Raw genomic sequence first — 100014 nt, 5'->3', positions numbered from 1 at the left:
AGGCTGCGATCTTTTGATTTTGGCGTCAGTTGTATCGCCGAAGATCAAAAGATCGCAGCCTGCGGCAGCTCCTACAAGGATTTGCGTTATTCGAAGAGCGCGTCGAGCGCTTGCTCCAGACGGGTGACAGCGATGATCTGCAAACCCGCAGGCGCCTCTTTCGGTGCATTGCCCTTGGGCACGATGGCACGTTTGAACCCATGCTTGGCCGCTTCCTTCAGGCGCTCCTGACCGCTTGGCACCGGACGCACTTCGCCGGACAGGCCGACCTCACCGAACACCAGCAGGTCATGGGGCAGCGGCCGGTTACGCAAACTGGACATGACGGCTGCCATCAACGCCAGGTCAGAGGCCGTTTCCAGTACCTTCACCCCACCCACCACGTTGAGAAACACATCCTGATCGTGGGTGGGTATGCCGCCGTGCCGGTGCAAGACCGCCAGCAACATTGCCAACCGGTTCTGATCCAGGCCCAGGGTTACCCGGCGCGGATTGGCCAGGTGACTGTCATCTACCAGCGCCTGGACCTCCACCAGCATCGGCCGCGTGCCTTCCCATGTCGCCATGACCACACTGCCCGGGACTTCTTCCTGGGCACGGGTCAGAAAAATCGCCGATGGATTGGAAACTTCTTTCAGGCCCTTGTCGGTCATCCCGAACACGCCCAGCTCGTTAACCGCGCCAAAACGATTTTTTACCGCGCGCAACAAGCGCAGGCGCCCGTCTGATTCGCCTTCAAAATACAGCACGGTGTCGACCATGTGCTCCAGCACTCGAGGCCCCGCCAGGGCGCCCTCCTTGGTCACGTGCCCCACCAGGAAAATCGCGGTACCACTCTGCTTGGCATAACGCACCAACAGCGCCGCACTTTCGCGAACCTGAGACACACCGCCCGGTGCCGATTGCAGTTGCTCGGTGAAAATCGTCTGGATCGAGTCGATCACCATGACCCGGGGTTTTTCCTGCCGGGCGGTAGCAATGATGGTTTCAATGCAGGTTTCGGTCATGACCCGCAGCTGGTCCTGTGGCAGCCCCAGGCGTCGGGCGCGCATGGCCACCTGCTGCTGCGACTCTTCGCCCGTGACATACAGCGCCGGCATGCTCTTGGCGAGATTGCACAAGGTTTGCAACAGAATGGTGGATTTGCCGATACCGGGATCACCGCCGATCAGCACCACCGAGCCGTCCACCAGGCCACCACCGAGCACCCGGTCAAGTTCACTGGATGCCGTGGAGAAACGCGGGACTTCCTCGACACTCACTTCAGCCAGGGTCTTGATTTGCGCCTGCTGGCCGGTCCAGCCGGTGCGACCGCTGGGCGCTGCTGCCCCGCCACTTTCCACCATGGTTTCGGTGAGTGTGTTCCAGGCGCCGCATTCACCACATTGTCCGGCCCACTTGGGAAAGGTTGAGCCGCACTCGGTGCAGCCGTACATGCGCTTGGCCTTGGCCATCTGAACTCCCGGCAAAAACCGCGATGATAGCTCAGGTCAGCTGCCCTGGTACGTCGCGATTGATACCAGGTAATCTCAAGTGAATACTTCAAAATTTATTCGACGAAACTCGAATAGACACCTACAAACCACACACAACATTAAAATCAAACACAAGTTACTTATACACAAACACCCAAGCACCTCTAAACAACTGCAGAAAAAACCTGTACAGACATTAACCATGAACTTCTACGATGTACAACAATAGCTTCCTGAAAGTCGCCACACGAATATAGTCATCTGACTTCGGCACCCGCTGAATTGGTTATCAAATTGATAGTATCAAAATACTCAAATCACACATTGCAACCCATTGCGACTTTCTCGTCGACCAATCGCCAGATTGCCAGAAGCCGAGTGGCCGCTGCGAAGCAATACCCATGGAGATGAGGCATTTTGTGCACTTTTTGCCACCGGTTCGGTCCTTTGCAGGCGGACCCCGCACGCAGTCGTGACGAGCAGGATGCGATTTGCTGAATTACACTGCGCTCACCAACCTCATCTGTAACAAGGAAATGACCTATGGGCGTGATAAACGAGTTCAAGGCCTTCGCGGTCAAAGGCAATGTGATTGACATGGCCGTCGGTATCATCATCGGCGCTGCTTTCGGCAAGATCGTGTCGTCGTTTGTCGGCGATGTGATCATGCCCCCCATCGGCTTACTGATCGGCGGAGTGGACTTCAGTGACCTGGCCATTACGCTCAAGGCCGCCCAGGGCGATGTCCCGGCAGTGGTCCTGGCGTACGGTAAATTCATCCAGACTCTGATTGACTTTGTCATCGTTGCCTTCGCGATCTTCATGGGCGTCAAGGCCATCAACCGCCTCAAACGCGAAGAAGCCGTCGCGCCAACCCTGCCGCCGGTTCCGACCAAGGAAGAAGAGTTGCTCGTTGAGATTCGCGACTTGCTCAAGGCCCAGAACAATCGACCCTGAATCAAACGGCGCCTTCAAGGCGCCGTTTTTTTTTACCAGAAGTTCTCCACCGCCACCTGACCGGGCCGCCGGCTGAGGCTCAAGTGCATGTCGCGCTGCTTGAGCAATTTGCGCGTGTCATCGATCATTTGCGGGTTGCCGCACAACATCACGCGCGAGTGTTCCGGCGTCAGCGCCACACCAGCCGCCCGCTCCAGTTCGCCGTTTTCAATCAAGGTGGTGATCCGCCCGTTCAGGGCACCCGGGTGCCGCTCGCGGGTCACGGTGTTGATCAGCTGCAATTTGTGGGCAAATTCCTTCAAGTAGTCGCGCTGCGCCAGGCCTGCGATCAGCGCCTGGTAAGCCAGCTCCCTGGTCTCCCGGACGCTATACACCAGGATGATTCGCTCGAATTTTTCCCAGACTTCGAAGTCCTGCAGGATCGATAGAAACGGCGCCAGACCTGTACCGGTGGATAACAGCCACAAATCGCGCCCGTCGACGAAGCGGTCGAGTGTCAGGTAGCCGAACGCCTGGCGATCGACCAGCAGCGTGTCGCCAACGCCCAGTCGGCTCAGCTCGCTGGTGAATTCGCCGCCAGGTACGACTATAGAAAAGAACTCGAGAAACTCGTCGTAGGGTGAAGACACCATGGAATAGGCGCGCCACACCGTACTGCCGTCTGCCTTGACTACGCCCAGCCGGGCGAATTGCCCTGCGCGAAAGCGAAAACCTGCGTCCCTCGTGGCGCGCAGGGTGAACAGGTTCGGCGTCAACGGCTGGACGTCGAGCAAGGTTTGACGGGTAAATTTCTCTTCACTGGCGGTCATCGCAGGCTCCTTCAACGCATGACCGCAGTGTCTCGCAAAGCGGTTCCCATAAACACCGGCGATTTGTAATGTCTTTAGCGAAACATTATCGATTGCATAACACCCTCACAAACATTTAACCACCCAGTTAATAAAATATAAAGACAGGTAATTGCATTAACATCGACATTTAATACATGCTTTTAACTCAATTACATTTAGAACCATAAACCTTTTTTAGAAATTGCAACGAAACAAAAAGTTCTCACTCGCGCGTACGAAACATCCTACAATCCGAGCGTATTGGACTTTGGATCCATACACCGAGACGTGGGAGCTTAAAAATGGAAAGATGGAAGGAGTCACAGCTCAGACAGTTATCCAGCGCAACGGAGCTCGACACCGCTTATCAGGTAGCGCTGCGTTTCGCGAAAAATATCGGCTATAAATTTTTTGAATTTTCAGTAACTTACAAAGTCACATCAGATCAAGAAAACAGGTTGAAACTCAACAATTATCCCAAAAGCTGGAACACGGAGTATGAACAAAAAAAATTCAGCGACATCGATCCGGTAGTGGCTCATTGCAATCAAACTATGCTGCCCGTTCTTTGGAGCGAAGAGCTCTTTTCCCAGGTCCCCTCAATGTGGGAGGCCCTTGGGTTGCAAGGAATTCAGCACGGCTGGTCGCAATCGGTACAGGACGATAACAGCGGTCTGTGCAGCATCCTGAGTCTGGCCAGGAGCCATTGTCCAATCAGTGCGTTTGAGCTGTACGAAAACCTCGGCTTTTCCGTCTTCATGGGACAGCACCTGCATACGCTGGCTGCGCAATCACTTCCAAGGCCGCCCCCAAAATTGGTTGTCGCGCATTTGTCTTTGCGGGAAATCGACGTGCTGAAGCTCGCGGCCGATGGCAAGACGGCTTACGAGAGCGCCAGGATCCTCAACCTCAGTGCACGCACCATCAATTTCCATGTACAGAGCGCGATTGAAAAACTGGGCGTCAATAACAAGATTTCGGCAGTCATTGCCGCGGCCAAGGCCGGTTATCTCAGCAGCGGCGCGCTACGCTGATCACAAAACCTGCGGGTAATCCAATAGAAAAAAACGTACCATTTGCATCCCGCTTGAGTGATGACGTGTAAAACATCATGCCGCAGTTCACTCGAACCGTCCCGCCCGCAACAACGCCTCAGGGCCGCGGAACATCCTCGACCATCTATCAGAGCCTCCTGCCCGATGCCCTTGCTTGAAACCCCGTTCGCCCAGCTCGACCTGATCCGCCAGCCCGAACAGCAGAACGAACCACTGCAAGCCTTTGATGCTGCAGATGAGTACCTGCTCAATCACCTGGCTGAACAGCTGCCCGCGGCAAATACGCGGGTGTTGGTGCTGAACGACAGTTTCGGCGCATTGGCCGTCAGCCTGGCAGGCAAGGTCAATGTGACCAGCAGCGGCGATTCGTTCCTGGCCTTGCAGGGGCTGGAAAAGAATCTGGCCCGTAATGGCCAGGCATTTGATGCCGTGCCCCACGTACCGGCCAGCGAACCTTTCACGGGGCCGTTCGACCGCGTGCTGATCCGGGTGCCGAAGACACTGGCATTACTGGAAGAACAATTGATCCGCCTGCAAGGCCAATTGGCGCCCGGCGCCCAAGTGATGGCCGGGGCAATGATCAAACATCTGCCGCGCGCGGCCGGCGATCTGCTTGAGCGCTATATCGGCCCGGTGCAGGCCTCGCTGGCAGTAAAAAAAGCTCGGCTGTTGATTGCCACGGCTCAAGCCAAAGCGGCCGTCGTCTCGCCCTACCCAACCCGCTATCGACTCGATGAACCGGCGATCGAACTGCTCAATCACGCCAACGTGTTCTGCCGTGAAGGCCTGGACATCGGCACGCGAGCCTTCTTGCCGCACCTGCCGAAGAACCTCGGCAGCGCAAGGGTCGCTGATCTCGGTTGCGGCAACGGCGTACTGGCCATCGCCAGTGCCCTGCAAAACCCCGACGCCCGCTACACGCTGGTAGATGAATCTTTCATGGCGGTGCAATCGGCTGCCGAAAACTGGCGCGCCGCGCTGGGTGACCGGGAGGTGATCGTGCGGGCCGGCGATGGTTTGGCCGGGCAGGAACCCCAGTCGCTGGATGTGGTGCTCTGCAATCCACCGTTTCACCAACAACAGGTCGTCGGCGACTTCCTTGCCTGGCGGATGTTCCAGCAAGCCCGGGAGGCGCTGGTGTTGGGTGGTGCGCTGTACATCGTCGGCAACCGTCATTTGGGCTATCACAGCAAGTTGGCGCGGTTGTTCCGCGGGGTCGAGCAAGTGGCGGCCACCCCAAAATTCGTGATCCTCAAGGCTCGCAAGTAACGCGCAAAAAAAAAACCTCCAGCTGGAGGTTTTTTTTTCACGCCCGGGAGGCTGCGGGGCGGGATGTCGATTGTTTCAGTGAGTGCTCAGGCCTGCGGCGTTCATGAACATCCGCATCAGGCTGGCCACAATGAACAGCGCACCGACGCTGCCAGCCCAGATCATGGCCAACCAGCCGAGCCGCTGCCACAGCGGCTTTTTTTCGGCTTCTTCAATGTCGTGCAGGGAATGTTTACCGGACATTGCTTCGATCTCCTTGCGATCGATGGCGCCGTGGACGGCGCCAATGCGGATGCGTGCTCTAGTGATAACCGTCTTCATGGGTAACCTTGCCGCGGAACACGTAATAGCTCCAGAAGGTGTAACCCAGGATGAACGGGATGATGAACAGCGTGCCCACCAGCATGAAGCCCTGGCTTTGCGGTGGTGCCGCGGCGTCCCAGATCGAGATCGACGGCGGCACGATGTTCGGCCACAGGCTGATCCCCAGGCCGCTGTAACCGAGGAAAATCAGCACCAGTGTCAGCAAAAATGGCGTGTAGTGCGCGTTGCGGGCCACGGCACGGATCAGGCCATAAAGCGTCACCAACACCAGGATCGGCACGGGCAGGAACCAGAACAGATTCGGCAGGGTGAACCAGCGGGCGGCGATCTCGGCGTGGGCCAGCGGGGTCCAGATGCTGACGATACCGATCACCGCCAACAACACGAACGCCAGGGGTCGCGCCAGGTCGTGCATCTGTTCCTGCAACTTGCCTTCGGTCTTCATGATCAGCCAGGTGCAACCCAGTAGCGCATACGCCACCACCAGCGCCGCGCCACAGAACAGGGTGAAGGGCGTCAGCCAATCCAGCGAGCCGCCGGCAAATTGCCGATCGACCACCGGCAAGCCATCGATGAACGCCCCCAGCGCGACGCCCTGGAAGAACGTTGCGGCAATCGAGCCACCGATGAACGCCTTGTCCCACAGGTGACGCTTGTCATCCTTGGCCTTGAAGCGGAACTCGAACGCCACGCCGCGGAAAATCAGCCCGATCAGCATGAAAATCAGCGGTAGATACAACGCCGAGAGCACTACCGAATAGGCCAGCGGGAAAGCCCCGAACAATGCCGCACCACCCAGTACCAGCCAGGTTTCGTTGCCGTCCCAGACCGGGGCGACAGTGTTCATCATCACGTCGCGGTCGGTCTTGCCGGGAATGAACGGGAAAAGAATGCCGATCCCCAGGTCAAACCCATCCATGACCACGTACATCATGATGCCGAAGATGATGATCACGGCCCAGATCAGCGGAAGATCAATACCCATGATTCAAATCTCCTTGGTCACGATGTGGTCGGCATCGGCATGATCGTCGTCGGCTGCGGAGAGCGGACGTGCCGGTGTGCGTTTCTGCCCGGGACCACCGTCGTTGGTTTCCTTGCCTTCGTCGATCTTCGGCCCCTTGCGCACCAGGCGCATCATGTAGCCGAGGCCGGCACCGAACAGGGCGAAATACACCACGACAAACAGGATCAGGGTGATGCTCATCTGCATCACGCTATGGTTGGAGGACGCGTCCGCCGTGCGCATCAGCCCGTAGACCACCCAGGGCTGACGGCCGATCTCAGTGGTGAACCAGCCGGCGAGAATCGCGATCAGGCCGGACGGCCCCATCCACAACGCCAGGTACAGGAACGGCCGCGAGGTGTAGAGCGTGTCGCGTTTACGCAGCCACAGGCTCCACAGACCGGTGAAGATCATCAGGAAACCCAGGCCGACCATGATGCGGAACGACCAGAACACAATGGTCGAATTCGGCCGGTCTTCGGGCGGGAATTCCTTGAGCGCCGGCACCTGCTTGTCCAGCGAGTGAGTCAGGATCAGGCTGCCCAGGTACGGAATCTCGACGGCGAACTTGGTTCTCTCTTCCTTCATGTCCGGCCAGCCGAACAGGATCAGCGGGGTCGCCTCGTTGCCGTGGTTCTCCCAGTGGCCCTCGATCGCGGCGATTTTTGCTGGTTGGTGTTCAAGCGTGTTGAGGCCGTGAAAGTCACCGATGACCGCCTGGATCGGCGCGACGATCAGCGCCATCCACATCGCCATGGAAAGCATCTTGCGGATCGCCGGGTTGTCCTTGCCACGCAGCAAGTGCCAGGCCGCCGAGGAACCGACGAAGAATGCTGTCGCGACGAACGCCGCCGTGGCCATGTGCATCAGGCGATAAGGGAACGAGGGGTTGAAGATCACCGCCAGCCAGTCGGTCGGTATGACCTGGCCATTGACGATTTCGAAGCCCTGCGGGGTCTGCATCCAGCTGTTGGAGGCGAGAATCCAGAAGGTCGAGATCAGCGTGCCGATGGCGACCATGACCGTGGCAAAGAAGTGCAAGCCGCGCCCGACCTTGTTCCAGCCAAACAGCATCACGCCGAGGAAACCAGCTTCAAGGAAGAATGCAGTCAGTACTTCATACGTGAGCAGCGGCCCGGTCACGGAACCTGCGAAGTCCGAGAAGCGGCTCCAGTTGGTCCCGAACTGATAGGCCATGACCAGTCCGGAAACCACGCCCATGCCGAAGTTGACGGCAAAGATCTTCGACCAGAAATGGTAGAGATCCCGGTAGGTGTCGTTATGGGTTTTCAGCCACAAACCTTCGAGTACCGCCAGGTAACTCGCCAGGCCGATGGTGATGGCTGGGAACAGGATGTGGAACGAGATAGTGAACGCGAACTGAATTCGGGCGAGATCAAGTGCCTCTAAACCGAACATAAGTCTTCCTCTGTCAGGTAGTACGGCTGCGGGCTGGAAGCCTGCACCCACGGCCCCCACGGATATGGAGTGTGGCGAATCTCTGTTTGTTCTTTTTTTTACACGCATCACAACGCAGGGAGTCTGGCCAACCGGCCACCGGATCAATTCCTTTTGAGGGTTTTGATCTGGATCAAGCAACGATGAAAGAGTAGTCCCATTTGCAGGGATGACCCGCGTGGTCGTTTGCCGCGTGACAAGTTGCCTCACGGCTGCAGTCACAGATTGAAATGAATTCCCAGGAGGCAGTGGGCGAACAGCCAGTGAAATCGATGCTTGGCTAACGAAATTTTCTGCCGCGGCAACTTCCTGTTACAGGTTGGTGATAGTCTCGCTCTTTCTCTCCCCAGACTTTCAAATGCCCAGCCAAGAGCCCTTGCTGTTACGTCGCCATCGTCCTTTCATCGCCTTCTGGCTGGCCCGGGTGTTCACCGCCAGCGGTTTCCAGATGCTCACCGTGGCCATTGGCTGGAACCTCTACCAACTGACCGGCAACGTGCTTGACCTGGGCCTGGTCGGGCTCGTGGAGTTCGCTCCGCGCGTGCTGTTCATGCTGCACACAGGGCATGTCGCCGATCGCTACGACCGCCGCAAGGTCGCGGCCATCTGCCAGTCGCTGCAAGCGCTGATCGCCCTGTCGCTGGCGATCGGCAGCGCGACCGACCATGTCACCCGGGAAATGATCTTCATCCTCGCGTTCCTGCTTGGCGCCGCACGCTCCTTCGAAATGCCGACCACCCAAGCCTTGCTCCCGAGCATCGTGCCCAGCGCCCTGTTTCCCCGGGCCGTGGCCGCCGCGCAGTCGGCCCAGCAATCGGCGACCATCGTCGCGCCAGCCCTCGGTGGCTTGCTCTACGCCTTCGGCAGCGTCTGGGTGTATGGCCCGACGGTGATTCTGTACATCATCGCCTGCACGCTGATGCTTAACCTGCCCGCCCGGCAAACGCCCCTGAACAAGGGCAAGGCCACACTGGACTCACTGTTGGCGGGCATCCGTTTCATTCGCAGTCGCCCGGATATTCTCGGGGCCATTTCCCTCGACCTGTTCGCTGTCCTGCTGGGGGGTGCGACGGCGTTGCTGCCGGTGTTTGCCAAGGACATTCTGCTGACCGGGCCCTGGGGGCTGGGCCTGTTGCGATCGGCGCCGGCGGTGGGTGCGTTGCTGATGTCGCTGTTCCTGGCGCGGTTTGCCGTGGAGCGCAATGTTGGACGGGTGATGTTCACCGCCGTGGGTGTATTCGGCGTGGCGACGATCGCCTTCGGCCTGTCGACCTCGTTCTGGTTTTCGTTGGCCGTGCTGGTCGTCCTGGGGGCGGCCGACATGATCAGCATGGTGATCCGCGCATCCTTCGTGCAACTGGAAACCCCGGACGAAATGCGCGGCCGGGTGAGCGCCGTGAACGGCCTGTTCATCGGGGCTTCGAACCAATTGGGCGAATTCGAATCCGGCCTGACCGCCCACTGGTTCGGCACCGTGCCGGCGGTGGTCATGGGCGGTATCGGCACGCTGGTGGTCACCGGGACCTGGATCAAACTGTTCCCGACCCTGGCCAACCGCGACCGGATGCATGTGCCGGTGGAAGAGGTGAAGGCCTGAGGCTCTCTACACCAACAACTCCCCCGCCACCATCGCCCGCGTGGCTTTGCCGCACAGCTGTTCCACCAGCGTCAGCGCAAATGCCAAGGCGCCACCCGAGCCTTGGGCGGTGATGCAATTGCCGTCGACCACCACCGGTTGATCGACGAAGTTGCAGCCCGACAGTTGATGGCTGGCCGAAGGCAGGCACGTCATGCGTCGCTGGCGCAGCACGCCGAAGGTTTGCAGTGCTACCGCGGGCGCTTCGGCAATGCCGGCGAACAGGCGCCCCGCCGCGGCCTGGTCCTTGACCAGTTGTTGCAGGGGTTGGTGGGCGGTCAGATGTTGCGTCCCGACGGCACCGCCAGGCAGGACGATCAGATCGAACGGCTGGGCCAGCAGATCCACCAGCATCGCATCGCACGTCAAGCGCGTGCCTCGGGCACAGGTGAGCATGCGCCGCCCCTCGATGCTGGCGACCACCACCTCGACCTTGGCGCGGCGCAATACATCGATCAAGGTCACTGTCTGCAGGTCATCGGCGCCCTCGGCGAGGGTAATCAAGGCTCGAAAGGTCATGGGAACGATCCACGGAATGGTTCCTAAAGCGTAGTCAGCTTTCCTGACGCTTGTTCGGGCCCCTGTCGTTACTTGATGTAAAGCTGGGTCGACATCGTGTTGCCGGGCGCGTTGATCGAGGTATTACTGAAGGTGAACGTACCTTCCTGCTTACCTGCCAGATTGAAAACGTACAGGTTGCCGACGACCTTGGTCCTTTGCGAGCAGTCGGTCAGGTTGCCGTTGTCATAGGCGCAGACCGGCGTGCGGGTGCCATCCACTTCGAAGCCATCCAGCGCGACATGGGGCTGGCTGCGACCATAGCCCACTTCCAGCACGTAGATCCTGATGTTCGGGCCCGCGTGGTTGCAGCGGGTCTGTGCCTGCCCTTCTTCAATCGTCTCGAAACCACAGCCCGGCGACTCGACCTTGAGCACCTTTAACTGGGTCAACGGCGGTGCCGATGCCGCCGAGGCGGGTTGTACCGCCAGCAACAACGCCATCAAGACACCAGACATGACCGTCAGCCGCTTTTTCATCCCGTTACCACCGAAAAAAAACCAGCGCGCAGTATGGCCGGTTTGGATTAAACGCAAAACATCGACGACGATCACCGCCATAAGCAGCCATAACCCCACGCTGCTGGTATGATGCGCGGCTTTTTCCGGCCCACTGTAATTTCACAGGCGCGTTCAGCGGTCTGTGCTTTGCTGTTGAGGTCGATACATTCACGGCGCCGGGCGCGCCACGGGGAGCAGACATGCTGGAAAGGCTGTTTCAACTCAAGGCACACAACACCAACGTGCGGACCGAGATTCTGGCGGGCGTCACCACCTTCCTGGCCATGGCCTACATTCTGTTCGTCAACCCGAGCATCCTCGGCGAGACGGGCATGGACAAGGGCGCGGTGTTCGTCGCCACCTGTCTGGCAGCCGCCATCGGTTCCGCGGTCATGGGCCTGATTGCCAACTACCCGATCGCGCTCGCGCCGGGCATGGGCCTGAACGCCTTCTTCACCTACACCGTGGTCCTGCACATGGGCCATACCTGGCAAGTAGCGCTGGGTGCGGTGTTCATCTCGGCCGTGTGCTTCTTCCTGCTGTCGATCTTCCGCATCCGTGAATGGATCATCAACAGTATCCCGCTGCCGTTGCGCTCGGCCATTGCCGCCGGTATCGGCCTGTTCCTGGCGCTGATCGCCCTGCACAACGCCGGCATCGTGGTCAGCAACCCGGCGACCATGGTCGGCCTCGGTGACCTGAAACAACCGGCACCGATCCTCGCGACCCTCGGCTTTGCCCTGATTGTTGCCCTTGAAGCCCTCGCCGTGCGCGGTGCGGTGCTGATCGGTATCCTGGTGGTGACCATTGTTTCTATCCTGATGGGCTTCACTCCGTTCGGCGGCGTGATGTCGATGCCGCCATCGCTGGCCCCGACCTTCCTGCAGCTGGACATCAAAGGCGCACTGGACATCGGTCTGGTCAGCGTGATCTTCGCTTTCCTGTTCGTCGACCTGTTCGACAACTCCGGCACCCTGATCGGCGTTGCCAAGCGCGCCGGGCTGATGGGCAAGGACGGCCACATGCCGAAAATGGGCCGCGCGCTGATCGCCGACAGTACTGCCGCGATGGCCGGGTCCCTGCTGGGCACCTCGACCACGACCAGCTACATCGAATCCGCTGCTGGCGTGAGTGCGGGCGGCCGCACCGGCCTGACCGCCATCGTCGTGGCGATCCTGTTCCTGCTGGCGCTGTTCTTCTCGCCGCTGGCGGCCAGCGTGCCTGCGTTCGCCACGGCACCGGCACTGCTGTTCGTCGCCGTACTGATGACATCCGGCCTGGCCGAAATAGACTGGGACGACATTACCGTCGCCGCGCCGGTCGTTATCACCGCGCTGGCCATGCCGTTTACTTATTCCATTGCCAATGGCATCGCCTTCGGTTTCATCGCCTGGACCGCCATCAAGCTGATGTCCGGTCGTGGCCGTGAGCTGAATCCGGCGCTGGTGATCCTGTCGATTCTGTTCGTGATCAAGCTCGGTTGGTTCAACGCATGACTTTTGATTCCCAGGCCTACGCTGTCCAGCTCGAAGACAAGGTCACGCGTTTGCGTGACCTGCTGGCGCCATTCGATGCACCGGAGCCGGTCGTCTTCGACTCGCCACTGCAGAATTTCCGCCTGCGCGCCGAATTCCGCCTGTGGCGCGAAGCCGGCGAGCGCCATTACGCAATGTTTTCCCAGGAAGACAAGCGCACGCCGATCCTGATCGAAGAATTCCCGATCGCCAGCCAACGCATCAATCAATTGATGCCGCAGCTCAAGGCCGCATGGCAAGCCAGTGCAGCCCTGAGCCACAAGCTGTTCCAGGTGGAGTTCCTGACCACCCTGGCCGGCGATGCGATGATCACCCTGTGCTACCACCGCCCGCTGGACGAGCACTGGCACACAGCGGCCTCGAAACTGGCTGCCGACCTCAACGTCAGCGTGATCGGTCGGTCGAAGGGCAAGCGCGAGGTCATTGGTCACGATTACGTCGTCGAGAAACTTGAAGTCGGCGGCCGCACCTTCAGCTATCGCCAGCCAGAAGGCGCCTTCACCCAGCCAAACGGCACCGTGAACCAGAAGATGCTCAACTGGGCGTACGACGCGCTGGGTGATCGCGCGGACGATTTGCTGGAGCTGTATTGCGGCAATGGCAACTTCACCCTGCCGCTCGCCACCCGCGTGCGCAAGGTGCTGGCGACTGAAATCAGCAAGACCTCGGTTAATGCGGCGCTGAGTAACCTCAGTGAAAACGCTGTGGATAACGTCACACTGGTGCGCCTGTCCGCCGAAGAACTGACCGAAGCGCTGAACGAAGTGCGCCCGTTCCGCCGCCTGCACGGCATCGACCTCAAGAGCTACGAGTTCGGCAGCGTCTTCGTAGATCCGCCGCGCGCCGGCATGGACCCGGATACCTGCGAGCTGACCCGACGCTTCGACAACATCCTCTACATTTCCTGCAATCCGGAAACCCTGGCGGCCAACATCGCCCAACTGCACGACACCCACCGCATCACCCGATGCGCGATGTTCGACCAGTTCCCGTGGACGCATCACATGGAATCCGGGGTGTTGTTGACCCGCCGGTGATTGCAGAAGCCACAAACAAATCAGCCGTCATCACGACGGCTTTTTTGTGCCTGTTCAAACGACAACGTCGACCTTGCGTGGACGGCCACCTTTCCTGCCATTTGCCCTCGCAGCCTCAGCCTTGGCAGCGCTGCTCTGGCGGCCATTGCGCGAGGCAATCACCGATGCGGCCATGGCCATCAATGGCTTGCTCGCCGAGATCATGCCGGCGAGAGATACATGCAGATCCTTTCCTTCATGGCACAGTGCGGTACCCGCGTAGCCAACGGTCAGGCCTGCGAAATCCTCGACTTCGAAACCATCGAATTCAGGATAATTCACCACGGGCAGCAATACGCCGCTGCCATCTTCGAAGCTTACCGCCAGACAAGGTGCCAGGAAGGTAACTGCCGTCGCGTGCAGGCCGTTGTTCTTGCGTAAATTCCCACGCTCAATCGCTTCGTCCAGGCCATGTTCCGTTATCGGGGTGTCTGCCTGGACCTTGGCATTTACCGTTTTCATAACTCGATCTCCACAGCTTCCCGTGTACTTATCAGGAATAACCGCGTCGTGTTCATTTCAGGCTCGTAGCAAGCCGAGCCAATCATGTTGGTGGTGCTGGCAATCCTGTTCACCACAACGACTTCGTTGCTTTGCCAGTCCCACAATTGATTATCAAGGCAGACCGTTTTCAGCTTTCGCCACCAGATGCCACGGGCACGCAGCAAATGGACAGGTTGCTTGAGCGACTGACGTAACCCTTCCAGCACCGCCAACGGTGGCCGACGCGAGAGCGGAACAACGTCCCAGAGCTCTACGCCGTTGTGCCAGAAGCTGAACTTGAACCGAGCGCTCCAGCCTCCTCCATCGACATGCGCATGGGGCGGACAATGCTCGTCACGCAACATGATCACCACCGAGAACCCTCTGTAGCTGCATATTTTCATGATAACCCATCCGTTAGGTTATTGAATCGAGAGATTCGACATTCCCTGGAAAACCTGACGACTGGTGCCACGCCCTCAATCGTCAACACGCCTCTGAGACTAGCGCCCCGCAGCGCCCTGTACCGACAGCGACCCCGGTAAAATCGTAAGCATTGCTTTCACCACGCCCACAAAAAAGCCGTCGTTCAGACGGCTTTTTGTTTTTCGCTGTAATCATCCCGGCAGGTTTTTTCGATACTCAGTCGTGGTAATCCCCTTATACCCCCAGTTATCGGTATCGACTTCCTCGATCACGATGTGGGTCAGCTCCGGCGGCTTGCCGAGGACGCGTTGCAAGGTCTCGGTGATTTCGGCGATGACCTGGGCTTTCTGCTCACGGGTTACGCCGTCTCGGGTGATGCGTACGCTGACGAAAGGCATGCTGCTTCTCCTGCTCGCTCATTAAGTGAGGCTGACTGTATCTGCGTACCGGCATTTGATAAATACTGATTCACAGACTTCATTTGATCCCCGGTGTAATCAATCATGCAGCGACAATTCGACGATCTTCAACTGGGCAGCATCGAGCTGTTTTGCCTGGCTGCCGAAGCCGGCAGCTTCACGGCCGCAGCGCTGGTGGCGGGGGTCACGCCGGCCGCGGTGAGCCGCTCGGTGTCGCGCATGGAAGAACGCCTTGGCGTGCGGCTGTTTGCGCGCACAACGCGCAGCGTAAAGCTGACCGACAGTGGTCGGCGTTACTACGAAGAATGCCGCCAGGCTTTGGCGCAACTGGTGGAAGCCCAGCGCGAAGTCATGGGCCAGCAACAGGTACCTTCAGGCACCCTGCGCATCAGTATCCCGACCACCTATGCCCACCACCGCATCCTGCCGTTGCTGCCGGCCTTCCGCGCGCGTTTTCCGGCGGTGAAGGTCGAGTCGCACATCAGTAACCGCAACATCGATTTCGTCGGCGAAGGCTATGACATGGCGATTCGCGTGCGCGCGATTCCGGATTCCGGCCTGATCGCCCGGCAGCTGGAAGACGCCGCGCTGGTGATGATTGCCAGCCCCGAATACCTCAAGCGTGCCGGTACGCCGCAAACCCTCGACGACCTGCAACAGCACGAATGCATTCAATACGAACTGCCCAGCAGTGGCCGGCGCATTGCCTGGTTGTTCAGCGACAACGGCGTGCAACGGGAGATTCTGGCCGAGGGCAACTTCGTTTGTTCCGACGATGTATTGGGTGGCGTCACCCTGGCGAAACATGGCGCGGGATTGTTTCAGACTTATCGATTTATCGTCGAGAAGGAATTGGCCGATGGCTCGCTGGTGGAGGTGCTCAAACCTTTTGGGGGGCGTTCGCGGCCGTTTACCCTTCTCTACCCACAAAGTCGCCACATGCCCCTACGGTTGCGGGCATTCATTGATTTCCTGGTCGAGAATTTGCCTCGTTAAAAGATCGCAGCCTGCGGCAGCGCCTACAGGGAACAGGTTTCAAATGTAGGAGCGGCCATAGGCTGCGATCTTTTCTGTCCGATCACCGCACACAATACGCCCACCAGCGGGCTGCCCAATTGACCATATTAACCATCTAGTACATTTTATCTCCACAGGCTGAAACCTCGGCCAATGCCAAAAATAATACGTGGAGAAAACCAATGCCCCCCATCATTCTGGTGCTCAACGGCCCGAATCTGAACCTGCTTGGCACCCGTGAACCGGCGACCTACGGCCATGAAACCCTGGCAGATGTTTCCGCGCTGTGCGGCCGAGCCGCCGAAGAGTTCGGCCTGGCGGTGGAGTTTCGCCAGACCAACCATGAAGGCGAACTGCTCGACTGGATTCATGCCGCCCGCGGCCGTTGTGCCGGGATCGTGATCAACCCGGCGGCCTGGACGCACACCTCGGTGGCGATCCGCGACGCGCTGGTCGCCAGCGAACTGCCGGTGATCGAAGTGCACCTGTCCAACGTTCACGCCCGCGAGCCTTTCCGCCACCACTCCTTCGTCTCGGCCATTGCCACGGCGGTAATGGCTGGCTTCGGTAGCCATGGCTATCGCCTGGCCCTGGAACATTTCAGTCAACGTCTGAAGGGGCAAGCAGCATGAACCAGAACCAAACGGTATTGGCCGGACTGATCGGCGCCGGCATCCAGGCGTCCCGCACCCCGGCGCTGCACGAGCACGAGGGCGATGCCCAAGGCATGCGTTACCTCTATCGGCTGATCGATCTCGATCAGTTGCAACTCGACAGCAACGCCCTGCCCGACCTGTTGACGGCCGCCGAGCGCATGAACTTCACCGGTCTGAACATCACCTTTCCGTGCAAGCAGGCGATCATCCCGCTGCTCGACGAGTTGTCGCCGGAAGCCCAGGGCATTGGCGCGGTGAACACAGTGGTGCTGAAGGACGGCAAACGCATCGGTCATAACACCGATTGCCTGGGGTTTGCCGAGGGTTTTCGCCGTGGCTTGCAGGGCGTTGCCGTTGAGCGCGTCGTACAAATGGGCGCCGGTGGTGCTGGCGCGGCCGTGGCCCATGCGTTGTTGAGCGAAGGCGTACGCCAACTGAGCATTTTTGATGTGGAAATCAGCCGCGCGCAGAGCCTGGCAGACAATCTTAACCAGCATTTCGGCAGTAACCGCGCGGTGGCCGGCCATGATCTGGCACTGACCCTGGCCGAGGCTGATGGCCTGGTCAACACCACGCCCATGGGCATGAAAAAACTGCCCGGTATGCCGGTGCCGGTCGAGTTGCTTCGGGCCCAATTGTGGGTGGCGGAGATTGTTTACTTCCCGCTGGAAACCGAACTGCTGCGCAATGCCCGTGCGCTGGGTTGCCGCACGCTCGATGGCGGGAACATGGTGGTGTTCCAGGCAGTGAAGGCGTTCGAATTGTTCAGCGGCGTGGCGCCGGATGCGCAGCGGATGCTGGAGCATTTTCAGAGCATGAATGGCTGAAAGTCAAAAGATCGCAGCCTTCGGCAGCTCCTACAAGGCTGCGATCTTTTCAGGCTTGCAGGTAGCGCAAAACCGACTCGCAAATCATCTCCCGATGACGCTGCTTGATGCTTTCGTCCGGCAAGTCGATCTGAAAGATCTCGCCGAAGGTGTGGCGGTTCGACACGCGATAGAAGCAGAACGAACTGATCAGCAAGTGCACGTCCAACGGGTCCAGGCCGGTGCGGAACAGCCCCTGTTCGGCACCGCGACGCAGGATCTCGCCCAGTGAATCGAGGATGGTGTTGTTCATCGCCTTGATCGCATCGGAGCGCTTCACAAATTCGGCGTTGTGAATGTTCTCGATGCTGACGATGCGCACGAAATCTACGTTGCGGTCATGGTGATCGAAGGTGAACTCCACCAGCCGCCGAATCGCCTCCACCGGCGCCAGCTCCGCCAGGTGCAGGCGGTTTTCGGTGCTGCGGATATCGCCGTAGAGTTTTTCCAGCACCTCCACGTAGAGCTGTTCCTTACTGCCGAAGTAGTAATAGATCATGCGCTTGGATGTGTGGATGCGCTCGGCGATGGCATCGACGCGAGCCCCGGAAAGCCCTTGCTGAACGAACTCGACTATCGCTTCCTGCAGGATGTTTTCCCGGGTTTTTTCCGGGTTGTTCTTGCGACTCTTGCGCGGCTCGGCAATCGGTTGCTCAGGTGCTGCGGAGAGTTCTGATGTCATTGTCATTGCGGGCTCACGGCCATCACTGCACAGGCTGGCGATTATGAGCCGCGCCGCACAGGGAAGGAAGCCGCGCGGCAGCGGTTTGTCGGCGTGGGTACTATTTTCCTACAACTTTGCCTGACGCAAGGCACCGCTACGGGATTTGGCCATGGCCGCCAGGCGCACCGCCACGTTGGCCGCACCGTAACCGGCATAACCGTTCTTGCGCTGAATGATCTCGAAGAAAAAACGCCCTTCGAACGGCTCGGTGTACACGTGGAACAGTTCACCGCCCTGTGCATCACGGTCGTACAGCACGTTGTAATAAGCCAGTTCGCTGAGGAATTCGTCATCGAAATCGAAGCGTGCCGCCAGGTCATCGTAGTAGTTGAGCGGAATATCCAGCAGCGGCACGCCCGCCGCTTTGGCGCGACTGACTTCGGCAAAGATGTCGTCGCAATCGAACGCGATGTGGTGCACGCCGGAGCCGCGATAACTCGACAACGCGTGTGAGATGGCGGTGTTGCGGTTTTCGGAAATATTGAGCGGCAGGCGGATCGAACTGTCACGGCTGCGCAGCGCGCGGCTCTTCACCAGACCATAGGGATCGGGCAGCACCACTTCGTCATCGGCCTCGAAATCCAGCAGGCTCTTGTAGAACAGCACCCAACTGTCGAGGCTGTCGGCGGGCAATGCCATGGCCATGTGGTCGATGCGCTTGAGGCCGCCGCTGCTCACCGCGGCCGGCTCCAGGTTGAAGTCGGTACCATAGACATCGGCGTCTTGATCGACGAGGTAAATCAGGCTGCCATCCGGCGCGCGCACGGCGGCCAGTTCCAGTTCATTGGGACCGACCAATCCGCGATACGGCTGGCCTTTGTAGGCCACCGCCCGGGCCAGCGCACTGGCACTGTCCTTGACGCGCACGGCAGTGGCGCACAGCGATGGACCATGCGCCTCGAAGAAACTGTGGCCGAAGGAGTAAGGTTCGGAGTTGAGGATCAGGTTGATATCGCCCTGGCGCAGCAGGCTGACGCTTTTGGAGCGATGCTGCCCGGCCTTGACGAAACCGAGCCGCTCCAGCCAATGGGAGAGCTTTGCGCCGAGGCTTTCGTCGACGGCGAATTCGAGAAACTCGATGCCGTTGTATTCGCTGGCCTTCGGGGTCTCGAACAGAATCTCGGGGTTGCCGGCAGGCTTGGCCTCCTGGGCCAGGCGCTCGCGGGTTTTCTCTTCCAGGTACAGCAACGAGCGCAAGCCGTCAGCAGCGTTGGCCCGTGGCGGCGCGGCGCGGAAACCGTCGTTGAAGATCTCCAGCGACAGCGGCCCGGTGTAGCCACTCTTGATGATCGGCGCGAGGAAGCCAGGCAAATCGAATTCGCCCTGGCCCGGGAAGCAACGGAAATGCCGGCTCCACTCGAGCACATCCATGGCCAGGATCGGTGCATCAGCCATTTGCACGAAGAAAATCTTGTCGCCGGGAATCTCGGCGATAGCGCTCGGGTCGCCCTTGAGCGACAGCGTATGGAAACTGTCGAGCAACACGCCGAGGCTCGGATGATCGGCCTGACGAACGATGTTCCACACCTGTTGCCAAGTGTTCACATGCCGGCCCCAGGCCAGCGCTTCGTAACCGATGCGTAGACCGCGCGCGCCAGCGTGTTCAGCCAGCAGGCGTAAATCATCGACTAAAATCTGTTCATCACCGATGGAATCGGCCGAGGCGTTACTGCACACCAGCACCAGGTCGGTGCCCAGTTCCTGCATCAGGTCGAACTTGCGCTCGGCCCGTTCCAGATTGCGCGACAAGCGGTCACGGCGGCAGCCTTCGAAATCCCGGAACGGTTGAAACAGGGTGATGGCGATTCCGAGATCGGCGCACATCTGTTTAATTTCCCGCGGGCTGCCGTCGTAGTAGAGAAGGTCGTTCTCGAAAATTTCGACGCCGTCAAAACCGGCGGCGGCAATGGCTTCGAGTTTTTCCGGCAGGGTACCGCTCAAGGACACGGTGGCAATGGAACGCTGCATTTTTTTCGACTCCCGGTGGAGGCTGCGGCTACAGGGAATATGCGCCGATTTTAAAAGAGTGAGCGAATTATTGAGCTGGCGGGTGCAATGAGCAATTTAAAGTGTACTACCCAGTTAGTTTTGCGTGCGATTATCGAACACAATGGGCTTTGGCGAATTGACGATTTTTTGCTCAATGCGCAACATCAACTCCACATTGAGTCCGGTCTCAACCGACGGCCTCAGTTAACAAAGACCCTGAACACCACATAAAAATTTCAAAAACCGGGTATATGCTCATGCGCTCATTCAACGCCTTGCTCACTCGAACCACCGTCATTACGCCCTGCCTGGCGTCCATCCGAACCTTGCGCACCGCCGGCACTCCCGTGCCGCTCGCTGAATAAACCGTCAGACGACGAAACCAGCCGATCAGTCCTGCGCCCATCGCCATCGATTGATCACGCGCCCTTGAAGTCCCGACGAGCCTTGCTTGTCAGTCATTGAACGGATGGCACACATGAATCCTACACCTAGCTCACGCATGGCTCCGGCCATGAGCGCTGCCTCTGGCGGCATCGGCGACAAAATCCGCGGCGCCATGGCTGTCGGCAAAACCCGTTGGGGCATGCTGGCGCTGGTGTTTTTCGCCACCACCCTGAACTACATCGACCGCGCCGCCCTCGGCGTCATGCAGCCCATCCTGGCCAAGGAAATGAGCTGGACGGCGATGGACTACGCCAACATCAACTTCTGGTTCCAGGTCGGCTACGCCATCGGTTTCGTGATACAAGGCCGCTTGATCGACCGGGTCGGCGTCAAGCGCGTGTTCTTCTGCGCCGTGTTGCTCTGGAGCCTGGCGACCGGCGCCCACGGTCTGGCCACTTCGGCGGTCGGCTTCATGGTCTGCCGTTTCATTCTCGGCCTGACCGAAGCCGCCAACTACCCGGCCTGCGTGAAAACCACGCGCCTGTGGTTCCCGGCCGGCGAGCGCGCCGTGGCCACCGGCATTTTCAACGCCGGTACCAACGTCGGTGCAATGTTCACCCCGATGCTGTTGCCGCTGATCCTCCACGTCTGGGGCTGGCAGGCTGCGTTCCTGTGCATGTCGGCACTGGGCGGGATCTGGCTGCTGTTCTGGGGCCTGAAGTACTTCAACCCGGAAGATCACCCAAGCGTCAAACAGTCGGAACTGGACTACATCCAGAACGAAGTGGAACCGGAACAAACCCGCGTACCGTTCTCGAAGATCCTGCGCATGCGCGGCACCTGGGCCTTCGCCCTCGCCTACTCGATCACGGCGCCGGTGTTCTGGTTCTACCTGTACTGGCTGCCACCGTTCCTCAATCAGCAATACAACCTGGGCATCAACGTGACCCAGATGGGCATTCCGCTGATCATCATCTACCTCACCGCCGACTTCGGCAGTGTCGGCGGCGGGATCCTGTCCTCGTTCCTGATCGGTCGCGGCGTCAACCCGATCAAGGCGCGCCTGATGTCCATGTTCCTGTTCGCCTGCTGCATCATCGGCGTGATCATGGCCGCCGGCTCCAGCAACCTGTGGGTGGCGGTAGCCGCGATCTCCCTGGCCATCGGCGCACACCAGGCCTGGACCGCGAACATCTGGAGCCTGGTGATGGACTACACCCCCAAGTACATGATGAGTACGGTGTTCGGCTTCGGCGGCATGTGTGCGGCGATTGGCGGGATGTTCATGACCCAGTTGGTCGGCCACATCCTGACCGTCACCAACAACAACTACACCGTGCTGTTCACCCTGATCCCGGCGATGTACTTCATCGCGCTGATCTGGCTGTACTTCATGGCACCGCGCAAGATTCCGAAAGTAGAAGACTGATGTTCCCTCGGCGCAGGCCCGGTTTCGGGCCTGCGCTTTTTTTGTGCCTGCTTTTTATGAATTCCTGAATATCCACTCATCGCCAAGGAGGTGAAACCATGTCGCCAGGTCACCTGAGCATCGCCAAGCGCGCCATGATCAGCTTCGGCCTCATCGCCTTGCTGGTCCTGTTGCAAGGTTTGTTCGCCCTCAAGCAAGTAGCGCAAGTGCGCGCCACCGGCCAGCACACCGAGAACGTCTCCCTGCCCAGCACCCGTTATCTGGGCGAAATTCGCGATTACGTCCTGAGCATTCGTGTGCTCAGCCTGCGCATGGCGCTCAATCGCGAGCCCAAGGTGCTCGACGCGACCGTCACGCGCCTGCATCAGGTGCAGGGCTGGCTTGTACAGGCACTGGACAAATTCGCCCCGCTCGTAGGCGACTACAACCGGGGGCCGTACGAAAACTTCGTCGCGACGGTCACCCGCTACCGTGAGGCGCTGACGCGATACGAAAGCCTGTCGCAGGCAAACCGCCTCGAAGAAATGACCGCGCTGCTCAATGGCGAAATCCAGGATTACTCGACCCGCAGCGGAGACCAGTTCGCCGAACTCGTGGCGCTCACCGCCAATGAAGTCAGTCAGTCCGCAGCGCAAGCCGACACACTCTATGGCCAGGTGAAGGTCACGGTGATCGGGGCCTTGCTTGGCGTGTCGCTGCTGACCGCTCTCCTCGCCTGGTTGTTGATTCGCAGCATCGTGGTGCCCATCCGCCAGGCCGTGGAAGTGGCCGAGCAAGTCGCCGCCGGCGATCTCGGCACACCGATACAGAGCCAGGGCAGCGATGAAACGGCGCGCTTGCTCACCGCCCTGTCGATCATGCAGAACAGCCTGCGCGACACCCTGCAACGGATCAGCGCCGCATCGACCCAACTGAACGCGGCTGCCGAGCAAATGAACCAGAGCACCCATCAGGATTCCGGGCGACTGCAACAGCAACACAACGAAATCGAACAAGCCGCCACCGCGGTCAACGAGATGACCGTCGCCGTGGAAGAAGTCGCACGCAATGCGGTCTCGACGTCCGACAGCACGCGCCAGTCGACACAACAGGCCAGCCAGGGCCAGGCGCGGGTCATCGAGACACTGGATTCGATTCAGGCCATGAGCGCCGATGCCGGCATCGCCCTGCAACAGGTGCAAACCCTGGCCGAGCAATCCCGGGAAATCGGCAAGGTGCTGGACGTGATTCGCGCCATCGCCGAGCAGACCAACCTGCTGGCGCTCAACGCGGCGATCGAAGCGGCCCGGGCCGGGGAAGCCGGGCGTGGTTTTGCGGTGGTCGCCGATGAAGTGCGCGCACTGGCCCATCGTACCCAGCAATCGACCCGGGAAATCGAACTGATGATCGGCCGGGTCCAGGGCGATACCGAGAGCGTTGTGTTGTCGATGCACGGCAACAGTCAGCGCGTCGCCCAGACCCTGTCGATCGCCGAACAGGCCGGTCTCGCCTTGGCGCAAATCACCCGGGCCATGGAGCAGATCCATGAGCGCAACCTGGTGATCGCCAGCGCATCGGAAGAGCAAGCCGCCGTGGCCCGCGAGGTGGACAGGAATCTGCTGAACATCCGCGACCTGTCGCTGCAAAGTGCCGATGCCTCAACCCGCACCAGCGCCACCAGCCAGCAACTGTCGCAATTGGCCGCAGGCCTGCAAAACCTGGTGCTGCGCTTCAGGTTCTGAGTGAGCTCAGCGGCGGCTTTGTTGCCATGCCGCCGCCAGGCCACTGCAGCAAATGATGGCGATCCCGACGATGGTGGTCAGGGTCGGCGTGTGGGAAAACAGCAGCCAGCCCAGCAGGCCGGCAAACACGATCTGGCAGTAGCTGAAGGGCGCCAGCAAGGCCGGCGCCGCATGGCGGAAGGCCTGGGTCAGGAACAGGTGCGCCGTCATGCCGCAGGCGCCCAGCGCCAGCATCATTGCGCCGTGCAGCAAGGTCGGCACCTGCCAGAAGAACGGCACCAGCGCACTCATGACCAGGGTGTTGCACAACCCGGCAAAGAAGTTGCTGGTGGTCGGGCTGTCGATCTCGCTGAGCTTGCGAGTCAGCAACTGGTAGAAGCAGAAAAACAACGCCGAGCACAACGGCAGCAGCACCGCCGGGGTGAACAGATCACCACCGGGGTGGACGATGATCAGCACCCCGATAAAACCGCAAATCACCGCCAGCCATTGGCCACGTGTGACCTTCTCCCCCAGCAACGGCACCGACAACGCAGTCACCAGCACCGGAGCGAGGAAGTTGACCGACGTTGCCTCGGCCAGCGGGATGTACATCAACCCCGTGGTGAAAAACAGGCTGGTGCCCAGCAGGCACAACGCGCGAACCAGTTGCAGCAGCGGCCGCTTGGTACGCAGCACGCGCAGCCCGGATTGCGGCAGGAATATCCCGGCCATCAGCAAGGTGTGCACCACATAACGCGCCCAGACCACCATGACAATCGGATAGAACCCGGAAAGGTACTTCGACAAAGCGTCATGACTGGAAAACAGGAAGGTTGCGACAACGATCAGCAGGATCCCTTTGAAGGGCTGATTGACGCCGGAAAGCGGTGTGCTGACGGTCATTGGGATTCCTTGTTCAAAAACAACACTTCGCGGGGCCTAGGTCAGCCGCGCAAGCAATTCACGGGTTTTACTCAATGCCATCCGCGCCCGGTCCAGCCCACTCACGCCCTGCTCCAGCAGTTGCACAGTGGGGATCTCCAGGCTCAATGGAATGTTAGCCGGCAAACACCGCAACAGCCCCGGCAGATCACAATCGCCATCACCGGGAAAACGCCGTTCATTACGCGCCTGCCGCAAGATCTCTGCCATGTCTTGCGGCCTGGGCCCCGCCACGTCACACAACTGCGCATACCGTAACCGTGAGGGGGCAACCCTGGCCAGATCTTCCAGCCGCGACCCAGAGCGATCGAAGTGAAAGGCATCGACCAGCACCGCCGCGTTTTCACGCTCGGCCTTTTCAATGATGCGCGCGGCTTGCTGCAGATCCCGCGCGTCGGTCCAGGGCATGAACTCCAGGTGCGGATGCAACCCGTAAGGCGCCGCCAGATCACACAGCCGGGCAAAATTTTCCGTCAGCCGTTGCTCGTCAGGATCGTTCCCCGCCACCAGCAACTCACTGGCACCGAATTCGGCACCCACTGCAAGCACCCGCTCGAAATCGGCAACAACGGTGTCCGGTTTAAGCCGCAGGATTTCGACATCCAATACACGAATGCCGGTATCGCGCAGACGTGCCAGGGTCTGGCGCCGCAGATCGTCATCCGCCACCAGCGCAAAATGGTGTTCCTCTGGCGTCGCCGGTACCAGGCGCAAGCCGACATGACTGTAACCGGCCCGCGCCGCGACCTCGACCATGTCCGGCGGTGACAACTCCAGCACGGTCAGACTGGCCAGGGAAAAGATTCGTTCACTCATGGTCAATCCTCGATCAAGGCGGGTGCGCAGGCGCGCCCGGTTTCAGCGGCTTGGCGAATCGCTTCGACCAACGCCAGGGTGCGGGCTGCATCGGCGGCGCTGACCAGCGGTTCGACCTCCCCACGCGCAACACGCACGAAGTGCTGCAACTGCAAGCGCAGCGCTTGATCGACGCTGAAAGGCTCGTCAGTCGACACCAGGGGTTGATGCCATCCACCGTCCGCTTGCGTGTAGTGCCAGCGCTTGAGCTGCGGGATGCTCAGCGCCCCCGCGGTGCCCGCCAGCAAATAGCACGGTTGGTCGGCCTGGCGTGGATACACCGGGTTCTCCCCGGAGCCCAGCTCCCAACTCCAGGGCGCCGCCACCGCATCGGACCCGGTCAGGCTGCCCAGCGCACCATTGTCGAATTGCAGCAGCACGGCCGCACAATCTTCGTTGGCAAACCCGCGCACGGCGTTACTGGTGATGGCCTGCACCTGGCGAACTTCGCCGCACAGATGACGGAGCAGGTCGAGGTCGTGGATCAGGTTGGTCAACAACATGCCCGCACCGGGCTCGCGGCGCCAGGCCGTTTCGAAATAACTGTCGGGTTTGCGCAATTGCCAGAGCGCGGTGACGGTGCTCAACTGGCCCAACGCGCCGCTGTGGACAAGTTCATGGGCGCGCACGATCAAGGGATTGTGGCGTCGATGATGGCCGACCAACACCGCAACGCCGCTCGACTTCGAGGCAGCCACCAGCTCACGAGCCTCATCCAGGTGCACACCCACCGGCTTTTCCAGCAACACCGGTACACCGGCAGCCAGGCAATCGAGCGCGGTGCTGACGTGCAGCGCATTCGGGTTGGCGATAATGACGGCCGCAGGCTTAGCCTGCTCCAGCATCTGACGATGATCGGCGAAATACTCCACACCCCATTCCTTCGCCAAACCCGGCGCTTGCGGGCCGGGGTCGGCCACTGCGCACAAGGTCGCTTCAGTCAGGGTTTTCAGATGCTGGTAATGCTGCTGGCCCATGGTGCCGGCACCAATAAGGGCTATTCGAAGGGGGGGCGAACTCATGCAGCGGTCCTCTTGTGGTTATTGTTGGAAGATGAATTTCAACAATTTAGAACCTGGTTCCAGATTCTTACACAGGCGTGCATTGAAAGTGTTCGAACAGCGCACAGCTTTAGCGAGTTCAGCCTTGGTCAAATGTGGGAGCGAGCCGGCTCCGGGCGGCGTTCCGACGAAGACGGAGTGCCAGTCGAAATCAATACCGGCTGTTACAGCGCTTTCGCGAGCAGGCTCGCTCCCACAGGGGGTTGGTGCAGGACTCAGCTGAATAGCTCCGACGCCAGACTCGCGGCCGACAACTCATCGGTAAACGCCAACAACAACGGCGCCAACTCATGCAGCCGCGCGCCCGGCATCCGCGCACTCGGCCCGGCGATGCTGAGCACGCCGATCACCCGGCCATCACCGGGATGGCGCACCACAGCAGCAATCGCCGAGGTGCCTACCGCCGAACTTTCCTCGACACAGGCGTAGCCCTGCTCCCGTGCCAGGCGCAAGCGTTCAAGCAATTCAATATTGGAACTTGGGGCATTCGGTCCCAGCTCCAGCGGCCGGTCCGCCGCCTGGCGTTCCACCAGCGACAAGGCTTCGGCATCACTCATGCACGCCAGCCAGGCATGGCCGGAAGCGGTGTAGAACAGCGGCGCATCGCGGCCCATGTCCGGGTCATAGCGCAGGCCGGAACGAGCCCCCTGGGACTTGGCGATCCAGGTCTGGCGCTCGCCTTCGATGACCCCCAGGCGCACCAGTTCGCCGGTTTCCTGAGCCAGTCGGTCAAGCACCGGTTGCACGATATCGGCACCGCTGCTCGACAGATAACGGAAACCCATCGCCACCAGCCGGGTCGACAAGTGATAACGCAGGTTCTCTGGATTCTGCCGCACGTAGCCAAGCCGGATCAGCTCGGCCAGTAGCCGGTGGGTGGCACTCTTGGGGATGCCCAGTTGCTCCGCCAGCACCTGCATCGGCAGGCCACGAGGGTCGCTGGTGAGGCTTTCAAGCACACTGAAAACACGTTCGATCTGACTGCCGGCCATGGGGGTATCCACACAAAATTTGCTCGATTCTAGAAGACAACCCACGGAATGCGAAATCTGGAACTGCCTGTCCGATAACCGCCCGCTTTACGCCGCATCGACTTGCCCGCTTTCTTCCAGCCTCATATATTTTCTGGAATTAGATTCCAAAATAATAAACGCCGGAGTTCAAGCCATGCCTGCCGAAACGTACTGCCTTCCCGACATCGACTGCGATGTGCTGATCGTCGGCTCCGGTGCGGCCGGCCTCGCAACGGCCGTGACGGCCGCATGGCATGGACTGAAAGTGATCGTGGTGGAAAAAGACCCGGTTTTTGGCGGCGCCACCGCCTGGTCCGGTGGTTGGGCGTGGGTACCCTGCAATCCCCTGGCCCGGCGAGCCGGCATCGTCGAAGACGTTGAACAACCGCGCACTTACTTGAAACACGAACTGGGTGATCACTATGACCCTTTGATGATCGATGCCTTCCTTGAAGCCGCTCCGCGCATGGTGGCGTTCTTCGAACAGCACACCTCGCTGCAATTCGCCGATGGCAACGCGATTGCCGACATTCATGGAGACACGCCGGGCGCCGGTACCGGTGGGCGTTCGGTCATCGCCGCGCCGTATGACGCGCGCAACGTCGGCAAGCTGCTCAAGCGCCTGCGCAAAACCATGCGCGAAACCTCCTTCATGGGCATGCCGATCATGGCGGGCGCAGACCTTACCGCGTTCCTTAACCTGACCCGCTCGTTGTCGGCGGCCTGGCACGTTACACGGCGTTTCACCCGCCATTTGCTCGACCTCGTCGTGCATGGCCGAGCGATGCAACTGGTCAACGGCGTGGCGCTGGTAGCACGCCTGGCGAAATCCGCCGACGATCTTGGCGTATTGCTGTGGGAGTCGGCACCCGTCACCGAATTGTTGCGCGAGAACAATAAGGTGCAGGGCGCGGTGGTGAGCACTGCCAAAGGTTCGATCCGCATCAAGGCCCGCAAGGCGGTGGTGCTCGCAGCCGGCGGTTTTGCCAATGACATCGAACGGCGCAAGGCCCTGTTCCCCCGTACGCCGACTGGTCACGAACACCTGGCCCTGCCACCCCTCGGCGTGTCTGGCGACGGCCTGCGGCTGGGCGAGAGCGCCGGCGCCCAAGTCGACACCGATCAGGTATCGCCTGTGGCCTGGGCACCGGTTTCGCGAGTGCCATACCGTGATGGCAGCAGCGGCCACTTCCCGCACATCATCGAGCGTGGCAAGCCGGGGATCATCGGGGTGCTGAGCAATGGTCAGCGCTTCGTCAACGAAGCCAACGGCTACTACGACTATGTGACGGCCATGGTCGCCAGCGCCCCGCCCGGCGAAGCAGTAGCCTCCTGGCTGATCTGCAGCCACGGCTTCCAGCGACGTTATGGCCTGGGTATTTCCCGGCCGTTTCCGGTGCCGCTGTCATCCTTTATCCGCAGCGGTTATCTGAAAAGTGGCAAGAACCTGGAGGAATTGGCACAGGCCTGCGGTATCGACCCGGCCCGCTTGCGCACCACCGTGTCGGACTACAACCGCCACGCGCGCAATGGCCAGGACCCGCAGTTCGGCCGCGGCTCAACGCCCTACAACCGCAAACAGGGAGATGCACTGCAGCAACCCAACCCCTGCGTCGCACCGATCGAGCAAGGACCGTTCTATGCCGTGAAAGTCGAACCGGGTTGTTTCGGCACCTTTGCCGGGCTCAAGGTCAATCAACACGCCCAGGTCCTCGACGACTCGGGCCAGGCCATCACTGGCTTGTATGCGGCGGGAGGCGACATGGCCAGCATCATGGGCGGCCACTACCCCGCTGGCGGCATCAACCTGGGGCCGGCGCTGACGTTCGGCTACATCGCCGCGCGCCATATCGCCGGCATCACTGCTTATGAAAAGGAGATCGACCATGACGCACATCGTTAACGCACAGGGTTTGAACATGCCCAAGCTCGGCCTCGGCACCTGGCCGATGCTCGGTGAAGAGTGCACGCGAGCAGTGGAACAGGCCCTGGCGCTGGGTTATCGACACATCGATACCGCGGCGGCCTACAACAATGAGGACGCTGTCGGTCAGGCGCTGCTGAACAGTAAGGCACCCCGCGAACACATCCACGTCACCAGCAAGGTCTGGTGGGACCAGCTGCAACCCGACGCCATGCGCCATTCCATGGATCGCAGCCTCAAGGCCTTGCACAGCGATTACATCGACCTCTTCATGATCCACTGGCCCAGCACCGATTGGGACTTGCCGCGTACGATCGAGACCCTGGTGTCCTTCAAGGAGCAGGGGCTGGCGCGCAACATCGGCGTGGCGAATTTCCCTCTGCCCCTGCTGCGCACCGTGGTCGAGGAACTGGGCGCGCCGCTGTCAGCCATCCAGGTCGAGTACCACGTGCTGCTCGGACAAAACGCACTGCTCGACTATGCCCGTCAACACGATATGGCCCTGACGGCTTATTCACCGCTGGCACGCAACAAGGTGTCGGATGTTCCGGTTATCCGGCAGATCGCCGCCAAACACGGGGTATTGCCGACCCAGGTCGCACTCAAATGGCTGCTGGATCAACCGAACGTGGCAGCTATCCCCAAGGCCAGCAGCGAGGCTAACCAATTGGCCAACCTGGCAGCGCTCACCGTCAATCTGGATGATCAGGACCGTGCGCTGATCGCCGGCCTGTCCAAGCGCGAGCGCCTGGTCAGCCCGGACTTTGCGCCGGTGTGGGACGCGTTCGATCGATAAGTGCGAAAGGGCTACTTTCGATGTGCGACACCCGTCGCACTGACTGTGGCCTTACCAAACCTTACACATTTCCCCCACACGCCTTTGCCAGTGCGGTTATTCATAGACCCGGCGCCATGCGCCCCATCAATCTATGAGAGACCGCCAACATGCTATGGAACAAGGCAAGACGCAGCAAAAACGTGAACGACATACGCGAGGGCAAGGATGCCCGCACACTTACAGGGACAACACTGGCCGCTGGGCTGGCCGCCGTCGCCCTGGCCGGCGCCGGGCTCTATTCGACACTGGAAACGCCAGCAGACGTTACTCCACTCGAACCCTCCTACACCCTGGACCGCCCTCTCCCTCAACCCTCGATCGAGCCTGAAGAAGATCTGCAGTTGATGTTTGTCCAGTCGGTGCTGGGCGACACCGAAGACACCTGGAACCAACTGTTCGCGCAAATGGGCCGGCAATATCCACACCCCACCCTGACGCTGTTCAACAACGGCGTGGTCTCGGGCTGTGGTTTCGCCAGCTCCGGCAGTGGCCCGTTCTATTGCCCAGGCAATCGGCAGGTGTATCTCGACCTCGAGTTTTTCCGCACGCTTGAACAACGGTTTTCAGTGGTCGGTGACTTCGCGCGGGCTTATATCATCGCCCACGAAATCGGCCATCACGTGCAGCTTGAACTGGGCCTTTCCGAACCCTTCGAAAAAGCCTTGCTCGAGCAACAACCGGTCAGCGGCGATGGCGGGCTGGAAGTGCGCGCGGAGTTGCAGGCCGATTGCCTGGCCGGTGTCTGGGCGCACCACGCGCAACAGCGTCTGGACTGGCTGGAGCCGGGGGATGTCGAAGCCGCCCTGAATGCCGCGGCAATGTTCGGAGACGACCAACTGCAAGCATCGCGCAATGTCCAGGTTCGGCCAGAGACCTTCAGCCACGGCACGTCCCTCCAGCGCGTGAACTGGTTCAAGACAGGATTTGCCACAGGCAAACCTGAGGCCTGTGACACCTTCGCCGCCGATGCGCTGTGATACCCGCCCATCAATGAATCCCCTGATGTCGCCGCCTGGATAGAACCGCTGCCGCTTCTGGCTGTCTGACGACCGGACTGGCGCCGGTCCTACTCAGCAGCAACACTCATCGCACGGTTCTTTACCCGCAACATCAGAGGATTCCCACATGCTATGGAAAAAAGGCCGACGCAGCGACAACGTGGTCGATGCCCGTGGCGATGAGGTCGGCGGCGGTGGCGGCGGGATGCGGTTTGGTGGCGGCAAGGGCCTGAGCCTGACGGCGATCCTGCTGATCGTAGGTATCGGCTGGATCACCGGCCAGGACCCGATGCAGATCCTCGGGCAACTGACCGGGCAGATGAGTGAACAATCGGCGCCGACCACCTCCCAGACGCGCCAGGCGCCACCGGCCAACGATGAAGGGGCCGAGTTCGTCCGCTCAATCCTGGGAGATACCGAGGATACCTGGCGCCAGATTTTCCAGCAGGCGGACCGGCAATATAAGGATCCGACCCTGGTGTTGTTCAGCAACCGGGTCAATTCAGCCTGCGGACTGGCGACATCGGCGACCGGGCCCTTCTACTGCCCTGCAGACCAGAAGGTTTATTTGGACATGGCCTTCTTCCAGGAGATGTCCCAGCGCTTTGCGGCCGCGGGCGATTTCGCCCAGGCCTATGTGATCGCTCACGAAGTCGGTCACCACGTACAAACCTTGCTCGGTGTTTCGGCGAAGATCCAGGCCGCTCGCCAGCAAGGCCGGCAGATGGAAGGCGATGGCGGTTTGCTGGTGCGCCAGGAACTGCAAGCCGACTGCCTGGCCGGGGTCTGGGCCAACAATGCGCAGAAGCGTCTGAACTGGCTGGAGCCGGGCGACATTGAAGAAGCGTTGAACGCGGCGAACGCCATTGGCGACGATCGCTTGCAACAACAAGGTCAGGGCCGTGTGGTGCCTGACTCATTTACCCATGGTACGTCAGCGCAACGGGTGCGCTGGTTCAAAACCGGATTCGCCCAGGGCCAGGTTGGCCAGTGCGATACCTTTGCGGCGAAAAATCTGTAAATGAAGAAGTGGTGGTTAGTCGTACTGTTTACCTGTGCAACCTCCCAAGCGGCCGAGCACGGAGTCAAGGAACTCAGCCCCGGGCGCCTGCTGTTGAAATCCGGTGAAATAGCGGTGGGCATCAGCCCGGCCCCGGCAAAAATCGAGCGGGTATTGATCATCGTCCATGGTCGCTTGCGCAACGCGCAAACCTATCTCCAGAGCGGCAAAAGCGCGGTCGAACTGGCCGGACAAAGCGCTACGACCCTGGTGATCGCCCCGCAATTTCTCAATGAAACCGACGTTGCGCAGTACCCGGTGGCGGACACTGTCTTGCGCTGGCAGGGCAATGAGTGGATGGCGGGCGGTGAATCCATCGCACCCTTTCGTCTGAGTTCCTTTGATGCGCTGGACGAAATCATCGCCCGCCTGGGTGATCGCCAGCAGTTTCCGGACTTGAAGCAGATCGTCATTGCCGGTCACTCGGGGGGCGCTCAAGTAGTTCAGCGCTACGCCTTGCTGGGCCACGACAAGCCGGCCCTGGAAGCCGCCGGCGTGCAGTTGCGCTATGTGATCGCCAACCCCTCTTCCTACACCTACTTCGATGAGCGTCGGCCCGTGGCCTTCAGTCATGCGGGTTGTCCGCAATTCAACCGCTGGAAGTACGGGCTGGCGGATTTACCAGCCTACGCAGAAGGACAAACCGCCGCGCTGCTGCAGGAAAAGTACCTCAAGCGCGACATCGTTTATCTGCTGGGGCAGCAGGACGTCGACCCGAACCATCCGGCGCTGGATAAAACCTGCGAGGCAAAGGCCCAGGGGCCGAATCGACTGGCCCGGGGGCGCTACTACTTCGCTTACCTGAAGCGGCTGCAACCACAAGGGTTGCAGCAGCAACTGATCGAAGTGCCCGGGGTCGGGCATAACGGGGAAGGGATGTTTACGTCGCCCCAGGGGCAGCAGGCGTTGTTTCCGTAGGAGCTGCCGCAGGCTGCGATCTTTTGCCCTTGCAGATCACGCTGACAGCATCCGCCGCAATTCGCCACAATCCACTGCATGCCAATCGGTCAACTCCGGCCACGGATTATCCGGCAGGTTGACCAGCACCGTCCGCGCTCCCGCCGCACGACCGCAATCCAGGTCAAACCGGTAATCACCGACCATCACCATCTCGCTGGCCGACACCTTCCAGGCTTCGGCCAGTTTCAGCAATCCACCAGGATGCGGCTTCGGTGGCGCCTCGTCGCGCCCCAGCACATCGTCTACCGCAAAGCAGTCGGCCAGGCCGATCGCCTCCAGCGTGACATGCGCCAGTTCCCGGGCATTGCGCGTAAGAATGCCCAGGCGATAACCGCGGCCAGCCAATTCACGCACCAGCTCCACAGCCCCCGGTGCCGGTTTCGATCCCAGCGCCAGATCGCGTTCGTGCTCGAGCAACCAGGCATGCTTGGCACTGGCTTCATCGACCGGCAATGCCGCCAGATGCGTGAGGATGTCGGCTTCAGCCGGGATCGCCAACGCCACGCGAATCGCCGCGAAATCATGCACAGCCACCGTCAGGGTGCCATCCATATCGAACACCCAATGGCGAATGTCGGCCAGGCTCATGCCCAATCCTTGCGATGCCGAATCAGGCCTTCCTGCGTGACCGAGGCCACCAGCTGCCCGGCGCGGTTGAACACGCTGCCACGGGAGAACCCGCGGGAGTTGCCGGCCCATGGGCTGTCCATCGCATACAGCAGCCAGTCATCGGCGCGCAGGTCGGCGTGGAACCACAATGCGTGGTCGAGGCTGGCGACCTGCATGTCCTTGTGCCAGACCGATTTGCCGTGGGGCAACATCGAGGTGGTCAGCAAACCGAAGTCCGATGCGTAGGCCAGCAAATACTTGTGCAATGCCGGGGAGTCGGCCAAGGCGCCGTCGGCGCGAAACCAGACGTATTTGACCGGATCGCTGGCTTTCGGGTTGTAGGGATCTTCCTCGGTGACCGGGCGAAATTCGATCGGCTTCGGGCACAGCAGTTTTTCACGCATGTGCTCGGGAATCAGGTGAGCGCGTTGCTGGGTCAGTTCCAGTTCCGATGGCAGGTTTTCCGGGCCGACCACTTGCGCCATTTGTGTCTGGTGCTGGAAACCTGCTTCGTCGTACTGGAACGAGGCGCTGCAGGTGAAGATCGGCTGGCCCTTCTGGATCGCCGTGACCCGGCGTGTGCTGAAACTGCCGCCGTCGCGCACGCGGTCCACGGAGTAAACCACGGGCAACTTGGCGTCGCCCGGGCGCAGGAAATAGCCATGCAGCGAATGCACGTGGCGCGTTTCCTCAACGGTCTGACTGGCCGCCGACAGCGACTGACCGAGCACCTGGCCACCGAACAGCTGACGAAACCCCAGGTCCTGGCTGCGGCCACGGAACAGGTTTTCTTCGATCGATTCCAGGCTCAGCAAGTCGACCAGATCATCCAACACTTGGCTCATTCAGCTCTCCTCACACAACGCAATGCCGCGCAGTCCTGGCTGCGTCGGTCGATTCAGTATCTGGCCCGTGCCAATATAGGGGCCATTGTAAACGTCCGTGCCAGGTTATCCATGCAAGGTTTGCAGCCATTGTTCACGGCTGATGCGATACAGCACGTGGTGGCGCAGGGGATGATCGAGAGCAAGCCTGGGGTGTTCGAAGTCATCGGCCGGATCGTGATGCATGCCGATCGCCTGCATGACTTTCTGCGACGGCAGGTTGCTGACCGCGGTAAAGGACACGATTTCATTCAGTACCAAACGATCAAACCCGCAACGCAGAGCGGTCCATGCCGCTTCGCTGGCATAACCCAGGCCCCAGTGCTCGCGCGCCAGGCGCCAGCCGATTTCAACGGCCGGGGTGAAAGGCGCGTCGAAACCGACCACGCCCAGACCGGTAAAACCGATGAACTGGCCGGTGTCTTTGCGCTCCAGCGCCCAGAGGCCAAAACCATGCTCGGCAAAGTGCTCGCGAACCCTGCCAATCAACGACGCACTTTCCAATCGACTCAAGGGTGCGGGAAAATAGCGCATGACCAGTGGATCGGCGCACATCGCGGCAAATTCCGGCAAATCCTCATCACGCCACTGCCGCAACAGCAATCGCGCGCTCGCCAGTTCGAGTATCGGCTCCATCGTGCCCCTCCCCCAATTCCATGCCGCCAGTCTACAACGCTGGTAGGATCCTTCACTCATTGCGCTACGAAATCATCATGCCGCTGCCGCTGATCTACCACGAAGACTACAGTCCCGAGTTCCCGGCGGATCACCGCTTCCCCATGGACAAGTTTCGCCTGCTGCGCGATCACCTGGTGGACAGCGGCCTGACGCGCGACGCCGACCTGCTGCGCCCACAGTTGTGCCCGGCGGACATTCTCGCCCTCGCCCATGACCCTTCGTATATCGAGCGCTACATGAGTGGCGATCTGTCCCGCGAAGACCAGCGACGCCTCGGCCTGCCCTGGAGCGAAGCCTTGACCCGGCGCACGGTGCGCGCGGTCGGCGGTTCGCTGCTGGCGGCGGAACAGGCGCTGGAGCATGGCCTGGCCTGCCACCTGGCCGGCGGCACCCACCATGCGCATTACGATTACCCCGCCGGGTTCTGCATCTTCAATGACCTGGCGGTGATCAGCCATTTCCTGCTGGAGAGTGGCCGGGTCAATCGGGTGCTGATCTTCGACTGCGATGTGCATCAGGGCGATGGCACTGCACGCATTCTGCACAACACACCGGAAGCGGTGACCGTTTCCCTGCACTGCGAGAAGAACTTTCCTGCACGCAAAGCCGAAAGTGACTGGGACATCCCGCTGCCCAATGGCATGGGCGATGCCGATTACCTGCAAGTGGTGGACGATGCGCTCAACTACCTCTTGCCTCTCTATCAGCCGGACCTGGTGCTGTACGACGCGGGTGTCGACGTGCATAAAGACGACGCACTGGGTTACCTGAAACTGACCGACAACGGTGTCGCCGCCCGCGATGAAAGCGTGATGCGCCATTGCCTGGGCCGCGATATCCCGGTGGTCGGCGTGATCGGCGGCGGCTACAGCAAGGACCGTCAGGCCCTCGCCCGCCGTCATGGCATCCTCCATCACAGTGCCCAGCGGGTCTGGCAGTCATCAGGCTGTCACTGAGTTGTGGATGCTTTACCCACAATGCCTGTGGAGCCGCCTGTGGATAACCTGCGGGAAAGGGACTGCAGGCCATGTCGGGTGTGGGCTGCAGAGTGGTGGTTGTTTTTTAACCAGCCACTAAATTCACCTGTAAACCCTGTAGGAGTGAGCCTGCTCGCGATAGCGGTCTGTCAGGGCCACAGATATTGAATGTAGCGCCGCTATCGCGAGCAGGCTCGCTCCTACAGAGGACGGGGCTGCTAGAATGCCCGGCTTATCCCGTCAGACCGCAGCGCATTCCATGACTCAATCCTCGTCAGCCCTTTCCCATAATGTCGCCATCATCGGTGGCGGCCCCGCCGGGTTGATGGCGGCTGAAGTGTTGAGCCAGGCCGGGATCAAGGTCGACCTGTACGATGGCATGCCCTCAGTGGGGCGAAAATTCCTCCTGGCCGGCGTCGGTGGCATGAACATCACCCACTCCGAAGCCTACCCGGTCTTCCTCTCGCGCTATGCCGAACGCGCGCCACAGATTGCACCGCTGCTGCGCGCCTTCGGTGCCGATGCGCTGTGCCAGTGGATTCAGGGGCTGGGCATCGACACCTTCGTCGGCAGTTCCGGCCGGGTCTTTCCCACCGACATGAAAGCCGCGCCCCTGCTGCGTGCCTGGCTCAAACGCCTGCGCGACAGCGGCGTAGTTATCCACACACGCCACCGCTGGCTCGGCTGGGATGATCGCGGCGGTTTGCGCATCGACAGCCCCGATGGCGAAAAAACCGTTGAAGCCAGTGCCACCCTCCTCGCCCTGGGTGGCGGCAGTTGGTCGCGCCTGGGTTCGGACGGCGCGTGGATGCTGCCATTGGAGCAAAAGGCGGTAGGACTCGCGCCGCTGCAGCCAAGTAATTGCGGCTTCGAGGTGCAGGCCTGGAGCGATTTGATAGTCAGCAAATTCGCCGGCGCACCGCTGAAAAACATCGCCATCGGCCTCGATGATGACGTGCCGAGGCTGGGTGAATGTGTGATCACCGCGACCGGGATTGAAGGGAGCCTGATCTACGCCTTGTCCGCACCGATCCGTGAAGCAATCAACCGGCACGGCTCGGCGACCATTCATCTGGACCTGCTGCCCGGCCGACCTGTGGATAAAATCCAGGCGGCATTGAGCAAACCGCGCGGCTCACGCTCGATGGCTAAACATTTACACAGTCAGTTGGGTATCGATGGGGTGAAAGCGGCGTTGTTGCGAGAGCTGACATCTGCCGAAACCTTTACCGACATGGCGCTACTGGCCAAAGCGATCAAGGCATTGCCCCTAACCCTGGTGAAGACCCGACCATTGGACGAAGCCATCAGCAGCGCGGGCGGTGTGAAGTTCGAGTCGATGGATGAGCGATTGATGCTCAAGCAAATGCCCGGGGTTTTCTGCGCGGGGGAAATGCTCGATTGGGAAGCGCCGACGGGTGGCTATCTGCTGACGGCGTGTTTCGCCAGTGGGCGTGCGGCGGGACTTGGGATGGTTGAGTGGTTGCAGCGCAAGGGCTGAAGACCGCGCCGCCCTCATCGCCAGCAGGCTGGCTCCCACAGGTTTTTGTGAACGACACAAATCCCCTGTGGGAGCCAGCCTGCTGGCGATGAGGCCTTAACAGGTGCAGCGTGTAATCAAGGCTTACGCTTACGCGGCCCAGTGTTGAACACCGGCACCTTGCGCACAGGCTTGATCGAAGGCTCCGCTGGCGCAGCTTCCCCGCTGTCGACCCACTTGCCGAGATTGCGTTTACCGCCACCACCACCCGACGCTTTGGGCTTCTTCGGTTTCTTCGGTTTCTTGACCACCTGGCCACTGGCATCGGTGTCCGGCACGCGATGCTCTGGCTCGAAGTCCGGCTCGTTCTGACGCTTGAGCGTCTGACGGGTCAACATTTCGATGGCCGACAGCAGATTCACTTCATCGGCGCACACCAGGGAAATCGCCTCGCCGGTGGAGCCGGCACGCCCGGTACGACCGATACGGTGGATGTAATCCTCGGCCACGATCGGCAAATCGAAATTGACCACCAATGGCAGGTCTTCGATATCCAGGCCCCGGGCCGCGACGTCGGTGGCGACCAGGATCTGCACTTCACTGAGCTTGAAGCGGTCCAGCGCGCGCTGACGGGTCGCCTGGGGCTTGTCGCCGTGGATGCCATCGGCGTTGATGCCCAGGCCCTGGAGTTTTTCCACCAGCGCGTCCACGCCGTTGCGGGTCTTGGCGAACACCAGCACCTGTTTCCACTTGCCCTTGCGCATCAAGTGCACGAACAGCTCCGGCTTGCGCTTCTTGTCGACCGTCACGATCCATTGCTTGACCGTATTGGCGGCGACGTTGCGCGGGCTGACTTCGATGCTCAGCGGATCGTTGAGCATTTGCCCGGCCAGCAGGCGGATGTCGTCGGAGAAGGTGGCGGAGAACAGCAGCGTCTGACGTTTCTTCGGCAGCGCCTTATAGATGTTCGCCAGCTCCTCGGAGAAACCCAGGTCGAGCATGCGATCGGCCTCGTCCAGCACCAGGGTTTGCAGCTGATTGAACTTCAGTGCGTTCTGGCGGAACAGGTCGAGCAAACGGCCCGGGGTCGCCACCAACAGGTCGACACCGCTGCGCAGCTTCATCATCTGCGGGTTGATGCTGACACCGCCGTACACCGCGTAGGTACGCAGCGGCAGGTTCTCGGCATATTGGCGCACCGCTTCGTGAACCTGCTCGGCCAGCTCTCGGGTCGGCACCAGAATCAGCGCACGCACCGAGTTGGCGGCGACTTTCGGCCCTTCCATGGCCAGCAGTTGCAACAGCGGCAAGGCGAAACCGGCGGTCTTGCCGGTGCCGGTCTGGGCCGCGGCCATCAGGTCGCGACCGGCCAGCACCGCTGGAATGGCTTGTGCCTGAACCGGCGTCGGAGTCTGGTAGCCGAGCGTCTCGAGGGAGCGCAGCAAGGGTTCGATCAGGCCAAGGGTGGCGAAAGTCATGGGAGTACCGTAGGAAAAATCAGCGCGATTGTGCGAAACAAGTATGCAATGGCGCGCAGTTTACCCTAATTCACACGGGATTCTGTCGGCACCGCTGTCGGCTCGACCTTCACCACAGGCCGCTGCGGTGTGCGTCGCCATTGCGGCAGGCCAATCAGCACCACGGCACTGATGATCACCAGCATCGCCAATGCTTCCTCGATGCCAATGGTTTCTCCGACAAACACGATCCCCAGCAACACGGCCACCGCCGGGTTGACGTAGGCATAACTGGTGGCCGCCGCCGGACGCACATGCTTGAGCAGATACATGTAGGCGTTGAAGGCAATGATCGAACCGAACACGGTCAAGTAGGCCAGCGCCGCCCAGCCCTCGATGGGGGGGACCTTCTCCAGATGTTCGCCGCTCAGCGCACTGGCGATCAGCAACACCACGCCGCCGACCAGCATTTCCACGGCACTGGCCATTGCGCCTTGGGGCAACGGCAAGTGCTTGCTCCACACCGAGCCGAATGCCCAGGTGGCCGCAGCAAAGATCAGCAACGCCGCCCCCAGCGGGCTCGATTGCAGGTTGGAGCCGAGGTTGAGCATGACGATGCCGATCATTCCCAGCGCAACGCCCGCCCATTCAAGACGGGTATTACGCACGCCCCAGAAATAGCCACAGAGCAAGGTAAGCAGCGGCACCGTCGCCACTGCCAGCGCGGCGACACCGGAGGCCACGCCCGTGTGCTCGGCCACGCTGACCGCGCCGTTGCCGCACGCCAGCAGCAACACACCGATGATCCCGGCGGCTTTCCATTGCGCCCAGGTCGGGGCCGGCGCCCCGCGCCAGCGCAGGAAGGCGTACATCAGGCTTCCGGCGATGACGAAGCGAATGCCCGCGAGCAGCAAGGGCGGCCAATACTCCACGCCGATGCGGATCACCAGGTAGGTCGAGCCCCAAATCACGTAGAGCGCGAAGAAGGCAGCGATTAACGGTAGGGGAAAGCGACGTAGGCCGGACATGATGGGCAGCTCACAGGCAGAACAGGTGAACGGCTATTCTAGAAAGGCTGACGCGGGAAAATAAGTTACAAAACCTGTTTAAACCGCCGGTACACTTTTCAAAACACGGAGTTCAGCGCTATAAACCGTGTTTTCGAAAGTCCGTCACTTTCAGGAGTTGCCTCGATGGATAAGTACGACCGCATGCTGCTCAGCGCCCTGCTGGAAAATGGTCGCGCGTCCTACGCGGACCTCGCGCGCAAGGTCAACCTCTCCGCCCCTGCCGTGGCCGAACGCGTGGCCAAGCTCGAGTCCAGCGGCGTGATTACCGGTTACCAGGCGAAGGTCAACATGGCCAAGCTCGGCTTGCCGATCCAGTGTGTGATCGAACTGCGCCTGAACCAGCACGGCAACCAGAAAGCCTACGACGACCTGATCAAGATCCCGCAATTGACCGAATGCCACCGCGTGACCGGTGACCCCTGCGTGATCATGCAAGCCGCGGTGGGCTCGATGCCGGAGCTGGAAGACTTGATCAACCGGATTGCCACGTTTGGCTTCAGCAAGACATCGATTGTGTTGTCGAGTGCGATAGAGAAGCGGGTGCCGTTGGGACATATCGAAGGCAATGGCAAACAAACCTGAGATCAACACATACCAATGTGGGAGCCAGCCTGCTGGCGATTGCAGTGGTTCAGCCTACCAAGAGGTTGAATGACACACCGTAATCGCCAGCAGGCTGGCTCCCACAAGGGTTACTTGCAGGACTCGGGATCAGCGATAGCGCTTGAGGTGTTCGCCCACCTTCGCCGCCGGCACTTTCTGCAATTTGCACAACAAATCATGGGACAGTTCGCTCAAGCCATGCTTGTGCCGCAGTTCTTCGGCCAGGTGCACCGTCAGGTTGGCCGCCATTTCGGCGTCGGCCATGGCCCGGTGAGCCTTGCCGGTGTGGGGCAGGTTGGCGAAGGTGGTGAGGGTGCCAAGCTTGTGGTTCGGTGCCGCGGGCATCAGGCGCCGGGCCAGCAGCAGCGAGCAGGCAAAGTTCTGCAGGCGCGTGCGTTTGATCCGCCCCAGTTCGAAATCCCAGAACTTCTGGTCGAACGCGGCGTTGTGGGCCAGCAATGGCGTGGTGCCGACGAACTCGTTGACCTCGTTCATGACCTGCTCGGCCGAAGGCGCGGTGCGCAGCATGGCATTGCTGATGCCGGTCAGTTGTTCGATGAAGCCCGGGACGCGCACGCCGGCGTTCATCAGGCTCTGGTAACGCTCGACGATGCGCCCTTGTTCAAGGATCACCACGGCAATTTCCGTGGCCCGGCAACTGCTGCTCGGAGAGATCCCGGTGGTTTCAAAGTCGATGACTGCTATGCGTTCCAAACCTGTTTGAACTCCGTAAAAATCAATTCTTGAGCAGCAACGCGCCTTCGATCGGCACGTAGCGGCTGGCGGCGCGGATCAGCGAGTTGGCCGTCAGGCCCGGTACCCCGTAGGCCACCGCCTGCACGCCGTGCTTGCTGATGATGCGCTCCAGCAGCATGTCGAAATCACCGTCGCCAGAGGCCAGCACCACTTCATCGACATGGTCGGCGGCGTCCATGATGTCGAGGGTAATGCCCACGTCCCAGTCGCCCTTGGCCGAGCCGTCGCTGCGCTGGATATAGGGCTTGAGTTTCACGGTGAAACCGAGGTTGCGCAGGATCTGCTGGAACTGCTGCTGTTTGCTGTCGCCACGATCGATCGCGTAGGCATAGGCCTCGACGATCTCGCCTTGCTTGCTGATATCAGCCCACAACGCGGCATAGTTGAAGTGGCAACCATAAGCCTGGCGCACGGTGTAGTAGAGGTTCTGGACATCGGCGAACACTGCGATTTTTTTCACCGGACACCTCGATAAAGCGCAGGCAGGGTCAGGCACCAGGCCCGAAAAGTCGCCCAGTATGCCAGCCAAAAGCAGAGTTTCGCGAATAATCGGCCCGAAGCGCCGCAGCGCCTCGGACGAATGGTGTATCAGATGAAGGAGTCGTCGTCGCCGCCAAAGAACGATGAGCTGTCATCGCTGTAGTCGGCGTCGGCAAAACCGCCCTGGTTGTTGGCATAGGTATCGTTGCCGGCCATGCGTTGGTCATCGCCCCAGCCATTGTTGCCTTGGTCGTTGACCTGGGCCGGTTCTTCCTTGATGACTTCGACGACCTCCTGGGGTGCCTGGTTGTGGTGGAACAGACTGCTGATGCCTTGTGCCAGCATCACGCCACCCGCCACACCGGCCGCGGTTTTCAGCGCACCACCGAGAAAGCCGCTGCCAGCCGCCGGGGCCTGTTGCTGGGGTGCATAGCCCTGCTGTGGAGCAGCTCCGAAATTCTGCTGCGGTGGCGCGTTGAACGACGGCCGCGCCGGTTCGCGCCAGCCGCCACCGCCGGATACCGGCGCACTTTGTGTGGGCGCAGGCTGCGGACTGCCACCAAAGATACTCGACAAAAAGCCACCGCTGCTCGGCGCCGGGGCTGTCGTTTGCGCCTTGGCCTGCTGCAGTTCGGCCTGCAATTTCTGGATTTGCGCCGTCAGTTGCTGGTTCTGCCCGTCGAGGCTCTTGATCGCCGCCTCCTGCACCAGAATCGCCTGGGTCATGAAATAACCCGCCGCCGGTTGGCGTGCCAGGTGTTCCTTGATCCGCGCCTCGGCCAGGGCGTCGCGCGGGGCTGAGTCCGTCTCGGCCTGTTGCAGCCGGGAAAACAGTCCATCGATCAGGGTTTGTTCTTCGCTGTTCATGGCGACCTCATAGATTGCCTGGAAAATCGTTGCTTTTACCCATAAAGGATAAGCTGCCCGACCTTAATGGAGGCTGAAACAAGTTGTTTCAATGAGCTTTACCGAACGTTTACGTTTGCGCCCTCCCGCGCATCATCGGTTAAAGTGGGCAACTGCTTTCAACTGCGATATCTACTGATGAATCCGTTCGATGTACTGCGCGACTCCTTGTATTTCTTCAAACGCAATCTGGGCCAGATCGTACAGCTGTGCCTGCCGCTGGTGATCATCGAAGCCCTGTTGCAACAAGTGGTCGACCACTCCACCGAGCCGGACAGTTTCCCCGGTATCAGTGTGATCGTCGGCTTGCTGGTCTATCCGCTGTACACCGCCGCCCTGATCCTGTTCCTCGACGCCCGCAGCCGGGGCGAATCGCCCAGTAACCGCGAGCTGCTGTCGAGGTCGGCCTATCTGTGGCCGCGTTTTGCCTTGCTGACCGCCCTGAACACCTTGCTGATCCTGCTGGGCTTGTCGCTGTACTTCCTGCCGGGCATCTGGCTGATGGTGACCCTGGCTTTCGGCGAGTACCTGCTGGTGCTGCGGGGCCTGGCACCATTGCAGGCCATGAAGGAAAGCCTGCGTCTGACCCGTGGCCACTTCATGCGCATCCTGGTGTGCATCCTGTGTGTGATGGGGCCCTTGTGGTTGCTCAAGGGCGCAACGTTGGCGGCGTACCCCGAGCCGCAGAACCCGGCGATCTCGCTGTTGATCGACAGTGCCCACAGCTTCTTGCAACTGTTCACCAGCGTGGTGCTGTTCCGCCTGTTCATGCTGATCAGCGAAGTGCCGGAAAAAATCGATGGCCCACGTTGACCGTGGGCGACCGCTCGTCAGTCGGGTATGCTCGGGGACAATTTCCGTAACGCGATAAGCTGAGCCATGACGCGACTGCTGCGCTACACCTTGCTGGGATTGTTGATCGTCATCGGCTTGATCACTGTGATGACTTACAGCCTGACCTGGCGCCCCGAGGCCAGGGAAACAGCGCCGGTTGCGTGCAGTACTCAGGCGCCAGTCCTGGCACCCGGCCAGGCACTGAAGGTCATGACCTGGAACGTCCAGTACCTGGCGGGCAAACGCTACGTGTTCTGGAATGACCTGGCCGCCGGCGCCGACGATTCCCCCACGCCGGAAGACATGGCCTTCAGCCTCGACGAAGTGGCGCGGGTTATCCGCGACGAGCAACCGGACGTCGTGCTGCTGCAGGAACTCGATGACGGCGCCAAGGCCAGCGACTACCAGAACCAGCTCAAACTGCTGCAGGAGCGGCTCACCGACCTGTATCCGTGCAGCGCCCATGCCTTCGACTGGAAGGCTGATTTCGTGCCGAACCCGCACATTTTCGGCAGTGTCGGCCGGCAACTGGCGACCCTGAGTCGCTATCAGATCGAGCACGCCGAACGTCTGCAATTGCCGATCGCATCGGCCAACCCGATCAGTCGCCAGTTCCAACCGAAAAACGCGCTGCTGGTGACCTACCTGCCATTGAGCGACGGTGGCCAGCTCGCGGTCCTCAACACCCATCTGGACCGAGTGACCCAACCTGACGAGACGTTGCAGGCTCAGGTCGCGGCCGTGGCCAAGGCCCTCGACAAGTTTGAAAGCCGCGGTACGCCCTGGCTGATCGGTGGCGACTTCAACCTGCTGCCGCTGGGACAATACCAGCGCCTGCCCAGCGAACAGCGCACCCCCTACTCCGCCGACAGCGCCCTGCATCTGTTGTGGGACAAGTACCCGATGATCCCCACCAACAACGAATCCAGCGGCATCGATCGCGCGCGCTGGCTGACCCATTACCCGAACGATGCCGGCTTGAACGGCCCGGACCGGACCGTCGACTATCTGTTCTACAGCCCGCGGATCAAGCGGGTCGAGGCGACGGTGCGGCAAGACGATACCCTGCGCATCTCCGATCACCTGCCGGTGATTGCGCGGTTTCTACTGCCCGCCGCGCCGTAGATTACGGCGTCATTGCTTGCGCGGCTTGATCCGCGCCGTGGCTTCGGCCACCAGCGGGTCGTCCGGCCAGTAATGTTTCGGGTAGCGTCCCTTCAGGTCTTTTTTCACCTCGGCGTAGGTGCTGCGCCAGAAGTTCGCCAGGTCCTGGGTCACCTGCACGGGCCGCCGCGCCGGGGACAGTAAATGCAGCTTGACCACTTGCCGGCCACCGGCGATGCGTGGGGTTTCGGCCAGGCCGAACAGTTCCTGCAAGCGCACGGCCAGAATCGGCGGCTGTTCGCTGTAATCCAGACGAATCGATGAACCCGATGGCACGCTCAAGTGGTGCGGCGCCAACTCGTCCAGGCGTTGCGGCAGAGGCCATGGCAACAGGTTGTGAACGATGCTTGAGAGGTCGAGATTGGCGAAATGACTGAGTCGCGAGACTTTGCCCAGATACGGCATCAGCCAATGCTCAAGGGTGTTCAGCAGCGCCGCATCGCTGACATCTGGCCAATCGCTTTCGCCCTTTCCACCCAGGTCCAGCTGGCGCAACAACGCCACACGTGCCTGCCACTGGCGCAACTCCAGGGTCCACGGCAACAGTTCCAGGCCTTTGCGCCGCACCAGGTTGACCAACGCCTGGCTGCGGGCCTTTTCATCGAGACCGGTCAGCGGTTCGCGGCTGAGGATAAGCTCGCCCACCTTGCGTTGGCGCTCGGCCCGTAGCACACCTTCGCGCTCATCCCAATCCAGTTGATCGACGCATCGCACCTGTTCGGCCAGTACCGAGTCGAACAACGCCGGATCGAAATCCGCCGCCAGATAAATCCGCTCTTCACGCTGGCCCTGACGGCTGCCGAGATCGGCAATCACCAGCCACGGCTGCTTCATCAGGCTGTCGGCTTCGGCAAACAGCGCGGCGCGACCGTTGGCCAGGCGATACTCGGCGCCGCCGGCACGGCGTTGTTGGGCGACGCGGTCGGGATAGGCCAAGGCCAGCAGCGCACCGAGCCAGCGTGGATGATCGGGATCGCCGACCGGCTCCGACGCCTTGGCGCGCAGGTAACCTCGATATTGCCGCGCCAGCTGCCGGGCTCGTTGTACGCCACCCTGGGCACCCCGAGCGCCGCGCGCCTCGCCGGACAACAGCGCCAATCGGCTGTGCAAGTCGGCGCCGGCACCACGCAGGATATCGCGCTCCCCGAGCAAGGCCGCAACATCGCAAGCCATGTCGGCCAGGCCGAGCGCCTGTCCACGTAACAACAGGTGCGCGATACGGGGATGCGCCGGCAGTTCGGCCATGGCCTGACCGTGACGGGTCAGTGCTTCGCCATCCAGCGCGCCAAGACGAACCAGCAGGTCCTGGGCCTGTGCATAAGCGGCTGCCGGAGGTACATCCAGCCAAACCAGTTGGCCCGGTGTCACGCCCCATCGTCCCAGCTGCAGCGCCAACCCGGCGAGATCCGCCGAAAGAATTTCCGCACTGCCATAAGCCGCCAATTGTTCGTGCTGATCCTGTGACCACAAGCGATAGCACACACCCGGTTCCAGTCGTCCTGCCCGGCCCGCACGCTGGGTAGCACTGGCCTTGGAAATACGTTGGGTGTCGAGGCGGGTCATACCGCTGCCGGGATCGAAACGCGGCACCCGCGCCAACCCGGCGTCGATCACCACGCGCACGCCGTTGATGGTCAGGCTGGTCTCGGCGATGTTGGTGGCCAGCACCACTTTGCGTTTACCCGGCGGCGCCGGATCGATCGCCGCCCGTTGCGCGGCGAGGTCCAGCTCACCATGCAACGGGCAGAGCAGGATTTGCGTGTTATCGCCCAGCGCATCCACCAGTTGTTGATGCACGCGACGGATCTCGGCCTGCCCCGGCAGGAACACCAGCACGCTGCCGGACTCATCGTTCAAGGCTTCGAGAACGGTCTGCACCAATCGCGGCTCGATGAATTCACCGGCCTGGAATGGCCGGCCCCAGCGCATCGCCACCGGGTACATGCGCCCTTCGCTGCGCAGGATTGGCGCATCGTCGAGCAACCCGGCCAGGCGCTCGCCTTCCAGGGTGGCCGACATCAGCAGGATCTTCAGCGGCTGATCGTCACGGAACAGTTCCCGGCCATTGAGGCTCAATGCCAGCGCCAGGTCGGCGTCGAGGCTGCGTTCGTGGAACTCGTCGAAGATCAACAGCCCCACGCCTTCAAGCGCCGGATCGTCCTGCAAGCGCCGGGTGAGGATGCCCTCGGTGACCACTTCGATACGGGTGTTGGGGCCGACCTTGCTGTCGAGCCGAATGCGATAACCCACGGTTTCACCAACCTTCTCGCCCAGCTCACTGGCCAGACGCTCCGCTGCCGCCCGCGCGGCCAGGCGGCGCGGTTCAAGCATCAGGATGGTTTGCCCGGCCAGCCACGGCTCATCAAGCAAGGCCAAGGGCACGCGGGTGGTCTTACCGGCACCGGGCGGTGCTTCGAGCACGGCTTCGTGACGTGTAGCGAGGGCTTCACGCAAGGCGGGTAAAACTTCATCAATCGGCAAAGAAATCATGCTGGCTCCCAAACAGAGCGGCGAGTATAACGGCGAACTGCGGGGCGTTCGTCAGGGTCTTAATTCATACCGACTACGCTTCGTTTGGAAATAACCCAGGAGATTTCATATGCGTGTTCCCTTTCGCCTGATCGGCGGTGTTTTGGTCGCGACCCTGCTGACCCAGCTCACCGCGTGCGGTTCGATCTTCTACCCTGATCGCCGTGGCCAGATCGACGGCAAGATCGACCCGGCCATTGCCGTGCTCGATGCCGTGGGCCTGCTGTTCTACGTCATCCCCGGCCTGATCGCGTTTGCCGTGGACTTCGCCACCGGCGCGATTTACTTCGCACCGGGTGAAACCGCACAGGTGGCGCCGGAAAAACTCAAGGAAGCGATCGGTGCCGACGGCAAGGTCGATAACCTCAAGTTGCAGACTATCCTGGAGCGTGAAACCGGCCGCAGCTTGCCACTCGACGATCCACGCCTGATCCAGCACAAGGGCAGCGCCCAGCAACTGGCCATGTTCGGCCTGCAACCGGCCGCGTAATCGGGGCACGACGAGGAACATCCGCACTCATGATTTCCAGCTCCGAACACGCCCGCCTGCTGCGATTGGCGACCCGTGCCTCGGTGGCGGTGGCTTGCACGCTGATCGTCGCCAAAGCCATCGCCTGGTGGCTGAGCGGTTCGGTGAGCATGCTCGCCGGGTTGACCGACTCGGCCCTTGACGGCGTGACCTCGCTGCTCAACCTGCTGGCGGTGCACTACGCCTTGCGCCCGGCCGACGACGATCATCGCTACGGGCATGGCAAGGCCGAGTCACTCGCCGGCATGGCGCAGGCGCTGTTCATCGGCGGCAGTGCGGTGTTGATCGCGCTGCAGGCACTGGACCGGCTCAAGCATCCGGAACCAGTGGGCGCACCCTGGATCAGCATCGGGGTGATCGTGTTCTCGCTGGTCCTGACCCTGGCGCTGCTGATGGTGCAGCATCGAGTGGTCAAGGCCACCGGCTCCAACGCGGTGCGCGCCGACTCCCTGCATTACCGTTCGGACCTGCTGCTCAATGGCAGCATCCTGGTGGCGCTGGTGCTCGCCGGGTTTGGCTGGCACCAGGTCGACCCCTGGTTCGGCCTGGGCATTGCCGCCTACATTTTCTGGAGCGCGGTCACCATCGCCCGGGAAAGCTTTGCGGTCTTGATGGATGAGGAACTGCCGGCGGATGTCAGCCAGCACATGTTGGAACTGGCCTGCAGTGTGCCGGGGGTATTGGGCGCCCATGATTTGCGCACGCGGATTTCCGGCAACCAGTGGTTTGTGCAGCTGCACCTGGAATTGCCGGGGGAATTGACCCTGTCAGTCGCCCACGGCATCAGCGACCAGGCCGCCGACGCGATTCACGCCGCCTACCCGCGGGCCGAAGTGCTGGTGCACGCCGATCCGCAGGAAGTCGTCAAAGCCGCCAGGGCTCAGAACGTCACCCGATAACCGCGACTGCCCAGGCAACCGCCCTGGGCCTGACGGTAGGTCTGTACCACCGCCGGGTCCGGTTGATAGGTATCGACCCGCGGGTCAAAACCACTCTGCTCGACCGCCCAACGATAGCAATCGTAGCCGTCCTGGTTGACCTGTTCCGGTGACTGGCCGTTGGCCGGATAAGCCTCCACGTCGTAGCCATTGCCGGTTGCCAACGGTTGGCCAGGCGGCTCGACCACCACGTAATCCTGGGTGCTTTCCTGATAGGCGTAGTAGGAACCGGCCGCGAGGAACAGCAACGAACCCCCGATCCAGACTTCACGGGCAAAATCGGGCAGGTACTGCACGCGAATCCCGCGCGGCGGCTGCACCACCACGTAACGCTGGCCTTGCGGGCGATACCAGTAGCCACCGGAGTAGTAGTAATCCCGGCCACCATAGGGCACACGGTAGTCGCGGTCCGGGAAGCGCTCGATCACGTGCCCCGGACGATACTGCGGGCCGGGGCCCCAGCCATTGCCGTGACCACTGGGACGACCCTGCCAATGGTTGTTGTCGTTGGTCGGCGCACCGATATAGCCGTTCCAGCGCGAATCGGGATCGTTGCGCCGCGGCTCGTCCTGATAGTATCCACGCCGCGGCGGCTGAGTCTGTTGCACGGTGTCGGGTCGAGGCTGGATGGGCAAGTCATTGGCCGGCAGTTGCGGTGGTGGTGGCGGCGAGCGCACACGGCTGTTGTAATCCGGCGCTGGGCGGCTCTGCCATTGGCCGTTGCTCTGGTTTTGATTCTGACCGTTGTGCTGATTAGGTTGCTGGCCATTCTGCGGCTGGTCGGCCAGCGATTGCGCGGTGACACTGACACACAACACACCAACACCGGCCAAACGCCAGATGCGCGATCTCATGCTTTTCCTCTATGCGGGTCAGGGCCTGTAGGTAAGACTGGAAATGCATAGGCCGGTTCTGCAACAGGTTATCAGTCGCGAAACTTATTTATTGAGGGCGGGTGCTAAATGGCGGGCAAGAAAAAGGGGAGACCCGTCGGCCTCCCCTTGAGAACTTCGTCCGTGCTCGACGCTTTTGACGTCGGCTCACCTCACGCCGTCTTCTGGACAGTGTGCAGCTCGGGGGCCAGCACATCCCCTGTGGGGGTGGCGACCGCGGCGGGCCTGATTCGGCGAGCCGCATTGGACTGTTTGTCCGAGCAGTGATTCTGGTGATAAGAATAGGCCCGGAGCGCCGGCAGAGGATTGCGAAGATTGCTCAAATAAACATCACTTGCGCAATTTTTAACCCTGGATAGATAATCTGTCGCAATAGTTATGACAAGGGACCGTTTGATGAGCAAACTTGACCGATATGACCTGAGCATTTTGGCTGAATTGCAGCGCGACGCGCGCATCTCCAATCAGGAGCTGGCCGAACGCATCGGCCTGTCACCTTCCCCCTGCTCACGGCGGGTCAAGCAACTGGAAGACGACGGCTACATTACCCGCCAGGTCGCCCTGCTCGACCGCAAGATGCTCGGCCTGAGCTTGACCGCCTATGTGCTGATCGGCATGGACCGACACACGCCGGAGCGCTTCGAGAACTTCGAGGCGGCCATTCGTACCTTGCCGCAGGTACTGGAATGCAGCCTGGTGACCGGAATGGATGCCGATTATCAACTCAAGGTCGTGGTGCCGGACATGGATCACTACCAGAAATTGCTGCTGGGGCATTTGACGCGGATTGAAGGGGTGACCAGTGTGCGGTCGAGTTTTGTGCTCAATCAGGTTTTGAACAGCACTGAGCTGCCTTTGACTCATCTGCGTAGCTGAAACCGCCATCGCTGGCAAGCCAGCTCCCACAAGGTTTTATGTCGATCGCCATATTGTGCCCGACACGAAACCCTGTGGGAGCTGGCTTGCCAGCGATGGGGCCCGCACAGGCGACGAATAGCTGCGACACACTGCCGCAGGTCAACTCGCAGCCAATAACCATTGGCGTATACTCGCCGCGCCCTTTTAGCCTCGCCCGCGCGGAGATGTTCAATGGATCCAGCAGTTTTCGAAGAGTGGATGATGACCGGCCTGGTCAGCATCCTGATCATTTTCATGGGTTTCATCGTCTGGGATCTGGCGAAGAAATCCAAGGCCGGACGCTTCGGCTCGTTCATTCTGTTTTTCGTGCTGGGCCTTGGCGTTGCTGCATTTGTGATCAAAAGCGTGGTCATCGGCTTGATCGAATCCGGCACCTTATAAACGCGCCGGCACTTCCTTCCACTGGCCCTGCTCGAGCCCCTCGATCGACCAGTCACCGATCCTGACCCGCACCAACCGCAACGTCGGCAGCCCGACCGCCGCCGTCATGCGCCGCACCTGCCGGTTGCGGCCTTCGCGAATCACCAGTTCCAGCCAACTGGTCGGCACGCTCTTGCGAAAACGTACCGGCGGATTGCGCGGCCATAACTCAGGCTCCTCCAGTTGCCGCGCCTCGGCAGGCAGGGTCATGCCATCGTTCAATTCCACACCGTCACGCAAGCGCTGCAATTGCTCGGCGCTCGGCTCGCCTTCGACCTGCACCCAGTAGGTCTTGGCCAGCTTGTGTTTCGGGTCGGCGATACGCGCCTGGAGCTGGCCGTCGTTGGTCAGCAGCAGCAGACCTTCGCTGTCGCGGTCCAGCCGTCCTGCGGGGTAGATTCCCGGCACATCGATGTAGTCCTTGAGGGTCGTGCGCCCTTCTGCGTCGCTGAATTGCGTCAGCACATCAAAGGGTTTGTTGAACAGGATCAGCTTGGGCGCAGCGGGTGGCGCCTTGGCGACACGGCGCGGGGCTACGGGGAATGGCTTTGCGCCAGGGCGACGGGAAACAGGACGTTGTGGACGGGACATGGTGAAGGAACATCTAACGGTCAGGGCTGCTAATGCTAGTAGCCCGACCGTCAAATGACCATCGCCAAATCAGCGGAACGGCGGCTCGTCGAAGCTGCGCAGTTTGCGCGAGTGCAACGAGTTGAGTTCGGTGCGCAACAGATCCACGGCTTCGATACCGATTTTCAAGTGCTGGCTGACCGCGCGCTCATAGAAGGCGTTGGCCGAACCTGGCAACTTGATCTCGCTGTGCAGGGGCTTGTCCGACACGCAGAGCAGCGTGCCGTAAGGCACCCGCAAGCGGTAACCCTGGGCCGCGATCGTGCCGCTTTCCATGTCCACCGCCACGGCGCGGGACAGGTTGATCAGCGGGCGCTCCTGGGCCCAGCGCAGCTCCCAGTTACGGTCGTCGTAAGTCAGTACGGTGCCGGTGCGCAGGCGCTTTTTCAGCTCGTCGCCCTTCTCGCCGGTAATGTTGGCCGCCGCCTGCTGAAGCGCCAACTGCACTTCGGCCAGGGCCGGAATCGGAATATTCGGCGGCACCACCCGGTCGAGAATCCCGTCACGGCGCATGTAGGCGTGGGCCAGCACGTAGTCGCCAATGGTCTGCGACTGGCGCAACCCGCCGCAGTGGCCGATCATCAGCCAGCAGTGCGGACGCAGCACCGCCAGGTGGTCAGTGATGTTCTTGGCGTTGGACGGCCCGACGCCGATATTGACCAGGGTCACGCCATGACCATCCGTGGCGATCAGGTGGTAAGCCGGCATCTGGTAGCGATGCCAGACCACACCCGCGGCAATCGCCGAAGCTTCGCCGTGATCCATGCTCTTTTCGATGATCACATTGCCCGGCAGTACCATGCGCACGAAGCGCGGGTCTTTGCGCAATTGCTCCAGGCCATGGACGATGAACTGGTCGACGTAACGGTGATAGTTGGTCAGCAGGATCCATGGCTGCACATGCCGCCAGTCGCTGCCGGTGTAATGCACCAGTCGGCGCAGGGAAAAATCCACCCGGGCGGCATCGAACAGCGCCAAGGGCAGCGGATCGGTGTTTTCCCAATCGTACAAGCCGTCGGCAATGCCATCGGTCGCCGCCGACAGATCGGTACTCGGGAACACCCGCGCCAGCACGGCGGCGGTGACACCGGAACCGGCCAACTCATCGCCTTGCTCGACCACGTACGGATAAGGAATGTTCTGCTGGCTGACACCGACCTCTACGGTCACGGTGAAGTCGTGCATCAACGGCACGAGCTGTTCCAGCAGGTATTTACGGAAAGCAGCGGGATGGGTGACGGTGACGCTGTAGGTGCCCGGCAACTGGACCTTGGCGTAGGCACGCGTGGTCTGCGGGACTTCGCCCTGGCAGTGGTAGGTCAGACGCAGTTCGGGATAACGAAACATCGCCCGTTGCTCGGCGTCCGGCTCGACACGATCCTTGAGATAACGCTTGAGCGCCTGGCTCAGCGCGGTGGTTGCACGATTGTGCAAGAGCGCAAGCCGGTCTACAGCTTGCTCGGCGGTTTGAACCACAATAAAAGCTTCGGTCACGATCAGCATCCTGTGTTCTGACTTGCAGGCCTTCATCTTGCCTGTATCGTCGCTTCACGGGAACCCTGTGGGAGCCAGCCTGCTGGCGATAACGGTGTATCAGCCAACAGACAGGGTGAATGTTATTGCGCTATCGCCAGCAGGCTGGCTCCCACAGGTTTTTTCAGTGTTCAGAATCCTTGCGGGGTGGACCTGGTGACAATAGCTTCCACATCCACCCCTCCCGGCAACGCACCGTACACCCGACCACCACCACTAAGCCGACTGGCGATAAACCCGTCACTCACCGCCGAATTCCCCGCCTCCAGCAATAGCTTCGCCTGTAACCCGAGGGCAATGCCTTCGGTCAACTGCCGGGCACGGTATTGAATGTCGTCGGTATCCTTGAAGGCCGCCTGCAATTGGTTGATGTGCGCGGTCAGGCGTTTGTCGCCATGACCATCGCCTAACTCGTTGAACAACGCATCGAGCACACCCGGCTCCTTGGACAGGGCGCGCAGCACATCGAGGCATTGCACGTTGCCGGAGCCCTCCCAGGTCGAGTTCACCGGTGCCTCGCGGTACAGGCGCGGCAGGATGCTGTCTTCCACGTACCCCGCTCCGCCCATGCATTCGGCGGCTTCGTTGATCATGGCCGGCGCGCGTTTGCAGATCCAGTACTTGCCCACCGCCGTCACCAGACGGGCGAATTTGGCTTCCTGTGAGTCGTCCAGATGATCGAGCGCCCGGCCCATGCGCAGGCTCAAGGCCAGGGCGGCTTCGCTCTCCAGCGCCAGGTCCGCCAGCACGTTCTGCATCAGGGGCTGTTCGCTGAGCAACTTGCCGCCGACCTGGCGGTGGGCGCAGTGATGGCTGGCCTGGGTCAGTGCCTGGCGCATCAACGAACTGGAACCGACCATGCAATCGAAACGGGTCATGGCGACCATCTCGATGATCGTCGGCACACCGCGCCCCTCCTCACCGACCATCCACGCCAGGGCACCGCGAAACTCCACTTCGCTGGAAGCGTTGGAACAGTTGCCAAGTTTGTTTTTCAGGCGCTGGATGTAGAACTGATTGCGCGTGTCGTCCGGGCGATGGCGCGGCAGTAGGAAACAGGTCAGCCCCTTGTCGGTCTGCGCCAGGGTCAGGAAGGCATCGCACATGGGCGCCGAACAGAACCACTTGTGCCCCACCAGTTCGTACGTCTGGCCAGGACCGCTGGCGCCCACCGGATAAGCCTTGGTGGTGTTGGCACGGACATCGGTACCGCCCTGCTTCTCGGTCATGGCCATGCCGATCGTGACGCCGGCCTTGTGGGCCATGCCGACGTTGCGCGGGTCATACTCGGTGGCCAGGATCTTCGGCAGCCATTGGTCCGCCAGGTCCGGTTGCAGGCGCATTGCCGGGACGCTGGCGAAGGTCATGGTCAACGGGCAACCGCTGCCGGCTTCGGCCTGGCTATGCAGGTAGGTCATGGCGGCGCGGGCGACATGCGCGCCGGACTGCGGGTGCGCCCAGGGCAACGAGGTCAGGCCATGCTCGATCGCCGTGCGCATCAGCTCATGATAGGCCGGGTGAAATTCCACCAGATCGATGCGATGCCCATAGCGGTCATGACTGCTGAACACCGGCTTGTTCTGATTGGCCAGGAACCCCGCCGCCATCAGCGGTCCGCCGGCGAGAGCGCCGTATGCATCGATTCGCGATTCGGCCCAACCGCCCCCGAAACGCCGCGCCCACTCCTGCAGCGGCAAGTCGATGCGATATAGGTTGGCGCCGTCCAGCGAGGGTGGCTGGTTGGTGACTTCGTGGGTTTCGGCGAACTGATGCAGGTTCATGACGGGGCTCCTTTGCTCAGCCAAGGGATTTTCAGTTAAGCACCGCCCCCTGGCCGATCAAAGTGTCATATCTGCCTAACTGTCGGCGCTTTCGCCCTTCTCGGAACACAGCACTCGACGATAAAGCGCGACCTGCAAGTCCTCGAATTTCACCGGTTTGCTCAAATGGTCAATCATTGCGCCGCTCGGGCAACGCTCCAGTTCAGTGCCCTGGGCGATCATGAAGACCGGCACTTGCGCGCAACCGGGCAACGCCCGGATCTGGCAGCACACGGAAACGCCGTCCAGGGCCTGCAACTGACAATCGACCAGCACCGCATCGAAGGTTTCTCGCTGTAAAAAATCGAGCGCGGCCTGGCCGCTGTCGGCCGAGCGCACGCGGAACCCGAGCTTGAGCAACATGCCGCGCATCACCAACTGATTGACGTTGTTGTCATCCACCAGCAATACGCTGCAATCCTGAGCCAAGCGCAGCCGTGGCAATTCCTGCGTCGCGAGCGGCGCGGCAGTGCGCTGCGGTGCCGCAATGTCAAACTCGACATCAAGCTGGAAGCGGCTGCCACGCCCGGGCTCGGAGCGGTGTGTCAGGCGCCCGCCGAGCAGTTCCACCAGTTGCCGGCAGATGGCCAGGCCGACACCCAGGCCGCCGTACTCGCGCGTCATCGAACCGTCGAGCTGGAAGAAGCGCTGATACATCGTCGCCTCCCCAAGGTCGGTGAAGCCGATACCGGTGTCGATCACCGCAAAGGACAACGCCAGTCGCTCGGGATTGACCGTTTTCCCGGTGACCCGCAGCGCCAGTCCGCCGACCCGGGTGAACTTGATGGCGTTATCCAGCAGGCACTCCAGGCATTGCGCCAACTTGGCGCTGTCGCCGTGCAAGCGATCCGGCACACCCGGTGCCACGTCGACCTTGAAGTCCAGCGACTTGCTCGCCGCATTGCCGTAGAACTGGGCACGCAATGCCTCCACCACGGTGCGCAAGCTGAAGGTGGCCGGGGAAGCCTTGAGCTTGCCTGCCTGCAGCTCAGTCAGGGTGAGAATGCCATTGACCATGCGCATCATGTCCCGCGCCGATCCCGCGGCCGTTTGCTGATACTGCTCCAGCTCGGGGTCCATCTCGACGGTCTGCATCAGCTCCAGCGAACCGATCACGCCATTCATGGGTGTGCGCAATTCGTGGGTCAGGGTGGCGAGGAATTCGTCCTTGAGCTTGTTGCTGCGTGCAAGTTGCTGGTTGAGCGCCTCAAGCTTTTGCCCGGCGTCGAGCAGGGTTTGCGCCTGCTGTTCGCGCATGGCGTTGATGCGGTCGGCCAGGGCCATGGACAGCAGCGCCACTTCGATGGCCGAGCCAATCTGGCTGGAGTACATGGTCAGGAACACATTCGGCAGGTAGCCCAGCACCATCAATGTATTGATGATGCCGCCGAGCAGGAACGCCGACCAGGCAATGATGAAATAGCGCGCGACCCGCAACCCGCGCAGCCAGGCAAAAATTCCCGCAGCAAAGATCACCACCGTGAAGGTCAGTGCCAGGGTCGTTGCCAGGCGCAAGGCCAGGGCATAGCTGGTCATCAGCGACAACCCGACCACCAGCGCGCTGAATGCCACCAACGCCATCAGCAAGCGGTCCATCCAGCGGCTGAGGGTGGCGGTCTGCAGGAAGCTGCGGGCGAACTGGCTACCGAACAATCCTGCACAACCGATGAAAAAGGGCGTCGAGGCGTTGGCCCACCAGGGATTGTCCGGCCAGAAGTACTGCACGGCAGCGCCGTTCACCGACAGCTGATACAAGCCGAACGAGGCGATGTAGAAGATGTAGTAGAGATAGCTGGTATCGCGCACGCTGAGGTAGATGAACAGGTTGTAGACCAGCATCCCCAGCAATACACCGTAGATCAGCCCCAGGACATAGAGGCGCACCGGTTGGTCTTCGAGATACGCCGTACTGGACCACAACGTAACCGGCGCCTGGATCGACCCCTGGCTTTGCAGTCGCAGGTACAGGGTTTGCTCTTGGCCAGGGGTAAAATTGAGCGTGAACAGGTAGTTGTTCTGGCGGATTTCGCGACTGGCGAACGGCAAGGCGTCGCCGGTTTGCCTGGCCAATTGATAGTTGCCGCTTGCATCGGGCAGGTACAGATCAAGGTGATCGAGGGGTGGGTAAGCCAACTCCAGCAACCAGGTCCGTTGTGCAGCCGGGTTTGAAGGGCGGTAATGCAGATCGATTTTCAGCCAGAACACCGAGCGCGAATAACCGGCGTTGAGGGTGGCTTTATCATGCGCCTTGAAGTTGCCGGCCGCCGCCTGGGCACGAATATCCGCGACAGTCGCCTGACCGCCCGCGTCTTCGAACACCTGCAGGTTTCGCCCGAGGGGAAGGCTTTGGGTGAGTTCATTGAACTCAACGGCGTTCGCCAAGAGGGGCAAACACAACATAAACATCAGCAAATAGCGCATCTATGCCCCAGCGTGGCCTGTCCGGTCCTGTCAGGAAGCCCCCCATTCCTTTTGAGCAGACGTAAAACCGGTGATAGCTGTTATTGGTTTGGATCCACTCTAGCATAGCCGTTGATGGCTAATGAGCACTACCAAAATTTTTGCGGAAAAGGCTCTAGAACGGGCGTTCCAGCGGTAATTATTGAGATAGAGCTGTTTGCCTGATGAAAAAGAGCAAAAGATCACCGCCTTCGGACGATCTTTTGCCTTTCGCGTAGCGGGCTTCGAAAAAAGATGTTTGGTGGTAAGCTCGCGCACCATGAATATCTACAGCTCTCGCCCCGTTGTCCTCTGTCTCTCCGGCCACGACCCAAGTGGTGGCGCCGGCTTGCAGGCAGATATTGAAGCCTTGCTTGCTCAGGGTTGCCATGCGGCTCCGGCCGTCACCGCCCTGACCGTGCAAGACACCGTCAATGTCACTGACTTTCGCGTCCTCGACCGTGAGTGGGTGTTGGCCCAGGCCAATGCCGTGCTCAACGATTCCGAAGTCGCGGCGGTCAAGCTCGGCATGCTCGGCTCCCTGGAAATGGTCGACACCGTGGTCGAACTGCTTTCGGCGCACCCGCACTTGCCGGTGGTCTGCGACCCGGTGCTGCGCGCCGGCGGTGGCGGTCGCCTGGGCAAGGACGAAGTCGGCTACGCCATGCGCGAACGCCTGCTGCCGCTCTCGATCATCGCCACCCCCAACCTTCCCGAAGCCCGTATCCTCGCCGAACTGCCTGAAGGCACCGCGGACGAGTGCGCTGAAAAACTCCTGCCGTTCGTCAAACACCTGCTGATCACCGGCGGCCATGGCGACGAAACCGAAATCCACAACCGCCTGTACAGCCGCGACGGCTTGCGCGAAACCTACACCTGTCAACGCCTGCCCGGCAGCTATCACGGCTCTGGCTGCACCCTGGCCAGTGCGCTTGCCGGCCGTCTGGCCCAAGGTGAAAACCTCGCCAGCGCCGTACAGACTGCACTTAACTACACGTGGCGCACCCTGCGCGATGCGGAGCAGTTGGGCAAAGGCCAGTTCGTGCCACGCCGCCTGCCACTGGACTTCTGTTCGTAACTCTCTATTAGCACTGCGGTGAGGCTTGCTTGATGAAACTACGTGGCCTGTACGCCATCACCGACAGCCAGTTGCTGGCCGGTAAATTTCTTTCGTACGTGGAGGCGGCGCTGGAAGGCGGCGTCACCCTGCTGCAATACCGCGACAAGAGCAGCGATGAGGCCCGTCGTTTGCGTGAGGCCGAGGCCCTGCGCGATCTGTGCGAACGCTACAAGACCCGCTTGATCATCAATGACGACGCCGAACTGGCGGCACGCCTGAACGTTGGCGTACACCTGGGGCAGACCGACGGGCCGCTCACTCCGGCCCGCGCTTTGCTCGGCTCCAAGGCGATCATCGGTTCGACCTGCCACGCGCAACTCGAACTCGCCGAGCAGGCCGCCAAAGAAGGCGCCAGCTATGTCGCGTTTGGCCGCTTCTTCAATTCCAACACCAAGCCCGGCGCCCCGACTTGCAGCCTCGACCTGCTCGACCAGGCCCGCAGCAAACTGCACCTGCCGATCTGCGCGATCGGCGGCATCACCCTCGACAACGCCGCCCCCCTGGTGGCCCACGGGGTCGACCTGCTCGCCGTGGTGCATGGCCTGTTTGGCGCCGAGAGCCCGGCTGAAGTGACCCGCCGCGCCCGCGCCTTTAACGAATTACTGAAAATCTGATTTGAGAGCCCGATCATGTCTCGTTCCGAAACCCTGTTTGCCAATGCCCAGAAACACATCCCCGGTGGCGTGAACTCGCCGGTCCGTGCGTTCAAGAGCGTTGGCGGCACGCCGTTGTTCTTCAAGCACGCCGAAGGCGCCTACGTCACCGACGAAGACGACAAGCGCTATGTGGACTACGTCGGCTCCTGGGGCCCGATGATCCTCGGCCACAGCCACCCGGACGTCCTGGACGCCGTGCGCAAGCAGCTTGAACATGGCTTGTCCTACGGCGCGCCGACCGAGATGGAAACCCAGATGGCGGATCTGGTCTGCTCGCTGGTGCCGTCGATGGAAATGGTGCGCATGGTCAGCTCCGGCACCGAAGCGACCATGAGCGCTATTCGCCTGGCCCGTGGCTTCACCGGTCGCGACAGCATCATCAAGTTCGAAGGCTGCTACCACGGCCACTCCGACAGCCTGCTGGTCAAGGCCGGCTCCGGCGCCCTGACCCAAGGCGTGCCGAGCTCGGCGGGTGTACCGGCGGCGTTCGCCAAACACACGCTGACCCTGCCGTTCAACGACATTGATGCGGTTGAGGCCATGCTTGCCGAAGTCGGACAGGACGTGGCGTGCATCATCGTCGAGCCGGTCGCCGGCAACATGAACTGCGTGCCGCCGGCCCCAGGTTTCCTCGAAGGCCTGCGGACCCTGTGCGACAAGCATGGCGTGGTGCTGATTTTCGACGAAGTGATGACCGGTTTCCGTGTTGCCCTCGGCGGCGCCCAGGCTCACTACGGCGTGACACCGGACCTGACCACCTTCGGCAAGATCATTGGCGGCGGCATGCCGGTGGGCTGCTTCGGCGGCAAACGCGAAATCATGTCGCGCATCGCCCCGCTGGGTCCGGTCTACCAGGCCGGTACATTGTCGGGTAACCCCCTGGCGATGGCGGCGGGCCTGACCACCTTGCGCCTGATCAGCCGTCCGGGCTTCCACGACGAGCTGACCGACTACACCACTCGCCTGCTTGACGGCCTGCAAGTGCGTGCCGATGCGGCAGGTATTCCGTTCGTGACCACGCAGGCCGGTGGCATGTTCGGCCTGTACTTCAGCGGCGCCGACGATATCGTGACCTTCGATGACGTGATGGCCAGTGACGCCGCCTTGTTCGGCCGCTTCTTCCACCTGATGCTCGAAGGTGGCGTCTACCTGGCGCCAAGCGCTTTCGAAGCCGGTTTCACCTCGATCGCCCACGGCGAAGCCGAGCTGAAACTGACCCTGGATGCCGCCGAGCGCGCATTTGCAGCACTGAAGTAACGCCGTAGCGCTGACGCTGGCATTGCCGGCGTCAGCCTTCTCTCCTGCCCTTTTTCCTGCTCATCTGCTAATAATCCCCGTCAAGTGGGCGATATAGTTCCCGCGCAGCAGAAAAACGAGTAAAGACTTTGTAAGGTTGGCCCTGCTTATTTCATAATGCGCGCTTATTGGATCCCCTCGATGGGTCCGCGCGCCCCTCAGAGGTAAGTCGATTCCCATGAACCGCACCGGCCGCGCCCTTTCACTGGGCTGCCTGTTGCTCCTTCAGCCCCTGCTCGCGCTCGCACAAGCAGGCGGTAACTCGTTGTTAATCCCAGCGATGGGTCGCTGCACCCTCAATACCCAGCCGCAAGACCTGGCCCAGGCATTGGCTGCCTGCCAGAAAGCGTCGGATGAAGGGGATGCCCAGGCGCAATACGAGTTGGGTGAGTTCTACTACGACGGCAGTAACGCGCCACGCGACCTCAACAAAGCCCTGAACTACTTCGAAAAGGCCTCGCTGCAAGGTCACGCCCAGGCTCAATTCAAACTCGGCACCATGTTCTTCCACGGCGAAGGCGTACCGGCCAATAACATCCAGGCGTATATCGTGCTGAAAATGGCGGCGGTCAATGGTGCGGAAGAAGCGCTGGACACTGCCGACGAAGTCGCCGAGAAGATGCCCCGCCAGGAACTGGAAGTCGCCACCCAGGTGCTGGGGCAAATTTTCCGTAAATACCTGATGGAATTGCAGAGCGCCGATGGGCGGACGCCGTTCGCGCCGCTGCCCTGATTTCTGCATCGACCTTTCTGGCCCCTTCGCGGGCAAGCCCGCTCCTACAAGGCTTACTTCTCAGGCATCGGCACCGGAAACGGCATCACATTGCCGACCGTGCCGCGGGCTTCGCTGATTTTCGGTGTACCCAGGCGCTCGACCTCGTCGATGCGCACGATCGAATGCATTGGCACGAAACTGCGCACGACCCCTTCGAACTGGGCCTTGAGCTTCTCTTCGCTCGGGTCAACGACTACCTGTGTGCGCTCGCCAAAGACGAACTCTTCCACTTCCAGGAAGCCCCACAGATCGCTCTGATAGATCTGCTTGGCGTACATTTCGAACACCTGGCCCTGATTGAGGAAAATCACCTTGTAGATTGGAGCTTCACGTTTGGTCATGGCAGGCGAAACACATCGAGGGATAAAAATGAGGGCGCGAACTATAGCATAGCCGCCGGACGCGCAGCGGTAGGAACCTGAGTACATGTTCCCTATAATGCGCGGTTCTTTGAATCACGTGATGACTCTATCCATGGCCAAGAAGCTTTACATCGAAACCCACGGTTGCCAGATGAACGAGTACGACAGCTCGCGCATGGTCGATCTGCTGGGCGAACACCAGGCCCTGGAAGTCACGGCGCGCGCTGAAGACGCCGACGTGATCCTGCTCAACACCTGCTCGATCCGCGAGCGCGCCCAGGACCGTGTCTATTCCCAGCTGGGCCGCTGGCGCGAACTGAAACTGGCCAACCCGGACATGGTGATTGCCGTCGGCGGTTGCGTGGCCAGCCAGGAAGGCGCCGCCATTCGCGATCGCGCACCCTATGTCGACGTGGTATTCGGCCCGCAGACCTTGCACCGCCTGCCGGAAATGATCGACGCCGCGCGCATCAGCAAGCTGCCGCAAGTCGACGTCTCGTTCCCCGAAATCGAAAAATTCGACCACCTGCCCGAGCCGCGTATCGACGGCCCGAGCGCCTACGTGTCGGTGATGGAAGGTTGCAGCAAGTACTGCACGTTCTGCGTGGTGCCCTACACTCGCGGCGAAGAAGTCAGCCGTCCGTTCGACGACGTGATTGCCGAAATCATTCACCTGGCCGAACACGGCGTGCGTGAAGTGACGCTGCTGGGGCAGAACGTCAACGGCTATCGCGGCACGACCCACGACGGTCGCCTGGCGGACCTGGCCGAACTGATCCGTGTGGTCGCGGCGGTCGATGGCATCGACCGCATCCGCTACACCACCTCGCACCCGCTGGAATTTTCCGACAGCCTGATCCAGGCCCACGCCGAAGTGCCGGAGCTGGTGAAACACCTGCACCTGCCGGTGCAATCGGGCTCGGACCGTATCCTCGCGGCGATGAAACGCAACCACACGGCGCTGGAATACAAATCCAAACTGCGCAAGCTGCGCGCGGCCGTGCCGGGCATCTGCATCAGTTCAGACTTCATCGTCGGTTTCCCCGGCGAGACAGAGAAAGACTTCGAACAGACCATGAAGCTGATCCAGGACGTCGGTTTCGACTTTTCCTACTCGTTCGTCTACAGCCAGCGCCCGGGCACACCGGCCGCCGACCTGGCCGATGAGACCCCGGAAGAACTAAAAAAAGAGCGCCTGAACGCCCTGCAACATCGCCTGAACCAGCAGGGTTTCGAAATCAGCCGACAAATGGTCGGCTCGATTCAGCGGATTCTTGTAACCGATTATTCCAAGAAAGACCCTGGCGAGCTGCAAGGGCGAACCGAGAATAACCGTATCGTCAACTTCCGCTGCGACAATCCAACCCTGATCGGCCAGTTCGCCGACGTGCACATTGACGCAGCGCAGCCGCATTCGCTGCGGGGCTCATTGATCCAATAACAACGCATCCCTCTGTAGGAGTGAGCCTGCTCGCGATTGCGATCTGACATTCAACACATCAGTCATCAGTCAGACCGCTATCGCGAGCAGGCTCACTCCCACAGGTACAGCGCCAGACGTGGGAATCAGATTGGTCTGTATAAGAGCTTTCGCACCCGCGCCACTGGCGCTATCCTTGAATCATCACTATTGCCCCAGGGCGGCTAAATACGACCTTGAACGCACCCATCGAACCACATCGTTTCATCCTCGAGCCTTTTGAGGCTCGCCGCTTCGCTAATCTGTGCGGGCAGTTCGACGAACACCTGCGCCTGATCGAGCAGCGCCTGACCATTGAGATCCGCAACCGCGGAAACCAGTTCGAACTGATCGGCGAGCGTAAACACACCACCTCCGCGGAAAACCTCCTGCGCCGCCTGTACCGGGAAACCAAGGGTACCGAGCTGTCGCCGGACATGGTTCACCTGTTCCTGCAGGAATCGGCCGTCGAAGAGCTGGACAACCACTCGCCCGCCGACGCCTCCGTCGCCCTGCGCACCAAGAAAGGCATGATTCGCCCTCGTGGCTTGAATCAGGTGCGCTACGTGAAGGAAATCCTCGGCAACGACATCAACTTCGGCATCGGTCCGGCCGGTACCGGCAAGACCTACCTGGCCGTTGCCTGCGCGGTAGACGCCCTGGAACGCGAACAGATCCGGCGCATCCTGCTGGTGCGTCCGGCGGTCGAAGCCGGCGAAAAACTCGGTTTCCTGCCCGGTGACCTGTCACAGAAAATCGACCCGTATTTGCGCCCGCTCTATGACGCGCTCTACGAAATGCTCGGCTTCGAACACGTCGCCAAGCTGATCGAACGCCAGGTGATCGAAGTGGCGCCACTGGCCTACATGCGCGGTCGCACGCTGAACAACAGCTTCATCATCCTCGACGAAAGCCAGAACACCACAGTCGAACAGATGAAAATGTTCCTGACCCGCATTGGCTTCGGCTCCACGGCCGTCATCACCGGTGACATCACCCAGGTCGACCTGCCTAAAGGCACCAAGTCCGGGCTGCACCACGTGATCGAAGTGCTCAAGGATGTTCCGGGTATCAGCTTTACCCATTTCATGCCCAAGGACGTCGTGCGTCACCCGTTGGTGCAGCGCATTGTCGAGGCCTACGAGCGCTTCGAAAACCGTGCTGCCGATGAAGCGCCAAAGGACAGCCGACGCGATGCTTGAGCTTGATCTGCAAATCGCCACCCAAGCGCCTGCCCCCAGCGAAGCCGAGTTCCGTCAATGGTGCGAACTGGCCCTGCGCCAGCGCACCGCCGACTCCGAGATGACCATTCGCCTGGTCGACGAAGCCGAGGGCCGCGAACTCAATAACACCTGGCGGCAAAAGGACTACGCCACCAACGTCCTGTCGTTTCCAGCCGATGTGCCAGACGAGTTCCTCGACATCCCGTTGCTGGGCGACCTGGTGATCTGCGTGGCGGTGGTCGAGCGTGAAGCCGCCGAGCAGGGCAAGGAGCTCAAGGCCCATTGGGCGCATCTGGTGATTCACGGCTGCTTGCATCTGCTGGGTTACGACCATATAGATGATGACGAAGCCGAAGAGATGGAAGCACTGGAACGAACGTTGCTTGCAGAACTGGGCTATCCCGATCCGTACGCGGACGACGAAATCGAAGTCCCCCCTACCGAAACAACAAAGGATTCAGAGTAATCGCTATGAGCGAAGATCGATCGAGCAACGGGCAGAAGTCTTGGCTGGGTAAGCTCACCCAGGCTTTTGCCCACGAGCCGAAAAACCGCCAGGAGCTGCTGGAGCTGCTGCGCGATGCACACCAGAACAAACTGCTGGACAGCGAAGCGCTGGCCATCGTCGAAGGCGCTATCCAGGTTGCCGACCTGCAAGTACGGGACATCATGGTCCCGCGTTCGCAGATGATCAGCATCAAGGCGACCCAGACACCTCGCGAGTTCCTGCCTGCCGTGGTCGACTCGGCCCACTCCCGCTACCCGGTGATCGGCGAAAGCCACGATGACGTGATGGGGGTGTTGCTGGCCAAGGACTTGCTGCCGTTGATCCTTCGGGAGAACGGCGACAGTTTCAACATCAAGGACCTGCTGCGCCCGGCCACCTTCGTGCCGGAGTCCAAGCGCCTGAACGTGTTGTTGCGCGAGTTTCGCGCGAACCACAACCACATGGCCATCGTCATTGATGAATACGGCGGCGTGGCCGGCCTGGTGACCATCGAAGACGTGCTGGAACAGATCGTCGGCGACATCGAAGACGAACACGACGTCGAAGAAGACAGCTACATCAAGCCGCTGCCTAGCGGCGACTTCCTGATCAAGGCCCTGACGCCGATCGAGAACTTCAACGAGTTCTTCGACAGCGAATTTTCCGATGACGAGTTCGACACCGTGGGCGGCCTGGTGATGAGCGCGTTCGGGCACTTGCCAAAACGCAATGAAATCACTGAAATCGGCACCTATCGCTTTCGCATCCTGAACGCCGACAGTCGGCGAATTCATTTGCTGCGACTGACGCCTATCGCCCGGTAAAAACCTAAGGATTGAAATGCGCTGGACAACCCGCCCCGGCTGGCCCGGTAACCTGCTGGCCGTGGCGGCCGGTGCAATCACCACCCTGGCCCTGGCGCCTTTCGATATCTGGCCACTGGCACTGCTGGCTGTCGGGCTTTTCTATGCCGGCTTGCGTGAACTGAATCCACGCCAGGCCCTGGGCCGTGGCTGGTGCTTCGGCTTCGGACTGTTTGGCGCCGGCACCAGCTGGATCTACTACAGCATCCATCACTTCGGTGGTGCGTCGGTGCTGCTGGCCGGCTTCCTGATGCTGATCTTCACGGCGGCGATCGCCTGGTTCTTCGCCCTGCCCGCCTGGATCTGGGCGCGTTGGCTGCGACGCAACGAAGCACCGCTGGCGGACACCCTCGCCTTTGCGGCGTTGTGGGTCGGCCAGGAAGCGTTTCGCGGCTGGTTCCTCACCGGTTTCCCATGGCTCTACTCCGGCTACAGCCAGCTCGACGGCCCACTGGCCGGTCTCGCGCCTGTCGGCGGAATGTGGCTGATATCCTTCACCCTGGCCCTGACGGCCGCCTTGATTTACAACGCCATGCGCCTGGTGCGCACGGGGCGTAAAGGCTTCATCGCCGTGGGCGTTGTGCTGCTGGCAGGCCCGTGGGTGGCCGGCATGGCGCTCAAGCAACACGCCTGGACCAGCCCCTCCGGTGCGCCACTGAGCGTCGCGGCGATCCAAGGCAACATCGAACAAAGCATGAAGTGGGACCCGGCGCAGCTCAACGCGCAACTGGAGCTGTACCGCGACATGAGCTTCAGTTCGAAACGGGTCGACTTGCTGATCTGGCCGGAAACCGCGGTTCCGGTACTCAAGGAGTCTGCCCAGGGCTACCTGGACATGATGGGGAAATTCGCCGCCGAGCGAGATTCAGCCATGATTACCGGCGTGCCGATCCGCGAAGTCGTCCACCAGCAGAAGCGCTTCTATAACGGCATTACCGTGGTCGGCGAAGGCGATGGCACCTACCTCAAGCAGAAGCTGGTGCCGTTCGGCGAGTACGTGCCGCTGCAGGATGTGCTGCGTGGCCTGATCGCGTTTTTCGACCTGCCCATGTCGGACTTTGCCCGCGGTCCTTCCGATCAGGCCATGTTGCAAGCCAAGGGCTACCAGATTGCGCCGTTCATCTGCTATGAAGTGGTGTATCCGGAGTTCGCCGCCGGCCTTGCCGCCCAAAGCGACCTGCTGCTGACCATCAGCAACGACACCTGGTTCGGCACATCCATCGGCCCGCTGCAGCACTTGCAGATGGCGCAGATGCGCGCGCTCGAGGCCGGCCGCTGGATGATCCGCGCCACCAACAATGGCGTGACCGGCCTGATCAACCCGTTCGGCCAGATCACCACACAGATCCCGCAATTCGAACGCGGCATCCTGTACGGCGAAGTGGTGCCGATGCACAACCTCACACCGTACCTGCAATGGCGGTCATGGCCGTTGATCATTGTGTGTGTGCTGTTGTTTGGCTGGGCATTGATTGCCAGCCGCATGGCCAAGACCGTTTAAACGCGAAGCCTGCAAAAAATCGCAGCCTGCGGCAGGCTGCGATCTTTTGATCTTCAGCGGTAGAAAAGCGAATACCCGATCTGCCCCGCCGCCTCATTCAGCAACTGCCCGCTACGCCAGATCGCCTTGAACTCCGGCATCCAGCCGCCCAGCGGCTCGGCATTGTCCACGCTCAAGAACCCCACTGGCGCCGGCACCACCTCAAACCCGGCCTTCTGAAAACTCCAGACCGCTCGCGGCATGTGCCAGGCCTGGGTCACCACCACCACGCGCTTGATGCCTTCGGGCAACAAGACCTCGGCGCTGAATGTCGCGTTTTCCCAGGTGGTGCGACTTTTCCCTTCCTGCCAACGCACCGCCACGCCAAAATCATCGCGCAACGAGTCAGCCATCAATTTGGCCTCGGTTGGCGGCGTGCCGTAATGTAAACCGCCACTGGTCAAAATCGGCAAGCCAGAAGCCTTTGCAAGGCGAGCGGCATAGCGCTCGCGCTCCAGCGCCACCCCGGTGGGTTGATCGCTGCCCCAGGCCAGATCACCCCGTTCGCGCCCGGCGCCCAGCACCACGATCGCATCGGCGCGCTGGGCCAACGTTGCCCATTCGTCGCGAGCCAGGGGTGCCTCACGCTCAAGAAGCCCGGCGCCCCACTGCACCATGACCGGCAGGCTCATCAACCAGAAGCCGCCCACGCCCAGGGCAAAGCAGCAACCGGCAAGCCGCGGTCTTGAGCGGCGCCACCACCAGGCGAGCACCAGCAACAGGATAAGGACGCCGGGCGGCATCAGAAGGTGTTTCACGAAATAACGGAAAGGCATCGGGCATCTCCTTAAAGATGCCCGAAGCCTATGTGGGTTGACGCAATGCGACAATAAATACGGAAGGACTATGCTTCAAAAAACCGCGGAGCATGGCTCTATGCCTTATTTGCACTGAAGGGACCGGACCTTTACCGCGCCTCTGCCAGGTATTTTGTCCTTGAGCCAGATGATCTTGGCCGAACGTGGTGCGTCGAGTTGCTTCACTGCTTCAGACAAGCATCCCTGCGTCTCACGCTCACTGCGATCGAGGTACGCCTTGACCAGTGCAAACTCTGCGGGGCTCAGGCCACGCAACTCCAGTTCCAAAGGGCGTTCATCGCGCAGCCGACCAGCTGTTTTGGCTGCATCAAGGGCCATGCCCAAACGATCGATCAGTCTTTCGTACAACTCCGGTTTTGTAGCTTTTTGCCGTGACTCAACCATCCCTCACCTCATTGGAAGATAAGACCTACTCCCCAGTTAGAGCTTAGCTTCCATCGACAAACCGGCTGGACGCCGCGACCAACGGCCCTCGCAGCGGTTTTCGCAAGACGCGCGGCAGCAATCAGGGTTTCCCTCGATAGAGTGCGGTCATGTATGCTACGGCGCTTCCTGTAACTCCACTTCCAGCTCGTCTGGACACCGAAACGCCGAATTGGCGTGTTCACTGTCCAGCGTCGCATCGAAGAGGATTAGGCCACCCCTATTCAGTTCAAAAGTAGCCATGCACGAACAATATCAGCCCCGTGAAATCGAAGCCGCCGCCCAGTCATTCTGGGACGAGCAAAAGTCCTTTGAAGTCAGTGAACAGCCAGGCAAGGAGACCTACTACTGCCTGTCGATGTTCCCTTACCCCAGCGGCAAGCTACACATGGGGCACGTGCGCAACTACACCATCGGCGACGTGATCTCCCGCTACCAGCGCATGCTCGGCAAAAACGTCCTGCAACCCATGGGTTGGGACGCCTTCGGCATGCCGGCGGAAAACGCCGCGATGAAGAACAACGTAGCGCCCGCCAAGTGGACCTACGAAAACATCGCCTACATGAAGTCCCAGCTGCGCAGCCTGGGCCTGGCGGTGGACTGGTCGCGTGAAGTGACCACCTGCAAACCCGATTACTACCGCTGGGAACAATGGCTGTTCACCCGCCTGTTCGAAAAAGGTGTGATCTACAAGAAAAGCGGCACCGTGAACTGGGACCCGGTCGACCAGACCGTCCTGGCCAACGAGCAAGTGATCGACGGCCGCGGCTGGCGTTCCGGCGCGCTGATCGAAAAGCGCGAAATCCCGATGTACTACTTCAAGATCACCGCCTACGCGGATGAGCTGCTGGAGAGCCTCGACGAACTGACTGGCTGGCCTGAACAGGTCAAGACCATGCAGCGCAACTGGATCGGCAAATCCCGCGGCATGGAAGTGCAGTTCCCGTACAACGTCGATTCCATCGGCGAAACCGGCACCCTGAAAGTCTTCACCACCCGTCCGGACACCCTGATGGGCGCAACCTACGTTGCCGTAGCTGCCGAGCACCACCTGGCCGCCCTCGCCGCCAAGAACAACCCTGAGCTGCAAGCGTTCATCGCCGAATGCAAGGGCGGCAGCGTTGCTGAAGCCGACGTTGCGACCCAGGAGAAAAAAGGCCTGCCAACCGGTCTGTTCGTCGAGCACCCGTTGACCGGCGAAAAACTGCCCGTGTGGGTCGCCAACTACGTGCTGATGCACTATGGCGACGGCGCGGTGATGGCAGTTCCGGCCCACGACGAACGCGATTTCGAGTTCGCCCACAAGTACAACCTGCCGGTCAAATCCGTGGTGCGCACCAGTTCTGGTGACACCAACCCGGCACCATGGCAAGACGCCTACGGCGAATACGGCACGCTGATCAATTCCGGCGAGTTCGACGGCCTCGACTTCGCCGGCGCCTTCGACGCCATCGAAGTCGCGCTGATCAAGAAAGAACTCGGTGCCTCGCGCACCCAGTTCCGCCTGCGCGACTGGGGCATCAGCCGTCAGCGCTACTGGGGCTGCCCGATTCCGATCATCCACTGCGGCACTTGCGGTGACGTGCCGGTACCGGAAGATCAATTGCCCGTCGTACTGCCGGAAGACGTCGTACCCGATGGTGCCGGCTCGCCACTGGCGCGCATGCCCGAGTTCTACGAATGCAACTGCCCGAAATGCGGCCAGCCTGCCAAGCGTGAAACCGACACCATGGACACCTTCGTCGAGTCCTCGTGGTACTACGCCCGCTACGCCTCGCCGCACTTCGAGGGTGGCCTGGTAGAAAAATCCGCAGCCGACCACTGGTTGCCGGTGGATCAGTACATCGGCGGCATCGAACACGCGATCCTGCACCTGCTTTACGCACGCTTCTTCCACAAGCTGATGCGTGACGAAGGCCTGGTCAGCTCCAACGAACCGTTCAAGAACCTGCTGACCCAAGGCATGGTGATCGCCGAGACCTATTACCGTCGTGAAGCCAACGGTGCCTACACCTGGTTCAACCCGGCGGACGTCGAACTCGAACGCGACAGCAAGGCCAAGGTCATCAGCGCCAAGCTGATCGCAGACGGCCTGCCGGTGGAAATCGGTGGCACCGAGAAGATGGCCAAGTCGAAAAACAACGGCGTCGACCCACAGTCGATGATCGACCAGTTCGGCGCAGACACCTGCCGCCTGTTCATGATGTTCGCCTCGCCACCTGACATGAGCGCGGAATGGTCCGACTCCGGCGTGGAAGGTTCGCACCGTTTCCTCAAGCGCGTCTGGCGTCTGGCTCAAGCCCACGTCACCCAGGGCCTGCCGGGCAAACTTGACGTCGCCAGCCTCAATGACGAACAGAAAGTGATTCGCCGTTCGATCCACCAGGCCATCAAGCAGGCCAGCCATGACGTCGGCCAGAACCACAAGTTCAACACCGCCATCGCCCAGGTGATGACGCTGATGAACGTGCTGGAAAAGGCCGCGCAAGGCACCGAACAGGATCGCGCACTGATTCAGGAAGGCCTGGAGACCGTGACCCTGCTGCTGGCCCCGATCACGCCGCACATCAGCCACGAGCTGTGGCATCGCCTGGGTCACGCCGACCCGGTGATCGATGCCGGTTGGCCGGTGCTGGACGAGAGCGCGCTGGTGCAGGACAGCCTGACGCTGGTCATCCAGGTCAACGGCAAGCTGCGCGGCCAGATCGAAATGCCGGCCAGCGCCAGTCGCGAAGAAGTCGAAGCTGCCGCACGGGCCAACGAGAACGTGCTGCGTTTCGTCGATGGTCTGACCATTCGCAAAGTGATCGTGGTGCCCGGAAAACTGGTCAACATCGTCGCCAGCTAATTGGATCAGGCGCCTGGCCCTGCCGGGCGCCGAACAAACCTTTCGGGCCGCTTGATTGGCCCACATGGTTTCAAGGGGAGCAACACAATGATCAAACGCAACTTGCTGGTGATAGGCCTCGCGGTCCTGTTGAGCGCCTGCGGCTTCCAGCTGCGTGGCACCGGCACCACCGACCTGGCGCTCAAGGAGCTCGACCTGAGCGCCCGCGACGCTTACGGCGATACCGTGACGCAACTGCGCCAGGCGCTGGTAAGCAGCGGCGTCAAGGTCTACAACGGCGCCCCTTACAAACTCATCCTGACCAACCAGCAGGAATCCCAGCGCATCCTCAGTTACGCTGGCGCCGGTCGTACGGGCGAATATCAACTGAGCACGGTGCTCAACTATGACATTCGCGGCCAGGGCAACCTGCCCCTGCTGGATGACAAGCTTGAAGTGCAGAAGGTGTTCATCCATGACGGCAACAACCTGGTAGGTTCGGACCAGGAAGCTGCCGACGCCCGCAAGGAAATGCATCGCGAGCTGGTTCAACGCATGATGTTGCGCCTGCAGCAATTCACCCCGGCCCAGCTGGACCAGTTGCAGCAGACTGCCGAAGCCAAGGCCAAGGCGGAAGCCGCGGCGCTGGAAGCGGCGCAGAAGGCTGAGGCGAACACGCCGCGTCAGTCGCCAATCGACCTGCCTCAGCAGTAAGACTTACGGGGCGCTCTGGCGCCCCGTTTGCCCTCTCCTATGAAGCTCGCTCCCGCCCAACTCGCCAAACACCTGCAAGGCGTCCTCGCGCCGGTCTACGTCATCAGTGGCGATGACCCCTTGCTCTGCCAGGAAGCTGCCGACGCCATCCGCGCGGCTGCCCGCCAACAAGGCTTCGACGAACGCCAGGTGTTCGCCGCCGATGCCAGTTTCGACTGGGGTACCTTGCTGCAAGCCGGCGCCAGCATGTCGCTGTTCGCCGAAAAACGCCTGCTGGAACTGCGCCTGCCTTCGGGCAAGCCCGGCGATAAAGGTGCCGCCGCACTCATTGAGTACTGCTCGCGACCGGCCGAAGACACCGTGCTGTTGATCAGCCTGCCGAAGCTCGATGGCAGCGCGCAGAAAACCAAATGGGGCAAGGCGCTGGTCGAAGGCCAACAGACCCAATTCGTGCAGATCTGGCCGGTGGATGCCAACCAGTTGCCCAGCTGGATCCGTCAACGCCTGTCCCAGGCCGGGCTATCCGCCAGTCAGGACGCCGTCGAGCTGATCGCCGCCCGGGTCGAGGGCAACTTGCTGGCCGCCGCCCAGGAAATCGAAAAACTCAAGCTGATGGCCGAAGGCGGCCAGATCACCATCGAGACCGTGCAGGCTGCGGTGGCCGACAGTGCGCGCTTCGACGTTTTCGGCTTGACCGACGCCATTCTCAATGGCGAAGCCGCCCATGCACTGCGCATGCTCGAAGGGCTTCGCGGTGAGGGTGTCGAGCCCCCGGTGATTCTTTGGGCCCTGGCCCGGGAACTGCGCCTGTTGGCCAATATTTCGTTGCAGTACAGCCAGGGTACGCCACTGGATAAGGCCTTCAGCCAGGCCAGGCCGCCGGTTTGGGACAAGCGAAAACCGCTGATGAGCAAGGCCCTGCAACGCTATTCGGCGCAACGCTGGGCGCAATTATTGCTCGAAGCCCAGCGCATCGACGCGCAGATCAAGGGCCAGGCGGCGGGTTCGCCGTGGATGAGCTTGAGTCGCCTGACGCTGTTGATGGCTGGGCAAAGATTGTCGTTGCCTGCCGAATAAGAGCAAAAGATCGCAGCCTGCGGCAGCTCCTACAGGAATACGCAATCCTCCGTAGGAGCTGCCGCAGGCTGCGATCTTTTGATCCTGCCTCCTACAAAATCAACCTGCATTTGCCCTATGGACAGAACCCCAACTCTGGCCGATGATTTGCCCCGCAAAAACCACTCACCTGCGAGCGCCCATCATGAGCAAAAAGCCATCTAAACATGGCCCCAACAAGGCCAAATCCATCGTCGCCCAGCCATTGTTCCGCAGCCGCCAGGAACGCGCCGGCAAGGGCAAAGGCAGCTACCGCCGCGAAGCCTTCCAGTCTGACAACTGGGAGGCTTCTTACTTTCTGGCGGCCTGAAAGGCAAGCATCCGCTCAACATGTTAAGGTCTGTACCTGATTCGTTTTCCCTGGACCCGTGCATGCCCTTTTGTCTTTCCCGTCGTTGGCAATTTCGCCAATTGATTGCTGCCTCCAGCCTCATTTTGCTCGTCGCCTGCGCGGAAAAACCCACCGCCGCCGACGCCCAGCCGATTCAGACCCTCCCTGTCGCCACCGCCCCCGCGGTCATCGCGCCCGTGGTTCCGAGCGGCGAAAACCTCGACATCCAGCCAACCCAGACCTTCGCCGAATGGCAGGCGGGCTTTCGCAGGGACGCCCTGGCCGCCGGTATCCGCGCCGACCTGTTCGACCGCGCCTTTGCCAATGTCAGCTTCGACCCGGCCGTGATCCGCGCCGACCGCAGCCAACCAGAATTCGCAAAACCGGTGTGGGAGTACCTCGATGGCGCCCTGTCGCCGCTGCGCGTTCGCAAAGGCCAGGCCTTGGTCGACCAGTACGCCGGCATCCTGCAAAGCATCGAGCAACGCTACGGCGTCGACCGCCAGGCGCTGGTCGCGGTGTGGGGCATGGAAAGCAACTTCGGCCAGTTTCAGGGCAGCAAGTCGGTGATCAACTCACTGGCAACCCTGGCCTACGAAGGCCGCCGCCCGGGCTTCGCGCATGCGCAATTGATCGCCGCCCTGCAAATCCTCCAACAAGGCGATATCGAACCCGACAAAATGCTGGGTTCCTGGGCGGGCGCCATGGGCCAGACCCAGTTCATCCCGACCACCTACAACACCCACGCCGTGGATTTCGATGGCGACGGACGCCGCGATATCTGGGGTAGCGCCACCGATGCCCTGGCGTCGACCGCCCACTACCTGCAAAGCTCCGGCTGGCAAAAAGGCCAGCCATGGGGCTTCGAAGTACAGTTGCCGGGCAACTTCGACTACGTCCTCGCCGATGGCTCGATTCGCAAGAGCGTCGCCGAATGGCGGCAACTGGGCGTGGTGCTGCCCAACGGCGGCCAGTTCCCAGCTGGCTCCGAGCAACTGTCCGCGGCGCTGCTATTGCCGGCAGGCTATCGCGGCCCGGCCTTCCTGGTGCTCGACAACTTCCGCGCGATTCTCAAGTACAACAACTCGTCGTCCTACGCCCTGGCGGTGAGCCTGCTGTCCGAGCGCTTCAATGGCGCAGGGCTGATCAGCGGCACGTGGCCCAAGGATGATCTGCCCCTGAGCCGCACCGAGCGGATTGAACTGCAAAACCTGCTGAGTGCGCAGAACTACGACGCGGGCACTGCCGACGGGATCATCGGCGCCAATACCCGCAAGGCGATCCGCAGCGCCCAGCAGTCGTTTGGCTGGCCGGCGGATGGTTATCCGACGCACAAGCTGCTGGAAGGGTTGCGTAACCGCTAAAGCTTTATCCCTGTAGGAGCGAGCCTGCTCGCGATGGAGGACAACGATGACGCGGGCTGTCTGAATGCCCGCGGCGTCTTGGCGTTTTTCGCGAGCAGGCTCGCTCCTACAAAAGCGGGGATTGTCTAGCGCCTTACCACATTCTGTTCCAGAAACAGTTGCTGGTTCCCCGCATCCAGCTTCACCAACGCGCCCATCGGCAGCGTCAGGTTCGGATTGCAGTGCCCGCTGCGCCACCCGGACAGTACCGGGATGCACAAGGGTTCCAGGGTCTGCTTGAGCAATCGGTCCAGGGCCTGGGCCTCCACCCCCGCGATATCACCCACCAGAACCCCACGCAGCTTGTGCAATACGCCCGCCAGGCGCAGATGGGTCAGCAGGCGGTCGATGCGATACAGCGGCTCGTTGATGTCTTCGATGAACAGGATAATACCCGCGGCATCGATCTCATAAGGCGTGCCCAAGGTCGCGGCGATCATCGACAGGTTGCCGCCTAGAAGGCGCCCATGAGCCACACCCGGCACGATCGTGGTCAAGGGGCGGCCAACCGGGTGGGCAAGCACCATACCGGCCCTGCACTGCCCCCTGAGCATGTTGAAGAACGAGGACTCGGTTGGTGCCAGCCGCTCCCCCAGCAGATCGGCATTGAGCAACGGGCCATGGAATGTCACGAAACCCGCGTAGCGACTGATCGCCAAATGCAGCGCGGTAATGTCGCTATAGCCGATGAATGGCTTGGCGTTTTGGCGCAGCAGCGGGAAATCGATGCGATCAAGCAACCGTGGCGTACCGTATCCGCCGCGCAGGCAAATGATGGCATCGACCTCAGGGTCGGTGAACGCGGCGTGCAGGTCATTGAGTCGCACCTCGTCGCTGCCGGCCAGATAGCCGTCCTTCTCGAACACCCCGGGGAATATCCGCAGCGAATACCCACGAGCACGCATCCAGGCGATGGCTTTCTTGGTGTCCAGCGCGGCCGGACCCGCAGGCGCGATAACCGCGATCAGCCCCTGCATCGGCAAGGCCGGAACAGGCGTGTGAGGAAGGAGCGTCGGGTCAGGTCTTGCGTTCATCCATGGATCTCCCTGCGTGAAAGCATCAAACACACATTAGTCAGGAACGCAGACAAACAGAAGTGGATCAAGCATTGAGCAGTCGCAGGAAAAGACTGATGTGTCTGTGGGAAAGGCAAAAAAAGCCCGCAAGGCCGATTGAACGTTGCGGGCTGTTTTTTCATAGCCGAATCAGGACGACATCAACTCGGCCTTGACCAGCTTGGCCTGCTCGTCGGCATGGTACGAAGAACGGACCAGAGGACCGGAAGCAACGTTCTTGAAGCCCATCTTGTAACCTTCCTCGGCGAACCAGGCGAAGGTGTCCGGGTGCACGAAGCGCTGCACCGGCAAGTGGCTGCGCGAAGGCTGCAGGTACTGGCCCAGGGTCAGCATGTCGATATCGTGCTCGCGCATGCGCTTCATCACTTCGATGACTTCTTCGTCGGTCTCGCCCAAGCCCAGCATCAAACCGGATTTGGTCGGGATGTGCGGCATCATCTGCTTGAAGCGTTGCAGCAGGGTCAGCGACCACTGGTAGTCCGAACCCGGGCGCGCAGCCTTGTACAGGCGTGGCACGGTTTCCAGGTTGTGGTTGAACACATCCGGCGGCTCGGCAGCGGTGATTTCCAAGGCGATGTCCATGCGTCCACGGTAGTCCGGGACCAGGGTCTCGAGCTGAACATTCGGCGACAGCTTGCGGATTTCGCGGATACAGTCGGCAAAGTGTTGGGCACCGCCGTCACGCAGGTCGTCGCGGTCCACCGAGGTGATCACCACATACTTCAAACGCAGGTCGGCAATGGCGATGGCCAGGCTTTCCGGCTCGTTGACGTCCAATGGTTTCGGACGGCCGTGGCCAACGTCACAGAACGGGCAGCGACGGGTGCAGATGTCACCCATGATCATGAAGGTCGCGGTGCCGCCGGAGAAGCACTCGCCCAGGTTCGGGCAGGAGGCTTCTTCGCACACACTGTGCAACTTGTGTTTGCGCAGCAACGCCTTGATACGGTCGACTTCCGGAGAGACCGGAATACGCACACGAATCCAGTCAGGCTTCTTCGGCAGCTCGGTGGTCGGAATGATCTTTACCGGGATGCGTGCAACCTTCTCGGCGCCGCGCAGCTTGACGCCGGCTTCAACCTTGGGACGCGGGGCCGGGCGCTCGGTGACATCGAGCGTCGGGATCATGGTTTGCACTGCATCAGTAGTCATATCAGTCGATTCCGCCCGTCAGGGTCGTCTGCTCAGCATAGTCGAGGTGTTTGACGAGCTGCGCGCGCAGCCGGGCACTTACCTCGGCAAATTCAATCGATCCTGCGTGATCGCTCAGCTGGGTCATCGCCAGCCCGGCGTAGCCGCAGGGATTAATCCGTCGAAACGGTTCCAGGTTCATGTCCACGTTCAGGGCCAGGCCATGAAAGGAACAACCGTGGCGGATCCGCAGACCCAGTGAGGCGATTTTCGCGCCGTTGACGTAGACACCCGGTGCATCCGGTTTGGCCGCCGCCGTCACGCCGTAGCTGGCGAGCAGCTCGATCAGGCATGACTCCATGCGAGTCACCAGGTCACGCACGCCGAAACCCAGCTTGCGCACATCCAGCAACAGGTACGCCACCAGTTGCCCGGGACCGTGATACGTCACCTGCCCACCGCGATCGACCTGCACCACCGGGATATCTCCCGGCACCAGCAAATGCTCGGCCTTGCCAGCCTGCCCCTGGGTGAAGACCGGCGGGTGCTCGACCAGCCAGATCTCGTCGGCGGCATCGCTTCCGCGCTCATTGGTGAAGCGCTGCATGGCGTGCCAGACGGGCTCGTAAGCCATCTGGCCAAGCTCGCGAAAGCCCAGCGTGCCGGACATCACAGCACCATGTGCACGAAACCGGTGGCCCGCAGTTCGCTGTTGATGTTGTACAGCTGGTCCTGGTCGGTCGCGACGATGTGTAACTGGATCGTAGTGTACTTGCCATTGGTGCTCTGGCGTTCATCCACGCGGTCATGGTTGATCGTCGCGTGTTTCTGGACGATCGCGATGATCTTGTCTTTGTTGCCCACACCGGTATCGCTGATCACCTTAACCGGGTAATCAACGTTGGGGAATTCGATCTTAGGCGCCTTTACTTCGGTATCGGTCATGGCGTAACGGCCTCGTAAGCGTAAGCCGTGGCGACGACAAGGCCCCGCGCCGGATCAGCACGAGGCCTTGCAGGAGCACACTATCAGTTGAACAAGCCGTAGAAGAATAGACGGATGCTATCCCACATGCGACGGAAGATACCACCCTCTTCGACGCCATCCAGAGCGATCAGGTCGGCGCTGTGCACCACCTTGTCTTCCAGTTTGACTTCGACTTTACCGATCACGTCGCCCTTGGCGATTGGCGCAACCAGTTGCGGGTTCATGGTCATGCTGGCGGCGAGCTTTTTCAGCTGGCCTTTCGGCAGGGTCATGGTCAGGTCTTCAGCCAGGCCGGCCTTGACTTGATTGGTAGAGCCTTTCCACACAGGTGCCTGGGCCAGCTCGGCACCTTTCTGATAGAAAGTCTGGGTTTCGAAGAAGCGGAAACCGTAGGTCAGCAGTTTCTGGGTCTCGGCGGCGCGAGCCACTTCGCTGTTGGTGCCGAACACCACGGCGATCAGGCGCATGCCGTCACGCACGGCCGAAGACACCATGCAGTAGCCAGCTTCGTCGGTGTGGCCGGTTTTCAGGCCATCGACCGTCTTGTCGCGCCACAGCAGCAGGTTGCGGTTCGGTTGCTTGATGCCGTTCCAGAAGAACTCTTTCTGCGAGTAGATCGCGTAGTGAGCCGGGTCTTCGTGGATGATCGCGCGGGCCAGCACTGCCATGTCGTGAGCCGACGAGTAGTGTTCCGGGTTCGGCAGGCCGGTCGGATTCATGAAGTGGCTGTTGGTCATGCCCAGGTCAGCCACGGTCTTGTTCATCATGTCGGCGAACGCATCTTCGCTGCCGGCGATGTGTTCGGACAGTGCCACGCTGGCGTCGTTACCCGACTGGATGATGATGCCGTGCAGCAGGTCGCTGACGGTCACTTGCGAGCCGACCTTGATGAACATCCGCGAACCGCCGGTACGCCAGGCGTTTTCGCTGACGGTCACCGGATCGTTTTCACCGATCTGGCCACGACGGATTTCGAGGGTCGCGATGTACGCGGTCATCAGCTTGGTCAGGCTGGCTGGCGGCAGACGCTGGTCACCATTGTTCTCGACCAGCACGTTACCGCTGCTGGCGTCCATGAGCACGTAGGCCTTGGCGGCCAGTTGCGGTGGCGACGGCATCATCTCGACCGCGAATGCGGCAGGCGAGAGGAGCAGCGGGACTAAAAGGCACAGGCGTTTGGCAAAGGTGGTGATGTTCATCCGTCTCTCGAAATCGCTAATGGAACTGCCCAAGGGCAAAACTAATCAGATGACTTTCTAACGAGTCATCGCGTGTTCAGCTGCTCACTCTGTAACCCTTGCCGGGCTTTTGTTCTTCAAAAGAGCCAACAACCTGGTCCACCCCCCAAAACCGCAGATGAACCATCAATCAAGTCCTACGTTTTTTACTCTGTTACCACGCTCGGCGAACCCAGATTGGCCAGGCGCACACTGTTCTGCACTTGCTGGATTTCACCCGGCGAACCAATCGGCCCCAGGCGTACCCGATGCAGTGTCTGTTGATTGCGCACGATCGAGCTGATGAACACCGGAGCGCTCACCATCCCGCTGAGCTTGGACCTCAGCAGTTCGGCAGCGTCCGGGTTGGCGAACGCGCCCACCTGCAGATACTGGCCAGACGCTGGTGCAGAAGCGTTTTTTTTCGTATCCAGTTGCACAGGGACAACCGGGGCGGCGTGTTGCTGCGGCGGTGGCGTCCATTGCTCGATGGTGCCGGCCGAGGCCGTGATCACCGGGGCGCTATTCTGCGCGACTTTCGGCTCATTGAGCATCAATGGCGCCGGACGGCCTTTGGCGGCCCACCATTGCTGCGGGTCGATGCCTTCGACCTTGACCCGTGCGGTGCCGGTTTCGGCATAGCCGAGCTTCTTGGCAGCCGCGTACGAGAGGTCGATGATCCGGTCCGAATAGAACGGACCGCGGTCATTGACCCGCAGGATCACAGTCCTGTTGTTGTCCAGGTTGGTCACCCGAACGTAACTCGGCAGCGGCAAGGTCTTGTGCGCAGCACTCATACCATACAAGTCATAAACCTCACCGTTGGCAGTGTTCTGGCCATGGAACTTGGTGCCGTACCAGGACGCGGTACCCGACTGCACGTAGGTCTTGGATTCTTGCAACGGAAAATAGGTTTTGCCCAGTACCGAGTAAGGGGCGGCCTTGTACGGGCCGGTGTGCAGGGTCGGGGTGGCGTCCGGGATGCGCGATACATCAACGTCCCACCACGGCGCGCCATCCTTGTGGGCGCGGTTGATGTCCAGCCCCGGCGCCGAGCGCACGGCGGTGGAAGACTTCTGAGTTGGCGCGCGACTGGTCGAACAACTGGCGAGCAGCACTGCCAACGCGGCAAATGCCATCAGCTTCAGGGGTTTATTCATAGGCAATGCCCGCATTACTTGACGCCCCGTGCTTGGACCAGCTGTTCAGACAGTTGATGTACGGCCATGGCATACATCACGCTGCGGTTATAACGCGTGATCGCGTAGAAATTCTTCAGGCCCATCCAGTATTCAGGGCCATTGTCGCCTTCCAGGCGGAATGCGGTAACCGGCATATCATCGCGCAGCGCATCATGACTTGACCAGCCCAGGGCCCGCAACTCTCCAACGGTTTTAGTCGGCTCGATACCAGTGGTCAAACCTTCGTCCACCTGCTCGCCCCGCACATCGGCGCGGCTGACCACCGGTTCGCCGGCGACCCAGCCGTGTTGCTTGAAATAACTGGCGACGCTGCCGATGGCATCGTCCGGGTTGTTCCAGATATTGATGTGGCCGTCAGCGTCGAAGTCCACCGCATAGGCGCGAAAGCTGCTGGGCATGAACTGCGGCAAGCCCATGGCACCGGCGTAGGAACCCTTGAGGGTCAGCGGGTCAACCTGCTCTTCCCGGGCCAGCAGCAGGAACTCACGCAATTCCTTGCGGAAAAATTCGGCACGGGGAGGATAGTCGAAACCAAGGGTCGACAAGGCGTCGATGACCCGGAAATTACCGGTATTACGACCAAAAAACGTTTCAACGCCGATAATCGAGACAATCACTTGCGCCGGCACGCCGTATTCCTGCTCGGCACGGGCCAGCACGGCCTCATGCTGACGCCAGAAGTCGACGCCACGGGCAATCCGCGCATCGGTGATGAACATCGGCCGGTATTCGTTCCACTGCTTGACCCGTTCGGCGGGTTTCGAAATGGCGTCCAGGATCGATTGCTTGCGCTGAGCCTCGCGGAACACGCCCATCAGCTGCTCACCGGCGAAACCATAGTCGCGGGTCATCTCACCGACAAACTCGGCCACCTGGGGCGAGCCTTCGTAATCGCCGGCCACCGCTTGCTGCGCAGTACCAAGGATGCTTACCAGGCCGACCCATGGCGCGTATCGAGTCGCCCAGCCACGCATTACTTGCATTGAACTCTTCACCTTATTCAAACCTGCGCGATCCACTTGCGATGGGTATGGATCGACATCAAAACCCCAAACGCTGACAGCAGCGTCACCAGCGAAGTTCCTCCGTAGCTAATGAACGGCAACGGCACCCCCACCACCGGCAACAGGCCGCTGACCATACCGATGTTGACGAAAACATACACAAAAAACGTCATGGTCAAGGCGCCCGCCAGCAACTTGCCGAACAATGTCTGCGCCTGGGCGGTAATCACCAGTCCACGCCCGATCAGCAGCAGGTAGATCAGCAGCAGCGCGCAAATGCCCACCAGCCCGAACTCTTCCCCCAGCACCGCGATAATGAAGTCGGTGTGGCTTTCCGGCAGGAAATCCAGGTGCGACTGGGTGCCCAGCAACCAGCCCTTGCCGAACACACCACCGGAGCCGATCGCGGCCTTGGACTGGATGATGTTCCAGCCGGTACCCAGCGGATCGCTTTCCGGGTCGAGGAACGTCAGGATCCGCTGCTTCTGGTAGTCGTGCATGATGAAGAACCACATGGCGATGGCCACGGGCACGGCGGCCGCCAGCACACTGAGAATCCAGCGCCAGCGCAGGCCACCCATGAACAATACGAAAGCACCGCCCGCCAGGATCAGCAGCGACGTGCCGAGGTCGGGCTGGCGCACGATCAGGATGAACGGCACGCCAATCAGCATCAGGCTGACGCCCACATGTTTGAGCTGCGGCGGCAACGTGCGCTTGGACAGGTACCAGGCGATGGTCGCCGGCATGAGAATCTTCATGAACTCCGAAGGCTGGAAGCGGATGACCCCGGGAATGTTGATCCAGCGTGTGGCACCCATGGCGTTATGCCCCATGATGTCCACCACCAGCAGCAGCAGCACCCCCACCACATAACCCAGCGGCACCCAGCGCGCCATGAAACGCGGCTCGAACTGGGCGATGACGATCATCGATACCAAGCCGATACCGAACGAAGTAGCTTGCTTGGCCAGCAGGTCCCAGCTTTTGCCACTGGCCGAATACAGCACGAACAGGCTGCCGGCGGCGAGTGTCAGCAACAGGATCAGCAGCGGGCCATCGATGTGCAGACGCTGTAACAGCGTGGCACGGCGGCGCATCACATCCTCGCTGGAGAGCATGCGATCGAAATTATTCATCACGGGCGGAAGCCTCTGCGGTAGTAGGGCTGGCGTATTCGGCCTTGAGATGACCGTTCTGGTCCAGCAACCAGGCGTCCATGACTTGACGCACCACCGGCGCGGCCACGCCGGAACCGGATTCACCGTTCTCGACCATCACCGAGACCACGATCTTCGGATCGTCGGCCGGCGCGAAGCCAACGAACAGGGCGTGGTCGCGATGACGCTCCTGGACCTTGGAACGGTCGTACTTCTCGCCTTGCTTGATCGCCACCACCTGGGCCGTACCACTCTTGCCGGCAATCCGGTATTGCGCGCCGATCGAGGCCTTGCGCGCAGTGCCCCGGGCGCCGTGCATGACCTGCTGCATGCCATGGTTGACCCGCGTCCAGTCCGACGGATCGCGCAGGACGATGTTCGGCATCGGGTTCTCATCCACCGGTTTCTGGCCTTCGATGGTCTTGGCCAGGTGCGGACGGTTCCACACGCCTTTGTTGGCCACCAGTGCCGTGGCCTGGGCCAGTTGCAATGGCGTCGACTGCATGTAGCCCTGCCCGATCCCCAGAATCAGCGTTTCACCCGGGAACCACGCTTGTCGGCGGGTCGCACGCTTCCATTCCCGGGTCGGCATCAACCCCGGCGATTCTTCGAACATGTCCAGGGAAACCTTCTGGCCAATACCGAACTTGGTCATGTACGCCGACAACCGATCGATCCCCAGCTTGTGGGCCAAGTCATAGAAGTAGGTATCGTTGGAGCGCATGATCGCCGTATCCAGGTCGACGAAGCCGTCGCCGGTACGGTTCCAGTTACGGTATTTGTGATCGTAGTTGGGCAGCATGTAGTAACCCGGGTCGAACACCCGGGATGAAGCGGTCACCACGCCCGCATCCAGCCCGGCGATCGCTACCGCCGGCTTGATGGTCGAACCCGGCGGGTACAGGCCACGCAGGACACGGTTGAACAGCGGCCGGTCGATGGAATCGCGCAGCTCGGAATAGGCCTTGAAGCTGATGCCGGTGACGAACAGGTTCGGGTCGAAACTCGGCTGGCTGACCATCGCCAGCACTTCGCCGGTTTTCGGGTCCAGCGCCACCACCGCGCCACGACGACCACCGAGTGCTGCTTCGGCGGCTTCCTGCAGCTTGATGTCCAGGCTCAGGACGATGTCCTTGCCGGAAATCGGTTCGGTACGCTTGAGCACCCGCAATACACGGCCGCGAGCGTTGGTCTCGACTTCCTCGTAACCCACCTGGCCGTGCAACTCCGGCTCGTAGAAGCGCTCGATGCCGGTTTTGCCGATGTGATGGGTGCCGCTGTAATTGACCGGATCGAGCGACTTCAACTCTTTCTCGTTGATCCGCCCCATGTAACCCACCGAGTGCGCGAAGTGCGCGCCCTGCGGATAGTGACGGACCAGTTGCGCGACCACTTCCACCCCGGGCAGCCGGAACTGGTTCACGGCAATCCGGGCGATCTGCTCTTCGGTCAATTCAAACAGGATGGGCACCGGCTCGAACGGCCGTCGCCCCTGGCGCATGCGCTTCTCGAAAATCACCCGATCCTCGGGCGTCAGCTCCAGCACTTCGACGATCACGTCGAGCACTTGCTGCCAGTCGCCAGAGCGTTCGCGGGTCATGCTCAGGCTGAAGCTGGGCCGGTTGTCGGCAATCACCACGCCGTTGCGGTCGAAAATCAACCCGCGGGTCGGCGGGATCGGCTGCACATGGACGCGGTTGTTTTCCGACAGGGTGGAGTGGTATTCGTACTGGATGACCTGCAGGAAATACAGGCGCGCGATCAGCACACCAATCAACAGCACCACTGCAATGGCCCCGAACACGACGCGGCCACGCACCAGACGGGCGTCTTTTTCGTGGTCCTTGATGCGGATCGGTTGGGACATGAGGGCAGAACTACTTGTGGTAAGGGTGGCCGGACAACACTGTCCAGGCACGATACAGCTGCTCGCCGATGAGGATTCGCACCAGCGGGTGCGGCAACGTCAGCGGAGAAAGCGACCAGCGCTGATCGGCACGGGCACAAACTTCCGGCGCCAGCCCTTCGGGGCCGCCGACCATGAAATTCACCGTGCGCGAGTCCAGCCGCCAGCGATCGAGTTCGACCGCCAGCTGCTCGGTGCTCCAGGGCTTGCCGTGGACTTCGAGGGTGACAACGCGCTCGTTGGGCCCGACCTTGGCCAACATGGCTTCGCCTTCCTGACGGATGAAGCGCGCCACGTCGGCGTTCTTGCCACGGGTATTGAGCGGTATTTCCACCAGTTCCAGCGCCAGCTCGGACGGAAGACGCTTGGCATATTCATGCCAGCCTTCTTCCACCCACTTGGGCATGCGTGAACCGACGGCGATCAGTCGCAGTCGCACAGCCGTTCCTTATTCCTGGTCTTTGTTGAGCTTGGTGAAATGCTCGTGACCAACTTCAGGGCTGTGGTGCTTGCCATCGGCGGCACGGCTCTGCTCGGCACCTTTCCACAGGCGCTCCAGGTCGTAGAACTGGCGGGCATTGGAAGTCATCATGTGAACGATCACGTCGTCCATGTCCAACAGTACCCAGTCGCTGTCGCCCTTGCCTTCTTCACCCAACGGCTTGATGCCCAGGGCCTTGACCGCTTCGCGGACCTTGTCCAGCATCGCGCCGATCTGGCGGTTGGAGGTACCGGTGGCGATGATCATGTAGTCGGTGATGCTCTGCTTGTCGCGAACGTCGATGACCAGCACGTCCTGGGCCTTGACGTCTTCCAGGGCCGCAACGGCGATCTTGACCAGTTCGTCGCCTTTAGGCGGCTCGGCAGCCAGGACTTTCTCAGGCAGCGGGGCACTCTTGAATGTGCCTTTGCGTTTTACTTTGCTTTCGTTGTTGCTCGTCATATAAAACTCGTTTTGCTCGTATGTTCGGGCGCTTCAATACACGTTGTTGCCACGTGCCTTGAGGCACTCCTATTCAGTTCGACGCACGGTAGAGTCCGTGCGCATCGATGTAGGCCAGGACCGCGTCGGGCACCAGGAAACGTACCGACTTACCGCTGGCCAGCAGTTGACGGATCTGGGTGGCGGATACCGCGAGCGGCGTCTGCCAGACGAATGCAATCTGTCCGCTCGACCCTTTGAGGGCCAGCGGGTCGCTCACCGAGCGCGCTGCCAGCAGGTTGCGCAAGGCATCCGGCGGTTCGCTGTCGGCATCCGGGCGTTGCAACACCAGGATATGGCAATGCTGGAGCAACTCTTCCCAGCGGTGCCAAGTGGGCAGGCCGCAAAATGCGTCCCAGCCCAAAAGCAGAAAAACCTGGGTCTCGGCGGCCATTTCGGCCCGCATCGACTCCAGGGTATCAATGGTGTAGGACGGTTTGTCCCGCTGCAATTCGCGGGCGTCCACCACCAACGGCACCACTCCGGCGACCGCGCACTCGACCATCGCCAGCCGGTCCTTGGCCGACACCTGCGGCGTACCCCGATGGGGCGGCCTGGCATTTGGCGTCAGGCGCAGCTCATCGAGCGCCAGGGTTTCGGCGACTTCCAGCGCACCACGCAAATGGCCGATGTGCACCGGATCGAAGGTCCCGCCCAGAACGCCGATGCGTCTGGGTCGAGGCGCGCTGGCGGTTACCGGGACTGACGGGTCGAAGTCGCCCAAGTCAGACCGGCTCCTGTCCGCGCAACTGGCCATCACCGACCACGACATACTTCTCGCAGGTCAGACCTTCGAGGCCGACCGGGCCGCGGGCGTGCAGCTTATCAGTAGAAATGCCGATCTCGGCACCCAATCCGTATTCGAAGCCATCGGCGAAGCAGGTCGGGGTGTTGATCATCACCGACGAAGAATCGACTTCAGCCACGAAACGCCGGGTGTCGCCCTGGTGTTCGCTGACAATCGAATCGGTGTGATGGGAGCCGTAATGGTTGATGTGCTCGATGGCCTGGTCAAGCCCGTCGACCACGCGGATCGACAGAATGGCGTCCAGGTACTCGGTGCTCCAGTCTTCTTCAGTGGCCGGCACGGTATCGATGATTGCCCGGGTGCGTTCGCAGCCGCGCAACTCGACGCCTTTTTCGCGGAACTGGGCAGCCATCGCTGGCAGAAAATCTTTGGCAACGATTTGATCGACCAACAACGTTTCCATCGCGCCGCAGATGCCATAACGGTAGGTCTTGGCGTTGAACGCGATGCGCTGGGCTTTCGCCAAATCAGCGTGCTCGCTGACATAAACGTGACAGATGCCGTCCAGGTGCTTGATTACCGGAACGCGGGCGTCACGACTGACACGTTCGATCAGGCCTCGGCCGCCACGGGGCACGATGACGTCGACGTATTCAGGCATGGTGATCAGCGCACCAACAGCTGCACGGTCGGTGGTTTCGACCACTTGCACCACGGCGGCCGGCAGATCGGCCTCGGCCAGACCGCGCTGGATGCAGGCGGCGATTGCACGATTGGAATGAATGGCTTCGGAGCCGCCGCGCAGGATGGTCGCGTTGCCGGACTTCAGGCACAGGCTCGCGGCGTCGATGGTCACATTCGGTCGCGATTCGTAGATGATCCCGATCACGCCCAGCGGCACGCGCATCTTGCCGACCTGGATACCCGACGGACGATAGCTCATGTCGCGGATCGCGCCGACCGGGTCGGGCAACGCCGCAACCTGTCGCAGACCCACGATCATCCCGTCGATACGCGCCGGGGTCAGTGCCAGGCGCTCGAGCAGGGCCGGTTCCAGACCATTGGCGCGGCCAGCCGCCAGGTCCAGCTCATTGGCAGCGGTCAATTCGCCGCGGGCTGCATCCAGCGCATTGGCAGCCGCCTGCAACGCGCGGTTTTTCTGCGCGGTGCTGGCACGGCCGATGACGCGGGAAGCTTCGCGGGCAGCGCGACCCAAGCGGGTCATGTAGTCAAGAACGGACTCAGTCATGGTCTGGAGTGGTCTTTGATAAGGTCTTGGTAAAGAGTAAAGCGGCAGATTATAGCTGTCGCGTCCGCCGACTAACAGCGGTGACGGGCGGATGGTCGAAATCGAGGGCAAATTGCCGATGTTCAGCCGGGATTAAGCTGCAAATTGTTATCATCACGACTCACTCAGCCCTGATAAACGCTGCCCATCATGTCCAACCTGCCTGTTCACGCGTCCTCCGCGAGCCTGCCCAAGGGCCTCCCAGACGCGTTTTTCGACCGCGATGCACAAATTCTCGCCCGGGACTTGCTGGGCAAAGTCATCCGTCATCGGGTCGGCGATCTGTGGCTCAGCGCCCGGATCATCGAGACAGAAGCCTACTATTGCGCAGAAAAAGGCAGCCACGCCTCACTCGGCTATACAGAAAAGCGTAAGGCTTTGTTTCTGGATGGCGGGCACATCTATATGTATTACGCCCGCGGGGGCGACTCGCTGAACTTCAGCGCCCAGGGACCAGGTAACGCGGTGCTGATCAAGTCCGCCTACCCTTGGGTGGATGAGCTGAGCGGACCTTCGAGCCTGGCGCAGATGCTGCTGAACAACCCCGACGCCCAAGGCCGCCCTCGCCCTTCGCAAAAGCTCTGCGCGGGGCAAACGCTGCTGTGCAAGTCGCTGGGCTTGAAGGTGCCGGCCTGGGACGCCAAGCGTTTCGACCATGACGAATTGCTCGTGGAAGACGTCGGCCAGACGCCCACCCATGTCATCCAGGCCGCGCGCCTGGGCATTCCCCATGGGCGCGACGAACACCTGATGTACCGCTTCGTCGACGCGGCCTACGCGGCTTATTGCACGCGGAACCCGCTGCGACGGGGTCAGGTCGAAGGTCGCGATTATTTTGTGCTGTCCTGAACAATGAAAATCCCACAAGGGACATTTGAACATTCAATGGAGTTGTTTTTATGGGCCCATGGCTCGATAGCGTGACCGGTTGGTTGACGGTCAACCCGCAATGGTTGGCGGCAGCGGTATTCATCGTGGCCTTTGTGGAATGCCTGGCGATTGCCGGCCTGATCGTGCCTGGCACGGTGTTGCTGTTCGCCGTGGCAGTACTGGCCGGCAGCGGCGCACTGTCGTTGAGTGAAACGCTGCTGCTGGGGTTTCTCGCCGGCGTGCTCGGCGACGTGGTCTCGTATTTCCTTGGCCGGCATTTCCATCAGAATATCCGGCGCTTGCCCGGCTTGCGTCATCACCCCGAATGGATCGCCGGGGCCGAGGCGTATTTCCAGCGTTACGGCATCGCCAGCCTGCTGGTCGGACGCTTCATCGGCCCCTTGCGTCCGATGCTGCCGATGGTCGCTGGGATGTTCGACATGCCATTCCCACGGTTCTTCGCGGTCAGCCTGCTGGCTGGCGCGGGTTGGTCGGTGGCGTACCTGCTACCAGGCTGGGCCACGGGCGCGGCGATTCGCCTGCCACTGCCCGAAGGCTTCTGGCCTGAGGCCGGCATCGTCGCCGGCAGCATTGCGCTCATGGTCGGGCTGAGTGCAACCAGCAGCCTACGACGCCATCGCAAGGCCACGGTGTTCATTGCCGGCATGAGTTTGCTGATTCTGGCGGGACTGTTTATCGGCTATCCGCACCTCAATGCCCTCGACCAGGGAGTGATGACCCTGGTGCAGGAACACCGCAGCCCGATGCTCGATGAAGTGGCGGTGGTCTTCACTCTCATCGGCGAATTCCGCAACATGCTGATCTTCAGCGCCTTGCTGGTGGTGCTGCTGCTGATTACGCGGCAATGGCGACAACTGATCTTCGCCACCAGCACCCTGCTCTGCACCGCGCTGGGCAACACCCTGACCAAACACTTCTTTGCCCGGGTACGCCCGGAGGTCTTGAGCGACCCGCTGACCAGCTACAGCATGCCCAGTGGACACGCCTCCGGGTCGTTTGCGCTGTTCCTGACCCTCGCCGTACTGGCCGGCCGCGGCCAACCTCCGCGCATGCGCCTGACCTGGCTATTGGTGGGGTGCCTGCCGGCGCTGGCGATTTCCCTGTCCCGGGTATACCTCGGCGCCCACTGGCCGACGGACGTGCTGGCGGGCGCGATGCTGGCATCATGCGTCTGCGCGGCGAGCCTGTGGCTCAGCCAGCGCCAGACCTCGCTCAACGCCATGCCGCCAAAAGTCTGGTGGCTGGTGCTGCCGTCGTTGGTGGCATTGTTCGGGTTCTTCGTATTACGTCATTTGCCGCATACGATGTTGCGGTACGCGTATTAGCAAACAACAAAAGATCGCAGCCTGCGGCAGCTCCTACAGGATGCATACCAAATTCATACAGGAGCTGCCGCAGGCTGCGATCTTTTGGCGGTGTCAGGCAAACAACTCACCCTGCAACTCATCGAGCAACGCCTGAATCGCATCCAGGCGCTGCTGCGGATCATCGAGTTGCAACAAGTCGATCTTGTCCAGTTCAGCGAAGGGCAACAGGTACGCCAACTGATTGGCCAGTGATTGCTGCCCCGCCGCTTCGGCCCCCATGTTCAGCGCTTCGACCATCGGGTGTTCGGCCAGGGCCTTGAGCAAGGCCACCAGGTCGGCGTCTTCGTCCTGCAATGGTTGCTCGGGCTCGTCTTCCAGCCATTCGACCTCGGCAAGGATCAGCTGGTCGCGCTGGACTTCGGTGGTCAACACGTTGAACCGTCGCCCGCCCTCAACCCGAATCCCCAGCAGGCCATTGTCCTGCTGCTGGAAATCGGTGATTCGCGCTTCACAACCGACCATGGCAAAGCCCTGCGGCGCGATACCGACTTCGCTCCCCTCAAGGATGCACACCACGCCGAAACCGCCGCCCTGTTTCATGCAGCGACCGATCATGTCCAGGTAACGCGCCTCGAAGATCTGCAGGTCGAGGATGCAACCAGGAAACAGCACCGTGTTCAGCGGAAAAAGCGGCAGACTCATAGACATATTCCTTACACCACCATCGACACCGCCAACGGCAGGAAGACCGCCGTGGCCACGCCCATCAAACTCATCGCAAGCGCCGCGAAGGCGCCACATTCATCACTTTCCTGCATCGCCACCGCCGTGCCAACCGCGTGGGCGGTCATGCCCAGTGCCATGCCGCGGGCCTCGGGGCTGTGAACGCCGAGCCGGGTCAACAGGCTCGGGCCGAAGATCGCCCCGATCACCCCGGTGATCAGCACGAACACCGCCGCCAGCGCCGCGACGCCACCAATCTGCTCGGCCACCAGCATGGCGATGGGCGATGTCACCGATTTCGGCGCCATGGTCATCAGGATCATGTGTTCGGCCCCGAACCACCAGCCCAACAGCACCCCCATGCACGTGGCGACCACACCACCTATCACCAGCGTAGTAAATATCGGCCAGAACAACTGCCGAATCCGCCGCAGATTGAGGTAAAGCGGCACGGCCAGCGCGACCGTCGCGGGGCCGAGCAGAATGCTCAGGATCTCGGTGCTCTTGCGGTACTCGGCGTAGGTCAGGCCGCAGCCCACCAGCACACCGATCACCAGCAACATGGAGACCAGCACGGGCTGCAAAAAGATCCAGCGGGTTTTCTCGAACGCCGCCAGCACCAGCTGATAGGCACCGAGCGTGATGCCGATGCCGAACAATGGATGATGAATCACCGACGTCCAGGCGCCGTGCCAGTCAAGGATCATTGGCCGTCCTCAGGGTGGACATGGCGCTTGACCATGCGCTGCATGAGGACTCCGGCGAACGCCATCGACAGCAACAATGACAAGACCAGCGCGCCGACGATGGCCCAGAAATCGGCGGCGATATCCGCGGCGTACACCATCACCCCCACGGCCGGCGGCACCAGCAGCAACGGCAGGTAGCGCAGCAGGCTGCTGGCTGCAAGGTTCAGCGGCTCGCCGACCTGGCCACGACCGATCAGGAATATCAGTAACAGCAGCAGGCCGATGATCGGCCCCGGCAGGAAGGGTAAAAACAAATGGTTGATCGCGGTGCCGAGCAATTGGAACAGCACCAGCCAGGTCAGGCCACGTAACAACATCGATGATCCCCCACAAAATCCGTCACCCGCATTGGCCCACGCATTATAAGCACGCTTGCGCTATGGACCGGCATTCGCCATAAGCATGGTCAGTTGACCGCAGCGTTTTGCCATGTTGATCTAAAGTGGTAATCCGGGAGGTCAAATCCCCCCACCCTAAAAACTATAAAACCGATGAACCCAAGGAGAGTCTCAATGCCCTTTGTACCTGTTGCAGAGCTCAAAGATTATGTCGGCAAGGAACTCGGAAGTTCCGACTGGCTCACCATCGACCAGGAGCGCATCAACCTGTTCGCTGAAGCCACAGGGGACTACCAGTTCATCCACGTCGACCCGGTCAAAGCCGCGCAAACGCCATTTGGCAGCACCATTGCCCACGGTTTCCTGTCGCTGTCGCTGATTCCAAAATTGATGGAAGACATCCTCGTCATGCCGGAAGGCTTGAAGATGGTGGTCAATTACGGCCTGGACAGCGTGCGCTTCATTCAGCCGGTCAAGGTCGATTCGAAGGTGCGCCTCAAGGTTGAACTGTCCGAGGTCACCGAGAAAAAACCCGGTCAATTGTTGCTCAAGGCCATCGCCACACTGGAAATCGAAGGCATGGACAAACCGGCGTATGTCGCCGAATCCCTGTCCCTCTGCTTCGTGTAAAACCTCCCGGATGCGAAGCAGCACACGCTGTTTCGCACCTGGTGCTTTTCTACCGTGCTGTATATGGACACATAGCTGCGGCATACTCGGTCGCCTAATTGCCCGGAACCCGCTATGCGCCCACTTGCACTAATCGCCTTGACCCTGATGCTCACCGCTTGCGGCGACGGCGAATCGCTATTGCCCGTGGACGCCCGCCTGCCGGACGGTGGACGTTATCGCGGTGACCTGGTCAACGGATTGCTGCAGGGCCAGGGCCGCATCGACTACCCGAACGGCAGCTGGTACGCCGGAGAGTTCGACCAGGGTCAATGGCATGGCCAGGGCGAGTGGCATGGCAGCAATGGCGAGGTCTATCGCGGCCAGTTCAAGCAAGGGCTGTTCGATGGCCAGGGCACCCTGACCACCAGCGCCGGCAGCTACACCGGCGGCTTCAAGCTTGGCCGACGCGACGGCGAAGGCACCCTCAAAGAAAACGGCATGATCTACCGCGGCGAATTCAAGGCCGACCAATACTCGGGGCTCGGCCGCCTGGAGCTCGAAGACGGCAGCGCCTATCAGGGCCAATTCGCCCACGGCAAGCCCAATGGCGATGGCCAGCGCAGCGACGGCAGTGGCAATCAATTCACCGGACACTTCGTCGACGGTCAGCTGGAAGGTAACGGGACCTTCAACAGCGCTGAAGGTGACATTTATGTTGGCGGGTTCAAAAACAACCAACTGCACGGCAAGGGTCGGTATGAAAATGCCGACGGCGACGTATGGCTGGGTCAATTCAAGGAAGGCTCGCTCAACGGCAAGGGTGAACTGATCGGTGCCGATGGCAGCCATTACATCGGCCACTTCAGCGATTGGCGCTTCACCGGCCAAGGCCGGCTGAACCTGGCCGACGGCAGTTTTTACACCGGGCAGTTCGACAACGACACTTACTCCGGACGCGGCACCCTGGTCCTCACCGACGGCGCCGTGCTCAGTGGCACCTGGATCAATGGCCAGCGCGTGCGCGACGCCGAGGGTAAATTGCTGCCCGACACCCTTGAACTTGGCTTGCTGGCCCAAGGGCGCTTACTCGAAGAAGCGTTCACCAACGTTCCAGCCTCGACCCCGGCGGTGGAGCTGTACACCCTGACCCTTGGCGGCGACGGCAAGCAGAGCGTGTTCCTGCGCGAATCCGACTATGTCGCGAACATGCTCACCAGCCGCTTCGGCGCCTATGGCCAGATCCGCCTGGTGAACCATCGCGACCACCTCGGCGACCGGCCGATGGCCACCCGGGAAAGCCTGCGGCGCTCCGCCCAGACACTGGCCGAACGCAGTGGCCCGGAAGACCTGATTTTCATCTACCTGACCAGCCACGGCACCAGCGAGCATGAACTGGTGCTCGACCAGCCGCGCATGGAACTGGCAGATCTGCCGGCCGACGAGCTGGCCGCCGTGCTGGCACCACTGAAAAACCGTGACAAGATCATCGTGATTTCGTCCTGCTACTCCGGCGGTTTCATCCCCGCCCTGAAAGACGAACGCACCCTGATCATGACCGCCTCGCGCGCGGATCGCGTGTCTTTCGGCTGCTCCGAAGAAGCCAACTTCACCTACTTCGGCGATGCCCTGTTCGCCCGGGCGCTGAACCAGACCGATGACCTGGAGCAAGCCTTCAAATTGGCCAAGGCCACCGTCGCCGAGCGCGAACTGGCGGACAATTTCGAAGCCTCCGAACCGCAGATCTGGGCGCCTAAAACCGTGCTCTCGCACTGGCAACTGCTACGTAAGCAGCAGGCACGAAAAGCCCTGCAAAGTGTCTCCATTGACAGCAAGGATGCAAAGAACAACTAAGCTGAACAGTATCAAGGGAGAAACACTATGTACTTGACGCCTCAGCACGTGTTGCTTGCCGGAGCCACCGGATTGACCGGTGAACACTTACTTGATCGCTTGCTCAACGAGCCAACGATATCGCGAGTATTGGCCCCCTCGCGCCGCCCGCTGGCCGAGCATCCCCACCTGGAAAACCCGGTGGGCGATCCCTCTGAGTTTCTGCCGCAATTGAACGGCCGGGTGGATATCGCCTACTGCTGCCTCGGCACCACCATCAAGCAGGCCGGCTCGGAGCAGGCGTTTCGCGCGGTGGACCTGGACATGGTGGTGGCTTTCGCCAAACGTGCCCGGGAGATGGGTGCACGGCACCTGATCGTGATCAGCGCCCTGGGGGCCGATCGCCGATCCTCGATTTTCTACAACCGGGTCAAAGGCGAGATGGAGCATGCATTGCGCGCGCAGAATTGGCCGCAGTTGACCATCTGCCGTCCTTCGCTGCTACTGGGCGAGCGCACCGAGCCACGCTTGGGCGAGCAATTTGCCGGGCCTTTGTCGAAACTGATTCCCGGCAAGTACCGAGGCATAGAAGCCTGCCAATTGGCCCGCGCGATGTGGCGCCTCGCCCTGGAGGAGCAGGATGGGGTGCGGATTGTCGAGTCGGATGAGTTGAGGAAGTTAGGCAAGTAAATCAAAAGATCGCAGCCTGCGGCAGCTCCTATAGGGAGTACACGTTCCCAATGTAGGAGCTGCCGCAGGCTGCGATCTTTTGTCTTTACAACCCGCCGGTTGCCTGGAAACTCACGCCAATCACCGTCAGCAACGACAACGGCAACAGCAGCGTGTCGAGCAACGCACTGGCCGGCAAATCAACGCCAGGATAGCTCGGTGCCTCGGCGCCAAAACGATCCATCGCACAGCAACCGCCATTGAGCGCATACAAATCCAGCCGTGTCCCGGAGTACACCACGGGCGCTCCCGGCTTGGCCGCATCCAGCGTACGCGCCGTGGCACATCCCGCCAGCTGTAGCGCCAGTACGATCACCCACCACTTATTCATCGCAGGCCAAATGGTGTTCACCCCAACGCGGCAACATGTCCTGGGGAATGTTCAGCAGATTGAGGATGCGCGCCACGACGAAATCGATCAGGTCGTCGATAGTCTGTGGCTGATGATAGAAACCCGGCGATGCCGGCAAAATCGTCACGCCCATGTTCGACAACTTGAGCATGTGTTCCAGATGGATGCTCGAGTATGGCGCCTCACGGGGCACCAGGATCAGCTGGCGGCGCTCCTTGAGGGTGACATCGGCGGCACGCTCGATCAGGTTGTTGCAGGCCCCCGTTGCGATGGCCGACAAGGTCCCGGTGGAGCATGGCACCACCACCATCGCCGCCGGCGCGCCGGAACCCGAGGCCACTGGCGACATCCAGTCTTCCTTGCCGTAGACCCGGATCTGCCCGGCGGCGGCACCGGTGTATTCAGTAAGGAAGGCTTGCATCGCCTGTGGCTTGGCCGGCAGCGTGACGTCGGTTTCCGTGGCCATCACCAGTTGCGCGGCCTTGGAAATCAGGAAGTGCACTTCGCGATCTTCGCGCACCAGGCAATCGAGCAGGCGCAAGCCGTACTGGGCGCCGGAAGCGCCAGTCATCGCCAGCGTGATGCGGTCCGGACCGGTATTCATTTAAGTGCCTCGGCCAGCTTGCCGTGCAGGCCGCCGAAGCCGCCGTTGCTCATGATCACCACGTGGGTGCCCGGCTGGGCCTGACTCTTGACTCGCTCGATGATGCCTTCCAGCGAGTCGCTGACGATCGACGGTACCGTGCAAAGCGCGGCGGTGCCCGCCAGATCCCAGCCGAGATTGGCCGGCGCATACCAGATCACCTGGTCGGCATCGACGACGCTCTCCGGCAAACCGTCACGGTGCGCGCCAAGCTTCATGGAATTGGAACGCGGTTCGATGATCGCAATCAACGGTGCATCGCCAATGCGCTTGCGCAGGCCGTCGAGCGTGGTGGCAATGGCCGTAGGATGGTGGGCGAAGTCGTCATAGATGGTAATGCCGCGCACCTCGGCGACTTTCTCCATCCGTCGTTTCACGCTCTTGAAAGCGCTCAATGCAGCGATACCCATGGCCGGTACCACGCCAACATGGCGCGCCGCGGCCAAGGTGGCCAATGCGTTGGCCACGTTATGCTGGCCCGTCATGTCCCACTCGACCACGCCTTGGGCGACGCCTTCGAACATCACTTCGAACTTCGAGCCATCGTCGCTGAGCAGCTTGACCTGCCATTGCCCGCCCGCGCCGGTGGTTTGCACCGGGGTCCAGCAACCCATCTCGATGACGCGCAGCAAAGCCGGTTCGGTGGTCGGATGAATCACCAGACCTTCGCTCGGGATGGTCCGGACCAGATGGTGGAACTGTCGCTCGATCGCCGGCAGGTCCGGGAAGATATCGGCGTGGTCGAACTCCAGGTTGTTCAGGATCGCCGTGCGCGGACGGTAGTGAACGAACTTGGAGCGCTTGTCGAAGAACGCGCTGTCGTATTCATCGGCTTCGATCACGAAAAATGGTGTGTCGCCCAAGCGTGCCGACACCGAGAAGTTCTGCGGAACACCGCCGATCAGGAAGCCCGGGCTCATGCCCGCGTGCTCCAGCACCCAGGCGAGCATGCTGCTGGTGGTGGTCTTGCCATGCGTACCGGCGACCGCCAGTACCCAGCGGCCTTGCAGCACGTGGTCGGCCAGCCATTGCGGGCCGGAGACATACGGCAGGCCTTTGTTCAGCACGTACTCGACTGCCGGGTTGCCTCGCGACATGGCGTTGCCGATGACCACCAGATCAGGGGCCGGGTCCAGTTGCGCCGGGTCGTAGCCCTGGGTCAACTCGATGCCCTGCGCCTCGAGCTGAGTGCTCATCGGCGGGTAGACGTTGGCATCGGAGCCGGTCACGTGATGGCCCAACTCTTTGGCCAGAACCGCCATCGAACCCATGAAAGTGCCGCAGATACCCAGAATATGAATGTGCATAGTCGACCTCGTAAAACATGGCCGCAGGTTAGCTTAGGGGGGAAAAATTCGCACCTTTGTTTCGCCCTCACGGACGCCATCGCGAGCAGGCTCGCTCCCACAGTAGATCTGGGTCAGCTGCCGAATTGTGAATTCAACCCATTATCCTGTGGGAGCGGGCTTGCCCGCGATTGGGCGCGACACGATCTACCGGGCTATGCCGTGCTTACGCAATTTTCGATACAAGGTATTGCGGCTGACCCCAAGCTGTTCAGCCGTATTCGTCATATGCCACCGCGTGTGCTCCAGCGCATTCAACAGCGCCAGGCGCTCGGCATCTTCCAGGGGATGTTCGCAAAGCTCTTCAATTTTCGTTATAACCGCCGGCCGCGCCTGGCGAATCATCGCCGGCAGATCCTCCAGGCCGATCCGACCGCCATCACACAACGCCGCCAACGTACGCAACACATTGCGCATCTGCCGCACGTTGCCTGGCCAGGCAAATCCCAATAACGCCTCGCGCGCCGGCCCGTCGATCAGCACAGTTTCCCCGCGCGCCTCTTCGGCCAGCAAGAAGTCGAGCAACTGCGATTTGTCACCGCGCTCGCGCAACGCCGGCAACGCGACTTCCAGGCCATTGAGACGGTAATACAGGTCCTCGCGGAAACTGCCGTCCTGCACCCGCTCCAGCAGATTGCGGTGCGTGGCACTGATGATCCGCACGTTGACCGACTCCGGCTCGCCACCAATCGGCACCACTTGCCGATCTTCCAGCACGCGCAACAAACGGGTCTGCAAGGCCAGGGGCATGTCGCCGATTTCGTCGAGGAACAAGGTCCCGCCATCGGCCTGCTGCAGCTTGCCGCGCATGCCCTCCTTGCGCGCGCCGGTGAAGCTGCCGCCGCGATAACCGAACAGCTCACTCTCGATCAGGCTTTCGGGGATGGCCGCACAGTTGAGGGCGACGAAGGCTTTTTCCGCGCGCTGGCTGGCATGGTGCACGGCCTTGGCGAAGGCTTCCTTGCCCGAACCGGTTTCGCCGTTGATCAGCAATGGCACGTCCCGTTCGTACACACGCAGGGCCTTGCGGAAATCCGCCTGCAACGTCGGATCGCCCAGGCAGATGCCCGACACGCGCGGGCGCTCTTCAATCGCTGGGCTCGGCACCAACGGCACCGGTATTTTTCGCGCCTGCCCGCGTAACACGGCGAACAGGCGGCGTCCGTCCCGGGTACGCAGTGGCCAGCTGGCGCTGGCGTTGACGCTGGCGCGGCCGAGCAGTTCGTCCAGCGAGCAGTCGAAGTACGCCTCCACCGGCTTGCCCAGCAAGCCACCGCGGATATGCCCCAGCAGGTTCAGCGCGCTCTGGTTGACCGCGCAGATCCGCCCTTCGCCGTCGAACGCCAGCAGACCTTCGCTGAACAAACCGACGGACTCGGCCTGCAGGTGAAAACGCAGCAGCCATTGATTATCGAAACAACGCAGGAAATAGCAGCTCTCGATCATCTTCGCCGACAGATTGACCAGGGCCATGGTGTGGAACTGACTCTGGCGCGATACCTCGTGCCGGGCAGAGGACACGTCGAGTACCGCCAGCAGCTCGCCATGCGGATCGAATACCGGGCTGGCCGAGCAGGTCAGGCCGGTGTGTCGACCACGGAAATGTTCGTCCTGATGGATGGTCAGCGACTGGCGCTCCACCAGGCAGGTGCCGATGCCGTTGGTGCCTTCACAGGCCTCACTCCAGTCGGCCCCCAGCCAGAGGCCAGCACGCTCGAAAATCTTGCGCTCGGCCGGCGCCGTCACGCAATTGAGGATCACGCCGCGCGCATCGGTCAACAGCACGGCGTGGCCGGCACCGGAGAGCTGCTGATGGAGACTGGTCATTTCATTGCCAGCGATGTGCAGCACCTGCTGCAAACGTTCGCGGCTTTCCAGGACGCGGCCATGCTCCAGCACCGTCGGCGCTATGTTCTGGGCCGGGTCCAGGTGATAGTCCTCAAGGCAGCGCAGCCAGGAACGGGCGATGGACGGGTCGCTGCCAGGGCCGTGCAAGTGGGTTTTACCCTGGGTCACGGTCAACACTTGCTGGGCATGGCGACTCAAATGGTTGTCGTGCATTTCTTATTATTCTCCCCCCGAAAGGTTCACGCAGAGGTGATGCAACGTCTGAGCATCCTCCAGCCTGGACCGCATTGCAATGCTGGCAAGACCGTTCAGTCACAGGCTGTGCCAGGACCGGTACAAAGTGTCACAGGGACTGTACCGAAAGCGTCACAGACGCCATCCGCCTGTCCGACAAAAACCACGCAAGGCCTTGATTTACCTGACCTGCAAAGCAGTGGCCCGACCTTTGCTCTACGCTTAAAGCAAGCGCACATGCGCGTCTTCCTTATAAGCACAAGAACCCAAGGAGAAACCATCATGCGTTACGCTCACCCCGGTACTGAAGGCGCTATCGTTT

General features: G+C 61.0%; 98 protein-coding genes and 1 pseudogene. 45 read left to right on the top strand and 54 right to left on the bottom strand.

The window, feature by feature from the left end; all coding sequences use genetic code 11:
* Positions 1-86 precede the first annotated feature (86 nt).
* Positions 87-1454 carry a DNA repair protein RadA gene (gene radA, locus PMI35_RS01495; protein WP_008066110.1) on the bottom strand — a complete coding sequence of 456 codons (1368 nt, stop codon included), beginning with the start codon at positions 1452-1454 and terminating at the stop codon, positions 87-89.
* A 564-nt stretch (positions 1455-2018) separates the two neighbouring features.
* On the opposite strand from radA, the gene mscL reads away from it, so the two are divergent.
* Entirely contained in the window at positions 2019-2432 is a 414-nt protein-coding gene (gene mscL / locus PMI35_RS01500; RefSeq protein ID WP_008066109.1) for a large-conductance mechanosensitive channel protein MscL, read from the top strand.
* 32 nt (positions 2433-2464) lie between these two features.
* Here the strand turns inward: mscL and PMI35_RS01505 are convergent, their stop codons facing one another.
* The gene (locus PMI35_RS01505; protein ID WP_008066108.1) at positions 2465-3241 is read right to left on the bottom strand and encodes a ferredoxin--NADP reductase; all 777 of its coding nucleotides are present in this window, start codon (positions 3239-3241) and stop codon (positions 2465-2467) included.
* A 323-nt stretch (positions 3242-3564) separates the two neighbouring features.
* Here PMI35_RS01505 and PMI35_RS01510 point away from each other — a divergent pair, with 323 nt between their 5' ends.
* The gene (locus PMI35_RS01510; RefSeq protein WP_008066107.1) at positions 3565-4296 is read left to right on the top strand and encodes an autoinducer binding domain-containing protein; all 732 of its coding nucleotides are present in this window, start codon (positions 3565-3567) and stop codon (positions 4294-4296) included.
* A 165-nt stretch (positions 4297-4461) separates the two neighbouring features.
* Positions 4462-5586 (top strand): methyltransferase, encoded by a 1125-nt coding sequence (locus tag PMI35_RS01515; protein WP_008066106.1) that lies wholly within the window; start codon positions 4462-4464, stop codon positions 5584-5586.
* A gap of 75 nt (positions 5587-5661) precedes the next feature.
* Here PMI35_RS01515 and PMI35_RS34335 read toward each other — a convergent pair whose 3' ends face one another.
* Genes PMI35_RS34335 through PMI35_RS01525 form a run of 3 tightly spaced genes read right to left on the bottom strand, consistent with a single transcriptional unit; the run spans position 5662 to position 8335 of the window.
* On the bottom strand, positions 5662-5829 hold the full coding sequence (locus tag PMI35_RS34335; protein WP_081504875.1) for a DUF2474 domain-containing protein: 168 nt from the start codon (positions 5827-5829) through the stop codon (positions 5662-5664).
* Between the two features lie 58 nt (positions 5830-5887).
* Positions 5888-6895 carry a cytochrome d ubiquinol oxidase subunit II gene (gene cydB, locus PMI35_RS01520; protein ID WP_008066100.1) on the bottom strand — a complete coding sequence of 336 codons (1008 nt, stop codon included), beginning with the start codon at positions 6893-6895 and terminating at the stop codon, positions 5888-5890.
* Positions 6896-6898: 3 nt separating this feature from the next.
* Positions 6899-8335, bottom strand: coding sequence for a cytochrome ubiquinol oxidase subunit I (locus PMI35_RS01525; protein WP_008066099.1), 1437 nt, complete (start codon positions 8333-8335; stop codon positions 6899-6901).
* Between the two features lie 397 nt (positions 8336-8732).
* Between PMI35_RS01525 and PMI35_RS01530 the strand changes: the two genes are divergently transcribed.
* Entirely contained in the window at positions 8733-9971 is a 1239-nt protein-coding gene (locus PMI35_RS01530; protein WP_008066098.1) for an MFS transporter, read from the top strand.
* Between the two features lie 6 nt (positions 9972-9977).
* On the opposite strand, the gene PMI35_RS01535 is transcribed toward PMI35_RS01530, so the two are convergent.
* Positions 9978-10529, bottom strand: coding sequence for a DJ-1 family glyoxalase III (locus tag PMI35_RS01535; RefSeq protein ID WP_008066096.1), 552 nt, complete (start codon positions 10527-10529; stop codon positions 9978-9980).
* Positions 10530-10597: 68 nt separating this feature from the next.
* Entirely contained in the window at positions 10598-11047 is a 450-nt protein-coding gene (locus PMI35_RS01540; RefSeq protein ID WP_032832172.1) for a DUF4879 domain-containing protein, read from the bottom strand.
* 221 nt (positions 11048-11268) lie between these two features.
* On the opposite strand from PMI35_RS01540, the gene PMI35_RS01545 reads away from it, so the two are divergent.
* Both PMI35_RS01545 and trmA read left to right on the top strand, forming a co-directional pair.
* A complete protein-coding gene (locus tag PMI35_RS01545; RefSeq protein ID WP_008066092.1) occupies positions 11269-12564 on the top strand; it encodes an NCS2 family permease in 1296 nt (431 codons plus the stop codon).
* Positions 12561-13640, top strand: a complete 1080-nt coding sequence (gene trmA, locus PMI35_RS01550) for a tRNA (uridine(54)-C5)-methyltransferase TrmA (RefSeq protein ID WP_008066090.1) — start codon at positions 12561-12563, stop codon at positions 13638-13640. Before PMI35_RS01545 ends, trmA begins: the two co-directional genes overlap by 4 nt.
* A 54-nt stretch (positions 13641-13694) precedes the next feature.
* On the opposite strand, the gene PMI35_RS01555 is transcribed toward trmA, so the two are convergent.
* The 3 genes from PMI35_RS01555 to PMI35_RS01565 all read right to left on the bottom strand — a co-directional run bounded on the left by PMI35_RS01555 (position 13695) and on the right by PMI35_RS01565 (position 14986).
* The gene (locus PMI35_RS01555) at positions 13695-14141 is read right to left on the bottom strand and encodes a DUF2442 domain-containing protein (protein WP_008066088.1); all 447 of its coding nucleotides are present in this window, start codon (positions 14139-14141) and stop codon (positions 13695-13697) included.
* Positions 14138-14566, bottom strand: coding sequence for a hypothetical protein (locus PMI35_RS01560; protein ID WP_008066081.1), 429 nt, complete (start codon positions 14564-14566; stop codon positions 14138-14140). Before PMI35_RS01560 ends, PMI35_RS01555 begins: the two co-directional genes overlap by 4 nt.
* A 213-nt stretch (positions 14567-14779) precedes the next feature.
* Entirely contained in the window at positions 14780-14986 is a 207-nt protein-coding gene (locus PMI35_RS01565) for a tautomerase family protein (protein ID WP_008066080.1), read from the bottom strand.
* A gap of 105 nt (positions 14987-15091) precedes the next feature.
* Here PMI35_RS01565 and PMI35_RS01570 point away from each other — a divergent pair, with 105 nt between their 5' ends.
* The 3 genes from PMI35_RS01570 to PMI35_RS01580 all read left to right on the top strand — a co-directional run bounded on the left by PMI35_RS01570 (position 15092) and on the right by PMI35_RS01580 (position 17507).
* Entirely contained in the window at positions 15092-16003 is a 912-nt protein-coding gene (locus tag PMI35_RS01570) for a LysR family transcriptional regulator (RefSeq protein WP_008066079.1), read from the top strand.
* A gap of 203 nt (positions 16004-16206) precedes the next feature.
* The gene (gene aroQ, locus PMI35_RS01575) at positions 16207-16656 is read left to right on the top strand and encodes a type II 3-dehydroquinate dehydratase (protein WP_008066078.1); all 450 of its coding nucleotides are present in this window, start codon (positions 16207-16209) and stop codon (positions 16654-16656) included.
* Positions 16653-17507 (top strand): shikimate dehydrogenase, encoded by an 855-nt coding sequence (locus PMI35_RS01580; protein ID WP_008066077.1) that lies wholly within the window; start codon positions 16653-16655, stop codon positions 17505-17507. Before aroQ ends, PMI35_RS01580 begins: the two co-directional genes overlap by 4 nt.
* 49 nt (positions 17508-17556) lie before the next feature.
* Here PMI35_RS01580 and PMI35_RS01585 read toward each other — a convergent pair whose 3' ends face one another.
* The 3 genes from PMI35_RS01585 to PMI35_RS0133165 all read right to left on the bottom strand — a co-directional run bounded on the left by PMI35_RS01585 (position 17557) and on the right by PMI35_RS0133165 (position 20671).
* Complete coding sequence (locus PMI35_RS01585; RefSeq protein WP_008066076.1) at positions 17557-18234, bottom strand: TetR family transcriptional regulator; 678 nt, start codon at positions 18232-18234, stop codon at positions 17557-17559.
* 102 nt (positions 18235-18336) lie between these two features.
* Positions 18337-20238 (bottom strand): 3-dehydroshikimate dehydratase QuiC, encoded by a 1902-nt coding sequence (quiC, locus tag PMI35_RS01590; protein ID WP_008066075.1) that lies wholly within the window; start codon positions 20236-20238, stop codon positions 18337-18339.
* Positions 20239-20446: 208 nt separating this feature from the next.
* Positions 20447-20671 (bottom strand): hypothetical protein, encoded by a 225-nt coding sequence (locus PMI35_RS0133165; protein WP_032832168.1) that lies wholly within the window; start codon positions 20669-20671, stop codon positions 20447-20449.
* 66 nt (positions 20672-20737) lie between these two features.
* Here PMI35_RS0133165 and PMI35_RS01595 point away from each other — a divergent pair, with 66 nt between their 5' ends.
* The 3 genes and pseudogenes from PMI35_RS01595 to PMI35_RS36035 all read left to right on the top strand — a co-directional run bounded on the left by PMI35_RS01595 (position 20738) and on the right by PMI35_RS36035 (position 23796).
* On the top strand, positions 20738-22075 hold the full coding sequence (locus tag PMI35_RS01595; RefSeq protein ID WP_008066068.1) for an MFS transporter: 1338 nt from the start codon (positions 20738-20740) through the stop codon (positions 22073-22075).
* Positions 22076-22173: 98 nt separating this feature from the next.
* A pseudogene (locus PMI35_RS36040) lies at positions 22174-22941 on the top strand (MCP four helix bundle domain-containing protein); the annotation flags it as partial.
* Positions 22933-23796 carry a methyl-accepting chemotaxis protein gene (locus PMI35_RS36035; RefSeq protein WP_443217079.1) on the top strand — a complete coding sequence of 288 codons (864 nt, stop codon included), beginning with the start codon at positions 22933-22935 and terminating at the stop codon, positions 23794-23796. The pseudogene PMI35_RS36040 and the gene PMI35_RS36035, both read left to right, overlap by 9 nt.
* 6 nt (positions 23797-23802) lie before the next feature.
* On the opposite strand, the gene PMI35_RS01605 is transcribed toward PMI35_RS36035, so the two are convergent.
* From PMI35_RS01605 to PMI35_RS01620, 4 genes are all read right to left on the bottom strand, one after another.
* Positions 23803-24681, bottom strand: a complete 879-nt coding sequence (locus tag PMI35_RS01605) for a DMT family transporter (protein ID WP_008066064.1) — start codon at positions 24679-24681, stop codon at positions 23803-23805.
* A 36-nt stretch (positions 24682-24717) separates the two neighbouring features.
* Positions 24718-25536, bottom strand: a complete 819-nt coding sequence (locus PMI35_RS01610; protein ID WP_008066061.1) for a sugar phosphate isomerase/epimerase family protein — start codon at positions 25534-25536, stop codon at positions 24718-24720.
* Positions 25537-25538: 2 nt separating this feature from the next.
* Entirely contained in the window at positions 25539-26597 is a 1059-nt protein-coding gene (locus PMI35_RS01615; protein WP_008066059.1) for a Gfo/Idh/MocA family protein, read from the bottom strand.
* Between the two features lie 254 nt (positions 26598-26851).
* Complete coding sequence (locus PMI35_RS01620; RefSeq protein WP_008066057.1) at positions 26852-27628, bottom strand: IclR family transcriptional regulator; 777 nt, start codon at positions 27626-27628, stop codon at positions 26852-26854.
* Between the two features lie 175 nt (positions 27629-27803).
* Between PMI35_RS01620 and PMI35_RS01625 the strand changes: the two genes are divergently transcribed.
* From PMI35_RS01625 to PMI35_RS01645, 5 genes are all read left to right on the top strand, one after another.
* Positions 27804-29552: an FAD-dependent oxidoreductase gene (locus PMI35_RS01625; RefSeq protein ID WP_008066055.1), complete on the top strand. Its 1749-nt coding sequence runs from the start codon at positions 27804-27806 to the stop codon at positions 29550-29552.
* Positions 29536-30369, top strand: coding sequence for an aldo/keto reductase (locus PMI35_RS01630; RefSeq protein ID WP_008066054.1), 834 nt, complete (start codon positions 29536-29538; stop codon positions 30367-30369). Before PMI35_RS01625 ends, PMI35_RS01630 begins: the two co-directional genes overlap by 17 nt.
* Positions 30370-30518: 149 nt before the next feature.
* A complete protein-coding gene (gene ypfJ, locus PMI35_RS01635) occupies positions 30519-31388 on the top strand; it encodes a KPN_02809 family neutral zinc metallopeptidase (protein ID WP_008066052.1) in 870 nt (289 codons plus the stop codon).
* A 148-nt stretch (positions 31389-31536) separates the two neighbouring features.
* The gene (ypfJ, locus tag PMI35_RS01640; RefSeq protein WP_008066050.1) at positions 31537-32430 is read left to right on the top strand and encodes a KPN_02809 family neutral zinc metallopeptidase; all 894 of its coding nucleotides are present in this window, start codon (positions 31537-31539) and stop codon (positions 32428-32430) included.
* Positions 32431-33387 carry a hypothetical protein gene (locus PMI35_RS01645; RefSeq protein WP_008066048.1) on the top strand — a complete coding sequence of 319 codons (957 nt, stop codon included), beginning with the start codon at positions 32431-32433 and terminating at the stop codon, positions 33385-33387.
* 36 nt (positions 33388-33423) lie between these two features.
* Here the strand turns inward: PMI35_RS01645 and PMI35_RS01650 are convergent, their stop codons facing one another.
* From PMI35_RS01650 to PMI35_RS01660, 3 genes are all read right to left on the bottom strand, one after another.
* The gene (locus PMI35_RS01650) at positions 33424-34017 is read right to left on the bottom strand and encodes an HAD family hydrolase (protein ID WP_008066046.1); all 594 of its coding nucleotides are present in this window, start codon (positions 34015-34017) and stop codon (positions 33424-33426) included.
* Entirely contained in the window at positions 34014-34883 is an 870-nt protein-coding gene (gene tesB, locus PMI35_RS01655; RefSeq protein ID WP_008066044.1) for an acyl-CoA thioesterase II, read from the bottom strand. Before tesB ends, PMI35_RS01650 begins: the two co-directional genes overlap by 4 nt.
* Before the next feature lie 105 nt (positions 34884-34988).
* Positions 34989-35558 (bottom strand): GNAT family N-acetyltransferase, encoded by a 570-nt coding sequence (locus tag PMI35_RS01660; protein WP_008066042.1) that lies wholly within the window; start codon positions 35556-35558, stop codon positions 34989-34991.
* A gap of 77 nt (positions 35559-35635) precedes the next feature.
* Here PMI35_RS01660 and PMI35_RS01665 point away from each other — a divergent pair, with 77 nt between their 5' ends.
* Complete coding sequence (locus PMI35_RS01665) at positions 35636-36556, top strand: histone deacetylase family protein (RefSeq protein ID WP_032832169.1); 921 nt, start codon at positions 35636-35638, stop codon at positions 36554-36556.
* Positions 36557-36836: 280 nt separating this feature from the next.
* Entirely contained in the window at positions 36837-38078 is a 1242-nt protein-coding gene (locus tag PMI35_RS01670) for a TIGR03862 family flavoprotein (RefSeq protein ID WP_008066038.1), read from the top strand.
* Between the two features lie 116 nt (positions 38079-38194).
* Here the strand turns inward: PMI35_RS01670 and PMI35_RS01675 are convergent, their stop codons facing one another.
* Both PMI35_RS01675 and yedA read right to left on the bottom strand, forming a co-directional pair.
* On the bottom strand, positions 38195-39535 hold the full coding sequence (locus PMI35_RS01675; RefSeq protein ID WP_008066037.1) for a DEAD/DEAH box helicase: 1341 nt from the start codon (positions 39533-39535) through the stop codon (positions 38195-38197).
* 65 nt (positions 39536-39600) lie between these two features.
* Positions 39601-40542 carry a drug/metabolite exporter YedA gene (gene yedA / locus PMI35_RS01680; protein ID WP_008066036.1) on the bottom strand — a complete coding sequence of 314 codons (942 nt, stop codon included), beginning with the start codon at positions 40540-40542 and terminating at the stop codon, positions 39601-39603.
* A 165-nt stretch (positions 40543-40707) separates the two neighbouring features.
* On the opposite strand from yedA, the gene PMI35_RS01685 reads away from it, so the two are divergent.
* Positions 40708-41166: an Lrp/AsnC family transcriptional regulator gene (locus tag PMI35_RS01685; RefSeq protein WP_008066035.1), complete on the top strand. Its 459-nt coding sequence runs from the start codon at positions 40708-40710 to the stop codon at positions 41164-41166.
* Positions 41167-41295: 129 nt separating this feature from the next.
* Here the strand turns inward: PMI35_RS01685 and PMI35_RS01690 are convergent, their stop codons facing one another.
* From PMI35_RS01690 to PMI35_RS01700, 3 genes are all read right to left on the bottom strand, one after another.
* Positions 41296-41901, bottom strand: a complete 606-nt coding sequence (locus PMI35_RS01690) for a 3'-5' exonuclease (RefSeq protein ID WP_008066034.1) — start codon at positions 41899-41901, stop codon at positions 41296-41298.
* A gap of 22 nt (positions 41902-41923) precedes the next feature.
* Entirely contained in the window at positions 41924-42403 is a 480-nt protein-coding gene (locus tag PMI35_RS01695) for a LabA-like NYN domain-containing protein (RefSeq protein ID WP_007946629.1), read from the bottom strand.
* Between the two features lie 128 nt (positions 42404-42531).
* Positions 42532-43290 carry a DUF2076 domain-containing protein gene (locus PMI35_RS01700; protein ID WP_008066032.1) on the bottom strand — a complete coding sequence of 253 codons (759 nt, stop codon included), beginning with the start codon at positions 43288-43290 and terminating at the stop codon, positions 42532-42534.
* Between the two features lie 177 nt (positions 43291-43467).
* Here PMI35_RS01700 and PMI35_RS01705 point away from each other — a divergent pair, with 177 nt between their 5' ends.
* Positions 43468-44142: a YciC family protein gene (locus PMI35_RS01705; RefSeq protein ID WP_032832167.1), complete on the top strand. Its 675-nt coding sequence runs from the start codon at positions 43468-43470 to the stop codon at positions 44140-44142.
* A 66-nt stretch (positions 44143-44208) separates the two neighbouring features.
* Complete coding sequence (locus PMI35_RS01710; protein WP_008066030.1) at positions 44209-45288, top strand: endonuclease/exonuclease/phosphatase family protein; 1080 nt, start codon at positions 44209-44211, stop codon at positions 45286-45288.
* Between the two features lie 9 nt (positions 45289-45297).
* Here the strand turns inward: PMI35_RS01710 and hrpB are convergent, their stop codons facing one another.
* Positions 45298-47817, bottom strand: coding sequence for an ATP-dependent helicase HrpB (hrpB, locus tag PMI35_RS01715; protein ID WP_008066029.1), 2520 nt, complete (start codon positions 47815-47817; stop codon positions 45298-45300).
* Between the two features lie 109 nt (positions 47818-47926).
* Here hrpB and PMI35_RS01720 point away from each other — a divergent pair, with 109 nt between their 5' ends.
* On the top strand, positions 47927-48346 hold the full coding sequence (locus tag PMI35_RS01720) for a hypothetical protein (RefSeq protein WP_008066028.1): 420 nt from the start codon (positions 47927-47929) through the stop codon (positions 48344-48346).
* A gap of 29 nt (positions 48347-48375) precedes the next feature.
* Positions 48376-49284 carry a cation diffusion facilitator family transporter gene (locus PMI35_RS01725; RefSeq protein ID WP_008066027.1) on the top strand — a complete coding sequence of 303 codons (909 nt, stop codon included), beginning with the start codon at positions 48376-48378 and terminating at the stop codon, positions 49282-49284.
* On the opposite strand, the gene PMI35_RS01730 is transcribed toward PMI35_RS01725, so the two are convergent.
* The gene (locus PMI35_RS01730) at positions 49266-50177 is read right to left on the bottom strand and encodes a DUF6515 family protein (RefSeq protein WP_008066026.1); all 912 of its coding nucleotides are present in this window, start codon (positions 50175-50177) and stop codon (positions 49266-49268) included. The genes PMI35_RS01725 and PMI35_RS01730 overlap by 19 nt on opposite strands.
* A 435-nt stretch (positions 50178-50612) precedes the next feature.
* Here PMI35_RS01730 and PMI35_RS01735 point away from each other — a divergent pair, with 435 nt between their 5' ends.
* Together PMI35_RS01735 and PMI35_RS01740 are read left to right on the top strand one after the other, a co-directional pair.
* Positions 50613-51092 (top strand): Lrp/AsnC family transcriptional regulator, encoded by a 480-nt coding sequence (locus tag PMI35_RS01735; RefSeq protein WP_007894448.1) that lies wholly within the window; start codon positions 50613-50615, stop codon positions 51090-51092.
* Between the two features lie 213 nt (positions 51093-51305).
* Positions 51306-51515: a DUF2788 domain-containing protein gene (locus PMI35_RS01740; protein WP_007937369.1), complete on the top strand. Its 210-nt coding sequence runs from the start codon at positions 51306-51308 to the stop codon at positions 51513-51515.
* Here PMI35_RS01740 and PMI35_RS01745 read toward each other — a convergent pair.
* From PMI35_RS01745 to PMI35_RS01760, 4 genes are all read right to left on the bottom strand, one after another.
* Positions 51510-52145, bottom strand: a complete 636-nt coding sequence (locus PMI35_RS01745; RefSeq protein ID WP_008066025.1) for a pseudouridine synthase — start codon at positions 52143-52145, stop codon at positions 51510-51512. The genes PMI35_RS01740 and PMI35_RS01745 overlap by 6 nt on opposite strands.
* Positions 52146-52214: 69 nt before the next feature.
* Positions 52215-53714, bottom strand: a complete 1500-nt coding sequence (amn, locus tag PMI35_RS01750) for an AMP nucleosidase (protein ID WP_020798730.1) — start codon at positions 53712-53714, stop codon at positions 52215-52217.
* A gap of 134 nt (positions 53715-53848) precedes the next feature.
* Entirely contained in the window at positions 53849-55498 is a 1650-nt protein-coding gene (locus tag PMI35_RS01755; protein WP_008066023.1) for an acyl-CoA dehydrogenase family protein, read from the bottom strand.
* Positions 55499-55573: 75 nt separating this feature from the next.
* Positions 55574-57958, bottom strand: coding sequence for a hybrid sensor histidine kinase/response regulator (locus PMI35_RS01760; RefSeq protein WP_008066022.1), 2385 nt, complete (start codon positions 57956-57958; stop codon positions 55574-55576).
* Positions 57959-58256: 298 nt separating this feature from the next.
* Between PMI35_RS01760 and PMI35_RS01765 the strand changes: the two genes are divergently transcribed.
* The 4 genes from PMI35_RS01765 (at position 58257) to PMI35_RS01780 (ending at position 61781) form a co-directional block, all read left to right on the top strand.
* Positions 58257-59054, top strand: a complete 798-nt coding sequence (locus tag PMI35_RS01765; protein ID WP_008052407.1) for a hydroxymethylpyrimidine/phosphomethylpyrimidine kinase — start codon at positions 58257-58259, stop codon at positions 59052-59054.
* Between the two features lie 32 nt (positions 59055-59086).
* Positions 59087-59710: a thiamine phosphate synthase gene (thiE, locus tag PMI35_RS01770; protein ID WP_008066020.1), complete on the top strand. Its 624-nt coding sequence runs from the start codon at positions 59087-59089 to the stop codon at positions 59708-59710.
* A gap of 15 nt (positions 59711-59725) precedes the next feature.
* Positions 59726-61009 (top strand): glutamate-1-semialdehyde 2,1-aminomutase, encoded by a 1284-nt coding sequence (gene hemL, locus PMI35_RS01775; protein WP_008066019.1) that lies wholly within the window; start codon positions 59726-59728, stop codon positions 61007-61009.
* 217 nt (positions 61010-61226) lie between these two features.
* The gene (locus tag PMI35_RS01780; RefSeq protein WP_008066017.1) at positions 61227-61781 is read left to right on the top strand and encodes a tetratricopeptide repeat protein; all 555 of its coding nucleotides are present in this window, start codon (positions 61227-61229) and stop codon (positions 61779-61781) included.
* A gap of 53 nt (positions 61782-61834) precedes the next feature.
* Here the strand turns inward: PMI35_RS01780 and PMI35_RS01785 are convergent, their stop codons facing one another.
* Positions 61835-62164 carry a DUF1820 family protein gene (locus tag PMI35_RS01785; RefSeq protein ID WP_008066015.1) on the bottom strand — a complete coding sequence of 110 codons (330 nt, stop codon included), beginning with the start codon at positions 62162-62164 and terminating at the stop codon, positions 61835-61837.
* 133 nt (positions 62165-62297) lie between these two features.
* Between PMI35_RS01785 and miaB the strand changes: the two genes are divergently transcribed.
* The 5 genes from miaB to lnt all read left to right on the top strand — a co-directional run bounded on the left by miaB (position 62298) and on the right by lnt (position 67718).
* Positions 62298-63626 carry a tRNA (N6-isopentenyl adenosine(37)-C2)-methylthiotransferase MiaB gene (miaB, locus tag PMI35_RS01790; RefSeq protein ID WP_032832166.1) on the top strand — a complete coding sequence of 443 codons (1329 nt, stop codon included), beginning with the start codon at positions 62298-62300 and terminating at the stop codon, positions 63624-63626.
* A 215-nt stretch (positions 63627-63841) separates the two neighbouring features.
* Complete coding sequence (locus PMI35_RS01795) at positions 63842-64846, top strand: PhoH family protein (protein ID WP_008066010.1); 1005 nt, start codon at positions 63842-63844, stop codon at positions 64844-64846.
* The gene (gene ybeY / locus PMI35_RS01800; RefSeq protein ID WP_008066008.1) at positions 64839-65333 is read left to right on the top strand and encodes an rRNA maturation RNase YbeY; all 495 of its coding nucleotides are present in this window, start codon (positions 64839-64841) and stop codon (positions 65331-65333) included. The genes PMI35_RS01795 and ybeY overlap by 8 nt, the downstream gene beginning before the upstream one ends.
* Before the next feature lie 5 nt (positions 65334-65338).
* On the top strand, positions 65339-66178 hold the full coding sequence (locus tag PMI35_RS01805) for an HlyC/CorC family transporter (RefSeq protein ID WP_008066006.1): 840 nt from the start codon (positions 65339-65341) through the stop codon (positions 66176-66178).
* 16 nt (positions 66179-66194) lie between these two features.
* Positions 66195-67718 (top strand): apolipoprotein N-acyltransferase, encoded by a 1524-nt coding sequence (lnt, locus tag PMI35_RS01810; RefSeq protein WP_008066005.1) that lies wholly within the window; start codon positions 66195-66197, stop codon positions 67716-67718.
* A gap of 53 nt (positions 67719-67771) precedes the next feature.
* Here the strand turns inward: lnt and PMI35_RS01815 are convergent, their stop codons facing one another.
* Positions 67772-68533, bottom strand: coding sequence for a YdcF family protein (locus tag PMI35_RS01815; RefSeq protein ID WP_008066004.1), 762 nt, complete (start codon positions 68531-68533; stop codon positions 67772-67774).
* A gap of 105 nt (positions 68534-68638) precedes the next feature.
* Entirely contained in the window at positions 68639-68959 is a 321-nt protein-coding gene (locus tag PMI35_RS01820; protein WP_008066002.1) for a hypothetical protein, read from the bottom strand.
* 280 nt (positions 68960-69239) lie between these two features.
* On the opposite strand from PMI35_RS01820, the gene leuS reads away from it, so the two are divergent.
* The 5 genes from leuS to PMI35_RS01845 all read left to right on the top strand — a co-directional run bounded on the left by leuS (position 69240) and on the right by PMI35_RS01845 (position 75350).
* Positions 69240-71846 carry a leucine--tRNA ligase gene (gene leuS, locus PMI35_RS01825; RefSeq protein WP_008066000.1) on the top strand — a complete coding sequence of 869 codons (2607 nt, stop codon included), beginning with the start codon at positions 69240-69242 and terminating at the stop codon, positions 71844-71846.
* Positions 71847-71933: 87 nt separating this feature from the next.
* Positions 71934-72539: an LPS-assembly lipoprotein LptE gene (locus PMI35_RS01830; protein WP_008065998.1), complete on the top strand. Its 606-nt coding sequence runs from the start codon at positions 71934-71936 to the stop codon at positions 72537-72539.
* A gap of 39 nt (positions 72540-72578) precedes the next feature.
* Positions 72579-73616, top strand: a complete 1038-nt coding sequence (gene holA, locus PMI35_RS01835) for a DNA polymerase III subunit delta (RefSeq protein ID WP_008065996.1) — start codon at positions 72579-72581, stop codon at positions 73614-73616.
* A gap of 184 nt (positions 73617-73800) precedes the next feature.
* The gene (gene arfA / locus PMI35_RS01840) at positions 73801-73965 is read left to right on the top strand and encodes an alternative ribosome rescue factor ArfA (RefSeq protein WP_008065994.1); all 165 of its coding nucleotides are present in this window, start codon (positions 73801-73803) and stop codon (positions 73963-73965) included.
* 62 nt (positions 73966-74027) lie between these two features.
* Positions 74028-75350, top strand: a complete 1323-nt coding sequence (locus tag PMI35_RS01845) for a lytic murein transglycosylase (protein ID WP_008065991.1) — start codon at positions 74028-74030, stop codon at positions 75348-75350.
* A 125-nt stretch (positions 75351-75475) separates the two neighbouring features.
* Here the strand turns inward: PMI35_RS01845 and PMI35_RS01850 are convergent, their stop codons facing one another.
* From PMI35_RS01850 to PMI35_RS01910, 13 genes are all read right to left on the bottom strand, one after another.
* On the bottom strand, positions 75476-76423 hold the full coding sequence (locus PMI35_RS01850) for a S66 peptidase family protein (RefSeq protein ID WP_008065986.1): 948 nt from the start codon (positions 76421-76423) through the stop codon (positions 75476-75478).
* Positions 76424-76594: 171 nt separating this feature from the next.
* A complete protein-coding gene (lipA, locus tag PMI35_RS01855; RefSeq protein WP_162130289.1) occupies positions 76595-77593 on the bottom strand; it encodes a lipoyl synthase in 999 nt (332 codons plus the stop codon).
* A 25-nt stretch (positions 77594-77618) separates the two neighbouring features.
* Positions 77619-78266: a lipoyl(octanoyl) transferase LipB gene (gene lipB, locus PMI35_RS01860; RefSeq protein ID WP_008065985.1), complete on the bottom strand. Its 648-nt coding sequence runs from the start codon at positions 78264-78266 to the stop codon at positions 77619-77621.
* Positions 78266-78541 (bottom strand): DUF493 domain-containing protein, encoded by a 276-nt coding sequence (locus PMI35_RS01865; RefSeq protein ID WP_008065984.1) that lies wholly within the window; start codon positions 78539-78541, stop codon positions 78266-78268. The genes lipB and PMI35_RS01865 overlap by 1 nt, the downstream gene beginning before the upstream one ends.
* A gap of 83 nt (positions 78542-78624) precedes the next feature.
* On the bottom strand, positions 78625-79782 hold the full coding sequence (locus PMI35_RS01870) for a D-alanyl-D-alanine carboxypeptidase family protein (RefSeq protein ID WP_008065981.1): 1158 nt from the start codon (positions 79780-79782) through the stop codon (positions 78625-78627).
* A 185-nt stretch (positions 79783-79967) separates the two neighbouring features.
* The gene (locus tag PMI35_RS01875) at positions 79968-80975 is read right to left on the bottom strand and encodes a septal ring lytic transglycosylase RlpA family protein (RefSeq protein ID WP_008065977.1); all 1008 of its coding nucleotides are present in this window, start codon (positions 80973-80975) and stop codon (positions 79968-79970) included.
* Positions 80975-81985: a lytic murein transglycosylase B gene (gene mltB, locus PMI35_RS01880; RefSeq protein ID WP_008065976.1), complete on the bottom strand. Its 1011-nt coding sequence runs from the start codon at positions 81983-81985 to the stop codon at positions 80975-80977. Before mltB ends, PMI35_RS01875 begins: the two co-directional genes overlap by 1 nt.
* Before the next feature lie 17 nt (positions 81986-82002).
* Positions 82003-83106 (bottom strand): rod shape-determining protein RodA, encoded by a 1104-nt coding sequence (gene rodA, locus PMI35_RS01885; protein WP_050562653.1) that lies wholly within the window; start codon positions 83104-83106, stop codon positions 82003-82005.
* 31 nt (positions 83107-83137) lie between these two features.
* Positions 83138-85033 carry a penicillin-binding protein 2 gene (gene mrdA, locus PMI35_RS01890; RefSeq protein WP_008065973.1) on the bottom strand — a complete coding sequence of 632 codons (1896 nt, stop codon included), beginning with the start codon at positions 85031-85033 and terminating at the stop codon, positions 83138-83140.
* 10 nt (positions 85034-85043) lie between these two features.
* Entirely contained in the window at positions 85044-85511 is a 468-nt protein-coding gene (gene rlmH / locus PMI35_RS01895) for a 23S rRNA (pseudouridine(1915)-N(3))-methyltransferase RlmH (RefSeq protein WP_007937439.1), read from the bottom strand.
* Between the two features lie 9 nt (positions 85512-85520).
* Complete coding sequence (rsfS, locus tag PMI35_RS01900) at positions 85521-86015, bottom strand: ribosome silencing factor (protein ID WP_008065972.1); 495 nt, start codon at positions 86013-86015, stop codon at positions 85521-85523.
* A 73-nt stretch (positions 86016-86088) separates the two neighbouring features.
* Positions 86089-86811, bottom strand: a complete 723-nt coding sequence (gene nadD / locus PMI35_RS01905; protein ID WP_032832162.1) for a nicotinate-nucleotide adenylyltransferase — start codon at positions 86809-86811, stop codon at positions 86089-86091.
* Positions 86780-88051: a glutamate-5-semialdehyde dehydrogenase gene (locus PMI35_RS01910; RefSeq protein ID WP_008065970.1), complete on the bottom strand. Its 1272-nt coding sequence runs from the start codon at positions 88049-88051 to the stop codon at positions 86780-86782. Before PMI35_RS01910 ends, nadD begins: the two co-directional genes overlap by 32 nt.
* Positions 88052-88240: 189 nt before the next feature.
* On the opposite strand from PMI35_RS01910, the gene PMI35_RS01915 reads away from it, so the two are divergent.
* Both PMI35_RS01915 and PMI35_RS01920 read left to right on the top strand, forming a co-directional pair.
* Positions 88241-88939 (top strand): DNA-3-methyladenine glycosylase, encoded by a 699-nt coding sequence (locus PMI35_RS01915; protein ID WP_008065967.1) that lies wholly within the window; start codon positions 88241-88243, stop codon positions 88937-88939.
* Positions 88940-88989: 50 nt separating this feature from the next.
* A complete protein-coding gene (locus PMI35_RS01920; protein ID WP_008065965.1) occupies positions 88990-90306 on the top strand; it encodes a bifunctional DedA family/phosphatase PAP2 family protein in 1317 nt (438 codons plus the stop codon).
* A 93-nt stretch (positions 90307-90399) separates the two neighbouring features.
* On the opposite strand, the gene PMI35_RS01925 is transcribed toward PMI35_RS01920, so the two are convergent.
* Genes PMI35_RS01925 through PMI35_RS01935 form a run of 3 tightly spaced genes read right to left on the bottom strand, consistent with a single transcriptional unit; the run spans position 90400 to position 92077 of the window.
* On the bottom strand, positions 90400-90990 hold the full coding sequence (locus PMI35_RS01925) for an LON peptidase substrate-binding domain-containing protein (protein ID WP_008065954.1): 591 nt from the start codon (positions 90988-90990) through the stop codon (positions 90400-90402).
* A gap of 11 nt (positions 90991-91001) precedes the next feature.
* Positions 91002-91718, bottom strand: a complete 717-nt coding sequence (locus PMI35_RS01930; RefSeq protein WP_008065952.1) for an LrgB family protein — start codon at positions 91716-91718, stop codon at positions 91002-91004.
* The gene (locus tag PMI35_RS01935; protein ID WP_008065950.1) at positions 91715-92077 is read right to left on the bottom strand and encodes a CidA/LrgA family protein; all 363 of its coding nucleotides are present in this window, start codon (positions 92075-92077) and stop codon (positions 91715-91717) included. The genes PMI35_RS01930 and PMI35_RS01935 overlap by 4 nt, the downstream gene beginning before the upstream one ends.
* Before the next feature lie 195 nt (positions 92078-92272).
* Here PMI35_RS01935 and PMI35_RS01940 point away from each other — a divergent pair, with 195 nt between their 5' ends.
* The 3 genes from PMI35_RS01940 (at position 92273) to PMI35_RS01950 (ending at position 95230) form a co-directional block, all read left to right on the top strand.
* Positions 92273-92728 carry a MaoC family dehydratase gene (locus tag PMI35_RS01940; RefSeq protein WP_008065948.1) on the top strand — a complete coding sequence of 152 codons (456 nt, stop codon included), beginning with the start codon at positions 92273-92275 and terminating at the stop codon, positions 92726-92728.
* A 114-nt stretch (positions 92729-92842) separates the two neighbouring features.
* Entirely contained in the window at positions 92843-94561 is a 1719-nt protein-coding gene (locus tag PMI35_RS01945) for a C13 family peptidase (protein ID WP_008065946.1), read from the top strand.
* 27 nt (positions 94562-94588) lie between these two features.
* Entirely contained in the window at positions 94589-95230 is a 642-nt protein-coding gene (locus tag PMI35_RS01950) for an oxidoreductase (protein WP_008065944.1), read from the top strand.
* Between the two features lie 85 nt (positions 95231-95315).
* Here the strand turns inward: PMI35_RS01950 and PMI35_RS01955 are convergent, their stop codons facing one another.
* From PMI35_RS01955 to PMI35_RS01970, 4 genes are all read right to left on the bottom strand, one after another.
* The gene (locus PMI35_RS01955) at positions 95316-95600 is read right to left on the bottom strand and encodes a YceK/YidQ family lipoprotein (RefSeq protein ID WP_008065942.1); all 285 of its coding nucleotides are present in this window, start codon (positions 95598-95600) and stop codon (positions 95316-95318) included.
* On the bottom strand, positions 95593-96225 hold the full coding sequence (gene ubiX / locus PMI35_RS01960; protein WP_008065940.1) for a flavin prenyltransferase UbiX: 633 nt from the start codon (positions 96223-96225) through the stop codon (positions 95593-95595). The genes PMI35_RS01955 and ubiX overlap by 8 nt, the downstream gene beginning before the upstream one ends.
* Positions 96222-97571, bottom strand: a complete 1350-nt coding sequence (gene mpl, locus PMI35_RS01965; RefSeq protein ID WP_008065937.1) for a UDP-N-acetylmuramate:L-alanyl-gamma-D-glutamyl-meso-diaminopimelate ligase — start codon at positions 97569-97571, stop codon at positions 96222-96224. The genes ubiX and mpl overlap by 4 nt, the downstream gene beginning before the upstream one ends.
* 186 nt (positions 97572-97757) lie before the next feature.
* Positions 97758-99671, bottom strand: a complete 1914-nt coding sequence (locus PMI35_RS01970; RefSeq protein ID WP_008065927.1) for a sigma-54-dependent Fis family transcriptional regulator — start codon at positions 99669-99671, stop codon at positions 97758-97760.
* Positions 99672-100014 lie beyond the last annotated feature (343 nt).

The sequence above is a fragment of the Pseudomonas sp. GM78 genome (assembly GCF_000282475.1).
In the GTDB taxonomy this organism is placed as follows: domain Bacteria; phylum Pseudomonadota; class Gammaproteobacteria; order Pseudomonadales; family Pseudomonadaceae; genus Aquipseudomonas.
Note: the sequence above shows the minus strand (reverse complement) of the source record. Positions and strands in the feature narration are given on the sequence as shown.

Excerpts from the sequence above, each read along its gene's own strand:
- leuS (WP_008066000.1), top strand. The coding sequence starts at position 69,240 with ATGCACGAACAATATCAGCCCCGTGAAATCGAAGCCGCCGCCCAGTCA.
- ypfJ (WP_008066052.1), top strand. The coding sequence starts at position 30,519 with ATGCTATGGAACAAGGCAAGACGCAGCAAAAACGTGAACGACATACGC.
- PMI35_RS01945 (WP_008065946.1), top strand. The coding sequence starts at position 92,843 with ATGCGCCCACTTGCACTAATCGCCTTGACCCTGATGCTCACCGCTTGC.
- PMI35_RS01720 (WP_008066028.1), top strand. The coding sequence starts at position 47,927 with ATGCGTGTTCCCTTTCGCCTGATCGGCGGTGTTTTGGTCGCGACCCTG.
- rsfS (WP_008065972.1), bottom strand. The coding sequence starts at position 86,015 with ATGACGAGCAACAACGAAAGCAAAGTAAAACGCAAAGGCACATTCAAG.
- PMI35_RS01815 (WP_008066004.1), bottom strand. The coding sequence starts at position 68,533 with ATGCCTTTCCGTTATTTCGTGAAACACCTTCTGATGCCGCCCGGCGTC.
- PMI35_RS01630 (WP_008066054.1), top strand. The coding sequence starts at position 29,536 with ATGACGCACATCGTTAACGCACAGGGTTTGAACATGCCCAAGCTCGGC.
- PMI35_RS01700 (WP_008066032.1), bottom strand. The coding sequence starts at position 43,290 with ATGAACAGCGAAGAACAAACCCTGATCGATGGACTGTTTTCCCGGCTG.
- PMI35_RS36035 (WP_443217079.1), top strand. The coding sequence starts at position 22,933 with ATGCAGAACAGCCTGCGCGACACCCTGCAACGGATCAGCGCCGCATCG.
- hemL (WP_008066019.1), top strand. The coding sequence starts at position 59,726 with ATGTCTCGTTCCGAAACCCTGTTTGCCAATGCCCAGAAACACATCCCC.
- trmA (WP_008066090.1), top strand. The coding sequence starts at position 12,561 with ATGACTTTTGATTCCCAGGCCTACGCTGTCCAGCTCGAAGACAAGGTC.
- rodA (WP_050562653.1), bottom strand. The coding sequence starts at position 83,106 with ATGCGCCGCCGTGCCACGCTGTTACAGCGTCTGCACATCGATGGCCCG.
- nadD (WP_032832162.1), bottom strand. The coding sequence starts at position 86,811 with ATGGCCAGTTGCGCGGACAGGAGCCGGTCTGACTTGGGCGACTTCGAC.
- PMI35_RS01820 (WP_008066002.1), bottom strand. The coding sequence starts at position 68,959 with ATGGTTGAGTCACGGCAAAAAGCTACAAAACCGGAGTTGTACGAAAGA.
- PMI35_RS01625 (WP_008066055.1), top strand. The coding sequence starts at position 27,804 with ATGCCTGCCGAAACGTACTGCCTTCCCGACATCGACTGCGATGTGCTG.
- ybeY (WP_008066008.1), top strand. The coding sequence starts at position 64,839 with ATGCTTGAGCTTGATCTGCAAATCGCCACCCAAGCGCCTGCCCCCAGC.
- PMI35_RS01865 (WP_008065984.1), bottom strand. The coding sequence starts at position 78,541 with ATGACCGATACCGAAGTAAAGGCGCCTAAGATCGAATTCCCCAACGTT.
- PMI35_RS01735 (WP_007894448.1), top strand. The coding sequence starts at position 50,613 with ATGAGCAAACTTGACCGATATGACCTGAGCATTTTGGCTGAATTGCAG.
- PMI35_RS01785 (WP_008066015.1), bottom strand. The coding sequence starts at position 62,164 with ATGACCAAACGTGAAGCTCCAATCTACAAGGTGATTTTCCTCAATCAG.
- PMI35_RS01670 (WP_008066038.1), top strand. The coding sequence starts at position 36,837 with ATGACTCAATCCTCGTCAGCCCTTTCCCATAATGTCGCCATCATCGGT.
- PMI35_RS01645 (WP_008066048.1), top strand. The coding sequence starts at position 32,431 with ATGAAGAAGTGGTGGTTAGTCGTACTGTTTACCTGTGCAACCTCCCAA.
- PMI35_RS01560 (WP_008066081.1), bottom strand. The coding sequence starts at position 14,566 with ATGAAAATATGCAGCTACAGAGGGTTCTCGGTGGTGATCATGTTGCGT.
- miaB (WP_032832166.1), top strand. The coding sequence starts at position 62,298 with ATGGCCAAGAAGCTTTACATCGAAACCCACGGTTGCCAGATGAACGAG.
- PMI35_RS01610 (WP_008066061.1), bottom strand. The coding sequence starts at position 25,536 with ATGAGTGAACGAATCTTTTCCCTGGCCAGTCTGACCGTGCTGGAGTTG.
- radA (WP_008066110.1), bottom strand. The coding sequence starts at position 1,454 with ATGGCCAAGGCCAAGCGCATGTACGGCTGCACCGAGTGCGGCTCAACC.
- PMI35_RS01740 (WP_007937369.1), top strand. The coding sequence starts at position 51,306 with ATGGATCCAGCAGTTTTCGAAGAGTGGATGATGACCGGCCTGGTCAGC.
- PMI35_RS01570 (WP_008066079.1), top strand. The coding sequence starts at position 15,092 with ATGCAGCGACAATTCGACGATCTTCAACTGGGCAGCATCGAGCTGTTT.
- arfA (WP_008065994.1), top strand. The coding sequence starts at position 73,801 with ATGAGCAAAAAGCCATCTAAACATGGCCCCAACAAGGCCAAATCCATC.
- PMI35_RS01505 (WP_008066108.1), bottom strand. The coding sequence starts at position 3,241 with ATGACCGCCAGTGAAGAGAAATTTACCCGTCAAACCTTGCTCGACGTC.
- PMI35_RS01830 (WP_008065998.1), top strand. The coding sequence starts at position 71,934 with ATGATCAAACGCAACTTGCTGGTGATAGGCCTCGCGGTCCTGTTGAGC.
- PMI35_RS01845 (WP_008065991.1), top strand. The coding sequence starts at position 74,028 with ATGCCCTTTTGTCTTTCCCGTCGTTGGCAATTTCGCCAATTGATTGCT.
- mltB (WP_008065976.1), bottom strand. The coding sequence starts at position 81,985 with ATGCAAGTAATGCGTGGCTGGGCGACTCGATACGCGCCATGGGTCGGC.
- PMI35_RS01650 (WP_008066046.1), bottom strand. The coding sequence starts at position 34,017 with ATGAGCCTGGCCGACATTCGCCATTGGGTGTTCGATATGGATGGCACC.
- mrdA (WP_008065973.1), bottom strand. The coding sequence starts at position 85,033 with ATGTCCCAACCGATCCGCATCAAGGACCACGAAAAAGACGCCCGTCTG.
- PMI35_RS01935 (WP_008065950.1), bottom strand. The coding sequence starts at position 92,077 with ATGTTGTTACGTGGCCTGACCTGGCTGGTGCTGTTCCAATTGCTCGGC.
- PMI35_RS01755 (WP_008066023.1), bottom strand. The coding sequence starts at position 55,498 with ATGAACCTGCATCAGTTCGCCGAAACCCACGAAGTCACCAACCAGCCA.
- PMI35_RS01585 (WP_008066076.1), bottom strand. The coding sequence starts at position 18,234 with ATGACAATGACATCAGAACTCTCCGCAGCACCTGAGCAACCGATTGCC.
- PMI35_RS01675 (WP_008066037.1), bottom strand. The coding sequence starts at position 39,535 with ATGACTTTCGCCACCCTTGGCCTGATCGAACCCTTGCTGCGCTCCCTC.
- quiC (WP_008066075.1), bottom strand. The coding sequence starts at position 20,238 with ATGCAGCGTTCCATTGCCACCGTGTCCTTGAGCGGTACCCTGCCGGAA.
- tesB (WP_008066044.1), bottom strand. The coding sequence starts at position 34,883 with ATGAGCCAAGTGTTGGATGATCTGGTCGACTTGCTGAGCCTGGAATCG.
- hrpB (WP_008066029.1), bottom strand. The coding sequence starts at position 47,817 with ATGATTTCTTTGCCGATTGATGAAGTTTTACCCGCCTTGCGTGAAGCC.
- PMI35_RS01920 (WP_008065965.1), top strand. The coding sequence starts at position 88,990 with ATGGGCCCATGGCTCGATAGCGTGACCGGTTGGTTGACGGTCAACCCG.
- PMI35_RS01605 (WP_008066064.1), bottom strand. The coding sequence starts at position 24,681 with ATGACCGTCAGCACACCGCTTTCCGGCGTCAATCAGCCCTTCAAAGGG.
- amn (WP_020798730.1), bottom strand. The coding sequence starts at position 53,714 with ATGAAGGCCTGCAAGTCAGAACACAGGATGCTGATCGTGACCGAAGCT.
- PMI35_RS01930 (WP_008065952.1), bottom strand. The coding sequence starts at position 91,718 with ATGATCCTTGACTGGCACGGCGCCTGGACGTCGGTGATTCATCATCCA.
- PMI35_RS01745 (WP_008066025.1), bottom strand. The coding sequence starts at position 52,145 with ATGTCCCGTCCACAACGTCCTGTTTCCCGTCGCCCTGGCGCAAAGCCA.
- mpl (WP_008065937.1), bottom strand. The coding sequence starts at position 97,571 with ATGCACATTCATATTCTGGGTATCTGCGGCACTTTCATGGGTTCGATG.
- PMI35_RS01530 (WP_008066098.1), top strand. The coding sequence starts at position 8,733 with ATGCCCAGCCAAGAGCCCTTGCTGTTACGTCGCCATCGTCCTTTCATC.
- PMI35_RS01850 (WP_008065986.1), bottom strand. The coding sequence starts at position 76,423 with ATGAACGCAAGACCTGACCCGACGCTCCTTCCTCACACGCCTGTTCCG.
- PMI35_RS01525 (WP_008066099.1), bottom strand. The coding sequence starts at position 8,335 with ATGTTCGGTTTAGAGGCACTTGATCTCGCCCGAATTCAGTTCGCGTTC.
- PMI35_RS01595 (WP_008066068.1), top strand. The coding sequence starts at position 20,738 with ATGAATCCTACACCTAGCTCACGCATGGCTCCGGCCATGAGCGCTGCC.
- PMI35_RS01970 (WP_008065927.1), bottom strand. The coding sequence starts at position 99,671 with ATGCACGACAACCATTTGAGTCGCCATGCCCAGCAAGTGTTGACCGTG.
- mscL (WP_008066109.1), top strand. The coding sequence starts at position 2,019 with ATGGGCGTGATAAACGAGTTCAAGGCCTTCGCGGTCAAAGGCAATGTG.
- PMI35_RS01725 (WP_008066027.1), top strand. The coding sequence starts at position 48,376 with ATGATTTCCAGCTCCGAACACGCCCGCCTGCTGCGATTGGCGACCCGT.
- PMI35_RS01805 (WP_008066006.1), top strand. The coding sequence starts at position 65,339 with ATGAGCGAAGATCGATCGAGCAACGGGCAGAAGTCTTGGCTGGGTAAG.
- PMI35_RS34335 (WP_081504875.1), bottom strand. The coding sequence starts at position 5,829 with ATGTCCGGTAAACATTCCCTGCACGACATTGAAGAAGCCGAAAAAAAG.
- PMI35_RS01620 (WP_008066057.1), bottom strand. The coding sequence starts at position 27,628 with ATGGCCGGCAGTCAGATCGAACGTGTTTTCAGTGTGCTTGAAAGCCTC.
- PMI35_RS01580 (WP_008066077.1), top strand. The coding sequence starts at position 16,653 with ATGAACCAGAACCAAACGGTATTGGCCGGACTGATCGGCGCCGGCATC.
- cydB (WP_008066100.1), bottom strand. The coding sequence starts at position 6,895 with ATGGGTATTGATCTTCCGCTGATCTGGGCCGTGATCATCATCTTCGGC.
- PMI35_RS01910 (WP_008065970.1), bottom strand. The coding sequence starts at position 88,051 with ATGACTGAGTCCGTTCTTGACTACATGACCCGCTTGGGTCGCGCTGCC.
- PMI35_RS01705 (WP_032832167.1), top strand. The coding sequence starts at position 43,468 with ATGAATCCGTTCGATGTACTGCGCGACTCCTTGTATTTCTTCAAACGC.
- PMI35_RS01565 (WP_008066080.1), bottom strand. The coding sequence starts at position 14,986 with ATGCCTTTCGTCAGCGTACGCATCACCCGAGACGGCGTAACCCGTGAG.
- PMI35_RS01875 (WP_008065977.1), bottom strand. The coding sequence starts at position 80,975 with ATGCGGGCATTGCCTATGAATAAACCCCTGAAGCTGATGGCATTTGCC.
- PMI35_RS01665 (WP_032832169.1), top strand. The coding sequence starts at position 35,636 with ATGCCGCTGCCGCTGATCTACCACGAAGACTACAGTCCCGAGTTCCCG.
- lnt (WP_008066005.1), top strand. The coding sequence starts at position 66,195 with ATGCGCTGGACAACCCGCCCCGGCTGGCCCGGTAACCTGCTGGCCGTG.
- ypfJ (WP_008066050.1), top strand. The coding sequence starts at position 31,537 with ATGCTATGGAAAAAAGGCCGACGCAGCGACAACGTGGTCGATGCCCGT.
- PMI35_RS01925 (WP_008065954.1), bottom strand. The coding sequence starts at position 90,990 with ATGAGTCTGCCGCTTTTTCCGCTGAACACGGTGCTGTTTCCTGGTTGC.
- thiE (WP_008066020.1), top strand. The coding sequence starts at position 59,087 with ATGAAACTACGTGGCCTGTACGCCATCACCGACAGCCAGTTGCTGGCC.
- PMI35_RS01710 (WP_008066030.1), top strand. The coding sequence starts at position 44,209 with ATGACGCGACTGCTGCGCTACACCTTGCTGGGATTGTTGATCGTCATC.
- PMI35_RS01510 (WP_008066107.1), top strand. The coding sequence starts at position 3,565 with ATGGAAAGATGGAAGGAGTCACAGCTCAGACAGTTATCCAGCGCAACG.
- PMI35_RS01540 (WP_032832172.1), bottom strand. The coding sequence starts at position 11,047 with ATGAAAAAGCGGCTGACGGTCATGTCTGGTGTCTTGATGGCGTTGTTG.
- PMI35_RS01950 (WP_008065944.1), top strand. The coding sequence starts at position 94,589 with ATGTACTTGACGCCTCAGCACGTGTTGCTTGCCGGAGCCACCGGATTG.
- PMI35_RS01765 (WP_008052407.1), top strand. The coding sequence starts at position 58,257 with ATGAATATCTACAGCTCTCGCCCCGTTGTCCTCTGTCTCTCCGGCCAC.
- PMI35_RS01955 (WP_008065942.1), bottom strand. The coding sequence starts at position 95,600 with ATGAATAAGTGGTGGGTGATCGTACTGGCGCTACAGCTGGCGGGATGT.
- aroQ (WP_008066078.1), top strand. The coding sequence starts at position 16,207 with ATGCCCCCCATCATTCTGGTGCTCAACGGCCCGAATCTGAACCTGCTT.
- yedA (WP_008066036.1), bottom strand. The coding sequence starts at position 40,542 with ATGTCCGGCCTACGTCGCTTTCCCCTACCGTTAATCGCTGCCTTCTTC.
- holA (WP_008065996.1), top strand. The coding sequence starts at position 72,579 with ATGAAGCTCGCTCCCGCCCAACTCGCCAAACACCTGCAAGGCGTCCTC.
- PMI35_RS01685 (WP_008066035.1), top strand. The coding sequence starts at position 40,708 with ATGGATAAGTACGACCGCATGCTGCTCAGCGCCCTGCTGGAAAATGGT.
- PMI35_RS01730 (WP_008066026.1), bottom strand. The coding sequence starts at position 50,177 with ATGAGATCGCGCATCTGGCGTTTGGCCGGTGTTGGTGTGTTGTGTGTC.
- lipB (WP_008065985.1), bottom strand. The coding sequence starts at position 78,266 with ATGTCCGGCACGCTGGGCTTTCGCGAGCTTGGCCAGATGGCTTACGAG.
- ubiX (WP_008065940.1), bottom strand. The coding sequence starts at position 96,225 with ATGAATACCGGTCCGGACCGCATCACGCTGGCGATGACTGGCGCTTCC.
- PMI35_RS01940 (WP_008065948.1), top strand. The coding sequence starts at position 92,273 with ATGCCCTTTGTACCTGTTGCAGAGCTCAAAGATTATGTCGGCAAGGAA.
- PMI35_RS01780 (WP_008066017.1), top strand. The coding sequence starts at position 61,227 with ATGAACCGCACCGGCCGCGCCCTTTCACTGGGCTGCCTGTTGCTCCTT.
- PMI35_RS0133165 (WP_032832168.1), bottom strand. The coding sequence starts at position 20,671 with ATGGCGATGGGCGCAGGACTGATCGGCTGGTTTCGTCGTCTGACGGTT.
- PMI35_RS01660 (WP_008066042.1), bottom strand. The coding sequence starts at position 35,558 with ATGGAGCCGATACTCGAACTGGCGAGCGCGCGATTGCTGTTGCGGCAG.
- lipA (WP_162130289.1), bottom strand. The coding sequence starts at position 77,593 with ATGATCCCGACGCTCGATGTCACCGAGCGCCCGGCCCCGCGTCCCAAG.
- PMI35_RS01915 (WP_008065967.1), top strand. The coding sequence starts at position 88,241 with ATGTCCAACCTGCCTGTTCACGCGTCCTCCGCGAGCCTGCCCAAGGGC.
- PMI35_RS01615 (WP_008066059.1), bottom strand. The coding sequence starts at position 26,597 with ATGAGTTCGCCCCCCCTTCGAATAGCCCTTATTGGTGCCGGCACCATG.
- PMI35_RS01535 (WP_008066096.1), bottom strand. The coding sequence starts at position 10,529 with ATGACCTTTCGAGCCTTGATTACCCTCGCCGAGGGCGCCGATGACCTG.
- PMI35_RS01555 (WP_008066088.1), bottom strand. The coding sequence starts at position 14,141 with ATGAAAACGGTAAATGCCAAGGTCCAGGCAGACACCCCGATAACGGAA.
- PMI35_RS01760 (WP_008066022.1), bottom strand. The coding sequence starts at position 57,958 with ATGCGCTATTTGCTGATGTTTATGTTGTGTTTGCCCCTCTTGGCGAAC.
- PMI35_RS01515 (WP_008066106.1), top strand. The coding sequence starts at position 4,462 with ATGCCCTTGCTTGAAACCCCGTTCGCCCAGCTCGACCTGATCCGCCAG.
- PMI35_RS01545 (WP_008066092.1), top strand. The coding sequence starts at position 11,269 with ATGCTGGAAAGGCTGTTTCAACTCAAGGCACACAACACCAACGTGCGG.
- PMI35_RS01870 (WP_008065981.1), bottom strand. The coding sequence starts at position 79,782 with ATGAACATCACCACCTTTGCCAAACGCCTGTGCCTTTTAGTCCCGCTG.